Source organism: Lentzea sp. NPDC051208, assembly GCF_040682435.1.
GTDB classification, from domain to species: domain Bacteria; phylum Actinomycetota; class Actinomycetes; order Mycobacteriales; family Pseudonocardiaceae; genus Lentzea; species Lentzea kristufekii.
Genome location: NZ_JBFBAW010000023.1, coordinates 1 through 115,343, shown reverse-complemented (window position 1 = coordinate 115,343; position 115,343 = coordinate 1). Strand labels below are relative to the sequence as shown.

96 protein-coding genes and 1 pseudogene are annotated in these 115,343 nt (G+C 66.2%); 39 read left to right on the top strand and 58 right to left on the bottom strand.

The features are described 5' to 3' along the window. The first annotated feature begins 98 nt into the window (after window positions 1–98). On the top strand, window positions 99–305 hold the full coding sequence (locus AB0M48_RS39045) for a hypothetical protein (protein WP_363852267.1): 207 nt from the start codon (window positions 99–101) through the stop codon (window positions 303–305). A gap of 221 nt (window positions 306–526) precedes the next feature. Beyond that, window positions 527–1,066: an RICIN domain-containing protein gene (locus AB0M48_RS39040; RefSeq protein WP_363852264.1), complete on the top strand. Its 540-nt coding sequence runs from the start codon at window positions 527–529 to the stop codon at window positions 1,064–1,066. 321 nt (window positions 1,067–1,387) lie between these two features. On the opposite strand, the gene AB0M48_RS39035 is transcribed toward AB0M48_RS39040, so the two are convergent. Next, window positions 1,388–2,686, bottom strand: coding sequence for a putative adhesin (locus tag AB0M48_RS39035; protein WP_363852261.1), 1,299 nt, complete (start codon window positions 2,684–2,686; stop codon window positions 1,388–1,390). A gap of 337 nt (window positions 2,687–3,023) precedes the next feature. Here AB0M48_RS39035 and AB0M48_RS39030 point away from each other — a divergent pair, with 337 nt between their 5' ends. Continuing rightward, entirely contained in the window at window positions 3,024–3,461 is a 438-nt protein-coding gene (locus tag AB0M48_RS39030) for a hypothetical protein (protein ID WP_363852259.1), read from the top strand. 56 nt (window positions 3,462–3,517) lie between these two features. Here the strand turns inward: AB0M48_RS39030 and AB0M48_RS39025 are convergent, their stop codons facing one another. Beyond that, complete coding sequence (locus AB0M48_RS39025; protein WP_363852257.1) at window positions 3,518–4,816, bottom strand: hypothetical protein; 1,299 nt, start codon at window positions 4,814–4,816, stop codon at window positions 3,518–3,520. A 690-nt stretch (window positions 4,817–5,506) separates the two neighbouring features. Between AB0M48_RS39025 and AB0M48_RS39020 the strand changes: the two genes are divergently transcribed. Beyond that, complete coding sequence (locus AB0M48_RS39020) at window positions 5,507–5,725, top strand: hypothetical protein (protein WP_363852254.1); 219 nt, start codon at window positions 5,507–5,509, stop codon at window positions 5,723–5,725. A gap of 60 nt (window positions 5,726–5,785) precedes the next feature. Here AB0M48_RS39020 and AB0M48_RS39015 read toward each other — a convergent pair whose 3' ends face one another. The 3 genes from AB0M48_RS39015 to AB0M48_RS39005 all read right to left on the bottom strand — a co-directional run bounded on the left by AB0M48_RS39015 (window position 5,786) and on the right by AB0M48_RS39005 (window position 8,931). Next, complete coding sequence (locus AB0M48_RS39015) at window positions 5,786–7,474, bottom strand: putative adhesin (RefSeq protein WP_363852296.1); 1,689 nt, start codon at window positions 7,472–7,474, stop codon at window positions 5,786–5,788. A 196-nt stretch (window positions 7,475–7,670) separates the two neighbouring features. Then, the gene (locus AB0M48_RS39010; protein ID WP_363852252.1) at window positions 7,671–7,946 is read right to left on the bottom strand and encodes an isoamylase early set domain-containing protein; all 276 of its coding nucleotides are present in this window, start codon (window positions 7,944–7,946) and stop codon (window positions 7,671–7,673) included. Window positions 7,947–8,064: 118 nt separating this feature from the next. Then, window positions 8,065–8,931: an NmrA family NAD(P)-binding protein gene (locus AB0M48_RS39005; protein ID WP_363852249.1), complete on the bottom strand. Its 867-nt coding sequence runs from the start codon at window positions 8,929–8,931 to the stop codon at window positions 8,065–8,067. Between the two features lie 117 nt (window positions 8,932–9,048). On the opposite strand from AB0M48_RS39005, the gene AB0M48_RS39000 reads away from it, so the two are divergent. Continuing rightward, window positions 9,049–9,366 carry a helix-turn-helix domain-containing protein gene (locus tag AB0M48_RS39000; RefSeq protein WP_363852247.1) on the top strand — a complete coding sequence of 106 codons (318 nt, stop codon included), beginning with the start codon at window positions 9,049–9,051 and terminating at the stop codon, window positions 9,364–9,366. A gap of 12 nt (window positions 9,367–9,378) precedes the next feature. Here AB0M48_RS39000 and AB0M48_RS38995 read toward each other — a convergent pair whose 3' ends face one another. Further along, the gene (locus tag AB0M48_RS38995) at window positions 9,379–9,681 is read right to left on the bottom strand and encodes a hypothetical protein (protein ID WP_363852244.1); all 303 of its coding nucleotides are present in this window, start codon (window positions 9,679–9,681) and stop codon (window positions 9,379–9,381) included. Between the two features lie 343 nt (window positions 9,682–10,024). Between AB0M48_RS38995 and AB0M48_RS38990 the strand changes: the two genes are divergently transcribed. Continuing rightward, complete coding sequence (locus AB0M48_RS38990) at window positions 10,025–10,489, top strand: hypothetical protein (RefSeq protein ID WP_363852242.1); 465 nt, start codon at window positions 10,025–10,027, stop codon at window positions 10,487–10,489. On the opposite strand, the gene AB0M48_RS38985 is transcribed toward AB0M48_RS38990, so the two are convergent. Next, entirely contained in the window at window positions 10,486–12,060 is a 1,575-nt protein-coding gene (locus tag AB0M48_RS38985; RefSeq protein WP_363852239.1) for a hypothetical protein, read from the bottom strand. The two genes, AB0M48_RS38990 and AB0M48_RS38985, sit on opposite strands and share 4 nt — an antisense overlap. Window positions 12,061–12,297: 237 nt before the next feature. On the opposite strand from AB0M48_RS38985, the gene AB0M48_RS38980 reads away from it, so the two are divergent. The 8 genes from AB0M48_RS38980 (at window position 12,298) to AB0M48_RS38945 (ending at window position 22,219) form a co-directional block, all read left to right on the top strand. Then, the gene (locus AB0M48_RS38980; protein WP_363852236.1) at window positions 12,298–13,581 is read left to right on the top strand and encodes a putative adhesin; all 1,284 of its coding nucleotides are present in this window, start codon (window positions 12,298–12,300) and stop codon (window positions 13,579–13,581) included. Window positions 13,582–13,747: 166 nt separating this feature from the next. Then, window positions 13,748–16,255 (top strand): hypothetical protein, encoded by a 2,508-nt coding sequence (locus AB0M48_RS38975; protein ID WP_363852233.1) that lies wholly within the window; start codon window positions 13,748–13,750, stop codon window positions 16,253–16,255. Window positions 16,256–16,460: 205 nt separating this feature from the next. Then, entirely contained in the window at window positions 16,461–18,119 is a 1,659-nt protein-coding gene (locus tag AB0M48_RS38970; protein WP_363852230.1) for a regulator of G-protein signaling domain-containing protein, read from the top strand. 110 nt (window positions 18,120–18,229) lie between these two features. Next, entirely contained in the window at window positions 18,230–18,403 is a 174-nt protein-coding gene (locus tag AB0M48_RS38965) for a hypothetical protein (protein ID WP_363852227.1), read from the top strand. A 412-nt stretch (window positions 18,404–18,815) separates the two neighbouring features. After that, complete coding sequence (locus tag AB0M48_RS38960; RefSeq protein WP_363852224.1) at window positions 18,816–19,820, top strand: helix-turn-helix transcriptional regulator; 1,005 nt, start codon at window positions 18,816–18,818, stop codon at window positions 19,818–19,820. 260 nt (window positions 19,821–20,080) lie between these two features. Further along, on the top strand, window positions 20,081–20,620 hold the full coding sequence (locus tag AB0M48_RS38955; protein WP_363852221.1) for a response regulator transcription factor: 540 nt from the start codon (window positions 20,081–20,083) through the stop codon (window positions 20,618–20,620). Between the two features lie 141 nt (window positions 20,621–20,761). Further along, window positions 20,762–21,472: a hypothetical protein gene (locus tag AB0M48_RS38950; protein ID WP_363852218.1), complete on the top strand. Its 711-nt coding sequence runs from the start codon at window positions 20,762–20,764 to the stop codon at window positions 21,470–21,472. A 15-nt stretch (window positions 21,473–21,487) separates the two neighbouring features. Beyond that, window positions 21,488–22,219, top strand: a complete 732-nt coding sequence (locus AB0M48_RS38945; protein WP_363852215.1) for a DUF4765 family protein — start codon at window positions 21,488–21,490, stop codon at window positions 22,217–22,219. A gap of 118 nt (window positions 22,220–22,337) precedes the next feature. Here the strand turns inward: AB0M48_RS38945 and AB0M48_RS38940 are convergent, their stop codons facing one another. The 15 genes from AB0M48_RS38940 to AB0M48_RS38870 all read right to left on the bottom strand — a co-directional run bounded on the left by AB0M48_RS38940 (window position 22,338) and on the right by AB0M48_RS38870 (window position 37,880). Beyond that, a complete protein-coding gene (locus AB0M48_RS38940) occupies window positions 22,338–22,880 on the bottom strand; it encodes a hypothetical protein (protein ID WP_363852212.1) in 543 nt (180 codons plus the stop codon). A gap of 162 nt (window positions 22,881–23,042) precedes the next feature. Continuing rightward, entirely contained in the window at window positions 23,043–23,477 is a 435-nt protein-coding gene (locus AB0M48_RS38935; RefSeq protein ID WP_363852209.1) for a hypothetical protein, read from the bottom strand. A gap of 13 nt (window positions 23,478–23,490) precedes the next feature. Continuing rightward, window positions 23,491–25,038, bottom strand: a complete 1,548-nt coding sequence (locus AB0M48_RS38930; protein WP_363852206.1) for a zinc ribbon domain-containing protein — start codon at window positions 25,036–25,038, stop codon at window positions 23,491–23,493. A gap of 230 nt (window positions 25,039–25,268) precedes the next feature. Next, window positions 25,269–25,811, bottom strand: coding sequence for a phage tail protein (locus AB0M48_RS38925; RefSeq protein ID WP_363852203.1), 543 nt, complete (start codon window positions 25,809–25,811; stop codon window positions 25,269–25,271). Beyond that, a complete protein-coding gene (locus AB0M48_RS38920; protein ID WP_363852200.1) occupies window positions 25,808–27,766 on the bottom strand; it encodes a putative baseplate assembly protein in 1,959 nt (652 codons plus the stop codon). Before AB0M48_RS38920 ends, AB0M48_RS38925 begins: the two co-directional genes overlap by 4 nt. Continuing rightward, window positions 27,766–28,173, bottom strand: coding sequence for a GPW/gp25 family protein (locus AB0M48_RS38915; protein ID WP_363852197.1), 408 nt, complete (start codon window positions 28,171–28,173; stop codon window positions 27,766–27,768). The genes AB0M48_RS38920 and AB0M48_RS38915 overlap by 1 nt, the downstream gene beginning before the upstream one ends. A gap of 10 nt (window positions 28,174–28,183) precedes the next feature. Further along, window positions 28,184–30,076 carry a phage baseplate assembly protein V gene (locus AB0M48_RS38910; RefSeq protein ID WP_363852194.1) on the bottom strand — a complete coding sequence of 631 codons (1,893 nt, stop codon included), beginning with the start codon at window positions 30,074–30,076 and terminating at the stop codon, window positions 28,184–28,186. Then, window positions 30,073–30,816 carry a hypothetical protein gene (locus AB0M48_RS38905; protein ID WP_363852191.1) on the bottom strand — a complete coding sequence of 248 codons (744 nt, stop codon included), beginning with the start codon at window positions 30,814–30,816 and terminating at the stop codon, window positions 30,073–30,075. The genes AB0M48_RS38910 and AB0M48_RS38905 overlap by 4 nt, the downstream gene beginning before the upstream one ends. Before the next feature lie 17 nt (window positions 30,817–30,833). After that, the gene (locus AB0M48_RS38900; RefSeq protein ID WP_363852188.1) at window positions 30,834–31,433 is read right to left on the bottom strand and encodes a phage tail protein; all 600 of its coding nucleotides are present in this window, start codon (window positions 31,431–31,433) and stop codon (window positions 30,834–30,836) included. Window positions 31,434–31,461: 28 nt separating this feature from the next. Further along, entirely contained in the window at window positions 31,462–31,971 is a 510-nt protein-coding gene (locus AB0M48_RS38895) for a phage tail protein (protein WP_363852185.1), read from the bottom strand. Window positions 31,972–31,983: 12 nt separating this feature from the next. Continuing rightward, a complete protein-coding gene (locus tag AB0M48_RS38890) occupies window positions 31,984–33,309 on the bottom strand; it encodes a DUF4157 domain-containing protein (protein ID WP_363852182.1) in 1,326 nt (441 codons plus the stop codon). 1,808 nt (window positions 33,310–35,117) lie between these two features. Then, entirely contained in the window at window positions 35,118–35,327 is a 210-nt protein-coding gene (locus AB0M48_RS38885; protein WP_363852293.1) for a DUF6760 family protein, read from the bottom strand. Then, the gene (locus AB0M48_RS38880; RefSeq protein ID WP_363852290.1) at window positions 35,324–35,707 is read right to left on the bottom strand and encodes a phage tail assembly protein; all 384 of its coding nucleotides are present in this window, start codon (window positions 35,705–35,707) and stop codon (window positions 35,324–35,326) included. Before AB0M48_RS38880 ends, AB0M48_RS38885 begins: the two co-directional genes overlap by 4 nt. Window positions 35,708–35,745: 38 nt before the next feature. Next, on the bottom strand, window positions 35,746–36,276 hold the full coding sequence (locus tag AB0M48_RS38875) for a phage tail protein (RefSeq protein ID WP_363852179.1): 531 nt from the start codon (window positions 36,274–36,276) through the stop codon (window positions 35,746–35,748). A gap of 35 nt (window positions 36,277–36,311) precedes the next feature. Next, window positions 36,312–37,880, bottom strand: a complete 1,569-nt coding sequence (locus tag AB0M48_RS38870) for a phage tail sheath subtilisin-like domain-containing protein (protein WP_363852176.1) — start codon at window positions 37,878–37,880, stop codon at window positions 36,312–36,314. Between the two features lie 218 nt (window positions 37,881–38,098). Between AB0M48_RS38870 and AB0M48_RS38865 the strand changes: the two genes are divergently transcribed. Continuing rightward, complete coding sequence (locus AB0M48_RS38865; RefSeq protein WP_363852173.1) at window positions 38,099–38,707, top strand: Pvc16 family protein; 609 nt, start codon at window positions 38,099–38,101, stop codon at window positions 38,705–38,707. An 18-nt stretch (window positions 38,708–38,725) separates the two neighbouring features. On the opposite strand, the gene AB0M48_RS38860 is transcribed toward AB0M48_RS38865, so the two are convergent. After that, window positions 38,726–38,905, bottom strand: a complete 180-nt coding sequence (locus tag AB0M48_RS38860; protein ID WP_363852170.1) for a hypothetical protein — start codon at window positions 38,903–38,905, stop codon at window positions 38,726–38,728. 374 nt (window positions 38,906–39,279) lie between these two features. Here AB0M48_RS38860 and AB0M48_RS38855 point away from each other — a divergent pair, with 374 nt between their 5' ends. Beyond that, window positions 39,280–42,027 carry an AAA family ATPase gene (locus tag AB0M48_RS38855; protein WP_363852167.1) on the top strand — a complete coding sequence of 916 codons (2,748 nt, stop codon included), beginning with the start codon at window positions 39,280–39,282 and terminating at the stop codon, window positions 42,025–42,027. 124 nt (window positions 42,028–42,151) lie between these two features. Beyond that, window positions 42,152–42,820: a response regulator transcription factor gene (locus AB0M48_RS38850; RefSeq protein ID WP_363852164.1), complete on the top strand. Its 669-nt coding sequence runs from the start codon at window positions 42,152–42,154 to the stop codon at window positions 42,818–42,820. Window positions 42,821–42,994: 174 nt separating this feature from the next. On the opposite strand, the gene AB0M48_RS38845 is transcribed toward AB0M48_RS38850, so the two are convergent. The 5 genes from AB0M48_RS38845 to AB0M48_RS38825 form a co-directional block, all read right to left on the bottom strand. Next, complete coding sequence (locus AB0M48_RS38845; RefSeq protein WP_363852161.1) at window positions 42,995–44,107, bottom strand: C40 family peptidase; 1,113 nt, start codon at window positions 44,105–44,107, stop codon at window positions 42,995–42,997. A 180-nt stretch (window positions 44,108–44,287) separates the two neighbouring features. Next, window positions 44,288–44,713 (bottom strand): regulator of G-protein signaling domain-containing protein, encoded by a 426-nt coding sequence (locus AB0M48_RS38840; RefSeq protein WP_363852158.1) that lies wholly within the window; start codon window positions 44,711–44,713, stop codon window positions 44,288–44,290. Continuing rightward, a complete protein-coding gene (locus tag AB0M48_RS38835) occupies window positions 44,710–46,059 on the bottom strand; it encodes a hypothetical protein (protein ID WP_363852155.1) in 1,350 nt (449 codons plus the stop codon). Before AB0M48_RS38835 ends, AB0M48_RS38840 begins: the two co-directional genes overlap by 4 nt. A gap of 90 nt (window positions 46,060–46,149) precedes the next feature. Beyond that, entirely contained in the window at window positions 46,150–47,247 is a 1,098-nt protein-coding gene (locus AB0M48_RS38830; RefSeq protein ID WP_363852152.1) for a hypothetical protein, read from the bottom strand. A 292-nt stretch (window positions 47,248–47,539) separates the two neighbouring features. Then, window positions 47,540–48,166, bottom strand: a complete 627-nt coding sequence (locus AB0M48_RS38825; RefSeq protein WP_363852149.1) for a response regulator transcription factor — start codon at window positions 48,164–48,166, stop codon at window positions 47,540–47,542. Between the two features lie 278 nt (window positions 48,167–48,444). Here AB0M48_RS38825 and AB0M48_RS38820 point away from each other — a divergent pair, with 278 nt between their 5' ends. Continuing rightward, window positions 48,445–49,266: a lytic murein transglycosylase gene (locus AB0M48_RS38820; protein ID WP_363852146.1), complete on the top strand. Its 822-nt coding sequence runs from the start codon at window positions 48,445–48,447 to the stop codon at window positions 49,264–49,266. A 145-nt stretch (window positions 49,267–49,411) separates the two neighbouring features. Here AB0M48_RS38820 and AB0M48_RS38815 read toward each other — a convergent pair whose 3' ends face one another. Further along, on the bottom strand, window positions 49,412–50,971 hold the full coding sequence (locus tag AB0M48_RS38815) for a hypothetical protein (RefSeq protein ID WP_363852143.1): 1,560 nt from the start codon (window positions 50,969–50,971) through the stop codon (window positions 49,412–49,414). A gap of 49 nt (window positions 50,972–51,020) precedes the next feature. Next, window positions 51,021–51,926, bottom strand: a complete 906-nt coding sequence (locus AB0M48_RS38810) for a hypothetical protein (RefSeq protein WP_363852140.1) — start codon at window positions 51,924–51,926, stop codon at window positions 51,021–51,023. 438 nt (window positions 51,927–52,364) lie between these two features. Here AB0M48_RS38810 and AB0M48_RS38805 point away from each other — a divergent pair, with 438 nt between their 5' ends. The 4 genes from AB0M48_RS38805 (at window position 52,365) to AB0M48_RS38790 (ending at window position 57,189) form a co-directional block, all read left to right on the top strand. Beyond that, complete coding sequence (locus tag AB0M48_RS38805) at window positions 52,365–53,606, top strand: lytic transglycosylase domain-containing protein (protein ID WP_363852137.1); 1,242 nt, start codon at window positions 52,365–52,367, stop codon at window positions 53,604–53,606. Between the two features lie 469 nt (window positions 53,607–54,075). Beyond that, window positions 54,076–54,624, top strand: coding sequence for a LuxR C-terminal-related transcriptional regulator (locus tag AB0M48_RS38800; RefSeq protein WP_363852134.1), 549 nt, complete (start codon window positions 54,076–54,078; stop codon window positions 54,622–54,624). 42 nt (window positions 54,625–54,666) lie between these two features. Then, window positions 54,667–55,389, top strand: coding sequence for a hypothetical protein (locus AB0M48_RS38795; protein ID WP_363852131.1), 723 nt, complete (start codon window positions 54,667–54,669; stop codon window positions 55,387–55,389). A 33-nt stretch (window positions 55,390–55,422) separates the two neighbouring features. Continuing rightward, complete coding sequence (locus AB0M48_RS38790; protein WP_363852128.1) at window positions 55,423–57,189, top strand: putative adhesin; 1,767 nt, start codon at window positions 55,423–55,425, stop codon at window positions 57,187–57,189. 273 nt (window positions 57,190–57,462) lie between these two features. Here AB0M48_RS38790 and AB0M48_RS38785 read toward each other — a convergent pair whose 3' ends face one another. Further along, entirely contained in the window at window positions 57,463–58,644 is a 1,182-nt protein-coding gene (locus AB0M48_RS38785) for a hypothetical protein (RefSeq protein ID WP_363852125.1), read from the bottom strand. A gap of 258 nt (window positions 58,645–58,902) precedes the next feature. Between AB0M48_RS38785 and AB0M48_RS38780 the strand changes: the two genes are divergently transcribed. The 3 genes from AB0M48_RS38780 to AB0M48_RS38770 all read left to right on the top strand — a co-directional run bounded on the left by AB0M48_RS38780 (window position 58,903) and on the right by AB0M48_RS38770 (window position 62,805). Continuing rightward, on the top strand, window positions 58,903–59,283 hold the full coding sequence (locus AB0M48_RS38780; RefSeq protein WP_363852122.1) for a hypothetical protein: 381 nt from the start codon (window positions 58,903–58,905) through the stop codon (window positions 59,281–59,283). Window positions 59,284–59,515: 232 nt separating this feature from the next. Beyond that, window positions 59,516–61,555, top strand: coding sequence for a putative adhesin (locus tag AB0M48_RS38775; protein ID WP_363852119.1), 2,040 nt, complete (start codon window positions 59,516–59,518; stop codon window positions 61,553–61,555). A gap of 740 nt (window positions 61,556–62,295) precedes the next feature. Further along, on the top strand, window positions 62,296–62,805 hold the full coding sequence (locus AB0M48_RS38770; protein ID WP_363852116.1) for a hypothetical protein: 510 nt from the start codon (window positions 62,296–62,298) through the stop codon (window positions 62,803–62,805). A gap of 70 nt (window positions 62,806–62,875) precedes the next feature. On the opposite strand, the gene AB0M48_RS38765 is transcribed toward AB0M48_RS38770, so the two are convergent. The 9 genes from AB0M48_RS38765 to AB0M48_RS38725 form a co-directional block, all read right to left on the bottom strand. Further along, complete coding sequence (locus tag AB0M48_RS38765; protein ID WP_363852113.1) at window positions 62,876–63,046, bottom strand: hypothetical protein; 171 nt, start codon at window positions 63,044–63,046, stop codon at window positions 62,876–62,878. Window positions 63,047–63,183: 137 nt separating this feature from the next. Further along, complete coding sequence (locus AB0M48_RS38760) at window positions 63,184–64,170, bottom strand: hypothetical protein (RefSeq protein ID WP_363852110.1); 987 nt, start codon at window positions 64,168–64,170, stop codon at window positions 63,184–63,186. 346 nt (window positions 64,171–64,516) lie between these two features. Then, window positions 64,517–65,845: a UDP-glucose/GDP-mannose dehydrogenase family protein gene (locus AB0M48_RS38755; RefSeq protein ID WP_363852107.1), complete on the bottom strand. Its 1,329-nt coding sequence runs from the start codon at window positions 65,843–65,845 to the stop codon at window positions 64,517–64,519. 32 nt (window positions 65,846–65,877) lie between these two features. Continuing rightward, entirely contained in the window at window positions 65,878–67,017 is a 1,140-nt protein-coding gene (eboE, locus tag AB0M48_RS38750; RefSeq protein WP_363852104.1) for a metabolite traffic protein EboE, read from the bottom strand. Beyond that, complete coding sequence (locus AB0M48_RS38745) at window positions 67,014–67,928, bottom strand: DMT family transporter (RefSeq protein ID WP_363852101.1); 915 nt, start codon at window positions 67,926–67,928, stop codon at window positions 67,014–67,016. Before AB0M48_RS38745 ends, eboE begins: the two co-directional genes overlap by 4 nt. A 14-nt stretch (window positions 67,929–67,942) precedes the next feature. Next, entirely contained in the window at window positions 67,943–68,968 is a 1,026-nt protein-coding gene (locus AB0M48_RS38740) for a hypothetical protein (RefSeq protein WP_363852098.1), read from the bottom strand. Between the two features lie 372 nt (window positions 68,969–69,340). Continuing rightward, on the bottom strand, window positions 69,341–70,423 hold the full coding sequence (locus AB0M48_RS38735; RefSeq protein ID WP_363852095.1) for a hypothetical protein: 1,083 nt from the start codon (window positions 70,421–70,423) through the stop codon (window positions 69,341–69,343). A gap of 802 nt (window positions 70,424–71,225) precedes the next feature. Beyond that, window positions 71,226–72,488, bottom strand: coding sequence for a putative adhesin (locus AB0M48_RS38730; protein ID WP_363852092.1), 1,263 nt, complete (start codon window positions 72,486–72,488; stop codon window positions 71,226–71,228). 124 nt (window positions 72,489–72,612) lie between these two features. Continuing rightward, window positions 72,613–73,068 (bottom strand): hypothetical protein, encoded by a 456-nt coding sequence (locus AB0M48_RS38725; protein WP_363852089.1) that lies wholly within the window; start codon window positions 73,066–73,068, stop codon window positions 72,613–72,615. A gap of 477 nt (window positions 73,069–73,545) precedes the next feature. Here AB0M48_RS38725 and AB0M48_RS38720 point away from each other — a divergent pair, with 477 nt between their 5' ends. Next, a complete protein-coding gene (locus tag AB0M48_RS38720) occupies window positions 73,546–75,444 on the top strand; it encodes a glycoside hydrolase family 15 protein (RefSeq protein WP_363852086.1) in 1,899 nt (632 codons plus the stop codon). A gap of 764 nt (window positions 75,445–76,208) precedes the next feature. Here the strand turns inward: AB0M48_RS38720 and AB0M48_RS38715 are convergent. Further along, window positions 76,209–76,643: a MarR family winged helix-turn-helix transcriptional regulator gene (locus tag AB0M48_RS38715; RefSeq protein WP_363852083.1), complete on the bottom strand. Its 435-nt coding sequence runs from the start codon at window positions 76,641–76,643 to the stop codon at window positions 76,209–76,211. Between the two features lie 74 nt (window positions 76,644–76,717). On the opposite strand from AB0M48_RS38715, the gene AB0M48_RS38710 reads away from it, so the two are divergent. Continuing rightward, window positions 76,718–77,386 (top strand): hemerythrin domain-containing protein, encoded by a 669-nt coding sequence (locus AB0M48_RS38710; protein WP_363852080.1) that lies wholly within the window; start codon window positions 76,718–76,720, stop codon window positions 77,384–77,386. Between the two features lie 347 nt (window positions 77,387–77,733). On the opposite strand, the gene AB0M48_RS38705 is transcribed toward AB0M48_RS38710, so the two are convergent. The 6 genes from AB0M48_RS38705 to AB0M48_RS38680 form a co-directional block, all read right to left on the bottom strand. Continuing rightward, window positions 77,734–78,870 (bottom strand): P1 family peptidase, encoded by a 1,137-nt coding sequence (locus tag AB0M48_RS38705; protein ID WP_363852077.1) that lies wholly within the window; start codon window positions 78,868–78,870, stop codon window positions 77,734–77,736. 2 nt (window positions 78,871–78,872) lie between these two features. Further along, a complete protein-coding gene (locus tag AB0M48_RS38700) occupies window positions 78,873–79,955 on the bottom strand; it encodes a M20/M25/M40 family metallo-hydrolase (protein WP_363852074.1) in 1,083 nt (360 codons plus the stop codon). Between the two features lie 11 nt (window positions 79,956–79,966). After that, complete coding sequence (locus AB0M48_RS38695; protein WP_363852071.1) at window positions 79,967–82,396, bottom strand: M1 family aminopeptidase; 2,430 nt, start codon at window positions 82,394–82,396, stop codon at window positions 79,967–79,969. Further along, window positions 82,393–83,538, bottom strand: coding sequence for a mandelate racemase/muconate lactonizing enzyme family protein (locus AB0M48_RS38690; protein WP_363852068.1), 1,146 nt, complete (start codon window positions 83,536–83,538; stop codon window positions 82,393–82,395). Before AB0M48_RS38690 ends, AB0M48_RS38695 begins: the two co-directional genes overlap by 4 nt. 51 nt (window positions 83,539–83,589) lie before the next feature. Then, complete coding sequence (locus AB0M48_RS38685) at window positions 83,590–85,062, bottom strand: MFS transporter (protein ID WP_363852065.1); 1,473 nt, start codon at window positions 85,060–85,062, stop codon at window positions 83,590–83,592. A 66-nt stretch (window positions 85,063–85,128) separates the two neighbouring features. Continuing rightward, window positions 85,129–86,166 (bottom strand): NAD-dependent epimerase/dehydratase family protein, encoded by a 1,038-nt coding sequence (locus AB0M48_RS38680; protein WP_363852062.1) that lies wholly within the window; start codon window positions 86,164–86,166, stop codon window positions 85,129–85,131. A gap of 120 nt (window positions 86,167–86,286) precedes the next feature. Between AB0M48_RS38680 and AB0M48_RS38675 the strand changes: the two genes are divergently transcribed. After that, on the top strand, window positions 86,287–87,012 hold the full coding sequence (locus tag AB0M48_RS38675) for an FCD domain-containing protein (RefSeq protein ID WP_363852059.1): 726 nt from the start codon (window positions 86,287–86,289) through the stop codon (window positions 87,010–87,012). A 947-nt stretch (window positions 87,013–87,959) separates the two neighbouring features. Then, window positions 87,960–88,370 carry a DUF6292 family protein gene (locus tag AB0M48_RS38670; protein WP_363852056.1) on the top strand — a complete coding sequence of 137 codons (411 nt, stop codon included), beginning with the start codon at window positions 87,960–87,962 and terminating at the stop codon, window positions 88,368–88,370. 801 nt (window positions 88,371–89,171) lie between these two features. Here AB0M48_RS38670 and AB0M48_RS38665 read toward each other — a convergent pair. Next, window positions 89,172–91,106: a CehA/McbA family metallohydrolase gene (locus AB0M48_RS38665; RefSeq protein ID WP_363852053.1), complete on the bottom strand. Its 1,935-nt coding sequence runs from the start codon at window positions 91,104–91,106 to the stop codon at window positions 89,172–89,174. 241 nt (window positions 91,107–91,347) lie between these two features. Here AB0M48_RS38665 and AB0M48_RS38660 point away from each other — a divergent pair, with 241 nt between their 5' ends. Together AB0M48_RS38660 and AB0M48_RS38655 are read left to right on the top strand one after the other, a co-directional pair. Beyond that, entirely contained in the window at window positions 91,348–92,052 is a 705-nt protein-coding gene (locus AB0M48_RS38660; RefSeq protein ID WP_363852050.1) for a GntR family transcriptional regulator, read from the top strand. A gap of 586 nt (window positions 92,053–92,638) precedes the next feature. After that, window positions 92,639–93,670 (top strand): methyltransferase, encoded by a 1,032-nt coding sequence (locus AB0M48_RS38655; protein WP_363852047.1) that lies wholly within the window; start codon window positions 92,639–92,641, stop codon window positions 93,668–93,670. A gap of 799 nt (window positions 93,671–94,469) precedes the next feature. On the opposite strand, the gene AB0M48_RS38650 is transcribed toward AB0M48_RS38655, so the two are convergent. Beyond that, a complete protein-coding gene (locus tag AB0M48_RS38650) occupies window positions 94,470–96,332 on the bottom strand; it encodes a hypothetical protein (protein ID WP_363852044.1) in 1,863 nt (620 codons plus the stop codon). 408 nt (window positions 96,333–96,740) lie between these two features. Here AB0M48_RS38650 and AB0M48_RS38645 point away from each other — a divergent pair, with 408 nt between their 5' ends. The 5 genes from AB0M48_RS38645 to AB0M48_RS38625 all read left to right on the top strand — a co-directional run bounded on the left by AB0M48_RS38645 (window position 96,741) and on the right by AB0M48_RS38625 (window position 101,830). Further along, window positions 96,741–98,267, top strand: coding sequence for a hypothetical protein (locus AB0M48_RS38645; RefSeq protein ID WP_363852041.1), 1,527 nt, complete (start codon window positions 96,741–96,743; stop codon window positions 98,265–98,267). Window positions 98,268–98,320: 53 nt separating this feature from the next. Next, window positions 98,321–98,761, top strand: coding sequence for a hypothetical protein (locus tag AB0M48_RS38640; RefSeq protein ID WP_363852038.1), 441 nt, complete (start codon window positions 98,321–98,323; stop codon window positions 98,759–98,761). Between the two features lie 236 nt (window positions 98,762–98,997). Then, on the top strand, window positions 98,998–100,185 hold the full coding sequence (locus AB0M48_RS38635; protein ID WP_363852035.1) for a putative adhesin: 1,188 nt from the start codon (window positions 98,998–99,000) through the stop codon (window positions 100,183–100,185). A gap of 1,025 nt (window positions 100,186–101,210) precedes the next feature. After that, entirely contained in the window at window positions 101,211–101,552 is a 342-nt protein-coding gene (locus tag AB0M48_RS38630; protein ID WP_363852032.1) for a DUF202 domain-containing protein, read from the top strand. Next, window positions 101,549–101,830 carry a DUF202 domain-containing protein gene (locus AB0M48_RS38625; RefSeq protein ID WP_363852029.1) on the top strand — a complete coding sequence of 94 codons (282 nt, stop codon included), beginning with the start codon at window positions 101,549–101,551 and terminating at the stop codon, window positions 101,828–101,830. The genes AB0M48_RS38630 and AB0M48_RS38625 overlap by 4 nt, the downstream gene beginning before the upstream one ends. A gap of 691 nt (window positions 101,831–102,521) precedes the next feature. On the opposite strand, the gene AB0M48_RS38620 is transcribed toward AB0M48_RS38625, so the two are convergent. After that, window positions 102,522–103,754 carry a hypothetical protein gene (locus AB0M48_RS38620; RefSeq protein WP_363852026.1) on the bottom strand — a complete coding sequence of 411 codons (1,233 nt, stop codon included), beginning with the start codon at window positions 103,752–103,754 and terminating at the stop codon, window positions 102,522–102,524. A gap of 237 nt (window positions 103,755–103,991) precedes the next feature. Here AB0M48_RS38620 and AB0M48_RS38615 point away from each other — a divergent pair, with 237 nt between their 5' ends. Continuing rightward, the gene (locus AB0M48_RS38615) at window positions 103,992–104,204 is read left to right on the top strand and encodes a hypothetical protein (protein ID WP_363852023.1); all 213 of its coding nucleotides are present in this window, start codon (window positions 103,992–103,994) and stop codon (window positions 104,202–104,204) included. A 592-nt stretch (window positions 104,205–104,796) separates the two neighbouring features. Next, on the top strand, window positions 104,797–105,228 hold the full coding sequence (locus AB0M48_RS38610; RefSeq protein WP_363852020.1) for an SRPBCC family protein: 432 nt from the start codon (window positions 104,797–104,799) through the stop codon (window positions 105,226–105,228). A gap of 175 nt (window positions 105,229–105,403) precedes the next feature. Here AB0M48_RS38610 and AB0M48_RS38605 read toward each other — a convergent pair whose 3' ends face one another. From AB0M48_RS38605 to AB0M48_RS38580, 6 genes are all read right to left on the bottom strand, one after another. Beyond that, entirely contained in the window at window positions 105,404–106,618 is a 1,215-nt protein-coding gene (locus AB0M48_RS38605) for a cytochrome P450 (protein WP_363852017.1), read from the bottom strand. Further along, entirely contained in the window at window positions 106,615–107,421 is an 807-nt protein-coding gene (locus AB0M48_RS38600) for a hypothetical protein (RefSeq protein ID WP_363852014.1), read from the bottom strand. The genes AB0M48_RS38605 and AB0M48_RS38600 overlap by 4 nt, the downstream gene beginning before the upstream one ends. A 5-nt stretch (window positions 107,422–107,426) precedes the next feature. After that, a complete protein-coding gene (locus AB0M48_RS38595; RefSeq protein WP_363852011.1) occupies window positions 107,427–108,572 on the bottom strand; it encodes a hypothetical protein in 1,146 nt (381 codons plus the stop codon). A gap of 188 nt (window positions 108,573–108,760) precedes the next feature. Next, a complete protein-coding gene (locus AB0M48_RS38590; protein WP_363852008.1) occupies window positions 108,761–110,137 on the bottom strand; it encodes a cytochrome P450 in 1,377 nt (458 codons plus the stop codon). A gap of 34 nt (window positions 110,138–110,171) precedes the next feature. Beyond that, a complete protein-coding gene (locus tag AB0M48_RS38585; RefSeq protein WP_363852005.1) occupies window positions 110,172–111,164 on the bottom strand; it encodes a 4-hydroxy-3-methylbut-2-enyl diphosphate reductase in 993 nt (330 codons plus the stop codon). After that, a complete protein-coding gene (locus AB0M48_RS38580; RefSeq protein ID WP_363852002.1) occupies window positions 111,164–112,255 on the bottom strand; it encodes a polyprenyl synthetase family protein in 1,092 nt (363 codons plus the stop codon). The genes AB0M48_RS38585 and AB0M48_RS38580 overlap by 1 nt, the downstream gene beginning before the upstream one ends. A 145-nt stretch (window positions 112,256–112,400) precedes the next feature. Between AB0M48_RS38580 and AB0M48_RS38575 the strand changes: the two genes are divergently transcribed. Continuing rightward, window positions 112,401–114,218, top strand: coding sequence for a 1-deoxy-D-xylulose-5-phosphate synthase (locus AB0M48_RS38575; RefSeq protein WP_363851999.1), 1,818 nt, complete (start codon window positions 112,401–112,403; stop codon window positions 114,216–114,218). 79 nt (window positions 114,219–114,297) lie between these two features. Here the strand turns inward: AB0M48_RS38575 and AB0M48_RS38570 are convergent, their stop codons facing one another. Next, complete coding sequence (locus AB0M48_RS38570) at window positions 114,298–114,996, bottom strand: helix-turn-helix domain-containing protein (protein ID WP_363851996.1); 699 nt, start codon at window positions 114,994–114,996, stop codon at window positions 114,298–114,300. A 164-nt stretch (window positions 114,997–115,160) separates the two neighbouring features. Beyond that, window positions 115,161–115,343, bottom strand: a pseudogene (locus AB0M48_RS38565) (4-hydroxy-3-methylbut-2-en-1-yl diphosphate synthase); the annotation flags it as partial.

The following is a 115,343-nucleotide window of genomic DNA, read 5'->3' as shown; positions in this document are numbered from 1 at the left end:
AACCCAGGGTTTTTCCCTGGGGTGCTGCCAGACTCCCAGGCGCAGAGTGATTTGAACCACCTTCAAGTTGTGGAGATCACTTCGGGAGAGGACCTGCCATGCGCAACCGAAACACCGTTCGTCGAGTGAAGATTCTTGCGACCACCGCTGTCGGCGGTCTGCTGACAGTGCTGGCGCTGAGTTGGTCCCACACCGCACTGGTGGTGGACGCGCCCGGTGACACGTCAGCCGCAAACGTGCAGATGCAGGCCTGGGGATACCCCGGCTGGGGAGGGAACGAGCCCGCCTTGACCGAAATCTTCTGAGCACGTGCATCGTGCGTTGCTCCGGCATGACATTTTCCGGAAAAAGCACCTCTGTCGGCGCATGCGACACGCAAAGCTGCCTTTTCGGGCTTTCTTGAAACGTTCTCGGCTCCAACAGCGCATTCTTCCGGCGTTAACGGTTACCGTGCGCCTGCATCCCGAGAAAGTCAGCAGCGCTCACGAGCGAGCCGCGCTGAAAGTGAAGAGGAGCCGCCCGAACGATGCGCGAAAGAACAGTTTTCACCGCTGCCCTGCTGGCCGCCGCGTTGATGGGCGTGACCGGCCAGGCAGGCGCCGCGACACCAACTGGCACGATCACGCACCACGATCAGACTGGCACGAGAACGTGCTTGGACAGCCCCGACCACGCCGACGAGGCCAGTGGCACCCGCGTCATCCTCTGGGACTGCCACGGCGGCGCCAACCAGCAATGGGAGTTCGTCAAGGAGGCCGGCACCGGGTTCTTCGACTCTGACCGGACCGGCGTCTTCCGGATCGGCGGAAAGTGCCTCGACGCTTACGGCGGCTCGACCGCAGCAGGTACGCCGGTCATCCTGTGGGACTGCCACGGTGGGCCGAACCAGCGGTGGACCCACTACGGCCTGCGCGGCCTCATCACACTGGCCGGTACCGGATCGAGCGCATGTCTCGTGCGAGCAGGCAGCGGCACGCCCGTGAACGGGACGCAGCTCGTGATCGCACCGTGCGAGCCGCGCAGCGGCGCGTGGGAGCTCGGCAGCGCATTGCTGGCCCGCGGCTGAGTGCCATGAAGGGCGCTTTTGTGAACGTGACGTTCACAAAACGCCCTTCATGCCGTGCGGGCACCGCACCTTGCGGGGCAGAACCAATATCGGCGTATTCGCGGGCCCTGACCTGAGGCGGACGGAGGCGCCCTTCATCCCGAGCTGAGGGCGGCGGACGGAACTTCCGGCAGGACGCTCAGCGGCAAACTGTGCCGGGCGGATCGAATGCCAGAACTCACCGTGATGGACGCGGACCGCACCGGCCGGTTCCCACGCCGTCAGGTGCGGTCAGTTCACGAACCGGGGCCCGATCCCAGCGCGGGATTTCCGTTCGCGGCCTCAGGGTGTCAGCGCGGTGCTCACCGCGATGAGGAACTGCTGGTAGATCTCCTCCATCCGGTTCGTCGCGACGACGTAGAGCTGGACCGCCTCATCGCGCACCGATGGGGCGCCGTCCACCGACTCGTCGTCGGGGACCGACCGGGCGTTGGTGCTCGCCGCCTGGGCACGGCCGATCGCCGCATCGAGGTCCGCGACGAGCCGTGCGGCCTCGACATGTCCGAGACTGCGTTCCCGGCAGAAGTCGACCAGTTCGGTGGCGAACACGTGGCTGGAGTTCCACCTGTCGCAGAGGTGGAGCAGGTGGTACAAGGTTTCGTCATCGCGGGCGCCGTCCGCGGCGGGTAGGTACGCGCTGTAGAACCACTGGGTGAACACCTCCGCCCACAGCACGGCCTCCATGGCGTCCTCGATCGAGGCGGGCGGTTGCTTGCCCCGGATGTCCCTGTGGTTCCGCTCTGTCAGCCAACCTCCGCGCACGTGTTCACCAACCGCCTGGTGGTACTGCTCGACACGGCTCATCGCGGAGTTCTGATCGTGCTGGTAGTGAGACGGCGCCGTCTTCTGGAAGTCGGCCCACGTCTCGGTCACCCAGTCCTCCAGCTGTGAGTTCACCGCCATCAGTTGTGCCAGCACGGTTTGTGGCAACTCGTTGTGGAGATAGCTCAGCGCGGCCAGCGGATCCTTCCTGCCGAGCCTGAGTATCTCCGCCGCTTTGGTGTCGAGTTCGTCGTGCGCAGAACTGTCGAGTGCGACCACGGGCTCGCCTCTGCGGTCGCGTTTGATCGCCTTGTCTGCATCTCTGGCGAACCGCGGCATACCCGTCTCGAGCCTCATCGTGTCGAGGCCGGTGTACGACTGGCAGATCAGCAGATGGATCTCGTCGTGCTCCGGGTAGAGTTTGAACAGGCCCTCGCAAGACTTGTGGTGCGACAGCGGACGCCGACGGTCGTCCTCCCACTTCTTCAATCGCAGCAGACATCGCGTCGGCGTCGTGCACAGCATGGTGTTCGACTGGACGAAGTGGGCAGTCCCGTCGAGCCCTTTCGCGAGCGCTGTGAGGTCTCCCTGCAAGTCGTCGGTGTCGAGGGGACTCACTTCCCAGTTCAGCAACGAGCGGCCGGCCCGTGCCACGACGACACCGGTCTCGGACCCCCCCGAGCTGAGAATCAACCGCACCGTGCCGGCGCTCAGCGTCTCCCCCGGCTTCGCGTAGCTGTGGACGGTGGTACCGGCCGGCACGAACGTCGATCCGCCGCCGGCCGTGCCGCCGTGGCCTATCACGTACAGCTTGCCCATGGCGCCTCCTTCTACGCGATGACGGGCTTCGTCACACCAGCATGAGTTGCCGAGCCGGTGCGGCGACATGCGACTGGGCAGATGGCAAGGCAGGCATGGTTGCCTTTTCAATCGCCGGATCCACAGGCAACCTGGCATCGCCGCATCAGTCCACTTCGGACTTGATGATCCCTTCCACGCCGCAGGGTGGAGACTGCATCGTCGGGCAACCGAAGAGGCAGTTCTGCCTGCCTGGTGAGCGGTCCGCCGCGACCGGATGCAAGACCTCGCGAGGGACCACAATGCAACGGCGATCCACAGATCGACTTCTCATCGATGAACACGGAGCGATTGAGCGATGCAGCACGACTGGCCGGACTCGGAAATCGGTGCACTGGCCGAAGAACTCGACATGGACGAGCGCGAAGTCCAGGATGCGGTCGAGGAGAGGTGGACGAAGTTCACGACCAACGCGCTCGGCGCCGAGACAGCGGTAGCCGAGTCCCTGCGGCTATCCGGTCTGGTGACGACCTACAGGTCCGCGACACCGGACACGGCCGCGGCCGCGCAGGGCGGTGACGTCGCTTACCGCCGGTACGCCGAGGAGCGGACTGTGACGGCGCTGGAGCAGTTGAAAGCCGAGTTCACACAGCACGCGCGCGAATTCGGCCGACACGCCGAGGAGGCGTTCAGGACGTTGTCGAACTACCTCGCGATCTTCAACCGGGACCAGTTCCCCGGTGCGCGCACGAGTCTTGACCGGCTCGAGGCGAGGTTGCGGCAACTGCCCCGATGAACACCCGCGTGGTCGCGAAGTACATCCAGGCGGACGGGCCCGTTCGACTGTGAGGATCACCGGCTGCCCTTGCCGCGACCAAGCGCCCTCACCTTCGCCATCCGCCGCGCGAGTCCGGCGGCGAGTCGTCCGGCCACCGCCGCCGCCTCGGCTTCCTCCGGCCCGCTCGGGCGAGCGACCTGCTCGCGCACCGGCGGTCGCTCTCCGCCGGCACCGGACCGCGGTGTCGAGGACGTCACCGCGACGGCCCGGTCGTTGTCGCTTTCGAACACGACTGGGCGATCGGAGATACGGCCGAGCAGGTCGATGAGATCCGCTCGGAAGTTCACCGGGCAACCGATCACCTGAATCGGCGCGGTGCGCAGTGCCTTGGCTTTCAGCACGTGCAGGCGCCCGATGACCTCACGCCCCGGCACCGCCCTCCATGCCGCCAACGTGTCGCCGGTGTGGGTACCGACCATCAGCAGTGGCGTGCCCGCCTGGTAACGCAGCCGGAAGTCGAGGTAGTCGCCCTTCATCTTGCGCTTCCAGAGCGCCTTGTTGGTGAGGTGGATCGTGTGCAGCTGATCCGGCGTGAGCTCTGGCCCTGCGGCTGGTGAGACGACGGCGGAGCTTGGCACGATACTGCTCGAACGGGGCCCTTCCGCCGGCTTTCGGTTTCGCCGCCACGTCGGCCACGATCGCTCTTGTGCCCACTCCTCGTTGAACCCTTCGTAGTCGAGGCTCGCCGCTGGACCCGCTGTGAGGGGGACTCTCGGAGTCACGTAACCGGGAGCGGTGAGATCCGGTCGATGGTTTCCCTCGCGATGCCGATTCCGGCTGCGCCGGTCAGCGGAAGCCTGGGCCGTCGCGCTCGCAGCCGACTGGCCCGATGATCGCGGTGAGGTGAGCCGCGTCGACGCGGCGGGCAAATCCTGCAGTGGTGCGACAGGCTGGATGCCGCGCAATTCATCCGCCAATGCCGGAGCAAGCGCCGGGTCCACCCGCGTCTCACCGAACTCGCGCAGGATCAGCTGAACCTCTGCAACGGCATCGTCGCGCCAGCCGGTCCAGAAGGACAGAGGTGCGTTGATCACGGTCCACACCGCATCGCTGAGCTCGTGCAGCCTCCGCTGCAGGTCGTCCACCACGGGAAGAAGGGCGGCGAGGTCGTCGCTGGTGACGCCGAAGCAGGTGAGGACGACAGCGTCCACGTCGTTGTCGATCCTGCCCAGGGCCTGACGGAACTCCGCTGTGGCGGACCCCTCCGGCACCAGTTGTTCACACCGTCCGAGGACCTCGCGCCAGGTCTGCGAGAAGTCGTCTCCGACAAGTCCCCATAGGCGCGCGAGAGCGGAATCGGGTTGCGGATTCATGGTGAACTCCCCTGCTCCTCAGCTCCGTCGTGCCCATCATGGGCTGACGCCCCAGACGTCTGACGGCCCACGGGCCGGAAAACAACGCATCGTTCGGTGCACGTTCGAGCACCGTCCACCCGTCGAAGCGGTGAGCACCCATCGGGTTCCCCGCGTCTCGAACGAAGCGGTCCGTGGTGGATGTGGGCGACGACCCGGGGGTGATGTGCCGCCGCCCACGTCGGGCCGCGCGCACTACCGCCGTGCGCACGGCCCGTTGACAACCACTGTGCCGGTGATCGGCGCCTGCGCACAGAGACGACCGGGCATCCTTCCGGTCACTGTCGCGTTGCCTCTTCGGGCCTTCCTCCATGCGCAGAACGACGTTCACAAGCCACGAACCTGACGCTTGACGCTGTGGTGGGTCGAGGCTTCACAGGGATGCGCCATGCCGATCACGCCGGCGGGACGGCACAACGCGAACTCGTTGAGCGAACAGCACGACACCAGCACGACCCTGTCTGCGGCTTGGGGGCGCCAGAGCTCGACACTTCCGCCAAGGCACCGGGACTGGCGGAACCAGGTCGGAACGCCTGGTGCACCGGCACTTCACCATCCCAGCCAACCGATACCGGCATCACCGCTGCATGATCGTCTGCTCTTCCGGACGAGGACCGAGCCGTCGCCCGCCTGTCCAGCGCGGACCAGGCCATGCGGTCTTTCTCGGCGTCCGTGGAGATCGTCGACGAGGTGGCGTCGCACATGGGGCCTGGCGGTTACTCGTTCCACCAGGCTTCTGAGGCGCTCGTGATCCGCTTGCAGCAGGAGGTGGGGTCACGGCTGCACGAACTGGGCATCGTCGGCGCCTCCTCGGTTCAAGAGGTGCTCCGTGCGTTCGACGCTTCCGTCTCGCCCAGCGACCAAACGTGACGACACCGCCGGAGCGAGCGGGACGGCCGAACCGACGGGCGCCCGCTCCCTCCTGCCGGATCAGACCAAACCGCGAAGTGCCTGGCGCGCGGTCAACAACCGGCGGACGCGTTCATCGTCCAGCGCCCGCAGCCACCGGGAGAACTCATCGCGATTGCGCAGTACGCATTCGTCGAAATGCGCGCCGTACGCGGGGATGCGGTTGAACCACTTCATGACACCGGTCAGCTCACCGAACATGCTGTCGCTCATCAGCTGGAACACCGCCGTGATCTCCTCGTCCTTGACGTAGGACAGCAGCCGCCTCGCCCGCAGCCAGTCGTCGAACCAGTCGTTGCGGCCCAGCACCTTCAGCACGTTGCCGTTGAGCCTCCTCACGTCCGCCTCCGCCTGGCTGATCATGGCCGTATCGCCTGAGGAGAGACGCTCCCAGAAGTGCTCGGCAATCCGCTCGGCGGCCGCGGCGTCCACCCGTCCGTCCGCAGCCCGGTCCAGATCGGCCAGAACACGAGCACGCCTGCGATGTGACCAATCGCGCTGGATGGCCGCGCGCCCGAGCAGCGCACGGGCGACACCGTCACTGGCCCGTGCCAGACAGGCGAAGAATCGATCCGGACGAGACGCGGCCAGCGCGTCGAGGGTCCTGCCCCATCCCGGCGTCCGCTCGAGCCAGATCATGACCTCCGGCAGCACGTCCGCGGACTCCTCCAGGTGTCGGAACAACCGATCCATGTCGCCCGTCCGCGCGTCGGCGTACTTCACGAGCCACTTCGCGACGACCCTCGGCTGCGTCGAGTCGGGCCCCTGGTTGGCCTTCAGGCGATCCCTGTTCTGCCGTTCGTGCTCGATCGTTCCCTCGGGATCGTCCACCCGATCGGCAGCGACGAGCTGCAGGCGCGGACGTTTGGCAAGTGCGACGCTGACCGGCTTGGACGCTTTCTTGGTCACCCAGGTGTAGAAGCTGTCCGGATACCTGTCTGCGACGCGGTCCAACGCCTCGCCGTAGGACGGCTGGCGGTCCAGCCACTTCACGATCTCGTCGATGTCGCCTGCGTTGGCGTCCAGGTGACCGAACAGCTGGTCCAGGTCGCTCGCATCCGCGTAGTACTTCACCCAACGTGCCAGTTGCCAGCCCTTGATGAGGGTCCTGCTCCACAGCAATGCCTGCACTCCCTGTGGTAGGGCGTCGTACTCGTTCTCCGCCTCCTGCACGTGGCCGTCGTGTAGCAACTTGTTTAGCTTGCGGACAAGCCGCCTGAGTTCTTCTGTGGTGGCGTCATATCGCGTAGCGACATGGTCGTTCCTGTTCTCGTCACTGAAGGAACCGTCCACATATGAACCGCGGCACGTCACCAATGCGACACGATTGTCGTGGGCGAGAACCTGGCCGAGCACGCCGGTACACGTGTGCGTGCCGAGACTGCGACAGCTGACGGCATCGTCATCATCGGACTCGCACAACCGTATGCCGTCGTGCAGATCCGTGCCCACCCACCAGATCGGAACGTCGCTCTCCTGCGCAACCGAGTACCACGCCATCATGAACTCGTCGTCTTGGGCGCTGAGCCGGTAGTTCTTGATCCTTGCCGGGCCTGTGACCTGATCGCCGGGTTCACCGCACTCGTCCAGCAACGCGAGCAACGCCACCCCGCTACACAGCCGCACGGTGTGCGCGGTGTACATGACGATCGTCACGCCGTCCGGGACGAATGTCTCGCTGCCATCAGGGTCGACTCCGTGACCCTTCACGATCGCCGTCACGACCTACCTCCACGAGTTCGGGGTCACCACGCCCTCATGGTGCAGGCCCCAGGACTACGAGGAGGGAGTCACCAGCGAAGCGTCCAGCGCACCAACTCGAGCACGATCGGGCAACGCGGAACGCCGTGAGGGGGGCGACCACAGACCCGCCCCCTCCACGACCACGGCTCCGGCACAAGACAGTTCAGAGCGCGATGACACTGCCCTGGTCGTCGACGCGATCGGCGGCCTCGTCATCTAGCCACCTGCCCTGTTCGGCGAGATAGCGGAACCGGTGCTCTCCCGGTGGGAGGGTCACGGACACCGTGCGCTTCCCACCACGTCGCGGCAGCAGTTCATGAGTGCCAGGGCACCAGCCGTTGAAACTGCCCACGACGCTCACCCTGCCCGGAGGTTCGTCGGTGGGCAGTTCGAACGTGACCTTCACCTTGGAGCCGAAGAGGCGAGTTCGTCGAAGCATCGATCTCCTCACTTCCGATGGGTTCGGGCCCAGCACGCTAGCGACGTCCGCGATGATCGGCAGTGTGAACGCCGGTCGCGTCGGCGGGCAGCGGGGATCAGCTGCCTGAGGCTTGCTGCTACGGCGCGGTCCAGATCCTCTTCGCCGCCCAGGCCGCGAACGTCGTGGTTCCGGGCGTCGCAGGAGCCGCTGCGGGCGGCGGAGCACCCTTGCTGCGAGCCTCGTACAGTGCGGCAACGCCGTTCGCGGCCTCGGCACCGAGGTGAGGTGTCGTCATCTCGGCGTGCTGCGCGGGGGTGATGGCGCGATACCGCACCGGCCGTCCGGCCGCCGCGGAGATCTGTTCCGCGACCTGCGCGCCGGTCAGGACCTCGGGGCCGGCGACCACGACCAGCTCACCGGTCTCCCCCCGCAGCGCGCGGGCGATCACCTCGGCGAGATCGTCGATCGCCACCCAGGGCAGCGGAACCTGCTCGGGCACCGGGTAGGAGACCACTCCAGCGCCGTTGATCTCGCTGAGCTGCCACGGCTCGGCCAGGTTGTCCATGTAGGGCCCGCCGGGCGCGACGACCACGGCGTGGCTGACGTGGCTGGCCAGTCCGGTCGCCAACGTCACCCTCGCGTCGACGTACGGCACTCCGATGGGCGCTGGGGCGAGAGGACCGTTGGCGTTGAAGACCGCCCGCGGCACCCCAGCTTCCTTGAGCGCGGCGAGCACGGTCTCGGCCTGGGCGACCGCGCGGTCGGGGTGAAATTCGAGAGGCAGCTGGACCACGACCGCATCCGCGCCTTGGTAGGCCTTGACGAGCGACTCACCGTGGAGCAGGTCGGCGGCCACCCTCTCCACCGAGGCGGGCAGCGAAGCTGAACCGGGCCGACGAACCGCGGCGCGAACGTGGTGCCCGTCGGCCAGCAGGCGGCGCACGACCGGGGCACCCTGTGTGCCGGTAGCGCCGTGGACGACCACGGTGAACGGGTTGGACATCAGAACTCCTTGGTTGGGATCGAGCCTTTCGAGCTCTGACTTCAGTTTATGCATCTAACTTCCCATTGTGAAGTACGCACTTTTCTGATATGAACTTCACTTATGGAAAGTGAACCGTTGCGGATCCGACCGGAAGACTGTCCGATCACGCCTGCGTTCAACCTCATCGGCGCGAAGTGGACCGGCCTGATCATCTGGCACCTCCTGAAAGGCAGCCTCCGCTACAGCGAGCTGCAGCAGGCGCTGCCGGGCATCAGCCCGAAGACGCTCGCAGAGCGGCTTCAGACCCTCGAGAACGAGAAGCTGCTCGAGCGGAACGTCATCCCGGCCAAGCCGCCTCGCGTCGAGTACACCCTCACCCAACGCGGCCACGCCCTCAGCGAGGTGTTCGCGGCGATCGAGCGGTGGGTCGCACTCGACCGGCAGCTCACCTGAACGCGCCGTTCCTCATCTGCCCAACGGCATGTCATCTTTGATGTCGCGCTCGAAGTCGCGGTACAGAAGCTTGAGCGGGCCGTGCACGGCCATGTGGAGCTCACCCGTCGCCATGTAGTGCTGCAGCGCGTCGGCCACCGTCGTGTCACGGGTGTGGACGTAGTTGGCGAAGAGCAGACACCAGGTCTCGTCCGACAGCGCGGTCTCGAGGTCATGAGGGACGTCGTCCCGATGGAGGCCAGTCTGCGTGAAGAACGCGTCGACCGCTGCTTGCGACCACTCCTGGTCATCAGCCTCGTCATGAGAGTCGTACACGGCAACACCTTCCGTCGTGCTGTGCGGACGTTTCGACTTTGCAGGACGACGGGTCCGCTGGCCCCAGCTGGACGTACCCCGTCGAGGGCACGTCGGCGTGCCCACTCCCCTGCCCTGACGGGTCATCCAGCTCTGCCGGCCCACCCGCCGACGCCTGCTCACGAGGCCGCGCAACGAGAAGGGCACCTCGAGCTGAACGGAAGACCGCCCGGACGGACATGCGCCCGGCACCGCCGGACCGGCCAGGGTGAAGGGGCACCTCTCGTAGAGCGACGGAAGGCCGTTCATGCAGACCCCCGGCTCCGGCCCGACTCCCTTCACGGCTGCCGAGTACCACCGGCTGATGGCCTGGCGAGTCCGAACCAGAGACGACGGGCTCGTCCTGCCGTTGCCGGCAGGCTGGATCGGTGTGCACGCCACGGACGATGTCGCGGCGTCAGCACGTGCCCACCCCGTACTGCGTGAAGCCTGCGGCCCGGTGCTCGCCGTGCCCACCGGAGACGGGCGGCGCTGGTTGTTCCTCGCCGAAGTGGACGAAAGCGTGTTGTCCAGCACGGAACTGCCGGACGGCGTAGGCCTGATCCGCCCGCCACGCGAGCTGCTGCTTCCCCCCAGCTCCAACGACTTCGGAATGATCCGGTGGGCGGTGTGTCCCAGCCCGGAGAAACGCTGGCTACCCACCGCGACCACCGTCGTGTCCGCGCTGCGCGAGGTGATCTCTCCCCGGCGACACGTGCGATGGCTCAGGACGAGACCGGTTGATGAGTGGTACCGGCCGGGCACGACCGGCACCACTCGAGATCGCTAGTACTTCCCCTGGCGCACCTCGCTGCGGAAGGGAGTGCTCATATCGCCATCCAGGAGGTTGATCACAGCCTTCTCCAGGTCGTCGAAGACCGTGGCGAGCCGGGTTCCCGTGCGGTGCTGCCCGGCGCGAAGTGTGTCGCGAACGGCGAGCCTGGCCGCCATGTCCACATTGATCTCCCGCTCCGAACCCACCTCGACGAACCGGTGGTAGATCGCCTCAGCCCGGTCCAGCGACGGACGTCCCGCACGGTACGTCCGCACGGCCTCAAGGAAGTCAAGGCTTTCGTCTGCAAGCCGATCGACGATGTACTTCCGGTACCGCTTCAGATAACCGCTGTACTTCTTCTGGTCCGCCCACACCTCCTTGAAGCGCGGCACGGCCTCCGCAGTGGCCGCCGGTTGCTTGCCCTTCCGGTCAGCCGACGACGAGGGCTGCGGCTCCTGTGCCCGCCGAGCCTCTTGCACTCGCTTTTTGCCCTTGTCCGCCACAGGACGTTTCGCCCCCGCCTCTCCTTCCTCCGCCGCGCGACCGGTCCTGCTCCACGGCCGCTTGGCCTTGTCCTGCAACCGCAGCACGGCCTTCCGATCGGAGCCGAAGACGTGCTTCACGTAAGTCGTGAGCAGATCGGCGTGCGCATCCGTGGCGATCCCACCTTCGAGCAACAGCACCTTCGGCTTGTCCCACGCAGGTACGTCGTTGCCCACCTTGCGCAGTGTGCCCGACCGCACGCCCGGCATTCCCTCAAGCAGCGGCCACAGGTACGGTGCACTCCAGAACTCCGTGTCGTGCAGCCGCATGATGACCGCCGATTCCCAGATCAGGCAGTCGATGTGCGCCTTCGAGCCCTTCCGGGCTTCGTCGTAGGACATGCCTCTGGACGCGCTCTTCTTCCACACCTCGCGGTTGTCCTCGTTCACCTCTCGCAGATCCACCATGATCCAAGCGACCCAGTCCGCATCCAGGATCAGCTCGACGGCCGATCCCGCCGCCCTCTTGAGGAGGGTCTCGCGTCTGTCGGGTGACCTGTAGGCACGCAGGACCGCCTCAGGCAGACCTCCGGCGATCTTCAGTGGTGCGAGTTTGTCCTCCGCCTCGGCCAGCGTCAGTTCGACCGGCGGAATCTGGGCGAACGGCCCCGTGACCGCCAAGTACACGCCCTTGATCTCCTGGGCGACCATGTCCGCCACTACCTTGCTGTCATTTCGACTTGACAGCCGACCGATCTCTTCCTCCGCGTGCTTCACCCTGTTGTCAGCCTCGCGCACGAAGTGTTCGGTCAACGCCACGGCGGTGCGCAGCCACTCGACGGTTGCGTCGAGGTCCAGCTCGACGAGGGCGCGCAACTCGTCCTGGGAGGCCAGCACCGCAGCGGTATCGACCTTCGTACCGAGCTTGTGCGCCAGATCGGCGATCAATGACGACGCGATCTCGGCATCCACCGAGGACAACGTCGCAAGGTCCTCGGCGATCTCGCCAGAGCTCTGCCTGCCAAGCGCACCGGACACGACCTGGTGTGCCTGGCGCATGGCCGCGGCGTACTGCTTTGTGTCCGAGACGTCCTCGGTCAGCATGGCAATCCGGCTGTGGACGTCCGTTTCGTCGTGAGAGGCTCGAGGCACGTCGGACTCTTCTCTGTCGGGCGGCACCTCCAGCGGTGACCACTGCCTTCGATGGTCGGCCTCCCAGGGGACGAAGGCACCTGCGGAAGGGCCTACTGACGGGCACCTTCGAGCGCACGACCGGGCAGCAGAAAGTCCATTGTGCACAGAGCGGTTGACATGGTCCGTTAACCGATCGAAGACTGCCCCATGACCGTCTACGTCGAAGGACACGGCACGGAGGTGACCGGCTCCACGACCTTCGTGCCCGAGGACATGCGGTTGCACTTCTACGCCGAGGAAGGCGAGGACGTTGCGACGGCCGTCACGGTGCAGGCTGTGGCGACCGGTGGACAGATCACCCCGCGGGAGACGAAGCAGCCTCTCGAGCCCATTCCCAACTACGCGCTTTTCCGGCTCTCCTCCCAGGAGTACGGACACACTCTCGCACTTGCGCAGTGCGGCCTGGACGTCCGGTACATCGGGGAGACGATCGGAAGGGACGGGATCAAGCTGTGCGAGGCGAGCTGTCCGCCGGAGGGGCGCCGGCACACTTGCGGCGGCCTGCTGCAGCTCCTCGACGGCCACTCGGACGTCTTCCTGTTGTCCTGCCGCAGCGCGGAGAGTGAGGACAGCCCTCCCGCAAGCCCGCCACATCCGGCGGATGAGGCACGGTTCACGGCCTACGAACGCAAGGTCCGGGAGTTCCTCATCACCGCGAGGCTGAACCCGGCGAGGGCGTGGCAACACCTCAACGATCTCGGCAAACGGAATCACGCCGACGCGATCGACCGGCAGGAGCTTCAGGTGATGCTCCTCCAGGACACCAGGGTCAGCACATGGGCGACCCAGTACAGCGCGAAGGCCTACCTGGCCGAGCACGGCGCGCTCGCGTTCTACCGGTTGTACCGCGCCGAACCGGCCGACACCCGAGCGGTGTTGCGGAAGGACGACGCGTTGGAGAAAGCGATCGCAGGCGTTGAGAAAACTTTGTACCGGGTGGAGGAGTTGATCTCCGCCGGTGAGACCGCCACGGCCCTCGACTGGTGGAACGCCGGGTTGCAGGAAACCGAACGCAGGGACGCCATGGCGATCGATCAGCAGTACCGCGACGGCATCATCACCTCGCTCGTGCTCACCGAACCAGGAACCGGAGACGACGTCGACTGGGCAGCCGTCGACAAGCACAACGCGGCTGTGCTGGCCGCGCTCCGGGAAGGTGGATCGACGCCGCTCCTCCTCGCGGGCGATCGCCTGCTCCTCGGTGAGGACGACGCGTGGTGGAAGGCCGCCCGCGCGATTCACACATCGGGCTCTCCTGCCTGCACAGGTGAACTGGTCGTCCGGCGCGACGAGCACGACGGCGAACCCACGATCATCGTGGCACCGGCAGGTGCTTTGGCCGACGACCAGCGGACGCGGTCGGGACTGCAGGCGGCTTTCGACCGGTTGCGTGATCACCTGCCGGAACGTGTCGTCCTCGACGCGCAGTAACGGCATTGAAGTCCCGGAACCCTGCACGACTTCCTGCCCGATAGGACGCGTTCGGCCGTGCGACGAAGCACGACCCTAGGAACACTTCAGATTCGCGCACACAGGAGCGACGTCGATGACACTGAGCAGAGCTGGTGGACCCCGTTCCCGGAGTGGAACGCGACGTGTGCGCCGCCTCCTGCTCGCGTCGGCAGCGGTGCTGACCATCGCGGCGGCAATGCTCGTCACCACACCGCAAGGTGCCAGAGCAGCCGATGGGGACGCGTACACCGAGTACCTCAGCGCTCACCCCGTGCCGGACGAGTACGGTGACGGCGAAGCGCCCGTGGTCTCCGGTGACGGCTGGCACGTGGCGTTCAGCTCGGTGGCGGAGCTCGACCCGCTCGACCAGACCGAGGACACGGCCGACATCTACGTCCACGACCGGGCGCGGCACAAGATCGTGCTGATCAGTCAGCTACCCGGAGGGGTCGACCCCGCCCTCGTCCAGGCGAGCCAGCCGTCGATCTCGGCAACTGGGCGGTACGTCGCGTTCCGCACGACCTCGCCGCGGATGGGTGGTGCTCAGGACCCGGACGCCGAGGCCGGCGAGGGTGGGGAGTACGTCGCCGACGTCTACGTCTGCGACCGTGACCCCGACGGTGACGGCGACTTCGACGAGGTCCTGCCGGACGGCAGGCGTGACTACGCTTACGCCTACGCCGGCGTGAAAACAGCGAATGACGGCGTGCGCAGCGTCAGCAGCACACCTGTCATCTCCGCCGACGGAAGTTCGGTGGCGTGGGAACACCGTCCGGACGGGGACTCGATCGTCTCGGCCAACGTCGGAGTCCAGGTGACCCGCCTCGGATTCGGACCGAACGGGAGATTGTTGCCCGCGCGTCTCGCGACCAGGCAGGTGGCCCCGGCGCCGGGGTCCGGCATCACGCGCGCCAGGCAACCCGTCATCTCCGCCGACGGCGACTACGTCGGCGTGTTGACGGACTGGACCGACCGCACCAGCGCCGGCCGGTTCGTCGGGATCGTTCCCGGGGACCGCGCTCCGCGCCGAGAGGATGTACTCGGTGTCGACGGGAACGGGGCGGTGATGACCACCGTCGACCCGCATCTGGCGATGTCCAACGATGCACGCGTGGTGGCATTCCAGTACGACGTGTTCTTTGTTCGCCTGGTGGACCGGGACCCCGACGGTGACAACGTCCTGTGGCCGAGTCCGTCGGAGCCTTTCACGTCCGAACTGGCCTCCGACCAAAAGCGCGCCGGAGAAGCCAACTCGTGGGGCAACGAACCCGCTTTGTCGGGTGACGGGAGAATCCTCACGTTCATCGCGCCAGGTGTTACCGCCGAAGGCCGGATCCCGGACTGCTCCGTGCCGGAGACGTGCCCGCCCAACAGCACGACCATGTGCGGAAACGGCAACTGCCAGGTGCTGGCGCGTGACGTCGTCGTAGATCGGGCCCGTGCCCAGGCGGGCCAACCACCGTTGTCCGCTCACGTGGTCACACAGGCACTCGACCAGCAATGCGCAGTGAGCGCCACCAGCTGGCCCACAGGACCGTGCATGGGCAACGACGAGAGCTACTCGGTCTCGTTGTCCGCAGACGGTGGCGTCATCGTGTTCACTTCCGAGGCGAACAATCTCGCCGACGGCGACCTGAACTCGTGGTCCGACGTCTACGCACGGCTGCTCACCCCTGGCATGGCGGGGCAGTCACCTTCCTTCGCGCCGGTGCGCCCGGACAGCGAGTCCACCTCCGTCGTGCGCCTGGGCTACGGCGACGGCTTCGGCCCCGCGCACATCACTTCCGTGTCAGTAACCGGCGCAGACAGCGATCAGTTCAGCATCCACCCGGCGGACACCTGCCAGGGCCGCACCTTCTACCCCGGTGACTCGTGCAGCGTGTCGGTGCGGTTCCGGCCGGCCGGCTCCCCTTCCGGGGTGCGGTCTGCGCAACTGGTGGTGAACGTCCGCGGCCGTGCCGCGCCCGTGGTGGTGCCCCTGGAGGCCGTTGTAGGCCGGCCTCTGGTCGGCCCGGTGCTCGCCGTTGGCTCGCTGGACGTGTCGTTCGGGCAACGGTCCATCATGGCCTCCAGCGCGGACACTCCCGTTCAGGTCACCAACCGCGGGGACACGGCGATGACCGTCTCCACCGCTGAGATCGTGTCCGTCTCGGGCGCGGTGCCCGCAACCGCACTCGACTACCGCATCGTGTCCGACACGTGCTCGGGTGCGGTGCTCGCGCCTGGTGACAACTGCGTGATCACCCTGGCGCATGCTCCGCGCGCCGCGGGCGAACGCCCCGCGGCTCTGCTCGTCACAGGCGCCGGCGGGCAGAGCCAGCTCGTGCTTCTGAACGGATCCGGCATCGCGCCCAGGGTCGTTGTCTCCCCGTCCGTCGCGTCGCCCAGCCGGCCGACGATGGTGTCGGGCACCGGTTTCGCGCCAGGACAACGCGTTGAGGTCACTTCGCCCGGTCACCTGGAGCGTGCGACGGCAACCGCTCGCTCGGACGGCGGCTTCACCGCGACGTTGCTCCTGTTCTCCGGCACGACGCCTGGTCCACGCACCATCCTGGCTCGATCGCTCGGACCTGACACCTCCGCGCAGGCCGAGACGAACCTTCTCGTCACCTCAGGACGGATGGCGCCACCCGGCTTCGTCTGGCGCCGGTGACGAGCGGACACGATGCCCGATGAGGCACCGGTCGCAGCACGCGCTCGTGCCCGCCGGGCCACGACGCGGCCGCGCGATGGGCTCAGGATGGCGGCAAGCACTGCGAACTCCGACCAGTGCGGTGCATCCGAAGTCCCTTGGAGTTCTCATGGCGTCCCCGCATCCGCAAAGTCTCACTGACCTCAACGCAAGCTCCTCCGCGCAGTTGCAGCGACAGGCCGATCTGCAGGCAGGCCTGGACGGCACGGGAGGCTTCGACCAAGACCTCCACGTACTCGACCGCGTCATGGCAGGTTTCGAGAGCTGGCTGCGTGGCACCGAGAGGTTCATGCCGCAGTTCTTCCTGAGTTTCAAGGACATCCTCGACTGCGTGCGCGACAGCACATCACCCGCGTTGGTCCAAGCTTTCAACCACCACCTCGCTTTCCTGGGCCAGCAGTTCGGCGCCCACGCGCCGGACGACCTTCTCGAGGAGTCGACTTTCCTCGGGCTGGTCACGCCACACGACAAGGCCTTGGTACGTCAGGCATTTCTTGAATGGACGGAGACCACCCGGCAGGCGATGCACGACCGGGCGGCCGAGCACGAAGCATGGCGCGCCGAGCTGGTGCGGCTGCAGAGCGACTCCATCGCGCTCCTCAGGCGGATCACCCACCTCCAGAACTCGCGGGGTTCCGGTTCAACGGACGCCGAGCAGCTGGACGAGGCCGGCAGGGACGCGATATCGGCCACGCCTGATGTCCGGGTCGGTCTCACCTCGGTGAACGGTCTCACCGTGCGGGTCGACACCGGCGACAGCGCACGACTGGTCGAATCGAGACTGAAGTGGGAAGCGGCCGTGCGCATCTTCGCGAACGGCCAGGAGAAGGTTCTCGAGGAGGTGCTGGCGGGGATCGCGAAGTCCGGGCAGTCGCAGGCTTGGGGCGACACCGGCCTCTACATCGCCGCGAACGAGGACGACGGGTTCACCATCAGCGGGCGGTTCGACGCGGTGAACCAGGTCAATGCCAAGGTCTGGGGAAGCAAGAAGCACGGGGTGGCCTTCTCCGACGTCGCGGGCGCTACTCCCCATTTCGAGTACCTGCAGGTGGGCAACGCTGTCATGCTGCGACGGACCGGCGCGGCCTATCCCAGACACCCGCATCTCTATGATCTCCTCGCCGAACTCGAGGATGTCCACCGCGGCACGATGCTCAAGGTGGGCGATCGAGTGGGACTGCGGACAGGTTTCCGCACCGCTCGCGGCAACCAACCACACATCCTCGCGCTGGTGACCGGTGACGGTGTTGCCGATGTCCTGCAGGTTTACCTGCGCGACCAGTTGGGAAGCAGCCGGCAGGTGACCAGCACGCTGCCCAACGCCGTCACGGGCCGATCAGGTGACCGCGAGAACCGCACCCGGAGAGCGGACGCGGCAGCCGACGGTTCATCCACCAGGCGTGCCGCCGACAAGGCCAAGGGCAAGGGCAAGGCCGTCGCGAAGGGCGACGAAACGGCGGGTTGGCCGGACAGCTTCGTCAAGCTCTGGGCGAACAGGGCTGACGATCCGGATCTGCTGCTGCGGTTCCGGCAGTACCTGGAGCGGATTCGCGCCGTGGAGAACCTTGATTTCCTCGGTGAGGTCGAGGAGTTCCGCTCGGCACCCGACGCGGACGTCGCAGCCAGCATCTACGCCCGGTACGTCCGGCCTGAGGTGGTGAACGTGAGTTCTGCGTCGAAGGCCGTGCTCGACCGGCACTTCGGCACTGTGAACCCGCGGGTGGAGCCGGGCCAGTTCGACAGAGCCCGGCAGGACGTCCTCTCGACCCTGGCACAGGACAGCTATCCCAGGTTCAAGAACCTCGCCAAAGCCGGACGAGCGTGAAACAGCGACTCCCCTCAAATCCCGCGGATGTCCCCACAATGGAGCCAGTGTGACGCGTCAGCACGACCGGCCGGATCACGAGGCCCGACGTTCTCTCTGCCATGTGCGGAATGCCTGAGGGCCAGGTCGACGAGAGGTGGATCGAGGTCGCCCCCAACCTCGCGGCCGGCGAGATCCGCGCCGACGAGTTCCACAAGCTCGCCGACCGGATCAAGACCTTCCGCAGTGGCGCGCACGAGGCCGCTGCCACCGTCGATGACCACGAACACAGCGGCGACCAGTAACGCGGCGGCGGAACTGGGTTGCTGCAGAAGCTGCAGCGCGACGTCTACCGCCAGGCGTGCTCGTACGGCATCAACGCCGGAAGGCGCTCAGCACGCTGACCGACTCCCTCGCGATGGAGGACCCGGACGGCGGCGACACGGACGGTGCGGCCCGGCCCGGAACGCCTCGGGGCTCGGGTGGAACAACTGAATGCGCGAGGCGGGCACCTGAGCTCCTCCTCTGGCCCATACGGGTCTGCGGCCAATCCCTCCCCAGAGGGATGCCCCGAAACACAAGGGCGATGTTCACCTGACCTGTGGTGGGGATTTGCGGCAGGTTCATGTGCCGTCCGGGTGAACATGGGTTCGACGTGATCCAACCGGCCCGGATACTGCCCAGGCACCCAACGACGTACACGAAAGGCTCTAGAACTTGAGCGCGGATTTCCGGTGCCTCGGCGTCGGACCGGCCGAACAAGGACTCTACGAGGTCGTCCTGGATCATCCAGGATCCACCGTGGACGAACTGCGCGAGCACATCGGCGTGGACGCGAACGCGATCTGGGCGCTGCTGGAATCGCTGGCCGAACTCGGTCTGGTTTTCGTGTCACCGGAAATCCCCCCGCGGTACCACCCAGCGCCACCCGACCTGGCGATCGGTGTGCTGGCCGTGCGCAAGCAGCAGGAGATCGAGCGAGCGCGGGTCACGGCGGCCGAGCTCGCCCGGCGCACGACAACCGCTTTCCGTCCCACGGCGGACCCCCAAGTCCAGGTACTCGGTGCCGGCGCCCAACAGCAATTCGACGCAGTACACGAGCTCGCGCGCAACGAAGTGCTCCTGCTCGTGGGAAGACAGACACCGGATGACGCCTCGTCGCAGGACCCCACGTTGCGAGAGCACCTGCTCGCCAACGGTGTGCGCTGCCGCACGATCTACGACCACAGCGCTCTGGAGCGGACCGAGCACAGGAAACAACTGCCGCACCTCGCCGCGGCAGGCGAGAACGCACGCGTCGTCGATCGAGTGCCCACCGATCTCCTCGTGGTCGACCGCGAGGTCGCAATCCTGCCTGCGGCAGGTGATGATCGTTCCAGCGTGCTCGTGCGGACGTCGCCGCTCCTCGACGCACTGGTCACGCTGTTCGAGCTCCTGTGGGAGCGCTCCGCACCTTTGTGGCCCAAGGGCCACGTGACGAGCAATGCCGCAGCGGCCCACAGCCCGCTCGACGCGCAGGACCTCCAGGTCCTCACCTTGCTCGCCGCAGGCCTCACCACCAAACAGGTGAGCACGAAGCTGGGCGCCGCTCCGAGGACCACAGAACGCCGGATCCGGTCGCTCATGGACCGGCTCGGTGCGCGGACCAGATTCCAGGCAGGCCTGCAGGCGGCCTTTCGCGGGTGGTATCCGCCGGACGGCGACGGCGGGGACGAGCGCTGACAGCGGGATTCCCGCCACTGACGGGTTTGTGCCACAGATGCGTGTGCCGCGTCCGGTGACCGGCCGCGCCGTGACACGATCGGCTCGAAGTGATCATGAACAGAAAGGTTGAGGTGACATCCACGCCGCCGTCGACACCTGAGCCGATCAGGCCCGTGGTCACGGTAGCCGTCGTTCACCCGAACGTGCTGGTCAGCTCAGGCATCCGGCGGATTCTCGAGCTGCAGACCGGCTTCCGGATCGTCGCCGACACCCCCGACGTGCAGCGCGCGTTCGCGGTCGCGGTCGACCACAGGCCGAATGTGCTGGTGATGAGTCTGCGCGTTCCCGATCTCGCACAGACCACCCAGCTGGTGCGGAACACCGCTCCCGGCACGTCGATCGCGATCGTCATCGACGACGCGGTCGACACCGAGGCCGCCATGCAGGCACTGGCGGCGGGCGCCTCCGCGATACTCGATCCGCCTCGGCAACCGGGTGCGCTCACGAGTGCGCTGCGCCTGATCGCAGACGGTCGGACCGTGATCATGCCCGCTGCCCTGCGCGACACGATGATCGGTCGCGTGACAGACCGCATGCTCGACCCGGAGAGCATCGCGCTGGTGAACCTTCTGAGCGCACGCGAGTACGAAGTGCTCGAACACATGGCTCGAGGGCTGTCCAACGCCAAAATCGCAGCCGCACTCTCGGTGAGCGAGCACACGGTGAAGTCTCACATCAAACGGGTGTTGCAGAAACTGCAGTGCGAAAGCCGGTGCGCGGCCGCACTCGTCGCGTACCGCAGCGGCGTTGTGCGATGACGGACCGGCGACCTGGCCGCTGCCCCATCAGGTGACGAGCCTTGACCGTTCCGTGACCCGGAAAGCCACCGCTTTTGGTGAGCCACAGCACATGCTGGTGAATGCGAATGTGCACTGTGGACTGGAGAACGGTGGAGACCCATGTCGCAGATCGAAACCACAGCGGCCGAAGCAGCCACCTCTGTATGGCAGGACGTCGACCCGTCACAGGCGCAGAAGTGGTTCGATGTCGTCTGTTCCGCGTACGCCGAATGCCTCGGCGAGCCGCGAGCCTTCAACGAGGTGCTCGGCTCCAAGGCGCGTGAAGCCTCCTTCGAGCGGGCGTGTGAAACGTTCCTCGCACACCTCGACCGCGAGGTCGCCGACCCCGTGCCGGTGCTCGCCTATCTGTACGAGCACCAGAGCCAGCTGGGTGACTGGTACGCAGCCTTGCTGAACGTGCCGCCACAGATCGATGACGTCGACGTCTTCCGATGGGTCGACGCGGATCAGGAACGCCTGCTCACCGGCTGGTCGCCGACGTGGAGGGCCGATCTGGCCGCCTACCTCGAGAGCGGGTGGGGCGCGGACTGGCCGTCCGCATTCGGAGACGACGAGAAGCACGCTTGGCTCAGCGGCTGGCTGTCGGCGGTCCAGCCTCCCGAATCCACGCAGGAGCAGGCGACGCCGACGACCGACGACACGCAGGAAGCCGCGACAGCCGCCACACAACTGCTCGACGAACTCGGTGCGGCGATCCCAGGTCTTGCCGCCGAACTCGGCATCACCCCGGCAGAACTGGTGGCCGTGCTCGACGAGATGGACATCAACACCCTCGCCGAGGCGGCGGCGGATGCCGTCAGCACGCGATGATCGAAAGGAGTCACCGTGACGACCCCCACTCCGGAGCCCGCCACCGAGGAACCGACGACCCCGGACGTTCCCACCCCGACGACCGTCGCCGAGCGGGCGATTCTGCGCACGGTCCACGAGATCGCGACCGCCAACCCGGCCCTGGCCAGGCGGCTGACGCCGCTCGCCCGGAGCTCACTCGTGGCCGGCTCCGTGAGTTCGGTCTCCAGTGCGCGCATGGACGCGTTGCGCGCCGCGCCCGCGACGGCGCGATCGACCAGGCCTTCTCTCGGGGGGGCTGCACGCCTTGAGATGCTTCGCGGCGGTGCCGAGGACCGTGCGGTGGCTGTGGGCGTTTCGCCCGCCGACGTCGCGGGTTACCTCGGCGGCCACTCGCTGTCGCCGGAAGGCCGGGTCAAGATGGCCAAACCTGACGACGACGTGGTGCTCGCGCGCGGAGTCAACGAGCGTCAGCTGCAGCACTGCCTCACACATTCGAGCAGTCCGGACACCGTGGCGCCCACCGAACGCGAGGCACGTGCGCAGGTCGGCGAGTACGTGTTCGGCGACTTGGTGGAGTTCACCACGAACCCCGCTGTCGCCGTGCGCTTCAGCACCAGGTCCGCCAGCGAGAAGAAGTACGTGATCGTGGTGAGGATCAAGCGCAAGTACCTCGCCAAGGGCAGTGTCTCCGAAGGTGGCTGGATCTGCCGCAACGACGCCCCCTACGAGGTCCTCAGCTCCGTCCTGGGCCGCCTGCTCGTCTGATGCTCATGAAGCGGCACCGCAACCTCGTCGCGATGCCGCTTCATGAGTGGCCAGGAAAGCTTCTTGCGTCCCCGCAGTCCTCCGCCGCGGGCACACTGTTCGCTGACAACCCGCGAGTTCAACGGGCATGGCGCACGAGCGCATCCAGATCTATCGATCCGAGGTAGGCGATAGCGTCGCCGAACGCGGGCGCGAGCGCGGGTGACACCCACACCTTGTCGAGTTCGCACACCGCGTTGCGCACGTGGTCGACGGCCAGATCCCACTCGTCACCAGACCCGACCGGCAGATGGCGTACGTCGTCCTCCACGATCTTCTTGAACTGGCGCAATGCCCGACCGAGGTCGGCGAACACGGGGACGAGTCTGCCGGGATCCTCCCTGCTCGCTCCGCTGTGCGCGCGGACCGCCGCCACCTCGTCCACCTGCGACTGCAACGCGGCGAGTGCGGACCGGAGCCGATCACCGGACTCGTGCCCGGCCGGCACGTCGGCGAGCTGCCGCTCGAAGGAGTCGCGCAGATGCCTCCACTCCTCGGTGAAGTCATCTCCGACCAGCGCCCACAGTGTTGCGACGTAGTAGTACGCCGTCGCCCAGTCTGTCTGGTCCTGGTTCATGGCATGCACCCCGATCGACGTCAGGAACGGCTGCGTGATGATCATGTGCGAAGGCGGCGGCCCCAGGGGTGGATGAAGCCGCCGTTCCGCGCTGTGCCGCACGATTGCCGCGGGTGTGGACGGCGTTCGCAAGCGATGGACAAACTGTGCTTGCATTTGGCGCCACCTGCAGGAGCGGTTGGGGCAGACTTCCGGACGGAGCGCTGGTCAACCCGCGAACACCGTCATGTTCGTCGTGATGAATTGGCCAGTGCCCTGCTTCACCGGCAAGGTGTCAGGAAGCGGTCCCGTCGGAGTGGGTTGCTGGGCCGGTGTCTGCACCGTGAACGTCACCGGGAACTGCTGCCCCTTCACCAGCAGAACCTTGCCGCCGTTGACTGTCTGCCTGGTCATGTTGGCGGGTAGGAGGTTGATCTGAAGCCGGCCCGTTCCCGGTGTGATGAACGGAGGTGCGGTGTAGGGCAGCAGTCCCGAGATCATGTCCGGCAACTCGTCACCGAGCAGGCACACGTACATGTTCGCGACCATCACGTTGGTGCTGGACCCAGTGAGCGGCACCGGCGCCTGCAGCTGAGGCACGATCGCCGGCGGCGGGATCGTGATCTTGATCAGGTCGCCGGTCTTGATGACGAGATCGCCCATCTGCGCCTGCCTCTCACAGGTCGAAGCCGAAGAACTCCAGCTCGGCCAGCGCGACGTCGGTGACGCCCTCGGCCTTGTTGACGTTGTCGATGGTCAGCTCAACGCTCTCCACGGCGAGCCCTGCATCGAGCACCAGGGTCTGCGGCTCGGCGGAGTCCTTGAGCTGCAGGGCGTCCGACTGGAGGTTGGAGTACTTCAGCTTGATCCTCGCGGGCCGCCCGTGTTCGGCGAAAGCGCTGCTGTCTCCTGCCCGCACGATGAGCCGGGTCAAGGTGACCTTGCTGTCGAACTTGATGGTCAGCTTCGGCAGGGCTGCGGGATCGGCTACCGCGGGGTACGGCGCCAGCCAGCTGGTGTTCGCGAAACCGTCGGAGGCCAGCTTGCCGCCGCGGTCCGGCAGTTCCACCGACGCAGTCACCGAGCTCGGCCGGATCGGCACGAACTGCTTGTTCACCGCGGAGTTCACCTTGTCCTTGACACTCACGATCATGCTGTTCACCCGCACCTTGAACGGCGGGTACAACCCGTAGAGGAACACCGATGCGGCGAGCACGACTGTGAACGCCCGCAGCGCACCCCTCATCACGTTGGCAACGATGTGACGTTTCGGTTTCGCTGCGGCCGCCTGTCCTGGCCGCTTGGACGCCTTGACCACCTTGGGGCCGCGCCGGGGAACGAAACGTCGCCACCACTTCGGTTTCACCACCACGGCCGTGCGCAGCGACGAGCCACAACGGCTGCAGAAGTTGCGATCCGGCGGGTTGCTCTCCCCGCACTCGCCGCACAGCAGATCACCGGCCTGTGGCCGTCGCGTGGGACGACTGGTCGTGACCACCGCACGGCGCTTGAACGCCTGCGGCAGAACCTCCTCGGGGTCTGGATCCGCGTCTACCGATCCGTCGAGTGACAAAGGTGCGGCGACTGCGGCCCTTGCTCGCTCCAGATCGTTGGCCGCGGCCACCGGTGCGATCAGCCCGGCGCCGCCGTCCTCCTCGTCGTCATCGAAGTCATCCTCGTCGAGGTCCTCGTCATCGAAGTCGTCGTCGTCCTCGTCGAAGTCGTCCTCATCGAGGTCATCATCGTCATCGTCATCGTCATCCTCGAAGTCGTCGTCCTCGTCGAGATCCTCATCGTCGAGATCCTCGTCTTCGAAGTCGTCGTCTTCGAAGTCGTCATCGTCGTCATCAACGGACGGACGCCCAGACGGTGGCGCTGAGCCCGGAGGTGGCGGCAGGCCGGGCAAGCCGGGGGGCGATGGCAGACCAGGTAGCCCCGGAGGTTTAGGCAGTCCAGGAGGCGATGGCAGGCCAGGCATCCCAGGTGGCTTCGGCAGACCGGGAGGTGCAGGCAGTCCTGGTGGGCTGCCGAGCGCCGACGGCGCACCCGGAGGCTTGGGAAGGCCGGGCGGTGAAGGCAGACCCGGAAGCCCGGGCGGCTTCGGTAGCCCGGGTGCCGACGGCGGCGTGAGACCGGTTGGCTTGCCGACACCTGGAGTCATCGATCCCAGGCCGCCCGTTACACGTCCACCAGGACCGATCGCCTCGCCGCCGAGGGTCTTCATCTGCACAGGTGCCTTGGGCGCGGACGTCATCCGTCCCATCGCCATCTGGGCACGCAGCAGCAGATTCGGCTTCTGCTCCGTCCGCTGGCTCTCCTGTTCCTGCGCCTCCTGGACGACGCTCTCGTCGACCTCGACCTTCATGCGCTCGCCGGTCCACTCGAGGAAACCACCGCAGGATCCGCAGAAGGTGTCCTTGTCGTCGCACCTTCCTCCGCATTTACGACAGACGATCATGAGCTCACCACCTCGAGTGTGTGCGGGACGTGTGCAGGCTTGACCATCGTCACGAGTGAGTCGAGCGCGCGGTGGTCCACCAGATCGGGGTCAGGCACCACGACGCGAATCGCCAGCGCCGGCCGGTGGTCACCCGGCAGCCGCGCCCCCGGACGTGTCGACGTGCTCACGCCTCCGCTGTCGCGCAGCTCGACGCGGCCACCGGTCACCAGTTCCAGGTGACGTCGCAGGCCACCCACCGTGCCGCGCTGCCGGTACAGTTCCGCGGACTGCGAGATGACCGCCCGCCGGCGGGTCTCCGGCCAGTTCTCGTCGAGAGTCGCACCGAGCCACGCCGCCATCCACTCCAGGAAGTCGGTGGGCGCGAGCAGCGGATCGAGATAAGCCGCCAGGCAGTCGATCGACGCGATGATCGGGGCCAGTACGTCGTCGAGTCCCGAGGTCCACCTCGTGGTGAAGGAGTCGTCCTGGAACACCGAGGGCATGAGAGTGACCAGCGGGTAAGGCGTGCGCAGCGCGGAGGCTGCACCGCTTTTCACGACTCCTCCACGCGGACGTGGTGTTCGAAGGAGAACACGAGGCTGTTGGCCTCCAACCGGATGCGCTGGGTCTCCTGACCACGCTCTCCGGTCACCGGGTTCGCCGTGAACAACCGAACGTCCTCGACGAGCTCCACGCCGTGCACCCGTTGCAGGACGGCGAACACCTCGCCCGCCTGCAGCGGACGCCCGAACGGCCAGCCCGCGCCGTCCGGGCCGCCGCCCGGCAGCGGGCTCAGGAACGTGTAGAGCGCGCGCAACGCTTCTTCCTGCACCCGTTCGCGGTTCACCCGCGGACGAGCGACCAAGCGGGCGACGACCGTGACGCCGCGGTAGAGCGGCGGCTCGACCACCACCCTGGTACCGACCACGCGCACGTCCTCCAGGTGCGCCGCGATCCGGTTCATGATCTCGCGGTCGGGTGCGAGGTCCTGCAGCTCGATCCGCCCGTCCTCGATCGGCGCCGCAGGCACCACCAGCACGCGCACACCACCGGCATCGGTGTCGGCGGTCCCGGCCGGAATACAGCGCACCCGGCTGAGCTCGGGCGCGATGTTCTTCGCCAGCACCTCGAAGTCCTCCGTGGTCACCGCTCTGCTACGAGTGCGCAGGAAGACGGGACCGCGGGTCTTCGCCTCCTCGACGGTCTCGCCGTCAGTGCCACCCCTGGCCGGGTACCGGTTCTCGACCTCGGCCACGAACGGGATCGACGACTTCAGCGTCCGGATCGCGCCGGTACCGACGTTGCCCTCGATGCCGCCGCCGGTCGCGTATCCCCTGATCCGGACGACCGCGTCCTTCTCGGGGACAGCACCGTGCTGCCGGAGCACACGGCCGGGGTCTCGGACGACGGGACCGAAGTGCACCTCGCCGGCCACCGGGTCCAACACGACGTGCAGGTCGTCCGGCCCACTGGCCGCGAAGTCGTCGACCCTGCTCCAAGGCGTCCAGCCCTCGTCTGAACTGGTCTCGACGACGGGATCCACGCCCAGCACGGCGAGCACCGGACGGCGGGACACGGCGAACCGCTGCCCTGGCACGCCTTCGCACTCACCGAGCTCCTCGCTGTGCACGATCTCCGCGTGCAACGCCGTCACCGTCCCACCAACCGTGCTCGCGCTCAAGGCGTGCACCCGCGGTGTAGCGGTGTATCCGCTCTGCCCCTCCTCAGGTTCGGTCACCCTGGCCCGGAGCCAGCCCGCCCGCTCGCCGTGCAGAACGGCGGCTTCGTGGTTCGGTGGTACGTGCAGGACGACGGAGCCGTCGCGGTTCAGCCCGCCGGTCTCGTCGAGGGACACCTCGCACGGCTGCCATTCCTCACCATCCCACGCCTCCCACGCGAGCGGTGGGTTGTCCGGGTCGACGCCGATGCCCTCGACGCGGCCTTCGAAATCGATGCGCACGGCGCACGACGGCACCGCCTCGTCGAGTCCGAGCAGGAGCTGGTCCCCCGGCACCGGCGGCTCCGCGAACGCACGGAACCAGTTGCGCATCCGCAGTTCTTCCGTGTGCACCAGAGACATGTCGTTGGTGGCATGGATGGTTCGCGCGTACTTCAGTTCACAGGGCTCGATGTCGAGGTCCTCGACCGTGGAGAACGTGATCGGGTCTTCGGTCTCGGTGCGGATGGTCGCGACCTCGGTGCCCCGGCGGACCACCAGCGGCACCGTCGCAGGCGCGGACAGCCAGAAGGTGACCGGCGCCTTCGCCGGCGTCGGTGGCAGCAACCGCATGCCGATCAGGTCGAGGAACTTCACGTACAACCGGTCCGGCACCTGGTTGAGCCGGTACAGCAGCTGATCGGTCATGAACGCGAACGTCTCGATCAGCGTGACGCCGGGGTCGGACACGTTGTGGTCCGTCCACTCGGGACACTTGCGCATCACCATGCGCTTGGCGTCGTCGACGAGGTCCTGAAAGCGGCGGTCGTCGAGCTCGGGCGAAGGCAGCGCCATCAGTATTCACTCTCGTCGTCGGGGATCGTGTAGAACGGGAAGACGAGATTTCGCCAGTCGTTCTCGTTCTTAGGTGAGTAGGTGATGTCGATGTACAGCAACCCCGGCTGGTCCGGGTCCGGCGTCACGTCGACGTCCTGCACGTCCACTCTCGGCTCCCACTGCGCTAGCGAGGAGCGGACCTCGAAGGAGATCTGGCCCGCGTTCTCCGACGTGGTGCCTTCGAACACGAAGTCGCGCAGCCGGGAACCGAACTGCGGGCGCATGGGACGTTCACCGGGGTAGGTGGAAAGGATCAGGCGCATGGCCTGTTCCAGCTCGGTGGCCCCGTCCACCAGCGCGATGGAACCGTTGGCGTTGACACCAAGGGGAAACGCCCACCCCGATCCGATGAAGTCCGCACGCATGGCCTGTCCCTCAGTTCAGCTTGATCTGCGATCCCTTGACCGTCACGACGCCCTTGCTCTCCACTTTCAGCGACATCTCGGACGTCACGTTCACCGCTGCACCACCGTCGATGTTGACGGTTCCGTTCGCACCGGTCTTGATGTTGATCGTGCCGGCGTTCCCGCACTCGACCGTCAGGTTGCCCACCGCAGTGCTGCTGTTCGGTGGAGCCGGGTTGCACGTGACCGTCACCGTGCCCGCGACCTGGTCGACCGCGAGACCGAGCTTCGCGTCCTTCGTGCCGAGCGTGATCCTCGACGCCGTCGGCGGTGCTTTCGGGTCCGGCTTCATCTGGTCGTGGAAGACAAGACGGTTGCCGGCCGGTGAAACCAGGCCGCGGTTGACCACGGCCGCCGTGGCGCCGGAGGTCATCACCGCAGCCGCACCCAGGTCGTACGCGGTCTGCTGATCGATGATGCCGCCGATGACATAAGGTCTGCGCGGGTCACCGAACTCGAAACCGACGAGCACCTGGTCGCCGACGTCGTGCAGGAAGAGCGCACCGCTCTGCTTGCCGCCACCCTGCTGCACCGTCGGGGCCCAGTCCGACTCGTAGTCCGGCGCCAGCCACGGCAGCGTCACCTTGACCCTGCCCCTGCGGTCCGGGTCGTTGATGTTCGTGACGACACCGCACACCAGGCCGTCGATCGTGCGCCTCTTCGCTTGCGCGGACCCGTTGACCGTGAGCCCGAGCAGTGACCGGTTCTGCCTGCCGGTCACGGCGAACTTCGTGCGATAGCCATGTTGGGAACTCCCGATCACGTGCCGGACGTGGCTCACCACCCACTTGCCCGCGAACGGTGCGGACACGCCACCGATCTCGACGACGGCCCCGGCGTGGACGGCTGGGTTGCCGTCGGCTTCGCCTTCGGCCTCGGCGAACGTGCTCCCCAGGTGCTCGGCAACGCTGTCGAGCACCTGCTTGGCTGCACTGTTGACATTGCTGCCGACGGCGACCGGACGGTCGGTGACGACGAACGCCCGCTCACTCGGCGCGGGACCCAGGTTTCCCGTTCCGGGCTTGGCTCCAGCCGGTGGCTTGGACGGGCGCGGTGCCGCCGGCCCACCCGCGAAGGCCTTGCTCACCGTCACCGGATCCACGCCGTTCAGTCCCGCGTTGCCGGTGCTCACAGCCCCCTTCACGGCAACCGCCTTTCCCGCACCTGGGTCCCACACTCGAACCTCCACTTCGGACGCCAGGTTGCCTGCCGTGACTCTCGGCCTGAACATCGTCAGGTTCTCCTGGAACGCGAGCGGAACCGGTGGCGTTCTGCCGGTCGTGCTGGCGGCACTTCGGAAGAAGAACTTCCCGTCCGGCGCCATGCCCGTCTCATAACCGATCTCACGGGCCCGAGACTGCAAGAAGTCCCAGTCCGTCTCGTCGACCTGGCTGAGGTGCGCGTGGCTGGTTCTGGTGGCTTCGACGTCGCCGAGCACCAGTCCGGCGTCCGCCGCGATGCGCTTCGCGACGTCGGCATCAGTCGCGTTGAGGAAAGTCCTGGTCCTGCGCGCCCGCTGAAGCCGATGCGCCTTGTCGTAACCGCGCACCACGATCTGAGTGACATCGCGGTGGTACACACCTTCGAGTGCGGTGACCTCTCCGCTGATGAGCCGTTCCGCGGGCCGTTCGCCCACCGAGACCCAGACCTCCAGTGCCTTCCCGATCTCCAGGCCGGCGCCCGGCACCACAGTGCCCTCGTGGTCGTCGAAGGTGATCTCGAACATGCCGGGCAGGTGGAGATCCATGTCCACGACGACGCGAATGACCGACGCGTGGTGCTCCTGGCTCAAGGGCCTCACCGGGGTGCCCGCGCGCACGCTCACCTCGACGATTTCCCGCACGGCTTCGGCGGGCCGGGTCATCGTGCGCCCCCGTCGTGCAGTTCGTCCCGGTTGGGGAGATACACCACGGTGCCCGGCCGCACCCGCAACGGGTCCTCGATGCCGTTGAGCGCGGCGAGCTGCCTCCAGTGCGCCGGCGAGCCGTAGCCTTCCAGCGCGAGTCCCTGAAGGTTCTGTCCCTGGACGAGCGTCGTGGCCCTCCTGCCGGGGAGGCCGCCGGAGGTCGGATTCGTCGCGCGCAACTGCATGTCCATGACGTGCAGGGTGATGGTCACCTTCGCTCGAACCGGCATGCCGTCCGCCGTGAAACGCGTGAAGCTCGCGTTCAGGCTTTCCAGTTCGACTCGTTCGTTCAGTCCTCTTGCTCCCCAGACGAAGCGCAACGTCGGCAGATGCCACACCTTCTGCCCGTCACGTGTGCCGCCCTCGGGGACCGGACCGATCTCCCCCCTGGCCATGCCCGTGCCCCGCGCGGCACCGGGTTTCCGCCAGTTCGGCTCGAGCCATCGTTCGAGCTGGTTCACCTTCTTCCGCGTCGTTGGGCCAGCGAAGACCACCTCGGAAAGTGTGAACTTCGTCGGCGTCCAGTTGGTGATCTGATAGGGGGATTCGGACACCTTGGGCCGTTCATTGTTGATGTGGCCCGAGTGCTGGTGAGCTCTGGTGACGGTGATAAACTCGGGGTTGAAGTCGAACTCGAGTCGTGCGCCTCCCTCGTCGGTCAGCGTCGCTTTGCTCGAGGTGGTCTGCGGGACGCGCATTGCTCGCCTCCATTGCGTCAGATGAGCCTGGAACCGGGACCGGTGTATCCGCGTCCGGTCGAGGTCTTGTGGCTGCTCGCCCCGGCGATGCCGTCGTACACGCACGTCAACGTCTCCACCGCGACCCGGCTGGTGGAAGCGTCGAGCTCCGGTCCGGTCCACGACATCGGCTGGACGCCTGTCAACGTCCACGCGTACACGGGATCGTTGTTGGCATCCATGACCGTGATAGTGGCCGTCTGCGACACAGGCAGGCTTCCGTCAGCAGAGTTCATCCAGTCGTTCATGGCCCTCTGCAGCCAACGCTGCACCTCGTCGGAACCGTTGCGGTGAACGGCGCGCTTGAGCGTCAGCTGGCCGTACTCGATCCGGTCCGGCAGCACGGTGGATTTGCGGTATTCACCACCCTCGTTCACCTTCGCGGTTTTGAACTCCACCTTCAGTCCACTGCACGAACTCCAGTGCCCGAGCGAGATGTCGTCGACCACCACCACGAAACGCATGGCGAGGCCGAGCTTGACCGGCGTTCTCCCGTTGGGAGGATCCGCAGGATCGAGCAAAGCCCCGACCAGATTGGGGCCCAGCATCTGCCCGGCGTTGCTGATTCCACCTAGCATCTCGTTCGCTCCTCACCGATCACAGCGCTCACCAGTGAGCTCGTCTGGACAGTCGCTTGTCACTGCTCAACTTGTCGTTCAGGAAGCCCGTGTGGGCCACCTGGAGCGTCTCGACGGCGACCTTTCCGTCACCGGCGTCGAAGTCGCTGATCGACCACGCGATGGGGAAGAGCTCCCGCATCTCCCACTCGACCACGCGGAAGCCCAGGTAGTCGTGCAGGGCGATCGCGCCGCTGATCGGCGACCAGCTCCTCGACACCTCGCCCAGCCAGTCCTGAACGTCCTGGGTGGCGCCACACGCCGCCCTGGCCAGTTTGATGTTGTCGTACTTGGTCTTGCCGGGGTAAAGGACGAAGTCGTTGCCCATGTCACCGGTGCGGAACTCGCACGGCTCCCAGGTCACCGACAACCCGGACACCCGCTGCCACTCGCCCAGCTCGAACAGGTCGTGATCCATCACGACGCTGAAGCGGTGGGTCATGCCGACCTGTCCGAAGAGGTCGTTGACCGCGCTGCTGATCTGTCTCATGTTGACCATGACGTCGTCACCTCACCGGAAGTCCGCCAGGAGCCCCGCGCGCTCCCGGTCCACGAGCAGCTCATGACGCAGGCTTCCGAGAATCCGCTCGTACAGCCGCCGCGCGAGCTCATCCAGCTGGCGGGGGTTGTTCAGGTCGACAGCACTTCGGTCGGCCTCTCTCAGCTCGCGCAATGTCTGCCTCAGCTCAGCTTCAGTCTGTTGGGACAGCAACGGGCTGTCAGTCGGCAGCTCCGCTGCGCGGCGGACGTCTTCGAGCGTTTCGGCCACGCCCGGCAGTCCGTGCGCCGCCGCCCGGACGAGGACCGGCTCGCCGCGACGCAAAGACTCCACCGCGGACGGCGACAAGCCGAGATGATCCACACCGGTCACACCATCACCGGCGGAGTCCGCCGTGCTGGTGTTCATCCCCAGCTCCGGGATCGTGGTGGGCTCTCCGGCGGTGATCGAAGCTCGTTGGGTGTCGGCCAGCACTCTGTCGTGTGCCTCACCTGCGGCCTGCTCGACGATGTCGTGCACATAGGAGCTCAAGTCTTCACGCATCGTGGGGCTCGCCGGCTTTCCGGCCGGGAACCTGACGTGCGCCATGGGCATCCGGTTGCCGCGGAACCAGCGTTCGGTCGACACGGCGACCTGCTCCATTCTCCTGCCGTCTGGAGTGGACTCGTCTACCGTTGCGGTTCTCTGCGTCTGCTGTACGTGGTGCACGAGTTCGTGGGCCAGCAACGAACTCGCCGCGCGCCCGTCCAGCGGCCCCGCCTCATCGGGCAGGAACACCGCACCCTGATGCGTCACCGCCCGCGCACCAAGTGCTCTGGCGAACTTGCCGGCGAGAGGTCCGCGCAGGACAGGCACCGCACTGATGTCGACACCGTGCAGCTGCCGGAATTCCTGCGCGACCGCACCGGGAACCACGTGCCTCGTGAGCGCGTCCGGCACGCGGCTGGAGGCGATGGGCTCCAGGCGGCGTCGGACTTCCGGACCGGGTGTGTTCATGGGATCGTGCGGAGGCGTACCCGCAGACGTGGCACCTGGCACATCTGTCGCAGGCTCGTCGTGTGGTGTCGTGCGCCGCACGACACGAAGCAGCCTGTGCCGCAGCGGCACACGCGGTCCCTGCGGCGCATTGAGAACGAGCTCCGCGTTCTCCGCCTCCACCGGATGGTGCACGAGATCCGCGGCAGTGACCCGACGGAGGTCGTGGGAAAGGGGCGTCGGCGTTTCGTCAGCGCGGGAGTGGTCGGGGTCCGGCGCGGCGCTCGCCACCGGGGTGTCGAGCATGGAGCCGGTTCCGCGCAGGTTCTCTTGCAGCGCCGGGTGCACCCATTGTGCGATCACGTCACCGCTCGGAAGATCCGGGGCGGGCAGTTCCGGGGTGGGCAGTTCCGGGGTGGGCAGTTCCGGGGTGGGCAGTTCCGGGGTGGGCGTCGGAACACCCTCTCCGGTAGGAAGATCGGAAGCAGGTGGTGGTGATGCCGTCGCCGGCGCGCCTTCGCCGTCAGGTCCAGGCTCGGCCACTGGCTGCGGCACCACCGCCGGAGGTGGCGTGTGCGTCGCCTCCGGCGGTGGTGCCGCCGGCGAGTCGGCCGGAGTCCGAGGCCCACTGGCTCCGTCCGGCAGGTCCGCCTGTGGCTCAGAGACGACCATGCCGTGGTGCCCCCGATCGGCCACGGTCTCGTCGCGCACGACCGGCCGCTGCGGACGGCGATGGCGGAGCGGGGCACCCAGGCCGAGCTTCGGGGTGGCACCGGCACCACGCCGGCGGTCGCCTCGCGCATCGGTTGCGTCGGGCCCGACACCGCTGATCTCGCTGTCCACGGCCTTTCCGGGCGCGGCGGGTGCCGTCGGTACGACGTCACGAGCCTCCCTGTCCACCGGCGTTTCCGGAGCAATGGGTGCCGTTGGAGAAGGTGAGACGGCGGGGGGCGCCACCGTCTCACCCGGCACGGGGTGCGTCGCAGTCGTGGCCACCGGTGGCGACTGCGGCCTCAGCTCCGGCGTCGACGCCGGTGCAGGGAAAGATGCCACGTCCGGGGGTGGTCCCCCCGGTTCGCGCGCGGACGGAGGTTCCGGTGTGGACCCGTTTTCTGAAGGTGGTTCCTCGCCAGCGACGGCTTCGCCTGGAACACCGGTGGGACGTGCCGCACGGCGGTGTTTCAGAGGCGCTGCGCCGCGAGGAGTCAGTCCAGGCTCCGCCACTGCGACGGGATCGCCGATGATGTCCGGGGCGACCGGGACCGTACCTGCATCATCCTGTTTTCCGACAACCGTCTCCGGCGTCTGCACGGCCTGCGGCGAGATCTCCGCGTCGCCTTCCGGCTCGCCAGGGCCGTCGCCGGCGTCCTTCTGCTCCGATACCACGCTGTCCTCCCCGGAAGGGCGAGCCTCAGCGCGCGGAGCGAGTGGCCTGCCGAGACCGAGACGGCGGCTCTGTCCGAGGTTGGCGCGCGGCCTCTGCCGGTCCGGCGGCCGGTGCTGAGGCTTGGCTTGCTCAACCGGAGCGGACACCGGTTCGGCGGCTGCCTGCTGCCAGGTCGGCATGAAAGGCCGGAGCGCGGCGATGAACGGGTCATCACTCACAGGTGGAGCGACTGAGGCCGGAGCCGATCGACGCGGCAGCGGAGGTGCGACCGGCTCGCCGACGTAGTCGTCCACGGCGCGGGTGAGCACTGGCCTCGTCGTGATCGCCTGCGGCGCGATCACCTGAGCGATACGGGCGGGTACCGCGGGCAGGCCATCGACCTCGACGTCCTCTCCTTCGTACGCCAGCGGCTCGAGCGGATCCGGCCGCACCTGGTGCCGGATGCGCCTGCGGTGCGTCCGGTCAGGCGGCGGCAACGGCCGCAGCAGGCCGGTGACCCGGCCGGTCGGCCCGTCCGGCGCACCGCCGAGCGGGAGCACGTTCAGTCCACGGCGTGACGGCCCGGACGTGCCCACCACGGGAACGGGCTTGGTGCCGGCGACCGGAGGCATCGTCAGCGGACGTCCGCTGAGCGTCGGGGGTACGACCTCCACGGTCATTCTCAACGCGGGCAGCCTGCGCCAAGCCCGCCCTGTCTCCTGCTCGCCGTCGTCCGCACGGCGGCGCCAGGTGAACGGCCACCACCTCATGGTGATCTCCCCCTCTCCTCTGCTTTCGCGTCCCGTCAACCGAAGAGCGAGAACGGGACTGAGAACGTGTTCAAACCCGGTTCTTCTCCGGGGTCATCGGACAACGTGGTGTTGATCTTGCCGATCTCCTCGACAACCCGGTGCCGCATCGGGTGCTCCAGGTCGAGGATCGTGGGCAACGGCCAGTGCAGGTAATAGGCGACGTACGTGACCTCTTCCCAGAGCTGATCAGCCCCGTACGTCAGGATTCCCCCGAGGCATCACCGGACACGTCGACCGAGAACTCCTGGCCGCACCCAGGGCAGCGGACGTCGGCCTCCGTGTGCCCCTGCTGGTTGATCCGGCGGTAGAGATCCTGCAGAAAGGCGAGGTCGGAGGCGAAGAGACCCTCGATCACCTCGGCATCGATACGGTCGAGCCTGCCGAGCCGAGTCACCGTGCGGGACAACAACAACACGGTGAGGTACGCCGGGTTCTGCCGGACCTGCGGGTCGGTCTGTGGTGCGATCTCGTCGCGTGCTGTCGCCAGGCGCATGACGCCGCTGCGGTGGACCTGTCCGGAGTGGTCGACGTACCCCCTCGGGAGCACGAACGGGTACTCCGTCCTCAATGGCGCGGAGTCCATTGAGGACGACCCGGCGTCCGGTGCGGTGGACGGCCTGATCACAGCGGAAGCTCCTTGATGTTCTGCCAGTCGAGCAGGTTGGGCAGAACGGGAGCCGGGCCGAAGACGATCTCGTCGCAGACCAGGGTGACCGAGAACTTCACCATCTCGTTCGCGCCGGCCTGGGCATCGCTCACGTTCACGGCCTTCGGCCACGCGTTGGTCAGGGTGAAGGCGGCGACGACCTCGTGATCCTGTGTACCTTCGACCGGACCTCTCAGGTTCAGGGTCACCTGCGCCCTCGCCGCGACGATGCCGCGCCGCGCCGCGAGGTGCCAAGCCCAGAGCATGCCCTCCTTGCCCTTGTGCTCGAAGCCCTTCTCGAGAATCACCTCCGGCGGGTTGGGTGATCCGAACTGCTGGGTGCGGACGTACCCGCCCTTGCCCGCACTGAAGGTGTACGGGACTTCACCCATCGTGGACTTGATGCCACCGAGCTTGGAGAACTCGGCGATCACTTCGGCCGTGTTGACCGTCAGCTGGAACGACGACGCCGTGAGCACGGTCATCGACTTGCCTTCGTTTGCCATGCGAAACCTCCTCCGAGCCGGGCCAGCTCAGGTGATCACTCGGACAGGGAAGCGCCGTCGGCCAGCTGCGACAGCCGGAAGACGACGAACTCGGCGGGTTTGACCGGAGCGAGTCCGATATCGATCGTCAGGATTCCCGCGTCACGGTTCTCCGGCGGGTTGTTCTCGGCGTCGCACTTGACGAAGAACGCCTCGTTGGGGCTGCCGCCGAACAGCGCGCCACTGCGCCACACCCTCGTGAGGAAGGCGCTGAGGTTGCGCCTGACGGCGTTCCACAACGTCGGCTCGTTCGGCTCGAACACCGCCCAGTTGGTACTGGCGAGCACGGACTTCTCCACGAAGTTGAACAGCCTGCGCACGTTGAGGTAGCGCCACTCGGCGTCGCTGCTCAACGTCCGGGCGCCCCAGACGCGGATGCCCTGACCGGGGAAGGGCCTGATGCAGTTGACACCGACCGGGTTGAGCTGGTCCTGCTCGCCGCGGGTGATGTTGAACTCCACCGCGAGCGCGCCGCGGATCACCTCGTTGGCAGGTGCCTTGTGAACACCGCGGGTGTCGTCGTTACGGGCCCAGATACCCGCCATGTGCCCGCTCGGCGGCATGTGCACGGCTCGACCGGCCTGCGGGTCCATGACCTTGATCCACGGCCAGTACAGCGCCGCGTACTTCGAGTCGTAGCCGGCGGTGTTCATTCGCCAGTCCTTGAGCTGCTGCGCCTTCAGTCCCGGCGGTGCGTCGAGGATCGCGACACGGTCCCCCATCAACTCACAGTGTGCGATCATCGCGAGCTGGACCGCTCGAAGACCCTCGTCGTCGATGGCACCTTGCTGGTACGCGGCCATGAGGTCGGGTACCACCAGCATGGTGACGTCCTCGACCGCCTCCAGACCCGCGAAACCGGTCCGGTCGGCAGCCGATCCCACGTACTCGTCCGCCGTGATCTCGTCGATCTGGTCGGCGACGGGCGCCGATCCTCCCGCGAGGCTGATCTCCCTGCCCTTCGCGGGAACGGCGAGCTGGGCGCCCTTCGGATCCACCAGCCTGATCAGTTTGGAGCGCTGCTTCACCGCGGTGTACACGTTTGACTGTCCTTTTCGGACTGTCACGTTGTCGAAGGTCTCGACGACCTTGCCGTCCTTCTTCACCAACAGCTTGAAGTTGTCCTCACCCGGTTCCGACGCGTCCTGCACCTCGACCGCGATGCTGTCGCCCGACTCACCGGGCTCAGCCGCCTCGATCTCGAACGCAGGCCGGCCGCCGTCCGCACCGGACGGCAGTGCCGCGCGTGCCGCAGGCAACGCCTTCACCTTGCCGTCACCGCTACCGTTCGCACTCGCACTGTCACCGCCGATCCGCACGACGTAGGCGGAGCCGCCACCGTTGAGGAAGTACCCGTACACCGAGTGCGCGAGGTAGGACCCCTCGATGAAGTCACCGAAAGTCTGCGTGAACTGCGTCCAGTTGGTGACCAGCACGGGCTCGTGGAACGGGCCTTTCGCCGCAAGGCCCACGAATGCGCAGACCGCCGTGCTGACTCCTTCGATGGGTTTGTTCCCGGAGGAAACCTCCTCCACGTACACACCCGGCGACAAATAGCTGGGCATGGGGCCTCCTCGTCCAGTGACGCGTATCTGTCCAGAGGAGACTCACAGAACCCACGTGGTGTGGATAACGAGTCTTCGGGTGGTCAACTGGACCACGGTCGCAGTCCATCCACCTTCCTGATCGGCCCGCCGTCAGTGCCCGATCGGACTGGTGATCCCGGTCGACAGTCTTACCGGACGCGGCTGGTGAGACACGTCACCGGCCGCAGAATGGAGCGATGATCGAGGACGTGGACGCGTCGCTGAGAGCGGCATTGAGCCCGCACCTGCCGAGTGGCGTCGAAGTGGACTTCGAGCCACCGGGTTCGAGCCATGCGAAGAAGACCCCGCGGCTCACCATGTTCCTGCTCCGCGTCAACGCGGTCACGGCGAACATGGTCAACGGTTACCTCGACGTCCGGGACGATCGCGGACGTGTGGTCGCGAGGCGGAGGGCACCGCGCCGTTACGCACTGCACTACCTGGTGTCAGCATCCGGGGACACCGCGACCGAGGAGCACGCGCTGCTCGGCCGCGCGCTGACCGTGTTGGGCGGCATGGACGTCATCCCGCCCGACCATGTGCTCGCGTCGCTCACCGAGGCCGGTTCGCCGGTGACCGTCCACGTGGTCGACGAGCAGTCCACTCGGCACGCCACCGAGCTGTGGACCGCGTTCGGCACACGTCCCCGGCCGTTCTTCGAGCTCGCACTGAACGTCGTGGTGAACAGCCCGACGGACGCGCTGGTCAGCGTGCCACCCGCCGCCAGCCGAGTTGCCGTTGGTGTGGGCAGGAGGGAGGACACCGAGGTGCCACGCCGGACGCGGCGCCTGCTCAGTGAGGACTGACCGTCGTGACCGCTCGTGTCACTCTGCCTGCGGTGGCTCTTCCAACGCGCCGCGGAACAGCATCGACGCGGCGATCGCGAGTGTCGCGTGCAGCTGGGCCCGCTCGAGGTAGTAACGCTGGCCGGGACTCTCGACCTGCTCGAAATGGGCCATCCGCAGAAACGACTCCGCGGCGACGTAATGCTCTACCCCGTTCATGCCGATGCGTCCTCAGTTCAGCGAGTGGATGCGGGCGCCGAAGCCGGCTCATGACCATGAGACCACACGACACGGTTGGCGTCGCCGCTCCGCCTCCGGGACTCAAGGGCCGAAGTCCGTGCCTGTTCAGGCAGGAACAGCTGCAGGTCTACGCCGCACCCGAGGCCACCGCGACCGCGACAATCCCTTCGGCGTGATTCTCACCCGACTGGACTAGCTCGAGTGGTCGATGTCAGAGCATTCTCCTGCGAGGATCAGGCGATGGCCGTGGCAACGGCGACAATGGAGGGTGACGGAGGAGGCGGAACATCTGCTGACCTGCCTGGTGGCAGGCGGTAATGCCGAGACGCCTGCGAATGGAGACGGAGGATTCCGTGTTCGATCTCGCACTGACGGCGGAGTCGTTCGGCGAGTCGTTCGTCGGTCGAACGCGGGAGCGGCGCCAGGTGGCCGCAGCAGCGGCACGGGCGGCCCAGGGCCACCCCCAGATCATCGTCCTGGTCGGCGAGGCGGGAATGGGCAAGTCGGCGTTGGTCGACGTCATCCAATCCGACCTGAGCGGGTTCACGGTCCTCGACGGAGAGGGCGATGAAGGGGCCATGCACCGGCCCTGGACTGCGATCAGCCGGCTCGCAACGCAGGTAGGCGTGCCGGACCCCTCGGCGGAGAGTCCGCCCTCCACGCTGAGCGCGTCACGGTGGATGGCCGAACTGCTGAAGGGTCTGCAGAAGAGTCGCCCTGTCGCCCTGCTGCTGGACGACCTGCACTGGCTCGACCAGGAGTCGGCGGCCGCGTTCGCTCTGGGTGCCGGCCACCTCTCAGCAGGCGACAGCGTCCTCATCGTCGTCACGACGAGGCCGCCATTGGCTCCGGCGGCGTGGCGTCAGCTGGTCGTGGACGAGCCGGAGATCGCCGTGCGCCTCGATCTAGCCGGGCTCAGCACCGGAGAGGTGGCCGAACTCGCCCGGCGGGACCAGGTGAGGCTACCGAGGCGGGGTGACCAGCGTCTGCGCGACCACACGGACGGGAACCCTTTGCTCGTACGCGCGCTGTTGCGTGAATACTCGGCGCAGACGTGGAGATCGCGTTCCGACCTGCCCGCGCCGCGGGTCTACGCCGACGCCGTGAGAGAACAGCTGGCGGCCTTGCCGCCGTCAGTCCGGGCCGTGGTGAGTGCGCTGGCAGTGTTGCAGCAACGTTCGTCGCTCTCCACTGTGGCGTACGTGGCGGGTGTGTCCGATCCGCTGGCCAGCGCCGATCTCGCGGTGGACGCAGGTCTGGTGAAGCTGACGGAACACGACACCGCAGCTCCGTTGCGCCTGACACACCCGCTGGTCGGGGCGGCGATCCGGCAGGTGCTGCCACCAGGTGAACGTCGCGTGCTGCACTACCGCGCGGGCGAGGTGGTCGCCGGTCCGGCAGGCGTGGAGCACCGCGTCGCCGCCGCCGAGCGCTTCGACCCCCGACTCGCCTCCGAGCTGAAGGACATGGCCGACAACGCCCACCGACGTCGCGATCTCAATCTCGCCGCACAGTACCGACGGTGGGCGGCAGACCTGTGCGACGACACCGGCGTGCGGGAGCAGCTGTTGCTCGACATGTGGTACGAGCTGTTGCTCGACGGTGAGGTGGAAGCGGTCGCATCCGAGCTCGACCTCATCCGCACCATGCAGCCGCACCCGAAGATCAACCTGGTGTTGGGCGCATTCGCGATCCAGGTCGGCAAACCACACGAAGCACTGCGCCACCTGCGCGCCGCACTCGGCCACGAGACGGCCCAGCGCGACGCCACCCTCACCGCCCGCCTGTGCTGTGAGCTCGGCTGGGCGCACTACTACTCGGGGCGGCCGGCCGAGGACATCCTGGACGTCGTGAAGCCGATTGCCGGCACAGCGCCACCCGAGGTGGACGTCCAGGACAGCGCCGCAGTGCTCACCGCCCTCTGTGGCGGCCTGCTCAAGGGGGCTTCGGCGGCAATCGACCAGCTCACGACGACCGCCTCACCACGCGACGCAAGTGCCGACACTTCTCGGCTCGCAGACCTGCTGGTGGTCCGCGGCTCCCTGTACCTCGCACGCGGCGCGCCATCCCAGACCGTAGTCGACCTGAGCCGCGCGGTGATGCATTACCGCACGGGCCTGCCCTCGCGCCTGATCACGGTGGGGTTCAGCCACCTGTCGTTCGCCCACTGGCTCCTCGGCGAATGGGGTCGCTCACAAGAGGCCGCCGCGATGGCCCGTGAGACGGCCACCGGCGTCGACGTGGCGGCGGCGTTTGCGTACTCGGCGATACCCGCGGCCACCAGGGGCGATTTCGCCGCGGCGAAACGTTGGCTCGCACGGGCCGCCGAGAGCCTCGACATCGTGCAGCACCCCGACTGGGCCGCCGTGTGGAACTCGGCAGGGTTCATCCTCGCCCATGCGACCGGCGACCAGTCGCTTCTGCGGGCCCATCTGGACCACGCCGTCATCGCGATCGCACTCGAACGCATGCGGGCGTGGCAAGTCGACTGGTGGCTGATCAGCCACGGGTTGGCTCTGCTCGACGCCGGCCGGACCGAGCAGGCCGCGCAGGTCGCCGACCACGTTCCGTCTGCGGCCGACCTGACCACCGGCGTACGCATGCTGCTCGCGCGGTTGCGTGGCGGACTGGCGCGACAGCAACGTGATCATCAACGCGCGCTGGAAATCTACGACACGGCAGTGGAGCCCAGCGGCTCCGGCGAGACCATGCCACTGTTCGAAGCGCATCTGCGCCTGGACTACGGCCGACTGCTCGTCGCGCTCGGCGACCGCCGCACCGGGATCGAGCAACTGCGGGCTGCCCGCCGGATCTACCACCAGCTCGGTGCAGCGCCCTACCTGCACCGGACCGACCAGGAACTCGCCGCGGCGGGCACCGACACCGACGACGGCGGTCAACGAGCAGCTGCGCTTCTGCAGGCCCTCACCGAACGCGAACGTGACATCGCGCTACTGGTCGCCCGCGGTCTCACCAACAGGGAGATCGCGCAACGGCTTTGCGTCACGTCGAAGACGGTCGAGTTCCACCTTTCGAACATCTACGCCAAGTGCGGCGTCGTCAACCGCAGAGAGCTCCGGCAGCGGATCGGCCACGCCTGACGTCGCCCGATCGGGCGTCGACCACTGCCCGATCCGATGTCGTGGACGCTTCTGGTGGCCGATGGGTCCCGCCGTGATTGTGGAACAGACCTGTTGTGCGATGCGGTGGAGAACGGACGCGCAGATGCGGATCTTGGTGGTGGACGAGGACGACGAGGCTGGAAGCCTCGTGGCCTCGGCTTTCCCAGGGGAACAACCGGCGCCGACCGTGGTCGGACACAATGCTGCCGCCGAAAGCCTCGCCGCCGCGCCGTACGACGTCGTGGTCGTGGCACAGCCCGATCGACTGACCACGGGTATGTGGGGCGCACTCCGCGCCGCCGATCCTCAAGCACAACTGCTGGCGGCTGTTCGCGGGGACGACTTCACCCTTCACGCCGAGCGATGGACCGGTCTCGGCGTCGATGGCTATCTCTCCATGCCTTGCGACAGCAGGGAACTCCGAGCACGGATCCGAGCGGCCGCGCGCAGGACGACCGGTCATCTGCTCCACCACGACGAGCTGGTGCTGCACCGTGCACGCAGGGAGGCCAGCCGCGCCGGTCGCACTGTTTCGTTGAACGACAAGGAATACGCGTTGCTCGAGGTGCTGGTCCGGGCGAACGGCACCGTCGTGACCGCGGACGAGCTGCGCGCCCGCTGCTGGGGCCTCACCCAGAATGCGACCACAGGTGTGGTCCGCAACACAATCATGAAGCTGCGGCGCAAGCTCGGTGAACCTCAGCTCATCAACACCGTCGCAGGCATCGGCTACCGGCTCCGGCGTGCTGTGGACTCGCACGCGGCCTCGTAGCTGGAACGTTTCCGGCGTCGGACATGCCGGTCAGGACCGACACTTGCGGGACCTCCGCATCCAACGAGAAATCACAGGCAGATGACCGCACAGCACCGCCTCCGTGCCGGCAACCAGTGGGGAATGACCGTCGCCGAGTTGCGCGCGCGGCTGGCTGCGGAAGACTCCGCCAGATCAGCCGGCGACGCGGCGGATGGCGGTGATCGGGCCGATGTGGTCCGTGCGACTGACCTTGATCGGCTCCCCACTGGTGGCGGCGTGGACGGACCAGGTGCTGTCCACCACCACGGCGACGTGACTGGGTCCCGAGTAGTAGAAGACGAGGTCTCCGGGGCGGACCTGGTCACGCGCCACTGGGACACCGACGTGGACCTGGTCGTAGGTGACGCGTGGTACTGCGACGCCGACGGATCGATACGCGCTCTGCACCAGGCCTGAGCAGTCGAACGAATGCGGCCCGACCGCACCCCACACGTACGGTTTTCCGACCTGTGCCAACGCATAACGCACAGCGCCGCCCGCGCTTCCGGTCAGACCGTCGGCCGACATCACCGGTCCGGTCTGTCCGAGGACTCGTCGCTCTCCTTCGGACAGTGCGGCGAGCGATCTGGCCACTACCATGGCGACCGCGTCCAGGGTCTGCTTGCGGCGATAGGTTTCGTCCATCGCCTGTTGCGCCGCCGTCGCGAACTCGACCGTCGCAGCTCGCCGCTCGATCGCCGCGACGCTCGCTTCGTCGGCAGCCCGGCGAGCGCTTTCGGCGTCTCGCAGTGCCTTCTCCGCCTGGGCCACCGCTGCGGAGACCTTGTCGAGCATCTTGTCCTGCTCCGCAGCGAGAAGGTCCATCAGCATGCCCGCCGCCAGGAACTCCTCCTGGGACTCACTGCTGAGCAGCGCCGCCCAACCGTCGAGCCGTAGTCCGCCGAGCGACGCCGCCACCACCTCGTCAGCGAGAAGCCGCTGCACGTCCTCTTCGGCGCGGGCGTCGATGAGCGTTGTGCGCGCGGATGTTTCGGCCTCGGCCGCCTGTGCCGCCCTGGCAGCGGCCAGATCCGCTGCACCGGAAGCCCGGTCCCGTGCGGCCTGGCTGTCGGTGAGCCGCTGCTGAGCGGCGAGCACGTCCTGGTTCGCTCGCTCTGCCGCTCTGCTCAGCTCCCGGTAACGCAGCAGAGCGGGCGAGGTTCCGGTGTCGGATGGCTGTTGCCGCAGTGGCGATCCGCCGCTGGACGGCGCTGCGGCGAGGAACAGCGTCCACATCACGAACAGGACAGCGAGAATGCGCACCATGATCGACTCATCATCCAAGGGAAACCGGTGGAAAGGCGTGGGCGGTTGCGCTCGGGGACAACACAACCGCCCACGGCGGGGAGGGCTCGGGCGCGGAGCGTCGCTGCGCGCGTCGAGCCCGGGATCAACTGTGCCGAAGCAGGCGGGCGACTCGAAGTGACGTCCGGGCAGCTTTTCGTTCTACCGTTCGGACTTCGTACCCTGGCTGCGGCATGCTCTGGTGCGAAACGCTTCGTAGTCGGTCTGCAGGAGCGCGATCACGTGTCTGCGAGCGTGCGTGAACACGTCAGGTGAGACATCGAGCTCCTTCTTGAGCGCGTCCGCTATGTCCCGAGCATGTGAGTCGGTGACTCCTACCGGCCGGCGGGCGCGTAGTGCCACGAACTCGTGGAAGATGGCACGCGCGAGCGCACTGCGCACCGCCGCCGATCCTGTGCCGCGGTACTCCTCCAGCGTGAGTAGGAAGTCCAGGCGGTCGTCACCGCGGCGATTGCCGACGAAGACGATGAAGGCCCACAGCACTTCCTTGTCCGCAAAGGACCAGAAGTCGAGGAAGCTCTCGGGCAGCGGCTGCTGCCGCGGACGGACTCCCGACGCCGTGATCATGGTTTGCTCACCACCGCCCTGCCGGAGAAGTATCCGGCAGGAGTGCACTCGGCGGCAGGTGCACCGGCCGGCGTGGTGCCGGACTGGGCGCACTGCACCGCGAGCACGACCCGGTCGCCAGGCTTGAACTCGATCGGCTGGACGAAGTGGTAGTCGTCGTCGCGGAAGTTCCTCATGTCGAATTCCATGAGCACGGAGTCGTTGCGTCGCAACTGCACGACGCCGGAGTCGCCGAAGGGGTTGCCCAGGTAGATGTCGCTGATGTAGATCGTCTGGTTGGCCGGAGTATTGTAGGCGAACGTCTCGAAGCGATCCGGTGCCTTGGCCTTGGCCTGGATGCGGAAATCGATTGCCTGCAACGGTCCGCCGGGCGCTTCGCCGTCACCGCCTCCGGTGCCGGCGAGCGCGGGGAACTGACCGCCCTGTTGCTTGCCCGCGCCGGTGGCGTTGCCCGCGGCGTCCGATGCCTGATCCGCCGCTTGGGCCGCCTTCTCCTCCGCTTGCTTCGCGACCTCCTGCGCCTGCTTGGCGTTGTCCTCCGCCTGTTGTGCGCTCGACGCGAGGTCGTGCGCCTTCTCAACGGCCGCTTGGCCGGCTTCGGACTTCACGACGGGCTTGAGCACCATCTGGTACAGCAGAACCAGTGCCGCGGCCGCCGCCACGGTGATCGCCAAGATCTTCGGCAGCGATCTGGGCAGCAACGCCCGCTGGGTCATGGCGCCATCAGCGGTGAGCGTCTCGCCGTCCTCGTCCTCGGCGATCACTTGGAACGGCAGCGTCTGACTCTCGCCCTTGACGATCATCTTGTGCGGCCGCGCGCGCAGTTTGACGATGACGCTGGTCCCGCCGTCGACCCGCACTCGCCGTTCGCGCAACCGCAGTCCCAGCTTGTCGTCGGGATCGGCGGCGAACAAATCGGCTTCGAACGGCGCGTTGCCGGTGTTGGTCACGACGACGCGGAAGGACGCTGTGAGCTTCCCGCCGGCGGTCCGGGGCATCAGCTCGAGCGCGGGATCGGTGAAGCCACCGATCTCGATCGTTCCCTCGTGGACTGTGGATCCCTCGGTGTCCTCCCGTGACAGCACCCGCACCGCGAATGACACTTCGCCTGCCGGGATGTCCGCGGAACGGGGTGGAGCGAAGATCAGCTCCACCGTCGCTTCCTGTTGCGGGAAGACGTTGACGGTCGACGTGGACAGTGTCGTCCAGTCCTTCGCGTCACCTAGGACGTCGAGGGTGAACTGGTCCACGACCGTGCCGTCGTTGAACAGGCGGACCGTGCACGTCGTCTCCTCACCGGGTACGACGTACAGGTCTTGGTCGACAAAGGTTGCTGTAACTCCCACGGTGATACGGTCTCTCTCCGAGGGTGAGCTTGCACACGCCTCGGCGGGCGGCACCGCGGGTGCGCAGATCTGCCCGGACGGACAGCCCGATCAGCGGAAGACCACCGGCTTGCGGGACACCTGCCGGAGCTGATGGCGCACACCGTCACGCATCGCGGGCGGGCAACCGCCGACCACCAGCACGCCCGCACTCGAACGATCCGCGCAGTCGGCCTGCCGCCGGTCTGGGAATGCCTGCGACTCGGTGCTCAACGTGCCGGCGTACTGCGCGAACCGGGACAACACCGGGTGGTGCCCCGAGTCTCCGAGCAGCAGCACGGGTTCGTCGGACTCGGTCTCCGCGGGAAACAGGAAGAGCCGGGTCGGCCTGCTACGCCCGCTCCACAGTGCGAACCTGTTGACGTTTCGCACACGCGGGCGTTCTGCCGCGAGCCAGTCGTGATAGGACAGTCCCCACCAGGGCAACACGCATCTGACCGCTCGGTCGGGGATCAGCCTCGAGCGCTTGGGTCGACGGGGCGGAGAAGGCTCGACGTCCACTGGCGGAAGTGCCAGCGGGCGGGTGTCAACGGTGCCGAGCACGAACTGCAGTCCTCGATCGAGCCCCAGCAGCACCGCCTCGTTGAGGCACTCGACGACCTGGAGATCGTTCCAGGTGTCACTGGTAGAACGTCGGACGATCTCACGCAAGGGAACTCCGACACTGCCGCACGCGGCCACGAGCTCGCGCAGCGCATGAAGCAATGCGCTGCCACTGAGCACGATGTCGCGCCGGACAACGATGTCAGAGGTCTTCAAAGCGGTATCCGCGAGCACCGCCGGCAACTCGAGGGCATCCACTGCACGAGGCAGCGTCTCCGTGAGCAGTTTGAGGCTGGCCATCGCGTTGTGCCGCAACGCTTCCATCTCGATCCGGAGCAGCTCCACCTCGACCGGGCTCGCGTCGTGCGGGAGGTCGAGGCAAGCGCTGGCCAGGCAGGCCGTGTCACCGTCGAGGTCGATGATCAGCTGGTCGATCTCCGACAACACGCTGCCGAGCTTCACCACAACCCCGAGGTTCCGCGTCCACGCCGAGGACCTGCTCGCCTCCTCGACCTCGCGGACCGCCGTGCAGACGTCATGACGCATCGCGCGAAGCGCACGTTCTGTGTTGTCGCACAACATGGCGCAGTACTCCAACGGCCCCATCTGGTCGGCTCCTCGGCGATGAAGTGTTGCCGGCAAGACCTGTGGCACGCGGCCGTGGCGGGCCGCGCCGCTGGCACGGCGGGCGCCAACGGCACCGATCGAGCCTGTGCGAAGCCGCAGGTACATCCTTGTTGCGACCGGACCACCGCCGCACGCAGCGCCACCGGCCACGCGATCACCTGACCATGATGCTCGTCAGGGGCGTGGCCGGGAATGCGCGCACGTGCGGCGGCGGGGGCACCTCCGTTGCACTTTCGTGCGTCTGACCGGTGCGCATGGCGCACCTGCGGTTTCAGATGAGCCCCTCGCGCATCGCGTAGGCAACGGCATGGGAGCGGTTCCGAAGGTGAAACCTGCTCGTGATGTCATGCAGGGTGTTCTTGACCGTACGTTCCGAGTAGGACAGTTCCTTCGCGATCTCCTGTGTGTCGAACCCTTTCGCCACGAGGCGCAACACGTCCGCTTCCCGATCGGTCAAGCCGGTGAAGTTCATCCCGCGCGGGGTCAGCACGTGGTCCTTCAAACGTGACACCTGGCTGAGCAGCCTGCCCAGCATGTCCGGCGGCACGACACCCGCTCCTTCGTGCACCGACGTGATGACCTGGACCAAGCGGTCAGGCGTCGCCTCGGAACGGCGAACCAGGCCCGACACACCCGATTCGGCCGCAGTCAGCAGACCCGCGTCGTCCAGCGTCTCGACCACGGCGATGACCCGCTGCAGGCCCTTGCTCCGAGCCGCTCTCAGCATCCGCTGCACCGCCTCGTCCACGGCGTTGCCGACCACCACCGCCACCGTGTGCGGTGTGATCGCGTCCTCGTCGACGACCCACACCTCCGCCCGTGAGCGGAGCGCCGCTTTGACGCCCGCCTCAGAGATCGGATCCAACGCCTGCACCATCACCGTGATTCTGTCCGACATCCCCGCTCCCGAGTGCTCTGCGGCCCGCTCCCCCGACCAGGAGGACAAGGTTGCGTGCACCCGTGTCCGCCACATGTGAGCGATGCCATGAACTGTCCGCCGTAGACTTTGCACTCACGGGTGCCCCTGATGCCCTGGGGATTTCTCCTAGTTCTACTGAAGACGCACGTCAGTTGCCTCGGGAGAGGATGCGAAACTGGGGTAAATCCCCGGTATCAGTGCCCCATCACGCCCTCATGCTGTAGCTCCGGCCATCGAGCATGGAGGAGGCGCCGACCGTGGCGGACACCGCGGAGGACGAACTGAACACCGAAGAACCTGGGCAACGAGGCGCGCTCAATGCGCCGATGAAGGTCGCGTCGTTCGTCGTGTTGCCCCTTCTGGCGGCGGGATCGCTGGTGTTCGGTCAGGACGACCCGTCTCCGACGTTCGTTGCGCGGCACGACCGTACGCTCGTGCCGGACGCAACCCGACCGCCGATCTCACCGGCCGCCACCAGCGCCAGCCGGCACGTGATCACGAAAACCCCGTGGCAGGAAGCCCTCGAGTCCGGTCACGGCGGGCCGAAGCGGCTGGACCCCGCAGAGGTGCCCGCAATCGCGCGAGCGGCGTACGGCAACGCGGCCGCACAACTCGCGGCGCGGTCCCCCGGCTGCGGCGTCGACTGGGCACTGCTCGCCGCCATCGGTCAGGTCGAGAGCGATCACGGCAGGCACGGCGGCTCGTCACTGCGTCAGGACGGAACGACAACGCTGCCCATACGCGGTGTGCCGTTGAACGGCGAGGGTGTGGCGCTGATCAGCGACACGGACGGGGGTGCGCTGGACGGCGACGTGGTGTTCGACCGGGCCCTGGGCCCCATGCAGTTCTTGCCCGGCACGTGGCGAGAGGTGGGTGCGGACGGCAACGGCGACGGCCTCAGCGCACCGGACAACATCTACGACGCCGCGTTGGCGGCGGCCAGTTATCTCTGTGGTGGCGGAGACCTCACCTCGCCCGCTGATGCCGCGGCGGCCGTCCACCGCTACAACAACTCCGACAGCTACGTCAGCACCGTGCTCACTCTCGCCGAGCGACTCCGCACGACACCGACGAGCTGAGATCGGCGCCATCGGCGGAGGCAACAGGAGCGGCTACCGCCGACCTCCGATTCGGACCCGTGCGATGGCTTGCGTGACCGATCCGTGACCACCTTCTTCTGTCCGGTGTGGCAGCGGTGGTCGCACCACACCGGACTCGGAGACGTCAGGCCCGGTCTCGTGCCCGTCGCATACCGTCCGCCAGGTCCCGGCACTTGTCTGCGAACTTCTCGATTTCCCGAGACCGTCTGCGGTGCTCGGACCGCAACGACTCCGCGTAGCGGCGTGCGTTCGCTTCGAGCTGGCCAGTGTGATCGATGAGTGCAGGTAGCAGTGCACGCACGTCACCGGCACGCCGTGGACCTCGGTCGAGGTACCGCTGCCAGTACTCCTTCACGCCGTGATCCACGGCGACCGCGCTTTGGTAGAAGCGCTGCCGACGGCTGGGACGCGACGAGGAGCTGTCGCGGACCTGGTCGAGGTCCACGTGATGGTCGGCCAGCAGCTTGGCCCACACGCTTTCTCCCGGCACCGAACTGGTCTTCTCCGCAGGCTGGTGCGTCACGGGGATCGGCGGGTTGAGGTCCACGTCGTACTCGTACCGCAGCCCTCTGTTCTCCGCGATCAGCTGATCCTGCGTCTTCCGAACAGGCAGTTGGAACTCAGGAGTGGGGTCATACGGCGCCCGTGTGCCCTGCGGCGCCGTTGACGAAGGCCTGCGGGTGCCGTCGTAGATCGGCTTGCTCTCGGACTTCCGACCATCGACCTGGCTGCCCATGCGGCGAGCGCCGGTCGTGAAGCGCGTGACGAACTTTCCTCCGCCCTGCGGACCGGCGTCGGCGTACCAACGGAACGTTTCCGCGTACGGAGGGTAGGAGTCTCTCCCCCAGAACTGCTCTCTCCAATTGAACGTGATCTGGAACGACGGATTGAAGTGGTCGGCTACCGCCGACATCTCGAACTTTCCCTTGCCGACCACACCGCCTGGGATGTGAAGCCTCTGACCGAGGTACTCGTTCGTCGGCGCGATCCTGAAGTTGTGCATGAACGTCGTCAGAGCCTCGGTTTGGGCCCGCCGCACGTCCTCGGTGTCAAGGATGGCGACCCGTACCCCCTCCAGGTCGGCCTCGAACCGCCTCACCTGTCGCTCCAGCTCGCGCAGGTTGGCCCGAACCGTGCGCCGCAGACGGTCGCGGTCGCGGTCACCGGCGCGCTGGTGGTTGTACAGCAGCGCTTCCTCGCCCTGCGCCTGCGCCTCCACCAGGTCCTTCCTCGCCGCGATCAACTGTTTGGTCAGTTCCGCCTCCCTGGCGGAAAGGGTCGCGATCGTCGGCTGCACATCGATGCGGTAGAGGTCATAGGAGATGACCAGCGGCAGGAAGAGACCAGCTGTCCCGAGGTCGAGCTTGCCGGTGGTCTTGCCGAACTCATCGACTCGCTGAGCATCGAGGTTGTCCTTCACCTCCAGCCGATTCACCCGGTTTCGAATGGACTTCGGGAACATGCCGAACCACCGCGTGTGGGTGTACCACAGACCGTGCCATTCCACCCTCTCCACCTTGGTGGCGTCCACCCCTTCGGGGATGGTGCTGAACGCGCCGGCGTGGCTCGCTTCGAACTGGACGTCCGTCTTCGAGCTCATGACGATCGTGTAGGCGAGGTTGGCGATGCTGCCCAAGGCACCCGTGGCGGTACTCTGCGCCGCAGTACCGGGATCGAACGGCATTTCTTTCTCCGTCTGCTTGTCAATCGATGGTCTCGGACCTGCATTCGGGCTAGTCGAGCTCTTCGAAGGTCAGTTCGAGCCCTGCCCCAACAAGGCCTTGAAACGCCGTGGACAGTTCGTCGTCCTCCAGGATTGTCTCGATGTCCGCCTCGCCGAAGAGGATTCTCAAACTCGCGCCGTCGAGAGGATCGTCGTCGGGCTCCGGCGAAGTCCTGCGAGATGCGGGACGGCGGGCGCGATCCTTCTGTTCGGCGGCAGCGGCGGTGAGCCTCTCGGCAATCGGTCCTGAGGCCCGCCGCAAAGCGGCGAACGCGCCACCGGTGTCAGCCCGAAGCACCTCGAGCACCTCCGGACGGCCGAGGTCCACGCCGATGTTGCGTTGAGCGGTCTCCAAACAGCGGTGAACCCAGGTTTCGAACGTATCGGAGGCGGTGTGCTGTCCCAGCGCCGCGTACCAGCCGACTTCGACCAGTTTCCTGGCCACGGCACGCGCGGAACCAGGAATCTCGGGGACGTCCCCCATTCGTGCCTTGCGTTCCATCTCGGTGACCAAAGCCGACCACAGCGACTGGGCAGAGAACGCGCGCGGTGACGCAGCTTGCTCTGCCGCCTGTTCAACGGCCGTCTCAGCCGTGTGGCCGGCCTGATGGTGCGCTTCCTCCGCCTGGTAAGCGGCAAGGATCTGCATGATGAGCCCGTCGAGCAACGCCTCCTGGTGCTCGACGGCGCGCATCCGCTCGTCGACCGGCAGCACGTCGAGATAGGCAATGAGATGTGCCGCCCACGGCGACCACTCATGTGCCGACCGGTTGGTCTCGAACGCCGAACGCAAAGTCTCCCACCTGACCGAGAGTTCCTGGTCAGCATGGATGCCGGTGAGCTCATCGTGGATCGCCTTGACGTCCTCGAGTGCACCGTCGACGAACAGACGCTGTTTCACTTCGTGGAAGTCCATGTTCCACCTTTGGTCATCACTGCCGGGCGTCGCGCCGTTGCGACGTCATGCATCGACGGTAGGACTGCGACGTCTCCTGCGGCGCGCACCAGCGGTCGGTCGTACGGGCACGAGCGGTGCCCCATCGGGAAGCATCCGGCCCCGCTCCCGAGACCAACTGCGCCGTTCAGCGGCGATCATTTCGTACCAATGGTCTCGGGATGTCTGCCATGTTCCCGAACGATCAGGCATCGCTGCACCAGAGGCACACGTGGCCGCCGACGATGCGGGGCTCGACTTGAAGAAATGCCCCTACGGGCACACGGACAACGGTGGCGCGATGACCTGCCGGGCCCCGTGGGATGCGCACACGCTCGCCCCGTCCGGCGTCGTATGCCTGGGGCCACGCGCTGAGACTGGTTGATGCACGGCCCTGGTCCACCAGTTCGAGGAGGCCTGATGCCGACCACCCAGGCACATCAGCGCGCAACCCCGCTCAGCATCCGCATCAGCACGCTGGCGGTCGCTGCCGCCCTGGCGTTGACCTGGCCCTCCTCTGCTCCCCCTGCCGACAACGTGCGGCGATCGACCGTCTCCGGCGGGTTGCCGGCTGATCGCGGGAACGAACTCGTCATCGCCGTTCCACAGTGGCACGGACTCGTCGTGGTGGAGGGAGGCATCACCACGATGGGACCGACGGAATCGGGACACGTCCAGCCACCTGCACCACCCGCACCACCTGTCACCGAAGGTGTCGGTGTCATGGGGATACCGGAGATCGCCTACGCCGCCTACCTCGGGGCGGAGATGAACCTCGCCAGGCAGCGACCGTCGTGTCATCTCGACTGGCAACTGCTGGCCGCCATCGGACGCGTGGAAAGCAACCACGGCCGCTTCGGCGGCGCCCAGCTGCTCCTCGACGGCACCAGTGCGCCTGCGATCCGCGGCATCGCACTGGACGGCAGGCCTGGCGTCGCAGTCATCACCGACACGGACAGAGGTGTGTTGGACGGTGATGGCGTCCATGATCGCGCGGTCGGGCCGATGCAGTTCATTCCGAGCACGTGGCGCGCGGTGTTCCCGAACGGCGACCCGGACAACATCTTCGACGCCGCGGTGGGTGCGGGACGTTACCTGTGCGCTGCGGGCGGCGACATGCGTGATCCGGGCGAACGTGCTGCTGCGGTGATGCGTTACAACCACTCGAGCTCGTACGTCGCACTGGTGCTCGGCTTGGCCGGCCAATACCGCGCTGGTGCCGTCTCGCTCCTGCCGAGTCGCAGGCCGGATCTGGCCGTCCTCGCCTCGTCCTCGTCGGCCGGCGCGGGCAGGTCGGGCCCGACGAGGACATCCGCTTCGACGGTGCCCTCGCCGACGGCCACCGGCTCTTCACCAACGGCCACGGACACGCCCGGCACGTCGTCGGCCGCCCCGCCCGAGACGACTGAAGTCAGCCCGACAGCGCCGCCCACCACGACAGCGCCGACTGCGCCGACAACCACGACAGCGCCGACAACCACGACCACAACACCCACGCCAGACACCACGCAGGCGCCACCGATCACGCCCACACCGGTCACCACCGAGCCGCCACCGGCCACGCCCGAGGCCACGGAGGCGCCGACGACACAGGGGCCTGCGGAAGGTCCGGCGCAGTGTGGCTTGCTGGACACAGTCCTCGACCCGCTGATCCAGTGCTGACCATGCTCCTCCTCCCGTGACTGGCCCGCTGGCGGCTACCGGCCGCTCGACGGCGCCAGCAGGCAATGCTGGGCGAACTCGCAGGAATTTCCAGCAGATGACTTCGCCGTGCTCGGCGCATCGTCCGCTGCGTCAGCAGCCGCCGCGCCGGGCCGGTCCGCGTCGCCGCCGTGGACGCGGTACCAGGTCAGCCACCACGTTCATCGAGTTTGCTGACCTGGCCGCCTGTGGATGCGCTCTCCGGGCTGGAGAACGGCGGTCGCAGAACGCCGACCGCCGACCGGGGCTGGCGGTTGCACCAGATGGTCGATGGCGTGAACCGGGTTGACACCCGAGATCAACGGCTGCGCCTCTCCCGACGGCCAAATCGGTGACAACACCGAGACCCTAAGTCTTGCTCAATTCGCCTGGACCTCGCGGATTTCCGGCCCTAGTTTCGCAACAACAGCGCAATTTCCGGGAAGAGCGAATGAACGGCATCATTCATCGCGCACTCGAAGCCCGATGTCCGACACCGAGCAGGACCATGTTGGCCGAAACGAACGCCGATCACACGGACAGCGCCGCCGCGCACCGAAGCAGTGGCGACGGGTCACCGGGTCTCGACTCGACCGCCGAGGAAGCGGTCTGCGCATTACGCCGGTTCCTTCGCGCTTTCGCGGTCGCACAGTTGCACGAGGGTGGCAAGGAAACCGTCCCGGATGAACTCGTCCGAGCAGCGGCTCGGCTCTTGCAGGAAGCGACATCGATCGGGCAGCCCAGCGAGGGCGATCCAGCGGAGGAGGTGCCGTTCGAAGACAACTGGTGGACAAGGCGACACGCACGCGCCCTCTCCCCGCTCACCGGCAGGGAAAAAACGGTCGCACTACTGGTGGTGAGTGGGCTCACCAATCGCGAGATAGCCGATGAACTGGTTTTGAGCGCGAAGACCGTGGAGTTCCACCTCACGAACATCTACCAAAAACTGCACGTCAAATCACGCCGCGAGCTGCGCCGGCTGCTCGACCTGCCTCGTTGACTACCCGAAAGGCCCGTGCCCGCACGCGCAGGACCCGTCACGGTGGACGACAACACCGTCCCTCTGGCGGAGGAGCGCGCGATGGCGGACCCGAACGAATTCGTGCCGATCGACCTGGCGCTCTACCCTCACGTCGCCGAGTGCCGGACGTCGACGCTGGCGGCTGTGTCCTACAACGCCACCGCACGCCGGCGGGCGTCAACGCCAACACGGTTCGCGCGCATCGAGTCATTGCGCGCGATCCACCGCAGCTGCACTTGCATCGTGGCGGCTTGCGACACGGCCTTGGCGTTCACGCCGGTGCTGAACCGCTGGGCACGTCACATGGCACGAGAACTCCAGTCGGCGATCGCCGCGATGGAAACCTCCACCGGTCTTTCCGGTGACCTGGTGCCCGTTGTGAGAGAACCCGCCGAGGACCTCTTCACGAGCGCGGTCCAACTGCGGCACCTCATTCCGGCAGAGGCGAGTGCGGTGCACGGTGTCATCGATCACCTGCTCGAGGTGGACAGCACTGCAGCGAGCCTCACGGCGATGTGGAACAGCGGTTTCGCGGGCAGGCCGATGCCACCGGCGCCGAACTTCGGGCACATAAGGGACTGCTTCGCGTTCGCCAGGGACGTCGTCTCCTCGACCGGTCCGAGCTGGCAGCGCCAGATCGCCGCAACAGCTGACGAGGCCCTGGAGTTGATCGACCTCGCGTGCGAGCTCATGACACGCGAACACCTCGCAGGGCGTGCGCAGAGGCGGAACGACGGGCGCTGACCACCTCGGCCTGCTGCCGGAAAAGGACCCGACATGGCAAAAGCTCTCGTCGTCGGACACGGCGCCTACGACACGGGGAAGTTCACGTTCGTGCCAAGAGGATGGACCGTTCACTTCCACGCGGACGCCGACACGTATTTGGTGCAGACGAACGGCCTGGCAACCGTCGCCGACGGCACCATCGCGCCGAGGCAGACGTACTCGGGTGGCGACAGAATCCCCAACTACGGCATGACACTGCTGGAGGACGAGGGTCTCGCCGCTTATCTGGCCACTCGGTCCACTCGAACATCCGGTGTGTTGTTCTTCGTCGGAGCCGAGCTGAGCGGCTCCGGCGTCGACAGCATTCCCGTCCGGTCCAGCGGCGAGATGAAACTGTGCACGTCGCGGTCACGGTGCCAGCTGCTCGGCAAGCACGGCCCGACCTGCCGCGGTTTGTTCCGGTTCATGGCCCGGCGGCGGATCAGCGAGATCCACCTGCTGTGCTGCCGCGCGGACAGCAGGGCGGAGAACGCTCCCCGCACGATCGCGCTCGGCGATGAACCGGTGCACGGCATCGATGCTGATGTCGGCGTCGTTCCGGGTATGACGCACGCCAAAGCTGACGATCGTCATTACCCCGGCATGGTCCGCGGGCAGAGAGCGCTCGAGGCGGAGTTCGGTCGTGATCGGCAGGCACAGGTGGCGAGGCTCGAGCAACTGCCGCAGGCAGTGGTGGCCGCCATGCCCGGCGCGCTGCCGGCTTGGGCGGACATCCAGCTCGTGCGCTGGCCGGCGCGCCGCGTCGACGCGCCCACCTGGTTCCCTGATGTGCTCCTCACATCCACGGACGCATCGCCGGGAGACCTGCCGAGCGCGTGGCAAGACGACCGATGGCGTAATGCTTTCTGGCTTTACTGTCACGGTCCTGGTGCGGCGGACGGCCACGTCGTCGCCCGGCTGCTGCTGTACAGCATGCTGCGAACACATACCGGCCCACCGGTGGTGTTGCTGGACGACACCGGCAAGGCGCATCCCACCGAGCGTGTGCTGGACAGCGAGATCCTGCACTTCTGCCAAGGCAGTCATGGACGAGACCCCGGCGTCGACAGTTCACTCGTGAAGGAGCTCGAGACCGAGATCGCCACGTCGAGCAGGCTGTACGTGGCCGCTCACCGAAGCCCGGCCGTGCTGAAGTCGATCGATGTCGACTGGATCGGAGATCTCGGGCCCGCCGAGGCGTACACACTCTCCCTGCAGCGGGTGCGGCGGGTGCTGGCGGGCATCGAGAACCACGTCCTGTCCGAACTCGACGGGGTTTACCAGGAGTTCCGGGCCTTCCACGCACGTTGGTGGCAGGTCCGCTGGGGCGACGCGATTTTCGGGCCCGGCGACGAGTTCCGCGCCGCGTGGGCCGTGGTGTCGACCCTTTTCGCCGCGCATCGAGCCACCCTCGATGCCGTGGTTTCAGGACCACCTCATGCGAACAGCATCGCGTTCCGTGACGATGTGCGGCATTTCATCGAACTCTTCGACGCGATGTCAGGCTCCGTCGAAGAGGCTCAGCGATGGCGTCTCCACCTGGACATCGTGGATCCCGCGCTGCCCCCGTTCGCCGACCGGGTCAGGGCGGTGCAGCTGCTGTTGGAGGCTGCGGCGTTCAACGCTCAGCTGATGGAGAACATGATCCACAACTCGCGGTTCCCGCAAGAACTCACCGCCCTGCTGGAACAACTCGTGGCCGACATGAGGGCTTTCGTCACCACGCACATCGAGGCGGCCCTGCCAGAGATCACCGCGGCGCTGAATTGCCACAACTGAGAAATGGGTCCCGCGCACGACGCCGGGCGACGGCACCGGCCGAGATGCGACTTGAAGGCGCGAGCGACGATCCGGACAGGGTCTGAACGCCGCGGCGCAGATGCGCGCCCGCCTCGGTGTGCCGGCAGCCTGACTGCGTCGCCAGTCCTCGGTTGACATCGGTGCCGCGTTCGCCGACCGCACGACTCAGGTTGCCGCCGTCCGCGGTGGAGCCGGACCTACCGGCCTCCACCGCCTACGTCGACGAGGCTGCAATCGGAGTTCAGTTCGCCGTCACTTCCTCTTCCGGCTCTCGTCCCGGGTCTTGCGTTCGTGTTCTTCTGCGACTTTGCGGGTCTGGTGACGGTCGCGTGCGTCGCGGTCGCGGTGTTCCCGACGTCCGGCGTCGCGTTGTGCTGCTGCCGGTGTGGATCTCGTGTCGTCCCGGGTGACGCGGCCAGCGGCTTCCTTTCGCAGCCGGTCACTCTCATCGCGACTCTTGCGTTCGTACTCCTTTGCAACCCTACGGGTCTGCTCGCGTCCGTCGCGGTCGCGGTGTTCCCGACGTCCGGCGTCGCGTTGTGCTGCTGCCGGTGTGGATCTCGTGTCGTCCCGGGTGACGCGGCCAGCGGCTTCCTTTCGCAGCCGGTCACTCTCTTCCCGACTCTTGCGTTCGTACTCCTTTGCAACCCTACGGGTCTGAACGCGTCCGTCGCGGTCGCGGTGTTCCCGATCCGCTGGGCGCCTGCTGGAACTCCGCGACCTCGACGGCACGACGGTGTTCTCGGCCTGACCGTGCGCCGCATTCGCACCCTCTTGGAGGATCGCGGCCACGGTCGGATCGTTCATCAGGTCCTCCGAAGGATCGAGGATCCGTACCTTCTTCTTGGTCGACTTCGACGATGACGGCTGCGGACCCGTTGCTTCACGCACAAGCTCTTCGTACTGCCTGACCGTTTCGTCGTCATCGATGACGTTCCTCTCCAGAGGCAGTTCCCGGTCGAGGTACGCATCGCTGTCGAGGACGGCCAATGTGCCCCCGCTCGCCTCGATGTAGTTCAGGAGCTCGTTCACTTCGATCTGGAATTGCAAAACGGATCGGAGGGCTTCGTCACTTCCGGAAACTTTTCCGAGCTCGTCGATGACGATCTTCAAATTGTCCTGTACGGACTCGTAAGCGGATTTGACGAGATAGGTTGACGAGACGAGGTCCATGCCGGAGAGATCGACCTTTTGGAGAGCGTTGACGGCATCCTCAGCCGAGTAGAACCCTGCCGTGATGACGCTGAGGACGTCCTTCGGGGCTGATTCATCAAGGTCACTCGCCACCACCAACTGGGTCACCGCCTTCGACACCGGCTCCCACCCCTTGGCCAAGGACGGTCCGATGAAACCGCCGAGGTAAATGTGAAACTCCTGAACCCACGCCGCCTGCTTCTGACGCAGTGCTTCCTGCCCGCCCAGAGCGTCCGTCACAACGGGTCTCCTTCCACATCGACCGACCTGATGACTAGAAGGTGACGATGACGTGTGCCCGTGATTTCGCGCAGCCACTGCCGGGCAGACCTTCAGGCCTGTTCGCCGCGCTACACAGGCACTCAAGCCGACCCACCACGCCTGAGCGAGGTTCGTGGTCGCGAGGTCGGCTCAGGCGGCCTGCACCTGGTGAACTGCCGGCGTACGGTCCACATGCGACCGAACAGGCAACGCTGGTGAACGCCCCCCGTGTGCCGCTTGGACGATTCCGTGTCCGTGGAGCCGTACCTCGTGCTGGAGGAGGAAGGCCGGGAGATCGAGTACCGCCGTCTCGTGCCGACTGCGCGAGACAGCTCGACCGCAGTATGTCGCGCGGCGCTCACCTGGCACGGAGTGGCTTTCGAGCGCCAGCCGCTGGACGTCCTCGCCTACCTCGCGGCGAGCGGGCACGAGGTGGAGTGCGGCTGGGACATCTCCGTCGTGCGCACTGCCGTGGCCGCCTTAGATCTTCTCATCATCGTGCCGATCACCTCCGTCACCGAACGGTTGTTGTTAAGTACGGCCGCGATGGCCGAACTCCGGCGGACCGTCAACGACGTGCCGCCGGACTTCGTTCACAAGGATCCGTTGGACATCTGAGGGGCCTGCTGCCGTCCAGCTGTCCTACCCGCTGACTGAGCGGCTCGACGTGGTATTCGCCGCGCTTCGGTGATCTCCGGCGGCATGCCCGCACAGGCAGCACCCCCACGGGCGACACGGGCACCCTTGCCCGACGGGACAGGCAGGCTTGGCGGTAACCCGCTCACCTAGTAGCCGCTCGCGATGAGAATCGTGCAATCCGGTGAAGGCTGCGAGTTGAGCGAGGCTGACCATGGGCAAAGCATTCATCGTCGGACACGGCGTGGACGTCGCGCCTACGCCGGACGAACGCGCTTTGGATCCCACCGCACCGCTTCCCGGTGACGACATGGCGGGGAAGATCTTCGTGCCGCCCTTCACCACCGTCTCCTACTACACCGACGTCGACTTGCCGCTGCCTGCGAGGAAGGGCGTGGCGACGGTGAACACGGGCGCGCTGCCGAAACCGCACCGCCGGTTCGAAGCCGGGGCGGTCATGCCCAACTACCAGCTCAGCACTCTGGAGCGAGGAGTCCGGCACAACTACGAGGCCTCGGTGTCCTCACTCGTGGACGGAGCCCTGTACTACATCGGCATCACCGCTCCGGTTGCGGAGAGCCCGTTGCGGCTGTGCACAACGCCGGAGACCTGCCGCGCCGCGGCGTGGGAGGCCTTCACCACGGCCCGATCGCCCGGCGACTCCCCGCCTCCGTTCTGGTCGGCACACGACTCGAAGTGTCGCGGCGTGCTGGCGAGGCTCGCCGAGAACGCCGAGACTGACCTGCATGTGCTGGCCTGCCGTGTCCGCATAGATGTCAAGCCGCCGGATCGGAAGCGCAAACGCGGCGACCGCAACGGTTACTCCACAGCTGACGCGATGAGCAAGCTTCGCGTGCGTCTCCTGGAGCGCGCCGCGACCGACGCGGCAGGTGCGCTCATGGAATTCGCCGACCTGCCCTCTGCCACCCAGGCTGCACTCCGCTCCTACCTGGACATGCAGTTGTGGCTGCAGCAAATGCACCACACACCGACTGGTCCGGACGACACCGCTTTCAAAATCTTCTTGCGGGAGTTCAGGAAGATAGCGCCGGACAGCAGACGCCTCGTGTGGGAAGCGCTGCCTGACGAGAACCGTGAGGCGCTCGCTCGCAACAAGTCCGCGCATGACCTGATCAACGACGTCAAGTTCACCAGACCGGGGCAACCGCGCCGGGTGGCGAGGGACTTCAAGGTGCTCGACCGGGCTACGGTCGAGACACTGCTGAAACGGGCTCAGGCCAACCCGGCCACGTTCCGGACCAGCTGGGAGAACTGGCCCCAGTACTACCAGGAGATGCTCATCAGTATCTGCCCTGAGCTCGGCCGATACCTCCACCTCGCCGACGTCGAGGTGCCGGACGTACCTCCACCGGACAGGTTGCCGGCCGTGAAACTGGCGGAGTGGGCCGGTAGCGAGCCCACAGTGGTGCTCGGCTACTGGCATGCACTCGACGACACGACGCGGCACCGGCTGGCCGCGCACCCGCGGGTGCGCCGTTGGCTGCAGCGCACCGGTCAGCTGGCCGCCGAGCCGTCCAGGGACCTGCCACCGCCTTCGCTCGTCGAGTGCGGGCAGGATGTCGGCTGGTGGGAGCGGTTCTACCGCTGGCTGGACAACCGCAGCCATCAGGAAGCGCCGGCCGCGGTGATGCTCCTGCTGCGGCAGCGGCTCGCGGAGCTGCGGCTCACCGCCGATGCGCTGCCGCACCAGATGGAGGAACTGGTGATGTGGCTGCACCAGTGGGGCAACCCGCCCGATGACGTGTTCTCGGCAATGCGGCAGGTCCGGGCCTTGTACGAGTACCTGGCGGACCCAGAGGTCGGCAGGCAGACCGCGCGCCGGACACCCAACAGCGATCCGGTCACGTACTTCCTCGCGAGCAACCATGATCTCGCCGCCTACCGGGCGTCGTGCCGTCAGCGTCTGACCGCGCAGGGAATCGTCCTGCACGGACCCGCGCTGGAAGACCAGCTTCCACCGGGTCTTCCAGAGGACGATCGCCAGGACCTGCGTCAGCTGTGGCACTTCGCGACGGACAACCGGACGTTCGAGGAGTTGAACGGTGAGGAGCAGGGGCTCGTGCCCTTGGCCGTGACTCCCTCCCCCCAGTTGTCGAGGGAGGAGCTTGACGGATTGCTGGACCACGCTCGTTCGGCGGTCGACGAGCTCGCCGGCAGTGTGGATCGTCTGTTGGAGACGTTGTACGGCCTGTTCCTGAAAGGCCATGACGACCACACCCGGCAGCACGTCTGAGGCGGGAGGTTCGAGGCATGACAGCGTGATGGTGGCATCGTAACCGTGGCACTCCGCGGCTCAGTCGCGAAGGCGGAGGCCCGGCGCGTTGCTGCCGGGCGCCGGCCCGCACTGGGTGGTGGTGACTCCTGACAACAGTCTCGATCTGCCAATTTCTGCCGCCTGTGCCCTTGAACGCCCTGGTCCTCGAAGCACCCGTCGCCGTGCTGGACGAGACGCCGGGCGAGCAGGACCCGCCGACGACCGCACAACAGCGCCGCGCAGGCTGCACGGCGAACGAGACCTCGGTCACTTCATGCCGCAGAGTCGCTCACACTTCTCCAAGGAGTTCCAGCGGGGGTCTCCGTTCGCACGTCACCGTCGTGCACACCATGCCTCCGTGCCCTTCTCCAACACGCTCTCCCACGCGACCGGAGCGGCGTCCGTCGCCTCCGCCATCACGTTCGATCGGACCAAAGGCAGAGGTAATCGTGTGCTCAGGGAGGCACCGCCATGGAGAGCATCGTGGTGGAGCAGCAGAGTCCCGTGTGACATGTGCAGCACATGCATCACCTCGTCGAGTGAGGCCCCTCCCCCGATGTCGGGAAGTGCACATAGCCCCGGATGGCCATTCATACAGGTCGTCACCCAATTGCCGGGTGACGACGAGCCGGGGCGGGCGCGTTCCCGGTGATACTGCGTCCAGCCGCCAACAACCGATCATCGTGGTGGATGGAGGGTCAATCGTGACGGAGCCGGAGATGCGCACGATGCGCGGAACCGTGCCCGAGGTGCGTTCTGCGGTGTTCGCCGCGATCGGCGCTCTCACTCGCAACGACGCGGGCACAGCGCAGGCAGTGCTGCACCAACTGGCTTGTCGCCGGGACATCACGACATCGATCGCCGCCGACGCGCTGGCGGAGGTCGTCCTCACAGCGCTTCCGCGCCAGGGGCCAGGCGTCGATCTGCGGTGCGTCCTCCTCGCCGAGTTCCAGCGATGGGTTCCCGGTTCGCACGTCAGCGTCGCACACGCGGCGGCCGATATCGCGTCCCGCGTCGCAGAACGCCACTGCAGCGCGAAGGCCCGCACGTATCACCTACCGGAGGGGACAAAGGGTATGGACGTGCTCCTCGTGCTCGCCGGCGCCGCAGCGGCACGGATCAAACGCTTCGTCGACCTCGACTCGCAGGCGGTGGAGGCATACTTCGCGCACCGCCGCCGAGCCGAGGCCGATCACAGCGGGCTGGGCCGTTACCGCGGCGTCCTCTGACACGGCATCCGAATCGTGGCGAGGATTGCCGTGGAACCGGTCAAAACGTCCGCCACGGGTCTCGGAGTCGTCACTCCGACGAATCCGGAGCACCGAGTTCCGACGCCGCCACCTCGGACGCGACGGCATCTCTCGCCCGCGTACCGAGCAGTACACGCTCGAGATGTTCCAGAGACAGAGCGGCGATCAACACGACCAACGGGGTCGTCGTCACCAGGACGTACATCGAGACAATGCTCATGGCGGCACCTTTGTGAGTCGGTCACGGTCCACTCAAGACCGAGCGACCAAGACGGTGAGGGTGGCAACCTCAGCAGGCCGGGTGCCTCGACGGGCAGATTTGACCATGACCGAGTTGATGGCCTCCGACCCGCCGCATCATCGCGTCGATTCGATCGTGGTGGCGTACTGGTACAGCTGCTCGTACTTGGCACGGAAATGCGGCATCAGCTCGTCCACGATCGATGTGAAGAAGCCTGCCGGAACGTCGTGGTGTTCGAGAAGGTGAGCACGCATCTGCTCGACGACAGCCGCGCCCGCATCGATCTTCTGCGGCGCGTTCTGATGCAGGAACTCGTCGATGACCTCGCCCGCCGCCTCGACCGTGCGGCCGTCGGTCTCGAACTTCGCGACGGCCACGAGGAAGGACACTTCGCAGTGCATGTACAACTTCGTCGCGCAGTAGTCGAGAAAATCCTCACGGAGGCTTGACCACAGCGGGTCCGACCAGGTCGTGTCGAAGTCCGGCATCGGAACAGCATTCTCCGAAGGCACAGCATCGGCCGCGGACGTGGGCGCGGTGCCCACCGCAGCGGTTCGGTCGTCGAGCGCTCCGAGATCCGAGACGACTCGGCGCTTGCTGCCCAGGTTGTCGACGACCGCCTGCACGGCGTTTTCATCCGCGCTGTTGCTGATGACCAGTACGCGCGGATGGTTGATGCTCCGCTTGTTGCGCACCTTTGTCATCAGGCCGTAAGAGGCGGCGCCGGTGGCAGCCATCGCTCGTACCACCTCGAACGCGAAGTCGTTGCCGTGGTACTCCTCTCCGTAGCACCGGATCAGCACAACGCCGCCGAAGCGGACGTACTCGAAGTGGGGGTCGGCCCCGTTCCGCGCCGCTGTCGCCGACACACCCTTCTCAACGGCGTTCCACGCAAGCCGGTTCTGAATCTTGACGTCGAGCCGCATTGCCAGATGTCCGGTACCAAGGCGCTGGAGCACGATGCCCTGGTCGTACGTCACCTCGGAGTTCTGCCGCACACCTGCCCACGTCGCGAGGAGGTCGGTCCTGCCGAGCTCGGCGCACACCTGTTTGACGGCGAGCAGGTTCAGCAGTCCCCTGATCTCTTTCGCCTTGGTCACCACCGTGACGAAAACGTCGTCGTCAGCCTTGCCGAGCTTCTCGTCCGACTTTTCCCACCGGGTGGGGGGTACGACGTCATAGGTGCTCGTGACCTCGTTGTAAACGATGTTGCGGGGTGGTTCCTCCGCAGGTCGTTCAACGGCGATCGGTCGGAGTCGAGAGGGCTTGGTCATCGATGCTTCCCGTCTGGACGCTCGTCCTTGGCTCAGTCGCGCTCTACGCGCGTAACACCGCAGCTTCGATCGTCATCGAGATGCGCGTCGACAACGAGGGACCTTCGGGCGGCGAAGCGGTCCAGAGAAGCCGTCGATCGTGCACAGCTCCTGTGCACCTGGTCACGTTCCGGCATCAAGCGGCATTCGGCCTGCCCGGTGCGCGATAAGCCCACTCCGCCTGCCGCCACGTGGTCGGGTCCAATGTTCCGCAGGCATCCACAATAGACTGACGGTTCACCCTCACCGCGAGAACTGCCGGGTCGACTCCCGCGAACTCGGGCCACTCGGTCAGGTGCACAACGAGGTCCGCGCCATCGGCTGCAAGCATCGGATCGGCACAGTGATCGAGGTGCGGGTGGTGGAGTCGGGCGTTCGGCAGCGCGACCGGGTCCGATACCGTGATCTTGGCGCCGAGGTCGTGCAGTGCTTCTGCGACGCGCAGTCCCGGCGACTCCCGAATGTCGTCCGTGCCCGGCTTGAACGCGGCTCCCCACACCGTGATCCGCTTGCCGTGCGCCGCGCGGCCACAAGCCTCCAGTGCCAGTTCGACCACGTGAGCGATCGAGCCGCTGTTGATCTCGTCCACCGCGCGCAGCAGCGACACCGGTCTGCTCGCGCCCACCGACTCGGCCTGCCCGAGCAGGCCGTGCAGATCCTTCGGCAGGCAGCTGCCGCCGAAGCCGCTGCCTGCACGCAGTCCCCAAGGCCCAATCCTCGTGTCGTGGCCCAGAGTGCGTGCCAACGCCACGATGTCGGCTCCGGTGTGTTCGCAGAGCTCGGACATCGCGTTGATGAACGAGATCTTCGTGGCGAGAAACGCATTTGCCGCGAGTTTCGACAACTCGGCGGTCATCAGGTCGGTGACCAACGTTGGAGTGCCCTCGGCGATGATGTGGTCGTAGACCTCGCGAAGCACGCGCTCCGCACGTGGTCTTCCCACCTCGATGCCGATCACCAGGCGACTCGGGTGCAACGCGTCTTCGACCGCTGTCGACTCGCACAGGAACTCCGGGTTCCAGGCGACTTCCACGCCATCGCCTGCGGGCGCGACGAGCCGCATCTCCTGGGCCAGCCGTGCCGCCGTGCCGACAGGAACGGTGGACTTGCCAACAACCACCGAGGGCCGGTCCATGTACTTCGCGAGGGTGCGCGCGGCGGAACGCAGGTGTGTCAGGTCGTAATCGTCATGGTCCGCCTTCTGCGGCGTGCCGACACAGAGGAAATACAGGTCCGCGAATGCCGCGGCCTCGGAGAAGGACGTGGTGAACCTGAGGCGGCCGGTTCCCACGTGCTGGACCAGGAGGTCGTCAAGGCCTGGCTCCGCGAACGGTGCACGGCCCTGCGCCAGTACACGCACCCGCTCCGGATCGACGTCAACTCCCAGCACCTCGTGCCCGAGTTCCGCCATCGCGGCGGCGTGTGTCGCCCCGAGGTAACCGCAGCCGATCACCGCAACTTTCACGTCGTGCCTCCCAGAAATGTGGATCCTCGGTGTCAGAGCGGGGTCGCGCCGAGCTCGGAGAGCCGATCGCGTGCCCACGAGAGTTCATCGGCGATGCGTGTGACGAACTCGCTGTCGTTTCCGGGACGTAGCGGATCCGGCAGGTTGCGCCACGTGTAGGTCTCCACCTCCAGGTGGAGTGGCGCGGGCCCACCTGGCCCCATCAACGCGGCGAGACAGTCGGCCAGGTAGTCCTGCAGGCTGTGCTGCCCGATGTTCACCGGATAGTGGCAGTGCACCCGCCACTCACCATCCCCCGGCAGACCGCCGGCGAGCGCAGACGGCAAGTCGTCCACGCCGTGGACTGAGCCGTCATCACGACATTCCCTGGTCTGATGGAGAAAGCCACCGTTGCCGAAGTCCTGCAGCCATGGGGAGTCGAGTGGCCGTTGTGCGCGCAGGCCGTTCGCGAGCTGGGATTTGACCACCCGCACACCTGCTGCTCCGGCGGCGGCGAGCGACTCCTCTGGCACCTCGAACTGAACTCCCATGTGGAGGGTGTCGACGCACAACCCGATGTGGGAGTAGTGCTGTGCTCGCAGGAACTCCACACCTTCGGGCACGGTCTCGATCACGCACCCCGGCTCGGGTTCCAATCCGATCCTGATGACACGGCCCGTGCGGCCTTCGAGCTCACGCATGCACTCGTCGGCGCGCGCCATCGCGGATGCAGCGAGATCATGGGTCCGGCGATCCCGGCGGGTCCGCCAATACAACGGCAACGTTGAGATACTGCCGTACGGCGCGTCATCTGGAAGCAGCTCGGTCAGCACGCGAGCCAGCGTCTCCGTGTACGCCAGGCGTCCCGGCTCCGCCCAGTCCGGCCTGAATGCTCCGTACTTGCGACTACCCCCGTGCGGGCTGTGGGGGAAGCCGTTCAGGGTCACAACCTCCAGCCCGTTGTCGCGCAGGAACGTCACGAGTGCCCGCCGTTGGGAGGCATCGCTGTCGAGCTCCTGCGCCACGGCTGCGGGAATCCAGAGCGTGACCGAGAGCAGATCTGTGCCGAGCTGATGCCGCACCGCGACCGCGTACCGTCGCAATCCGTCCACGAGCTCCTCGACGGACCGAGACGGGTGCACGTTCGAGCAGTAGCCCAGGTGCAAAACGTTCCCGTTGAACTGCAATCTCATGTCGTCTCCTTCAGCGTGGTGGATCGGACCGGTGCAGAGTCGGCGCGGTTCCGTTCCAGCGCGATCAACGACGCCTTGGCTGCGCACAACAACACAAGCGCACCTCCGGCGACTGACCACCCAGTGATCGGCTGGTCCAGCAGCAAGGCGGCGCCGATGGCGGCGACCACCGGAGCGCACAGCACGAGCACGGACGATGTGGTGACGCGCAGGAACGGGTGCGCCCAGTTGAGCAGCAACTGCCCGACGATGCCGGCTCCCAGCGTGACATGCGCGACCACCAGCCAGTCCTTTGCGGACGCTGCAGTGACGTCGACCCGAAGCAGCACGAAGAACGGAATCGCGAGCACACCACCGATCAGGTTGACCGATGTCTGGTAGCGAAGCGCCGACACACCCGTCCTCGTGCGCTTCGACACCAGGAAGTACGCCGTCCAGGCGACCAGATTCGCGACGGCCAGCAGCTCTCCGGTCAGATTTGCCACACCCGTGGTCACAGACCCGAAGACGACCAGAGCAACACCGGTGGTGCCACCAAAAGCGAGTACAACACTCGTTCGCGTCATGGACTCGCCGAACAGCCTGCCCGCCACGGCCAGGACCAACACGGGTTGCATCGCTTGCACGAACGTGACATCCGCGACACCAGTCGCGCGCACCGCAGCGAAGAACAGAACCAAGTGCAGCGCGAACAGCAATGCACCTGGCGCGCATCGCAGCAGCGTGCGGAGATCGACCCGGCACGGCGCGAGCACGAGGGCAATACAGGTGATCGGCAGAGCGAGCAGCAACCTCAGCACAACGATGTCGTCTGCGCCGAGGTTGGCGAGTCTGACAGCAACAGGACCGCTGCCCAGCAACACAGTGGACGCCAACACGGCGCCAACGGCCCTCGGGCTGTTGTGGCTCATGGCTGCGTCCCGATTCAAACGGCGATCGGAGAGCCGGATGCACCGTCGTCCACTTCGTACAGTGCATCTTCGATGCACCGCTCCACTGATGTCACGAGGTCGACGGCGAGATCCGGAGGTGCCGCTTCGCCGGTGTGGAAGGTTCGAACTGCGGCCGCCAAGCAGGCTTGCAGCATGTCGTCCTCACCGGCGAAGAGAACGGAAACGGCACCGAGCTGGTTTCCCTCGTACGCGCGGGAAGCACCGGCGCGATCAGGGAAATCACAGTGCGCATAGCGACCATCAGGCGATTCCAATCGAATCCACCTCCGCCTTGGCGCCCTCAGGTTGGAAGACAGAACCGCTGTCACGCCGGGAGCCGCGAGCTCGACGGAGCAGGAGACCGCCGCCTTCGACTGGCCGGCACGAACGCCGAAGGCGTGCTCGGTCATCCTCGTCACCGCTAGATCAGGGCGCACGGACAACGCCATGGCGAACTGGTGCGGCATCTCGACTTCGACCACGTGCGGCAGCTCTCCGAACCGGTCTGCACCCCGGCCTGCGAAGTCGTCGAAGGCCCGCAACTTGTCGAAGCCGCTCGAGATTCGGTGCACCTCGGGCAGCGCGGCACGAGCAGCGCGGAAGGCAGCGGAAAAGAGGTAGTTCTGCACGCCGAGCACCTGGCTGTCGTTGAGGACATCGAGCGTCGACCGCCATTCGCTGAGTGACCGGGCGGCTGGTTTCTCGACGAGAAACCGGCGGGCGCCGAGCTCGTGTGCCCATCTGATGCACGACGCATGCTCTCCTGTGGGTGTGCACACGTCTACCACGGCGTCCTGCCAAGGCAGCCTGCCCTCCCAGTACTTCAGAGGATGCTCTGCCACGTCGACGCGGTACACCGGTGCACCGAGGCGCTCGTAGACATTTCCGTGCATCCTGCCGGCGCAACCGTTCGCACCGAGAAGTACGACAGGAGTGTCGCGCAGATGCAGATCGCGAGAATCAGTCATCGTTCGTTCCATCCAGGACTTGCGGAGGGGCGACATGGTGATATCGCTCACGCTAGGCGCGGATCACGTCGCTGCCACTAGGGGGATGCCCTAGTCCACGCCATGTGGCGACCCGGCTACTGAGGAAAGCTGGGACCAGAGCTGTACGTTCCAGCGGCTGCGATACCCCACGTTTCCACGTGAAGATCACGAGCGAGCATCCGGCAGACAGGACAGGATTTCCGCTGAGTCGTCAGCAAAGAGTCGATCGGCAACCAGCTTCGCCAAGTGGGAAGAGGCAACCCTTGACCTCCTCGGCGGACGCACCAGTGGGCGGGCGCGACACCGACCTCCCGGTAGCAGGGCGATCAGGATCGTCACCTGTCGCAACTGGATCACGCGATCCTGCGGATGCGACGAAATACCCGCACCCCGTTGACGTGATCATCCGAAGCGCACTTTTCCGCGCGAGATGCGTTCTAGTTCCCGCCGCACGCCGTCTTGCAGCTGAGGAGGACAGTCGTGCACCAGCAACGTGTCTCGATCGCCCCGGTGTGCACTTGGCCATCTCGTCCGCGGGCGGGTGATCAGGACTCCGACGGGATGCGCCAGCCGGCCCAGCAGCGGATGATGCCCGGTGTCCCCCACCATCAGGATCGGTCCGCCCAGCGCGACGTCGACCGCGTACAGGAAAAGGTCCGCCGGCGCACCACGGCCGTTCCACAGCGCGAACCTGTTCACGCGGCGCACTCTGACGCGTTCTTCCGACAGCCACTCCTCGTACGTGACACCCCACCAGCGAAGCGCCCGCTGTGCCAGCCGGTCGGAAACGCGAGGCGCGGGCACGGTGCCCAACTGCGGCGTTGATCGGTTTTCCGGTTGTGGTGCGGCCGAGTACCGGTTGTCGACCGTGCCGAGGACGAACTGCATTCCCCTGCCGAGCCCGTGCGACACCACCTCGGTCAGGCACTCCACCACCTGCACGTCACTCCCCGCTTCGCTGGTCGTGTGCCGCACGATCTCCCGCAGCGGGGCCGCGGCTCGTCCACACGCGACCAACAGGTCACGCATCGCCTCCATCAGCGAAGTGCCGTGGAGTACGATTTCGCAACGCTCGGCGGAACCTGCGGCGCTCAACGCCGAGGCCGCGACCACCTCGGGCAGTTTCAGCTCGTCCACCGAACGAGGCAACGCCTCCGACAGTGCTCTGAGCGCCTTCGTCGCCTTGTACCGCAACGACTCGAGTTCAACCCGAAGCAGTTCGACCGTGGCAGGATCCCTTTCCTCCGCCAGTTCGAGGCATGACTGAGCGAGTGTGACCGATCCTGCCTCGAGGTCGTCGAGCAGCATCTCGATCCGGCCCATCGCCCCGCTGAGCCGGGAGCCGACCCGCATGTCCTGGCTCCATCGGCGTCGGCTGCTCAGCTCGTCCACGGTTCGCAACGCTCCGCGCACGTCCTGACGCATCGTCCGCACTGCCCGTTCCGTGTTGTCACACAGCATGGCGCAGAACTCCAGCGGATTCATCCAGTCGACTCCTCAGCGACGGTAGTGACGCCGACGCCTGCCTTGTGGGCCGGTCGCCGAGCGAAGAGCACCTTTGTGTCCGAGGAGGCAGGTGGCGATCGCGCAGTTCTTCGCGCACACGGCACCGCGGCTCGCTGAGGTGACAGCTCATGATTTCGCCCCGTGCCATCCGGTGGGAACGGTGACCACCACCTACGGCGACCCGCGAGCTGGCCGGAATCCACGAAGCCTCCTCCCCGATCAGCCTGTGGTGCATCCATCATGGAGATCCACTTCGCGGCGGGCCACGGGTACGAGTGCGGCAGCACAGGCACCACTTCTTGCACTTTCGTCCGTGACGGCGTTCTCCTGGCGTCGCCAGGACGCCTCGTAGAACGCAGATACCACGTGGAACGGTCGCCCAGACAGGAAGGCCGCGTCACACGACAAGGTCGCCATCACCGCAAGGCCGCACAGCAGCCACTCCGGATCGTGTCGCAATGGGTCTCAGCGTTGCGCCACACGGGTCATCTCGTCGGCACGGTGCACCCGACCGGCTCACCTCGGCCGTATTGCCTCCGTTGCGACGAAACCTCTTGACAACACCATTGCCCTTGGGCCGACGGTGGCAAATTCACCGCCGCGGTGAGGTAGCCGGTCGCGGAGCCGTGGGCATCGAGGTGCTCACCGCCGAGGCCAGCTGAACGGCAACGGCTCAGGGATGCGCTTCACCTGGACGCCCACGACCGCCCCAGACCATCACACGAAACCTGGCGGTTGCGGCCACGTGCAAGCTCCAGAGCGTTGGGCCGTTCACCGGTTTTCAGCGCGTCAGGCCGTCCGGCCACGGAACCCAGGCGACCGTTGGGCCGTCGAGCAACGCAATCTCCTGCTCGACGACGTCGTGCCCGAACGACTGGCCGTCTTCGCGCCACGCAGCCTCGATCTGGCCCTTGACGCAGCGCATGACACCCTCGGAGAGTTCCAGACCGAACGGGAAGTAGTCATTCGCCTGGGCGAGCACCTGCAGGACCTCCGTGTCATGACCGTCTCCCACGGCGAGCAAGTCACCTGCGGCGTGGAACCGCACCCAGTCGGTTCCCAGCACGGACACCACGTCGGCGTTGCGGGCGCGTGCCCGCGCCCAGGCGAGCTTGACCATGTCCTGGGGTTGCAGATGGCTGTTGTCCACTCGATAGCCCAGAAGCGCATGTACGCGCTCATCGATGTAACGCAGGTTTTCCAGGTCCGCGTCGGACATCTGCGTACGAGCTGCTTCCCGCTGTTCCTGCGTTGCGTTGACGAATCGCTCGGCGTAGTCGCGGGCCTCCACCGCCGCACCGTGCAACGCCTTGTCGCGGTCGAAGGTGCTTTGCCACTTCGGGTCTTGACTGAGGTAGAACCTGTAGTACGCCAGCGCACCACGCTCGGTCAGGTACTCCTTCGCCGACCGCACGTGGGTCCAGTCGCGCACACCGGTGAAGCCGCTGACGAGCATGGCCCGGTCCTTGGTGGTCAACCCGTCGAAGTACTCGGACGCGCTGTCGTCGTTCTTCTTGGCGAGGGCGAGGACTTCCCGAGCCAATCGGCCCATCCGGTCGCGGTGCTCGGGCTTCTGCTCGCCGGGGAGTTTTTTGGTCACCTTCGCCTTCCCCCGCAGCACTCCCTTCATTCCCGGCAACCGGACGGGGCCCCGACACACGAGGAGCAAAACCTCGGAATCGAAGGGCATGCGACCGAAGAGACCAGCACACGTGTGTACGCCCGCCGCCGCACAGCCCGCCCGGTTCGTGCACAGCGTCAACCGCTCGGGGACGGCCACGAGGCGAGTCTCGTCCACCACCACGGTGAGATCCGCGACGAGAAGCTCGATCTCCTGCGGTGTCAGAACGTAGTTCGGGATCGCCCTCGGTTGGCTGTAGGCGTCCGCTGAGCCGCGGACGTGTCCCGCGAGCACCGCCTCCGAGTTCACCTGGGGCAGCATCTCGTCGAAGCGCGAGAAGAAGTGCACAGTCATGCCCGCGGGCACGAACGTCACACCCTCACGCGCATCCCTGCCACCATGGCCAACGACGTACAACGTCATCGGTTCACCGCCCTCCATCGAGCCTCGGCCGACTGTAGGCAATCCCATCACCGCGTGTACTTCCTCTTCACGCATCATCGTGAACACAAGCGGAGACCCGATCAGCCCGGCTCGCAGTGCCCGATCAGGGAGCGGCATCTGCAAGCGACGTCTCACTGCTCACGGGTTTGGGCGACGCATCCGCCGACAGGCATGGCCAGTGCAGTCCACCCCTCAACCGAGCCAGAAAGGACCGGAACTCGTCCTCGTCGATTCCGTTGCGCTTGGCCAGCGCGGACAACAGTGTGCCCTCGGCGAAGACCTCGGCGGTGAGCACGAACCTGCCGACGGGAGTCGCCTTCTTCTCGCCCTGCAGGCGGTCCGGCCACGCGCTTCGCACCAGCGCCACGTCACCAAGCCAGGCCAGCGCGCGTGAGCGAACGTGAGCACCGCCGTCAGCCGGCAACGCGCGCACGACCCTGTCCACCAGCGTGCGGTCAACCTGTCTGTCGAGGAACTCGGCGACGACACCGTCGTCGCACCGAGCAACCAACTCACCCCCTGCCTTGCACCACTCCAGGGCGAGCACGCGTATCCACACTCTCGCCACCGCCTCACTCACACCGTTGAGAGCAGCGGTACGTGAGACCGAACGACCCAACACAATTTCTCCAACCTGATCGACAGATGAATCGACTCGCACGCGCGTGTCAACAGACCGCCGCGTCGTGCACGGCAGTGCCGGACATCAGGACTCAGGCGCCGCGATCGCGGACGCGCCGGCTCAGATGGTCAGCCGAGTCCTCAGCGGACGAAATGGCGGAGGGTTCGCTGCGACGGTCACCACGGCTGTCACTGCAGACACACGCCAGGCCGGATGGCCCCCCAACGTGTTGCACGCGCTGAACACGAACGCTCCCAGACAGTGACCGCCGAACCCAGCCCATGATCATGTACGCCGACCCGTCACGCATGCCCCATAGGGCAGCCGATCGGTCAGTTGCGACCCAATCGCGATCTACCTCGCCGCAAGTTGCCGAATCGAGCAGGACGCCCGCTCGCGTCGTAGTCTCGTTCCATGCGAGGGATCGGGCCTGGCCGTATCGAGGACTACGCACTGCTGTCCGACCTGCGAACGGCAGCCCTGGTCTCACGGGACGGGTCGGTCGACTGGTGGTGCCTGCCCCGGTTCGACTCGCCGTCGTGCTTTTCCCGGTTGCTCGGTACGCCCGAGCACGGCCGATGGCGCATCGGGCCAGTCGGTGAAGTGATCTCGGTCCAACGGCGCTACCGCCCAGGCGGACTTGTCCTGGAGACGGAGTTCCGCCTCGCCGAGGGCGTTGTGCGTCTGGTCGACGCCATGCCGCCCCAAGAAGGCGGAGGCGCCGAGCACAGCCGACTCGTCCGGATCCTCGAAGGCGTTGCCGGTCGGGTCGAAGTCGAGTTGCACTGGGTGCTGCGATTCGCCTACGGCGACTCCGTGCCGTGGGTGCGTCGTGCGCGAAATGACGGCGGAGAGCACATGCTCGCAGTGGCCGGCCCGGCCGCGGTCGTGCTGTACGGCGACCTGCTGCCGTGTCCCGCCGCCGAGGAGCGAGCCCACCGGGCGCAGTTCGTGGTAGAGGCGGGTGACACCCTGCGGTGGGTGATGGAGTACTCGCCCTCGCCCGATGATCCACCTGCGCCCGTCGACGCCGAAGCGGAAGCCCAGAGATGTCAAACGTTCTGGTCGACGTGGTCAGACCGGATTCGCTACCGCGGACCCCACAGCGAGGAGGTGCGGAGGTCTTTGATCACCTTGAAGGCACTCACCTACGCACCGACCGGCGGAATCGTGGCTGCGCCCACGACGTCGCTGCCCGAGACGTTCGGCGGCGAGAGGAACTGGGACTACCGCTACTGCTGGTTGCGCGACGCGGCGCTGACCTTGCTCGCTCTCGACGACTTCGGCTGTTACGACGAAGCGCGGGCGTGGCGTGAATGGCTCGTGCGTGCCGTGGCCGGTGATCCCGCCAACCTTCAGATCATGTACGGCATCTCAGGCGAACGACACCTCGTCGAATGGGAGGTCGACTGGTTGCCGGGATATCACGGCGCACGGCCTGTCCGCGTCGGCAACGCGGCACACCGGCAGCTCCAACTGGACGTCTACGGCGAAGTGATGGACGCCCTGCACCTCGCACGAGAACGCGGTCACCGCGAAACGATGGACTCCTGGGCCGTGCAGCGCGGCATGATGCGGCACTTGGAGCAGATCTGGACCAAGCCTGACAAGGGTCTCTGGGAGGTACGTGGTCCTGACCGGCACTTCACACACTCACGGATCATGGTGTGGGTCGCCTTCGATCGTGCTGTGCGTGCCGTCGAAGACCACGGCCTGCCCGGCCCGGTCACCCGATGGCGCGAGCTGCGAGACGCAGTGCACGACGAGGTCCTCGACCGAGGATGGAACGCCGACCTCAACTCGTTCACCCAGTACTACGGCGGAACAGAACTCGACGCCGCGACGTTGCTCATCCCCGCGGTCGGTTTCCTGCCTGGCGACGACCCTCGGATGCTCGGCACCCTCGAAGCGATCGGGTCGACTCTCAAGCACGGTGACCTCGTCGACAGGTACGAAACCGGCGAGGGGCGCTGCGACGTCGATGGACTGACAGGCGCGGAGGGTAGCTTCCTGGCGTGCTCGTTCTGGTTCGTCGACGCGTTGGCGATGGCCGGACGGCGCGCGGAGGCAGAAGCCGCGTTCGGCAGACTCGTCGCACTCGTCAACGACGTGGGGCTGCTGGCCGAGGAGTACGACGCGGTGTCACGTCGAATGTGCGGGAACTTTCCACAGGCTTTCAGCCACCTCGCACTGGTCAACAGTGCATCAGTGCTGTACGGCGGCAGAGTCGCCGGCGAGCGGTCAAGCCGCGATCGCGCTGTCGATCTGCCAGCCGGCGGGGCCGCTCAACCCGATGTGCGCAAGAGGGATTGACTCGCCCTGAACGTTGCCGGGAAAGGCTGCGCAGTATCGGCAGGTGCACTCGCCAGCCCACAGCACGGTGCAATCCTCATCAGAACGGATCATCGCCGACTCCTTCCACCACGTGCGACCGCTACCAGTCCCCATCCTCACTGATCTGATTGCCGTGCCGCCCCAGGGGAAGTCCCTAATGTCGTCGCGCACGCCCGAGGTGGAACCATCCGATTCGGTCATCCCGGTGCGCCCGCACCCCGATGATGGTGGCGCAACCCGGCCATTGCGGCCGGCGCTGCCGGCCGCGATCTCCCCGAAAGGGCACCGCGCGCCATCTGCAGCAGCTTTCTCGACCACGTCCCGATCCGCCACGACCGCTCTGGTGGCGGCCTACACCGGCCCGATACCTCGGGCGACGGCGGGCGCGCCGGAGCACGTCGTCCCGGCTCCTGAGTTCCTCCACCCACAGTGGTTCGAACAGCGGCAGTCCGCACCAGTCGCTCGCGCCGCCGACACACCAGCCCTGGTGTCTGGCTGAAGCCGCTCCAGGGCCTCACGCACAGCCTGGCCACCCAGTCATCGTCATCGCCGAGCCAACCAGGGCAAAGTCGTGCCGGACCTCAACACCCCAGCCTTGCGTACCGCTCTGCCGGGTTCGGCCCGGTGCTGGATCTTCAGCGTCTCCTCACTCATGAGTACGTTTCGGCGGACTCGCCACGTCCAGCGTGGTTCCACAGGAGCAGCCTCGGGGTGTCTCCCGTTGATGGCCGGGGGACGGTGACTCAGTCGTGTTCGTCGTCGCGCAGTTCGGCCAGCAACTTGCGGATCACTGCGCGGGCTGAGCGTACCTCCTTCTCAGAGAGCGAGACGAACATCGTGCGGTGGACCGCGGTCGCCTTCGACGTGACGTCGTCGAGCGCCCTGCGGCCTTCCTCTGCGAGGGTGAGCAGCGGAGACGCGCGGTGGCCGGGATTGGGCAGCTGCCGGAGGTGTCCGGATGCGATGAGGTCGTTGGTGACGCGCTGGACGTTCTGCCTGCTGACGCCGAGCCGCCGCGCTGCCTGAGGAACCGTGACCGGTTCATCCGACGCGACGCTCAGCAGTTGCCAGCGGGCCTGCGTGAGTCCCGCAGCCTGGGCGGTGCGTTCGCCGTGTCGCCGTAGGGCTCCGGCTGCCTCGAACACGTCGGCCACCAGGAGCGCGATCTGGTCGGTCATGGCCCTCCAATTGACAACATGTTGCACTTATGACAATCTGTTGTCAGTCTACCTCTTCTGTTGGGAAACGAACAATGCCCAGAGTCGACCTGTACCGCAACGTCCACATGGGACAGCGAGAACGTCTGTTCCGCCTCGCAGTCGAGCTCGGTGCCGCGGACGCCTGGCAGCCGCAGGCACTGGAGCGTCTGGCCGAGCGTTGCCTGGCGATGACGCGGGAACTGCGCGAGCACGCCGAGATCGAGGACGAGTTCATCCATCCGCTGCTGCGGGAGCGGGCAGCCGAGCCGGCGGTAGCGCTGGATGCCGAGCACGAACGTCTGGACGCGGCGCTCGACGCGCTGGACGAGCGCGTCAGGGCGCTCGTCGCGACGACGCGCGATGATCTGCCGGAGGCTCAGCACGCCCTGTACCTGGCGTTGAACGATCTGATCAGCGCCTATCTGGCTCACTTGCACGCTGAGGAGACGGTGGCGATGCCGGTGCTGTGGCGGCATTACACCGATGAGGACCTGTCGGCGGTGTTCGCGGCGTTTCGGGAGAGCCGTTCGCCGGAGCAGCTGATCGCCGATGCCCAGCACATGCTGCCCGCTCTTCCTCCCGCGACGCGGGCGATGATCGTCAGAGGAGCGATGGCGTCAGTCCCGCAGGGCGAGGCCTTGATCGTGCTGGGTGCGATCACGGCGACACTGCGGCCGGACGTGCGCGCACAACTCTTCGCGGACATCGGCGTGGACGTCTGACGGCACCACCATCCCACCGCTCCGGTTGCCCGATACGTGACCGAGCGGTGTTCGACATCCCTCCACTGTGGTCAGCTCGGCGTGCGTCAACGGAAACGTCACGCAGCCAGCCGACACATGCAGTGAGGATCTGGCTCTACCGGACGGCGGCGACCACGACTCCGCACGTGGCAGGGACACGCCGGCCGGGACACCCGTGAAGGCCAGACCATCGTGCCCAGCAGTTCACCCAGGCCGCCCAGACTTCGCTGACGGGTGACCGGCTGTGCGCACGGCATGCAACTCGTATCACCGCCGGCGGCGGCCGCCCCTCGGTTCAGCAGCAGCACAGGCGCGGCCCCGTGAAATCAGCTGCTGGACGCTGAGTCCTGAACGCCGGTCATGTGCATCCGCCAGGTCCGGTCCATGCGTCGGGCACGTTCCCTGTGCTCCGCGGCCAGCACTCCGAGCAGCTCCCGCGGCTCGAGCGCCGGAGCAGTCCGGTCGTCGATCCCCGTCATGGGGACGGCGGCGAGCAAGGAGTCCAGCACCGCTTCCTCGGACGCGAAGGCCGTGGCCCTGAGGAGCGGGTCCATCTCGTCATCAGCCAGGCACTCCACCGACGTACGGCCAGGCGTGTCCACATTGCCGTCGTTGGCGACCGACGCGGCGAGGAAGATGTCACCGCTCTCCGCACCGGAGACGAACCCGGTCCTGGCGAGGCCGAGCGCGACGCGGCGCGCCAGGCGACCGAGCTGCGTGGGCAGCAGAGGAGCGTCGGTGAGCACCACACCGATGCACGAGCCGTGGTCGGCGGAGAACATCCGGTCCTGCGAAAGCGACTCGCCGACAGGTATCCCGTTCACCATCAACAGATCCCGTGCGCCAAAGTTGGCTTGGAGGAACACGCCGATGACATAACGCCCTTCAGACATGTCGACCACACGTGACGAGCTGCCGTTGCCGCTCTTGAACTCGTAGGTGATCATGCCCGTGCCTCCGCCCACACTGCCCTGCTCGATGGGACCGCGCGTTGCCGACTCCAACGCGGCGCGGACGTGCTCGGGCCGCACGTGGTGGCCGTCGATGTCGGAGAGCCATCCGTCCCAGGTTTCACCCACCACCGGCATCCAGCCGAACGCGGCGCCGGGGAACCGGCGTGTCAGCCAATCGACCGCGGTGTCACGGGCAACGCCGACCGCATTGCTGTTCGTCAACACGATCGGGCCCCGGAAGTGGCCGTGTTCCGCGATCCAATGCCCACCCGTCAGCTCACCGTTGCCGTTGAGGGAGTGCACGGCCGCAAACACCGCCTTCGGTGCACCTTGAGCTCCGCGCGGATGGATGGCCGTCACTCCGGTGCGCACGGGTCCTTCTCCCACCACGTGCCGGCCCGAGCCCGAGATGAGGGTCGTATATCCGACCTCTACTCCCCAGACATCCGTCACGTCGTTGTGAGGTCCTGGCTCACCCTTCAGATCCAATCCGAGTTCACGCGCGCGCATGTTCAGTCTCCGTGTGAGCTGGCCGCAGAGGTGAGGTAGTGCACCAGAAGGTCGCGCACGTTGCACAACGACGCCCAGGACGTGATCTCCCAGCCGTGGGTGTTGTCCGTGGGGAACGCCACCACAGCGGAACGGGCGGCGTGTCCCGCCCGCGTGCTGACGGACGAATCGGTTGCTGCGACCCATCCGGCCCAGTACTGGGGGTCGACTTCGATCGCAGCCGCGCTGTGCTGAAGCTCTGCCACGACGTCCTCTGAATACGGGCCCAGCCAGTCGCGCACGAAAAGGACCGGTCGGCCGTCGTTCACGACGCCGTATTCCGGTGCGTTCGGAGCGACCTCCAGCGCGATCATCGTGCGCGGCCGCAATTCAGCCGCGAGCCACGCGGCTCCTGCGGCGCCTGTCTCCTCGTTGCACGTGAAAGCGAGAACCGTGTCGTTCGCCGGTGGTTCGTCGCGGAGTCGCAACGCGATGGCCAGCAGAACCGCGACACCGGCCTTGTCGTCCAGTGCGAACCCGCTGATGTGGTCGTCGCCGATCCAGGTGATCATCTTGCGAGCGCGCCCTGGCACCACCTTGCTGCCCGGACGGACACCCGCCGATCGCAAGCTCTCCGCGCTTTGCTTGGTCTCGACCCACCAGGCCGTCCAGTCGCTGGGGACCGCGGCGCCCCCCAGTGCGGTCGCCACCGTGCCGACATGAGCGGAACCGCAGGAGAAGACACCGGTGACCACTTCTCTGTCGCCGAGGACGTCCACCGGGCCTTCGCCGTACTTCCACGGAAAGGCGGTGCCGAGTTCGTTGACGACCAGCCTGCCGTCCTCCCCGACGGTTTTCACCACCATGCCGATCTCGTCCATGTGAGCGACGCAGAGAACCGCTCCTCCAGCAGCGTCCTCCCGCGACGACTCATCAGCTTGCCGCGGGAAGCGCGCGATCACGTTGCCCGCCGCGTCGGTGGTGTGGGGGATGCCGAACGCGTCGAGTTCCTGCCGGACGAGATCGGAGAGTTCCTTCTCCCGGCCGCTCGGCGAATGTGTGGTGATGCAGCGCTGGAGGAGTTCCAGCAGTGCCTCGTCGTTCATGTCGGTCCTCCTCAGTCGCCGATTGCCGCGGTGAGAATCTCGATCCCCTCGCGGCACACCCGGCGGACACCGCTCAACATGGGAACCTCACGCTCACATCTGAGCAGGTGTCCGAGCGCTTGCCGCCCGCCGGCCCGGACGAGCCCCTCCACGGCTCTCAGCTGTATGTAGGCAGAAGGGTCGGTGGTCAGCGTTGCGAGCAGGCTTCGGTTTTCCTCCGAGACCGGTCGCTGACCGCTCAACGCGGCTACTGCTGCCTCCCGCGCGGCCGGCGGGGAACCCTCCAGTGCCCATTCCCTGAGCAACGCGGCGTCGCCGATGCTGCCGTCGCATTCGTGCACCGCGAGAGCGTTCAGCGCGGCGGTACGGACCGTTTCGCCGTACGAGTCGCGGCGGAGTGCGGCTGCCAGCGCTTTTCTCACCTCTGGTCCGGGAAACTCGGCCAGAGCTTCGATCGCCGCGGTGCACACGACGCCACTGCTGTCCTCGGCGAGTTCGAGAAGCTCCTGCCGAACTTCGTCCAGCGGGGACCACGACGAGAGAGCCCTGACCGCGGCGGCGCGAAGTCGAGGTGGCGTGTCGGCCGCGGCGATGTGCTCGCGCAGCACGGCAAGTCCTTCATCCGTCTTCAACTCGGCCAGTGCAGAGGCACAGGCGGCCCGCACAGCCCAGAAGTCGTAACTGCGCAATGTCGTGACGAGAAGCCGTTCAGCGTCTTCACCACCGTGATCGGCAAGCGCCGAGGCGGCCTGGATGCGGTTGCGAACCGACGGGTCGTGGGTCAACTGGAACCGCAGCTCGTCGATGTTCCGTCGGCACTCGACCTCAGCGATCAACAGCCGACGAGGGTCGAACACGACGAGATCCGGTGGTGTGCCGCACGGGATGCTGACCAACTGCTCACGACCGTACATGTCGATTGCGTGCGTTTCGACACGGCCCTCATTGTGCACAGCCACTTCGGCACGAAGCCGAAACGGCTGTTCGGACTGCCTTTGTTCGAGCCGCAGCGTGATTGCGCCCTCGACCTCGTTCCACTCCCACCGCACGACGATGTCGGGGTGGCCGGCACGCCCTAGCTCGTCGAGAAAGCCCTGGATGTCCTTGCCTGTCGCAACGCGGAACGCCCTGACGAAATCGCCAGTGTTCACCTGGCGTCCGACAGACTGCTCTGTGAATCGCCGGACGCCGGCCCAGAAATCCTCTTCGCCCAGCACGCCGCGCACGTGATGCAACAGCAGTGCTCCCTTGACGTAGCTGTGCCGGTCGAAGATGTCCTGCGGGGACGACCACTGTTCTTCCCGCAGCGGTCGCCGATACCGTGCCGCCTCGTCGTAGTAGGTGTGAGCCTGAGCGTCGAAGTAGTACTCAGCCTCCTCGCTGCCGCGCGTGTCCTCGTAGTAGACTATTTCGAGAAATTTGCAGAAAGATTCCTGAAGCCAGATTTCGGACCAGTCCGCGACCGTCCAGCTGTTGCCGAACCAGTGGTGCGCCATCTCGTGGACGACGGCGTAGTCAATGTCCACACGATCGGCGCGGGCTGTCGCGTCCGGCACGACGCGATGACTGAAATGGCTCGCAGTGAGGTTCTCCATCGCCCCGCCGACGTGGTCGGGGACCACCACTTGGGCGTATTTCTTGAAAGGGTACGACACGCCGGTCCTGCGTTCCAGGAAAGCCATGATCAATGTCGTCCTGGCGAAGGCGACCTGAGCAGCGTCGGCCAGACCATGTGGCGCGTAGAGCGGCGTTCTGACGCGCCCACGAGAATCGACGTTCTGCACCGCGAACGCGCCGGCAGCCAAGGACACGAGGTAGGGCGGATGGGGCCAGTTCTCTCGCCAGTGGAACCGCACGCTGTCGCCATCCGCCGCGGAACTGACGAGTTGGCCGGCTGCGACTGCGTGCATTCCACGAGGCACCGTGACGATGACGTCGGTCGTCACCCTCTCCGCCAGGTCGTCCCTGCACGGGAACCACGTTCGCGCACCTTCCGGTTGCCCCTGCGTGTACAGGTAGGGCGTGTCCACACCCTGAAGAGTGCTCCAGTGCAGCCCGGCCGACGAATGCACGATGTAGTGAATCCGCACGGTCGACGGACGCCCCGGGAGAGGCACCCGGAGGATCGTCCCGTCATGTTCGTGGCGCCACTGGGCGCCATCCAGGTGCACCGAGGTGATCGTCAGGCCGTCGGCGTCGAGCACGAGTTCGTCCGAGTCGCCTGGTTCGTGGTACGTCACGGCGGCCTCGACCTTCATGGCCACGAAGTCGGGCACCAGCTCCAAGCGGATGTGCCGGGGCGTGCGCTGCCTTCCCGCGGGTTCTTGCCCCACGTCTCCTGGCAGTGCGAACCGGCGACCCGGCAACGGATAGGACCTGCCTAGCGTTTGCAGGGTCTCGATGTTGCTCAACTTGTCCTTGGACGGCGTGGGATCGCTCATGCCTCACCTCTTCCGATGCCGGTCGTCGCCAGCTCCAGCAACTTCTCCTCGTCCACGAGGACACCGAGCCCAGGCTCGTCCCGCACGCGAACCGTTCCCGCGGAGCCGATGTCGGGCACACCTGTCAGCGCGGTGCTCACCTCTGTCTCCTCCAGGCAGTATTCGAGCAACGCAGGTTCGTGCAGACTGGCGAGCAGATGGACGGTGGCGGCGCGTCCCAGTCCGGTGTTCCAGCAGTGCGGAACAACGCGGACGCCGTTGATCTCCGCGAGTGCGGCGATGGTGCGAGCGGCGGTCAAGCCTCCGCACCTCATCACATCCGGCTGCAACACGTCGACGCCGTCACGTGCCAGGTCGAGGAACTCCGCCACGGCGGTCGACTCCTCCCCGGCGGCGATGGCGACCGCGGAGCTGGCGCACAGTCGCCGATACCCGGCACGGTCGTCCGGGTGCAACGGCTCCTCGACCCACGTGAGGTCGTACTTGGCCAAGCGCTCCGTCATGTCACAAGCTCGTCGCGCCGTTTCCCATCGAAATCCGACATCGATCATCAGGCGCACGTCGGCGCCCGCGGCATCACGTGCCGCCTCGACCAGCCGAACGTCGTTGCGCGGGTCGTCGCCGAGCGGGCCCCATCCGAGCTTCACGCCGACGAAGCCTGCGCGGACCACATCATCGACCAGCGCCGCCACTTCGTCCGGGGTATCCGGCATGAGCACGCTGGCGTAGGCGGACACCGCGTTGTGGCACCTGCCGCCCAACAGCTGGTACACGGGAACCCCCAGTGCCTTGCCCACCAGGTCGTGCAGGGCGAGGTCGACGCCGCTCATGGCCAGCACAGCCGCGCCGTGGCGTCCGAAGTAGAGGCTCTTGTGGTACATCCGCCGCCACAACCAGGTGAGGTGCAGAGGGTTTTGTCCCAGGAGCGCGACACGAAGCCCTGACGACAGTTCATGCTCGGCTGGAGCATCCACCACCGCGCGCATCACCTCCGCTGCGCCCTCGGCTTGGCCGTAACCGACCAGACCGTTGTCACTGGCGATGCGGACGATCGCGGCGCGTTGTGTGCTGTCAGGACGGTCCACCGCATGCCAGGCACCGGCGGTCTCCACGGTGAGCACGTCTACGTCAGTGATCCTCACGGCCTACTCCTCGTCCGCGGCGACAGGGGTGTCGGAAGCTCTGGGTGGACGTCACGCGGTTTCCGCGATGCAGCGCCGTCCAACTGCGAGGCAGAAGGCCATTCCGAGCACCGCTGCCGCAGCGGCCACGACGAATGCAACGCTCACTCCTCCGTCCGTCGGCAGTGACGTGGCCGGGTCGGCGAAGCTGGCGAGCACGGTTGCGCCCACCTGCGCTCCGACCGATCCACCGATGTTGCGAGTGATCAGCGCCAGCGCGGTCGCCGTACCCGTCTCGTGCGAACCGACCATCGACACCACATTGGTCGTGGTGCCGGTGACACCGAGACCGGTCCCGGCGCCCACCACCGCCGTCGCCACCACGATGTGCCAGTAGGCGTGGTGAGCGACCGCCAGGAACAGCAAGCCGCCGGCGAGGGCACCGAGCCCGCTGACGGTAGCGGTCCACCGGCCGAAGCGACGGTCCAAACGGGACGCGACGGACGACGCGAGCAGTGCGGCGATGCCGAACGGCAGCATCGCCAGTCCGACCGCGGTGATCGACGCAGCCAGGCCGAATCCGGTTTCGGTCGGCAGCGCCATGATGATCGGGATCAGCACGATCCCGCTGAACGTGGCGAATCCGATGATGGCAGCGGCCCCGTACGCCGTCAGGACGGCAGGCCTGCGAATCGATCGGAGGTCCACCAGTGGCTGGGGCAGGCGCAATTCGACGAATGCCCAGCAGAGAATGATCACCAGTCCTGCGCAACCCAGGCCGAGAACGGCGACGGACAGCCAACCCTGGGAAGACACGAAAGTCAGCGAGAGGAGAAGGCACACCAGGCCGAGGCCGAGGAGAACCGCCCCTGTCCAGTCCACCCGCACTGAGCGCTGGAGCGCGGTGGTGGGAAGCAGCCAGCACAACGCCGTGATAAAGAGGAGGACGACCAGAGGCAGACCGAACAGCCACTGCCAGCCGAGGTTGCCCACGATGGTTCCGGAAACCAGCAGACCGGCGCCGTTACCCGTGGCGCCCAAACCAATCATCAAGCCGATGACGGTACCGACCCGATGGTCGGGAAGGCTGTGGCGTACCAGCGCGACGGCCAACGGGAAGATGCCGATGCCGATTCCTTGCAGAACGACGGCGATGGCCAATACGAGGATCGAATGTGCGAACGGAGCGATCGCCAATCCGGCGCACAACAGCCCCAGAACGGTGATCAGCACCGGTCGGGCGCCGTAGATGTCGCCGAGCCTGCCCACGACCGCGAGAGTCACCGCGCCGGAAAGGAGGAGACCCGTGAGAACCCAAGAGATTTCCGAGGTGGAGGCGCCGACAGCCTCCTGAAGCGTCGGGATCGCAGGCACCAAGCTCGACTCCATGATCGAGAAAATCGCTATCGCCGCGCAGAGCAGCGTCACCATCAACCGTTCTGCGCCACTGGTACCGTGATCCTGCTTCCTCACCTGATCAGGTTGGGACGGGTTCGGGTGGAAACCACGTTCTGGCGGCTTCCCATCTCGTGCATTGATTTCCATGTCGTCGTCGCTCCTTCTGCCGTTCTTCGCGCAACGCGATCGTGATCCCCCTGATCGAATGGATGTTCAAACACCTGCCTTCGCGAGCAACTCGTCCTCGGCCTCGTAGTCGAAGAGCGGGAACGGGTAACTCGCGAGCACAGAAAGCACGTCCTGCCATCGATCTGGCTTCACGGTGCCGACCAACCAGTCGACAACCGACCGGACGGCGTCCCCGTAGCTCGACACCGGCCGGTAGCCCAGTGACTCCGCGCGGCGCATGTCGAGCGCCAGCCGGCCGGGTATCAGCCACGGCGACCGGCACGGCTGACTGGCGCCGTCGTCGCGCACATCCACCTGGAGGATCTCGACGTCCATCGCGTCGGCAACGGCCGCGGCGATTTCCTTCTCGGTGTGCGCCGTCGGGTCGGCGCAGTTCAGGATGCCCCCGGCCGAAGCCCGGCGCGCCACGCACACGAGTTCGGCCAAGTTGTCCACCGACGTCGTGTGGAACACCGAAGCACCACCGCGGTGATGGCCGAATGTCCGTCGTCCGTCCAGCAATCTCTTGACGTAGAACCACTCCCGGGCGTGATCGCTGTGCGGGCCGGAAACGGCGCCAAGCCGGAACACCGTCGTTGGGCACGGCGCGGAGTCGAGCAACGTCTGTTCGTAAGCGATCTTGCCTGCGGTGTAGCCGTCCTCGCCCGGCTGTACGGTCGGCTGCTCTTCCCCGATCAATTCCGGGTAACGCGGAAAGTCCTCCTCCGCCACAAAACCGTTGAACTCTCTGCCGTCGGCGTCCACGTAGACAGCGGCGGTGGACATCGCGACGACCGAACCGACGTCGCCACACACGCTCAGCAGCGCCTCGGCATCGCGTCGGGTGTAACCGATGACATCGACGACCAGGTCGGCCCCGCCGCCGACCGCGTCCGCCACACCGAGTGGTTCGTGGCGATCCGCTCGGACGACCTTCGCCGCGCCTTCACCGGCGACCACCCTGTTGCCCCGATGCGAGACCGTGACGTCCCACCCGTCGGCCAGCAAGCGCTTCGCGATTGCCGTGCCGATCTGCCCCGTACCACCGAGGATGACTGCTTTGGAGGACATGACCATCTCCATTGTTCAGCCGAGTGAACTTAGACGCCAGGCTAGCTCCTCTCCTTGCCAACCGTCTAGCCTCAGGTCCATGCCGATCCGAGGTGCGTTCCCCTCGCAGCGCCGCTGGTGACCCGGAACGCCATGACGACAACCAGACTCGACTTCCGTTTCCAGCCCGTTGCCGCACACACGGCCGGCGCCGAGATCGCGGTCATCGGCCAGCTGGTGCTCGCCATCCGGTCAGGGGCGTATCGGAAGGGTGATCTCCTGCCGTCGGCTCGCGAGCTCGCCAACACCTTCGGCGTGTCCCTGGGCACCATCAGCGCGGCCGTCAAGCTGCTGGAAGGCCACGGCCTCGTGAAATCCGTCCGGGGCAATCAGGGGGGTACTCGTGTGCTGCGCGACGACATACCGCCGGCGCTGCTGGAATTGATCTCACGTCGGTCGCCGCAGTGGAGGGCACACGCCCATGCGGAACTGGTGGACGCGCGCCGAGCCATCGAGATACCGCTCGCCGCTCTCGCGGCGGCGAACGCCACAACCGCGGATTTCGAGGTCATGGAGACCTGCCTCAACGAGATGCGCGCGGCTCGCCTGCGCAACGACATCGCCGGTTGGACGAACGCCGATCTCCGTTTCCACTACGCGATGGGGCACGCCGCTCGAAGCTCGGTGCTGGCGAAGTACCAACACGAGGTGCTCACCGAGCTGGCATTGCTCATCAAGGACACCGACGAGTTCGAAGACGCCCACCACGTGATCAACATGCACCTGGACCTGCTCGGCGCGCTCCGCTCACGTGACGACGCGAGTGCCAGGTCGTCGATGGAGAAGCTCATCGAGCTGGCAGCGATCCCGAAGCCGTGATCGCAGTTGCGACGGGTTGCCTTCGCCGCCAGACCCGGCCTGTCGTAGCGGACATGACATCGTGATGGCCGCCGCGAACGGGTGTCCGCGTGCGCTGATCTGGCTTCGTCGATCCCCGACAGCACCGTCTAGTGGTTCCGGCAACGCGCGTACGCTTCGTCGCCCACCGCGTCGAGTCGGCAGCCGGCACTCGACCGTCTAGATTCGATCAGCGGTCACCGCTCCCCCGCCGAAACACGCACGACCCACGCCGCATGAACGATCCGTATCCGGCGAACGAGGACAACACCAGTGGGTATCGCAAGGCGCCGAGGACGTGGTGCCCTCTGGGCACTGGCCGCCGTCCACCTGAACGGGCTGATGTCGTGAATGGAGCATGACTCGTGGCCGTGGCCGTGGACGTGGCTCGAGGCAGTTCACCGGCAAGGAGCGCACGCGACGAGCTGACTCGCACTGCCCCGCCCGCAGGACCGACGCGTCACAATCCCGCGAAGCTGTGCCCCACACCGAGGGAGGCTGATCCGATCGCTCACACCTGCCGTCGGTAGCGGACCGCATTCGCCGAGCGTCCCCACGGCATGCGCGTCAAAGACGCCTCCTCCACGTCGTTCAGGAAGACCAGCCCGGAGTACCGAGAGACTCGCCGATCTCGCCCCGGAACACTTCGACCATCCCCACGTCCGCTCACCCGAGCGGACGCGATGCCGCCGGTCCTGGACACGGCTGGCCGGCCTCGCTCCTTCAGTTCGTCGGCCTGATCGGCCAGCTGCCCAAACCGTTCACTCGGCGCTGTCCAGCAGATGCCTCACGTCGGACATCCGTTTTCGGACAGATGTTCCTGAATCGAACGACCGAGGTTTCGTTGCGGGTGCTCCGGGGTGCCAGGTGTGCGCGTCAAGCAGCTGGCGTCGTGACGTCCGATGGGAACCGAACCGGGGTAGTGGCGCATGGAACTCGACTTTGAACTCGACTTCGACGACACGGCGGCGCGCGTGCTGCGCGACTATGTCCACGCCGTGAGCACTGGGCTGGGGCTGCGCGGCGAGAGTTCGTTCGTGGCGGCGGACCACCTGTCCAACGCGTACGTCGCCCTCGAAGGCCAGCTGCGCGACTTCCCGCACGACGACGTCGCGTTGCTCTGGGACGAGAGAAACGGGTGGGCTGCGGCCATCGAGAACGCACGCAGCGGTGACCTCGTCGTCGTCGCGCGGCTCGACGGCGAGGTGACACCTCCACCCTCTGTCGTGGTGACGTGGGTCAGAGCTCTCTTGCAACCTGGCTCCGATGGTGCCGCGCTTTCCGCTTTCCGGCGGGCCGAGCCGCTCGACGCGCGCCTGCCGGCGCCGAGAAGCGGATGACGAAGGACGTGCGGTCTTCTCATCGCGAGCGCTGCGACGACGCCGCAGGGCAACATGCGCCGCCGACATCGGCGTCCGCGTGGCTTGAGCAGGTCGCCGACGTTCCGGTGGTGTTGGTCGGGCCCTCCACGACGCGCTGGCCGTGGTGCGCGTCGCCACCACGCATATCGACCGGGTCGATCACTGGCGTTTCTGGTCCCACGTTTCCACCGAAACAGCGGGCCCTCGTCGTCTGGCGAGCGGTGGACCGACACTGATCCCGAGGGGTGTTCAGGGTGGGTGACGAACCGACCCGATGTTCTCGGCCCCCGACGAGCGCACCCGCTCACCTGCCTGCGCGTCGCACTCGCCCTGTTGGCAAGGAGACATTGGCGTCCAGGAATCGCAAGCGACACCATCGCGCTGCGATGGTCCTCGCGACTGCACTGCCGGCAACCGGCTGAGGCGTCCCAGCTCTATCCCGAAGTCCGCGACTGCTCTCTTCGCAATGGAACTGGATCACCCCGCTGATCGTCGGTGTACAGCGAGCCCACGAGCGACAGGCCGGTGGCAAGATCGATCCAAGCAGCCGAGCTCCAGCAGCACTGCGGATCAGCGTCAAGCGCCGGGCAGCGGCGCGTGGCCGGCTCGACCGCTCTCAGGCCCGCCACTAAGATGCCTGGCCCAGCACATCCACGCTTTCCACGGTCGCCGCCGCACTGAACCCGATCACCGCCCACCGCGGTCGCGTCCGTCAGGAAAGCGTGCCACCTCGCCAACGAACGTCCGATTCACTTGTGCTGTCACAAGTCCCCCCCGAGGCTACTCGGGCAGGCACCAGATCGGACTGCTCCACGCGGTGGGTTTGCGCCCGCGATACGGTGTCCGCTGGCGGACGCGAACATAGTAGAAGCGGGCCTTCCCGTTGATCGGAGCCTGTTCGTGCCAGGTCACGTCGACGTCCATACCCTCCGGCTCCCACGAAGCCACGACGGCGGTCGAGCCCGCAGCACCCGCGGTGCCAGAAATGATCTCTACGGACTCCAGGACGTCAGTACCGGACACGCGGATTGAACAATCGACCGCGCCCCCTGGGCACACGCTCCCACCCATGCGAATCGAGTTCACCCTGAAGTCGAGAAGGATGCGGGCTCCGGTCGTGGCATAGGTGCTGCGGTCGTGCAGCGCGTCGAAGATCGCCCCGCGTTCGAGCTCCGGTGCGATCACGGCTGCCAGCCCGAGTTCGCCCCGGCCGGGCTGGGCACGGTGATTGTCCGACGAGCCGATCACGCCGAGTTCGTGTCCCCGCTCCCACGCGTCCCTGGCATAGTGCGGGCCGCGGCGTGAGGTGTTGGTCGAGAAGTCGGAGTTCTCGTAGGACAGGTCGAATTCAGGGTCGTAGAACTCCGACTGCCCATGTCCGGAATAGATCTCGACCGCGCGGCGGAACTCCGGATCGTGATACTGCCAGTCGACCGCGGGTGAGGTGCTTCCAGGGATGTTCCCGGCGCACTTGGGCGAGAACGCGACTCCGGTGTGGTGTGGCACGGTGAGCGCCCGTCTGCCGCGCAGCGCCTCCCACAGGTCCAGGACGGTCCCGGTGTGCGCTCCCACGACGACCGCGTCCTCAGGCTCACGGAAGTAGACGTTGTGGTGGCCCCACGGTTCGTGGAACGTCGCTTCGTAGGCGAGGAAAGTGACGAAGCTTCCGGGGTCGTGGAACTTCGTGACCTGGTCGCACAAGTGCTGCCAGTCGCCTTCATCCCACCGCTCGCAGTGTTCGGTCAGCGCGTAGAAGTCCAGACAGGCGACCTCGCGCGCGTACTCGTACGGGAAACGGCCGACGCCGTCGAAACTGTGGTCCGCGTGGGAATGCAGGTCACCCCAAAACACCCGGTTCTCCGGTTGATCCTCAGTGACCCAGGACGGGTTCACCAGGACTTCGGGCAAGCCGGTAGCGGACACGGCAAGCCTCAGCACACCTGTGGACCGTGCTACGACGGTCGCCTCGAACGCTCCCGGCAGAACCGTTTCGCGGATCACACCCACCTCGGCATCACCGTCACGTACCGACAGCGATGCCCTGATGTCGGCGAGGTCGACCCGGTTGCCTTCTGCATCCACCGCGACGATCCGCACAAGCGCCCGCTCGCCGACGGCGAGGCTCGACGGTGCGTAGGCCAGCAGTTCGGCAACCTCGCCGGGTCGTACTTGCACCACCGGGGACTGCGCCGCTGGCAGGAGGTGCTCCGGCCCGCCAGGGACAGGGCGCACGGCGACCACGATCTGTTCCGCGCCTTCAGGATGCAACCCTGCTGCGAAGCCCCGACTGCCGTGTGTGGTGTCACCGAACAGCACCTCGATCTCGTCACCGGTGCCGAGACCACCGTCGACGATGGTGACCCGGGTGACGTAGACATAGCGTCCCTCGCGGCCGTCGATGCCGGTCCGGTTGCTCTTGACGACTTCTTCGGACGTGCCGCCCTCGACCTCACACTCGATGCGGGCGTGGCCGGCCAGAACCCGCGCGGTGACGTAGTTGTCAGCCACGGGCTCATGCGACTGAACCCCCTTGGCGCCGTTGCGGCGCCAGGCGTGCCAGCTGTCGGGCAGCTGGATGCGCACGGTGCCGCCCGCCACGATCGGCAGACCGACGCGGTAGACGAGCCGATAGGTCCCCCAGCTCGCGGCGACGATCGGTGGCGAAGGCCAGCGCGCCTGGCCGAACTCCGATATGCCGGAGGCGTGCTCGTCCATCGCGGAATGCCCTTTCTCATTGCGGCACAGCGCTTTCCCAGCATCATGCGGTCCAGAACTTGATCGTCCGCATCGGGCAGAGGGCGTTCATGTCCATCTCCCCGACTACCCGTCCGGGACAACGGTGCTCTCCTGGCTGGACTGCGTCCGCCAGATCTTGACATCGGTTGGATCCAATGTCCAGGATACGATGTCCAGCTGCTAGGTGACTTGATCTCAAGGGGGGTCAGCCGTGGTAGACGTGACGACGCTGCGGGATTTGCCGGAGGGCGGCTCCTCGCCACGTCCCGCCATGCCGAGACTCACCCGCAAGGCACTTGCGGACGAGGTTTACGAGGCGCTCAGGGCGATGGTGATGGACAGCGCACTCGCCGCCGGAACACGGCTGACGACTGATGCGCTGGCGACCGAGCTCGGCGTCTCCCGCACTCCGGTTCGAGAAAGCCTCGTCCGGCTGGAAGCCGAAGGTCTCGTCAACAAGCGCGCACAGATCGGATACGCAGTGGCCGCCCCGCTCGACGGCCGGTCGCTGGAGGAACTTTTCGCCGTCCGGCTGCTGCTCGAGCCGGCAGCCGCTCGTCTGGCGGCCGAGTGGGCGACGCAATCGCAGGTCGACGAACTGGAAGCGAATGATCCCGCACTCAGGGCCGTACCCGCCTCCGGTTCACCGTACGAGGACTACCGCGCCTTCGTTTCCGAGGACGCGCGCTTCCACAGCCATATCGCGCGGGCGTCGGGTAACCGGACGCTCCACGAGTCGATCGACCGCCTGCACGCCCATGTACACACATACCGGCTTTGGACGCACGGCGGTACACCGATCAACGCGATGAAGGAACACGCGGCCATCGCCGACGCTGTGCGACAGCGCGACCCGCAGGCGGCCGAAGAGGCGATGCGCGAACACCTCACCGGTTCGCTGGAACGCCTGCGAACGGCTCTGTAGCAGGGCGACGCGGACGTGATCCGCTCTTGTGGCACTCGTGCCAATCACGGCACACCGACACTCCAGAAGTGGTCCGCAGCCGGCGCGGCTCGCGGATGTACCGCGAGCGTGTGCCCCGGCAAGCCCCTCGGCCGTTCGTGTCGGACGAGACCCGACTTGGAGAGACCCCCCGTCGTCCCTCCCAGCCTCGTGGGCCTCATTTCCTCGCGGGCGTGCTGCGACGCGAAAGAGCACAAGACGGCCTGCGAAGCGTCGAACGTCGCTGCGATGTAGGCGGGACCGGAAGCCGCCGTCACGTCGGCACTCAAGGGTGGTCCGACGCGGAGGGTGCTGTCACGGCCGACCCTCAGGTGCCTCGCGAGAAGGCGCATACCCAGGCGTTCATCGAGATGAAGGGCGGGGTCGTGCCTGTCCGGTTTGACGCACTGCGCGAATGTCGGCCCGTCTGGCACGTCAGGCGGCAGTGATCGGGTTCTAACGTTCCAAGGGCCGCGGCAGGCGGCCTGGCCGGACTGGTCCGCAGCTGGGTATTCGAGCGCGAGCGTGCTACCTCGACCGCGGTTCCTCTGTGACGAAGGGGTGTCAGATGCTCTCCGATGAACGCCGCACTTACGCCGGATCCGAACTCCCCGGTGCCGTACTGCTCGACGAAGTCGTGCAGTACGTCTTCCCGATGGCTTTGCGAACGGCTGCGGTCCTCGGTGTGGCCGACCACCTGGCCGACGGACCGATGGCGGTGGCCGACCTGGCGCGCCTGACCGGCGCGGACGAGTCAAGCCTGCACAGGACGCTGCGCCTGCTGGCCACCAAGGGCATCTTCCAAGAGGACGTCCGAGGTCGATTCGCACTCACCGAGCTCGCGGAGCCTTTGCGGTCGTCCTCACCGGTCTCCGTGCGCGACGGCGTCATCATGATCACCGATGAGACCCTGTGGCGCTCTGTTGGTGAACTTCCCGAAGCCGTCCGAACCGGTGCACCCGTGTTCGACCGCGTCTTCGACATGCAGTTCTTCGAACACTTTGCCCAGAACCCGGCTGCGGCAGCGGAGTTCGACAAGGGCATGGCCTCCTTCTCCGCAGTCGAGGTGCAGCCGGTGGCGGACATGTGCGCACTGCCCACCGACGGCACCATCATCGACGTCGGGGGAGGACAAGGAGGCCTTTTGCAGACTGTCCTTCGCGACAACCCCGGCCTGAGCGGCATTCTCGTCGACCAGGAGCATGTCGTCACGGGTCACGTGCTCGATACGCCGGAGGTCGCCGGCCGATGGTCGGTCGAGGCGGGCGACTTCTTCGACGCAGTCCCGGCTGGGGACGTCTACCTGATCAAGCGGATCCTGCACGACTGGGATGACGACCGGTGCGCTCGCATCCTCGCGAACTGTCGCCGGGCGATGCGGCCCGGTGGTCGAGTGCTGGTGGTGGACGCCGCGATTCCGCCTGGTAACGAGCCTCACCACGCCAAGGCGATAGACGTGATCATGCTTACCCTGCTGCCCGGACGTGAGCGCACGACGGAAGAGTTCGCGCCGCTTTTCGCAGCGGCGGGCCTGCGGCTGACCTCGATCACCAGTGTGCCCGGCACAACGATGTCCATCATGGAGGGTGTTGCGGCCTGAGTCCCAGGCCCTCCCCGCACGCCAGTACGGCGTTCACATTGCTGCGCACACCTTCGTCGTGTGTGCTGTGGCCGGTGATCCAGCCAACCTTCGGATCATCTACAGCGTCTCTGGCGAACTGCACCTCGTGGAGTGGGAGGACCGGTTCCGGCGATGTCACTGCGCACGACCTGTCCGCGCGAGCAAAGCGGCACATCGGCAGCTCCACAATGCATCAGTGCTGTACGGCGCCCGAGCTGCTCGCGACGGTCAAGCCCTGACCTGGCTGCCCACTTGAAGGCTTGCGGCACCACCCAACCCGACGTGTGCGCTACTGGAGTTGATTCGTCCGCCAAGTCGCGAAGGAAGACATCGCAGTAGCGGCAGGTGCACTCGCCCGCCGAAAGAATGGCACACTCACCATCTGAAGAGTCAACGCCGCGCCCTTGCACCACGTACATCGTTCTATCAGTCAGATGTTCACTCATCTGCATCGCAGCACGGGTTGTGGTAAGTCCCTGACGCGGCCGCGCACACAGGCTCCCGAGCAGAGGCAGCCGACTCGTCTCGCGTCTCACACCACGAACCTCGGGAACCTGGAAAGCGGCATGTCCGTCCACTCGGAACGGTGTGACAGCGCACCGCTCCAGGCGGCCAAAGCACGGTGTTTCATGGCCGACGTGGCGGGCCGTCCCCGTCGTGCCAGCCACGGTGCACGGCAGTCCGGTTTCGCCATACCTCTCAGACTCGATCACTGCAGCCCGCACCAGCACGACGACTCGTGCTCGAAGTGCCGGCAGTGTTGAGCACAGCTGAGCGTTCAGCGGTCCAGCCACGTGATCCTGGCTCGCGGGTGCACCGCCCGGATCTGCTGTTCGAACGCCGCACGGTCCTGTCTGTCGGACAGCGGCTCGACGTCGATCACCGGGAAGCCCGGAAGACCACCCCTGCGTGTGACCGTGGCCAGGCCGGCGCACTCCCATTCCACTGCGGCCGCATACCGAGTCAGATCGGCAGTCAGATCACCCGGCCTGGCGTCGACGACGACTACGTCACCATACTGGGCGTACCTCACGGGTTTGCCCGCTTCGAGCGGCCGCACCCTGCTCGCCACCTTGCGGTTGCCCTCTAGCCCGACGGTCCACCGATCATGGACTTGGCCCTCGTCAGTGCCTTCGCTCGGCGAGTACACGACGCCGAGCACGTTGCGCACAACGTACCTCTTGACGGTTTTGTCTCCGCTGCGCTTGCGTTCCAGGGCTTCGGCCTTGGCCCGCTCGAGGTGGTCACGTGTCACACCTAGGTATGTGGTCAGTGCGTCGAGATGTGCACGCAGTTCTCCACGCTGATTGACGTTCGTCCTGCCGCTGCCGAACCAGAAGCCGATCTCGATGCGCTGTCGTGTTGCACGGATGTTCGTCCGTGCGGCGCGTCCCTCGGCAGGTTTTTGCGCCCCCGCGGCCGCCGGGCCGTCAGCAGAGGACGGAATGTGGGCAGACGTCGAAGAGGACGCGCCGTGCGCCACGTTCTCGACGATCGCTGGAGGCGGCATGGCAGCGGCCTTCGCGGCGATCACCTCCGGATCACTGCGCGTGTACCTCATGAACGGGTCGTGCCTGATCATGGACTTCACGTGGTGGTAAGCCACATCGAAGAGCTCTGGCACCTCGTTGCCGGCCTTGACGTTCCTCGCGATGTCCCTCTTGTGTCTGTCCTCGAGGTTCACCTCGGCGGGCGCGTTCGAGCCGATGAACATGTCGTACACCTGACCGGCGGTGGTCTCACCCCGGCGATAGCGTTCCACCGCCTCCAGGAACTCGAAACCCTCGGCGTTGTGCTCGACGCGCATGAAGCGACCGAGGTCCTCTCGTGCCGGTGGCGAGTTCCACACCTCTTCGAAGTCCATTCTGCGGTAACGCAGACGTGGATCCGAGTTCTCCCGCGCCGCACTCACCGTATCCTGCTTCGCCCTGCCCTTCCGCTGTCGCCTCCGCTCCAGGCGCTGGTTCTCCGTGCGAGTCTGATCCTCGAGGCTCGGCGCGAACCGGACCGTCTTCCCTCTACGGGCGGATGGAGGGACGGCTTCCGGCTCGGCGTCGGAGTGCCCGCTCGGCCCGCTCTCCGCGGCGATCGTCTGCTCGGTGAACTCGGCGGCCCAGCTCTCGAATCTGGCCACTCCGCTCGACACCATCTCGCTCAGCACCGTTGTGACAGCCTGCTGCGAGATGCCGTGCTCACTCAGCCGGGCGATCTCCAGGTCATCGATTCGGCCCAGGTCGACCTGGGCCGCCGCCGCGCTCAGCTCGCGCAGCCACTCCTGCATCGAGACGAGCCGGCTGGCGAGTTCGGAGGTGCTTCCAAGCAGGGTGGCGCGATCCCACGCCTGGACCTCAAGCAGCCAGCTGACCGCTTCGGTCAAGTGCAGGTATGCGGCCCGCACCTCTGCCAGGGCAGCCGCGAGGCTGCCGTCCGATGGCGAGGCTTCCTCGAGGTCAACTCCCAGCGCGTCGAACGCGTTCACCGTCCACTGGGTGAACCGGCGCCAGCCCTCCACGAACTCGGCGCCCAACATCACCTGGACCTGCTGCACGAACAGGTCGCTTCCTCCGGCTTGCCCATCGATACCAGTCACGAGCTGACGATGCACGCGAGTGAAGTGAGAGGCGCAGTGGTGAACGGGCATCTTCCTGGTCCGCCGACAATGCCCCATCGGCTGGCTGTACGGCGGCCGCCCTAATTTGGAGATCATCCGTCTCTCCGTCGTTCACATTTGGAATCGACCACCGAATCGTTCGAACTACTGAGCAGCGAGTGGCAGACGTCTCAATGGACAAATTGCCAGGCCTCCGCACAGGCTCCGGCGTCGACAACTCTGAGCCCAGGCGGGGACCAGACCCACCGCATGCCCCATCCGTTGCCCGGAGCACCGCCCGATCGGCTGGTGGACGCGATCGTCAAGTATTCGATAGTGAGAGGCGCCACGCCGATGTCTGGAGTGGATGCCAGGCGGCATGCTCTGTGACGCCATCTCTGATCTGAGATCTTGCTTGCAACTGATTTAGGGTAACTATTCGAAGCAGCGGGTGAGGTAATGACCGACATCGAAGGTGCGTCGCCACAGGATGTTTGGGCTCGGGACTACGAGGCTCATCTCGGGCGGGTATTGGAGCACCTGCCGGAGCTACGAGCGGCGCACGCGACCGCGATGGCCGCCCTACCGAACTACCTGGACGACGAAGTGCGATCCGCACCCGCGTTCGACAGTTATGTGAAGGATTGGGACGCGGTCACCGAAACTCTCAACGCTGTAGTTCAGCTCGCCGAGAACGCAGAACAGCTGGACCCGTACGGCGTCGATCCCGCTGGACAGAAGCAAAGGTTCGCATTCTTGCGCGAGGGTTACGATCGGGCGCGCCAGCTCGGCAGTCACCAGGAATTCCTGAACCGCGCGCAAGAGCTCATGAAGAGCGCCGACGAGCCTGAAGTGAAGACGTGGCTTGCACAGCGTGAAGCGATGACCGGCGCAACGCTCGAGTCCGAGCTGACCGCCATCGCGCAAAACCCGACCATCTGGTGGCTGCCAGAGTTCATGGCAGCACTCATGGCACACATCGACAACCTGGCCGTACCTCGTGTGCGATTCGGCGCGGACCAGATCCAAACGTACGAGGTCGCGAGCCCGATGAAGCCATTGCGGCCGAGGTCTGGGCGGAAGCATGTCCAGCACCAGGAGAAAAACCGTGACCTGGATCGGTCAGCGCGCGGGATCGAGAAAGCGGTGCGCGCCCTGGATCCAGCTGAATCCCCACGGAGGCAACCTCGAAGCGCACGGGAAAAGTATGAGGATCTTGCCAGGCAGCAGGGCGAAGAACGGCGGCGAGAGGAGCTGCGGCAGGCCGCCGAGCCGGGTCTGCACCTGGGAGCGGAGGTACGCCGCCTGATCCTCGAAGCGGGCAAGCACCATGGCCTTCCTCCGCAAAGCCTCGACGATTGCCTGAAAATTCGCGATTGGAAAGTCGCCTTCAAAGCGTTCCTCGCCGAGAACAACGTGGAAAGCAACCGAAAGAGCGCCGAGAAGTACTACGCAGCTTTCCGACAGCTGACGAAGAACATCATCGCCTATGACATCAGCAAAAAGCGCGCCAAGGAGATGGCCGCCAGCGCCCTGGTGACAACGGACGAGGAGCTGGCGGAGCGAAACAGCCGCTCTAAGGAAGTCATCGAGGCGGAGTTGGCAAAACGCAGGGGCCTTCCCATGCATGTCGTCGAAACCGTCGACACCTCGAGCTTGGATCTGAACGCCATTCGCGCCGCAAACCAGTATGCGGTGGAGACCCAGCTGAAGAACATTCCTGACGAATGGGCCACGGCGATCATCGCGGACGACAACATGTTGGTTGAGGTGCCCGGGCACAAGAGCACGGCGCTGCCCAGCTCTTACCACAAGATGTTCGACAAGCCAGGCCGGCCGCTGTACCCGGCGAAATGGGACACCGAGCTCAACTGCTTGAAGGTGCAATACCACGACGCCGGATACACGAAGAAGCAGTTGAAGAAGTTCTTCGGCGGCTTCACTGACATCCCAGTCGAGTTCGAGAATGCCAAGGGCCGATCCTGAACGCACTGACCGGGTGCGACCGCAACAGCTCGAATTAAAGGCAGGTACGAGGAATGACACAGCCGCTCGCTCTGTCGGGCCTCGAGGTGGCACAAGGCAACCTCAACGGCAACTACTTGACCGGCAATGAATGGAGCACCGTTCTGTGGACTTCGGACTTGGGGCCTTGTGTGGCAATATGCGGGTACAACGGCGACACGGCGTTCCTGATTCACAGTGACTCCACACGAGCGAGCGGGATCGGCGCGACCGATCTCGCATCCGGGCTGCAGGCGCTGATCCCCGGCATCGGGGTGGACAGCGGCTACGCGCTGACCCTCATCGGAGGCTCGACGGCCGGGACAGCGGCCTACCTCCGGGAGCACCTGGCAGAAGCGGAGATCGTCGACGGTGGGTGGGCCGACAGCGCCTACATCACGGGCGACGGCCGAGTCGCTCCAACCAAACGGAAGCTCGCCGAAGCGCTGGGCGCAGAGTCCATCACGATCGTTTGAAGCCCAGCACCCGGATGCATCTCGATCTGATGAGTTGAGGCGCGGGGTTTCGGTGAAGTCGACCAGCTTCGGCTGACCGAGCAGCGCATCGACGGTGACCGGTGAGCGGACAGGTCCTCGTTGACGGCCGCGCTTCCACTTCTGCTGCCTCTTCCCTGCATCACCGCCTTACGACCAGGCACGATCACCCTTGCGTCCTCCAGCTCCAGACTGCATCGCCGAAAGTCAGGTGTCCCATGCCTCTCTATGTATTCGCGCACGGCGAGGAGAGTCCTGGCTCTGGGAAGATTCGCGTGCCGCGGGGCCTCACCGTCCACTTTTACGCTCGCAGCGGAGAACAGGCCGCGACAGCGAATCTGCTGAAGGTACTCACCGGAGCTGTGACAGGAGCCTTCGACAGTTACCGGTACCCCAGGAAGATGCCCAACTACCGACTCACCCCTCACCGCGACGATGTGCTCGCCGCCGCTGTGCAGGTCGCCTCCAGCCCTGACGACGTCATGACGGTCCAGCGGGCGATCCACCTGTGCGAGGCGACGCCGGAGCGACCTTGCGTGCAGCGGCACATCTGCACAGGGCTGTTCGGCGACATTCAGTCCGGCCGCATCCGTTTCGCGGCAGACCTGCACGTTCTGGCATGCCGGCAGGCACGGGGACCAGCACCGAAGATGACAATGACGTTGCCAGGCGAGAAGAGCCCGGAATTCCTGGAGCACCTCATGCGCACAGCACGGGAAGTGCTCGCGCTCGCGGCGGTCGACCAGGCCGCAGCCGGATCGTTCTTCGACCGGCTGGACGACGACGTGCAGGCGTTGTTGCTCAACGTGAGCGACTCGGTGAAAAACTGGTCGTACATCCGCGAGGCCACTCGCTATCTGCACGCCGTCAAGCCTCTGGGATTCCTCCACTTCTGGCTCCGCCAGTCCCGGGAGACGCAGGAACTGTTGTCAAGTGATCCCGAGCTGTCGGCAGCGGTCCGCGACGCGGAGAACTTCGTCACGGTCTGCTCACATCTCGAGGGTTTCCAGGCCGAAGCCGTCTTGAGCGAACTGTCGCCCGAGGACCACGACAACCTTCAGCACTGCCTGGCACTGCAGGGCCAACGCACCCTGATAGACGCGAGTTCACTGGCACAGAAGGCCACCCGGCGGAACGTGGAAGTCATGGCGGCGGCGGACGCGCAGAACATCTCGTTCTCTCAGATCGGGCCTGTTGTCGCGATCGGTGATGGTCACGACTTTCACCTGATCGAGCAGATGCACGACCCGATGCGCCGCACCGCGCTCAAGACCGGCTCACTTTTCGTTGATGGGGACGGGGTACTGGCACGGTACGACGAGCCCGCCTTCGACACCGATCGTGCCCGCACACTGTTCACCGAAGCGATTCGCCAGGCGTGCAACAAGACCGTGCGCTGGAGCTGACGGCCTCGAACGCCCTTGTTGCCAGTGCTATCAGGTCGCCGGTGGCTGTCCATCCCCACGTCGAACGGTGTCACACCCGAACCGATTTGCCTGCTGACCAGCAGGTACAACTCGTGCGACGCCAGGTCAGGCGCCGTCAGGGTCTTGGCCGTCTCGGTCTCGCAGCGGTCCCCGATCGAGAACGGGAACCACCACCGGTGCGGCCTCCCGGCATTGAGGCCGGCTTCTGCACACAGGTGTAGTCGCCGCAGTCGCCTGCCGGGAGGTCGAGTGAACCTGCTGCGCAGTTCGCGGAACCCGGCGACATGGCCGACCGGGCGGTCAGTGGGCGGGACGGAGCGGTACCCAGGGACATCCGACCCGCCACTTGGCAGCGTACCGGTGGAGAGGAGGTCGCCGGGACAGCGGGCAGCACGGGGACCGGCTGGCAACGAAGCCGACAACTGGCAAGATCATGTCCTTGGTGGACGCCTGCTTGACGACTTCGCCACTGACGATCGGCTCGATCCCCCCGATCATCCGGGTTCAAGACCTCTTCCGGCATCCCGCCGAGCCCGCACGCCGTCACCACTGCCGACGGGGTGCATCAATCCACTGCGTCTGCCCGCACGGCCGCCGCGTCCTCGATACGCAACTGGTGGTTGGCTTGGGAATGTCTGCTGTGCGACAACAACTTCACGAGCGCATCTTCAAGCAGTTCGCTTGCGGCAGCCCGGCGGGCACCTGCAGCACCGATTCCGGCAGCGGACTCTGGGCTCGCTCTCGTCACCGGCCTGGCGGAGGAGCCCGGCTTCTGGTGACGATCCCGGAGGTGCCGGCAACGTGAAACAGTCGTCGATCCCCTCGGCCTGTGCGGCTCACCGGATGCGTCGTGTCCGCACTGGACGGACCTGTCATCATCACCTCCACGCATTCGGCGAGCCGACTCCTGCCGTCAGCACCAGGCCTTCGGTACCGCCGTCGACATCACCGTCTTCGAGCAGCAGTCGGGTGCTGGAGGAGCGCCAGGGGAAGGGACGTTGACCATGACGGAACCACCGGACCAGGAACCGGACTACCGCTTCACCCTCGCCAACGAGCGCACGTTTCTCGCGTGGATCCGCACCTCCCTGGGCTTGCTCGCCGCCGGTGTCGCAGTGCGCCAGTTCCTGCCGCCGTTCGAGATTCCCGGCGCCACGACGACACTGGCGCTGATGTGCGTGGCACTCGCCGGTCTCGTCGCCGCCACGAGCTTGCCCCGATGGCGGCGCGTCCAGCAGGCGATGCGAACCGGGGCTGCGCTCCCGCGCAGCCGGATGGCCGGCGTGCTGACAGCCGGAGTGCTGCTCATGACACTGCTCGCCGCGGTGCTGGTGATCAGCGGGTGAATCGCGACCCCGGCCTGCAGCCCGAACGCACCCACCTCGCCTGGAGCCGCACCGCGCTGGCCTCCGCCGCCTGCTCTCTGCTGCTGATGAACGTGGCCGCGCGGCACGGATGGGGCTCGGCAACGCTTCCCGCGGTGTGCACCGCAGTTTGGTCCGTCGCGCTGGTGCTGTTCGGGCGGCGTCGGCGACTCATCGCGCGGCCACAGGTGCTCTTCGCCGTCGCACTGTTGGCAACCGCAGCCTGTTTGTCCGCGCTGCCGCTCGTGCTCGGACCATGAACCAGTACCCCTGGGCGCGACAACTCACCCCCGGAACGCAGAAAGTGCAGAGGGTGCAGACGTGTGGGCCGAATGCCCGGTCCGGGCCCGCCAGCCGGAGAGGCCGGTCCGCAGCTGTAGAAGCTTTCACGAGCCCGGTGTTCGGGGTTGCCGCGCAACCTGCCGCAGATCAGAATCGCGCCCGTGGCAGCTTCGTCGTGAATCGGCCATCGCCGCGCCCGCTCCAGATCGTGCCGAACTGCCCGAGGAGCTGTAACGACGAGCTGGTCCGCAGCAGCACGCAGCGTGCGTTGTCCTCGGCAAGAATTGCATGACTCGGTCCATCGTCGACTTCACGGGCGCTTCCCGCGCGTCGAGGGTGACTGGCTCGGCGCCGTCAGCTACGAGATCGGCTACGCCGACGGTCGCCGCGACAAGCTGTACCTGGTCGACCAGTTGGTGCCGTTCCACGTCCTTCGGACGGATCGCGGTCCCGGCGCAGTCCTCGCCACGTCGACGTCGAGCGGACTGGTGGACCGTCCTTGTCGCTCCGAGTCTCATTGCACGCCGGCGAGCGCTCCGCAGCTGAAGATGGTGCTGAGGTGTCCGCCGTAGACCAAGCGGGTTTCTCGTGCTGGCGGTGGGCGCGCCGCAGGGGCCAGGAAGGTCAACCTGCTGATCGCGGTGACCGAGCCGACGCTGTGGCCGGTGATCATACGACGTTGGCTGTGGCATCGTGACTGCCGGCGTGAGCATCTGCGGGTACGCGGCCACTACCGACAGAGGTCTGCAGGGACCGAGTCAACGTGACTTCGCCAAAATAGGCATTTCCGCGTCGCGCTCCACTGAGGCATGTTGGGCGATGGCAAGGCCAAAGTGGCCGAAGCCGACCTCGACAGCAACGTGAACCACTCAGCTGAGGGCGATATCGCCTGCGCAGGAGCGGTGGAAGAAGTACTTGCGGAACGTGTTCTCGCACAGCAGCTGAAGCGGCTCCCTTCCCCTCGTGGACTGTCATTTTGCATACCGCGCACATGCCTGGAAGGAGGCTGAGCTCCTCGGCGAGCAAGGAACCGTAAATCAAGCAGTGATCGTGGCAGATGGCACACAGCACTTGCTCGTGGAAGCGCCAACCGGGTTCTGAGCCGCCCAGCTCGAATCCGATCACGCTCGAACTCGGCTCTGCCACGGCCGCGGCGGGCTCGACGCCGTCCTCGGTGCGGCGGATCTTGGGAGCAGGCGAGTCGGTGTCACCGAATTCGCGGTCGCGTTTGCCGTCTCCGGCGAGTTCGTCCGGCGCCACCAATGCGGCTCGGAGAGACCTGCTGTGCTGGTTCAGGATAAACCTGGCTGCATCCTGATAGGCAGGGTCGAGCCGCGCGAGAAAATGATCCGGGTGCGGCGGCACGCGCGCCGCCTCCACAACAGCCTTGATCGCGGCGACAGTCTCGGGCCATTCGCGGGCACAGTTCCGATCCTCGCTCCTCGTCAGCATGTGGTATGCGTGAGCGAACTCCACAATGGTGCCCGGATCGTCGATCTGCACTTTTCGGGCGAACACAGCGATCCGGACGCACCTCCGCTCAACCTTCAGGTTCCGGTTCCCCAGCCACTCCGTTTTCTCGAGGAGGTTCCACAACGTCTTCGTCGCGTCGGATTGACCAACCGCTCGCAGTGCAGCGCAGTTGCGCTTAACGCCGTCCCATGTTCTGAAGAGGCCGACCAGGTCGCTGATCTTGCGCTCAACCGGAGGGAGAGAACGAACCCAGGTGCCGTCTGGCAGCTCCGGTCCGTGGACAGCCGAGACAAGTCTCAGCCAGCCCGGTGCGTCCTCGTCCTCCACCGGCATGGCGACGATCTTGGCGGCAGCAGCGACGGCTCTGATTCGGGGTCGGTGCTCGATCAGCGCCCTGTCGCCCTCCGGAAGTTTGTCGAACTCCTGCATCGCTGCAATGGGATCGTGTTTCGCGATGCTGACGATACGACGGGCGTGTCCTGACACCACGTCGGCACGCAGAGCGCCTCGCGCGACACCCGCTCTGGTTTCGGCGGGCGTCCTGCGGACACGGCCGTGCTCGCCGTCGGACGACAGACAGCAAACCACGCGAACGTCACCCAATTCGGTCCCGAGCGGTCCGTCAGGGGCTAGCAGCGCGCTGAGTCTGGCCGGCTGGGACAGGACGTGAACGTGCTGGTAGATCTCACCGAGGTATTTTCGGGCCGTGTCGTCCTCATTTGGCGTGAGCGGCGTGAGTTCGAGGTCCGGCAGGTTCCAGACCCGCTTGAACGCATCAAATACAAACGAGTGGAGGTCCGGTGGTTCCTCGTTTGTCAGGATTATGTCGAGGCCGACCGTCTGGCTGAGCCCCTGACCGAACCCGGCGTAGAAACCTAGGCGGCACCCCTCGCTGCCATACGGGAACTTGTCGTCGTCTCCGCTGATTCTTCCCGTGACACAGCACGTACACCATCGGCTACTTCACCTAGCCTCTCCGATCCAGGTGAGTCTAAGGGGCGGTGCCGACCGCGATTGGCCCGTCCGAGCAGTTGTTGGGGCATAAAACGTCCGCTGCGGACCAGTCTCATGGGCCCGTGCGCTCTAGTCAGAAACTGGGGACCATCGCGTACACCATCACGTGCGAGCCATTCGCGTGTGGCGACAAAGCCTGACGTGCTTCGCCGAAGGCGTACTGCGTCATCACGCCAACTTGACGTACCGACGGCAGCTGTTTCGGCGGCGCTCCCCCCACGACCGCAGACGCCCCGCCCCCACGGCCGGGGCTCCGTCGAACACGAAGCAATCATGACCGCGCCGATCAGTCAGGCTGCGTGACCACAACCGTCACCTACTCGTGCAGCAGACACGAAGGTGTATCACGCTGCGGAACAGCGCAAGTTGCGGCGAATGTCGGAGACCTAGACTCGTTCGTCGTGCTGGTGCTGCGGAGGCGCAAAGAGCCGCCGCAGCCTGACCCAGGAGCGGAACTGTGGAATTCAAGATGGCGCAATCATTTGAGGACTCGGCGCGCAACTTGTGGCGGACGATCTCGGATTTCGGCGGCGTATCTCGCTACTGCCCCTCGGTCATCAGATCCGTGGCCGAAGGCACCGAACTGGGCAGCCTTCGCACCCTGACGGTGCGGAGGAGCAACGGCACATCGTTCAGCTACCAGGAACGCTTGGAAGGCATCGACCAGGAGCACATGTATCTCACGTACTCGATGCCGGACGCGAGCCACTCCCCTTTCGAGGACGGCTACCGGGCGACCATGCACGTGACAGAACTTGGAGACAACCGATGCCTTCTCACCTGGTCAGCCGAGGCGGAGCCCCGCGACTGCTCAGCCGACGAGATGACCGCCTTTCTCCGTGTGGCTTACCAGAGCGTGTTCGAGGCTCTGCGAACCCTGCACCCCTGAAGAACGCCGCGCTGCCGCTGGAGCCGGCGTCAGCACCGGCTAGATCCCTCGGGCGCGGACAAAGCTACGTCACAAGTTGTTGGCACTAAGCCACGAGCAGACAATTGTCGAGGTCGAGATCACAGGTCAACACCAACCGGCAACGCGTGACTTCCATGGAACATGGAAGTCACAGTCACCAGGCAACAGGCAACTCGTGCACTCCGTAGATAGCCATATCGGCCCGCATCGAAATCTCTTGAGGCTCAGCAGCGAGGCGTAGTCGTGGGAACCTCTCCAGCAGTGCGCTGAACGCCTCACGCAACTCCATCCGAGCCAGCTCGTGCCCGGTGCACAGGTGCATGCCGTGCCCGAACGCGAGATGTCCTGCCGCGTGACGGGACAGATCCAGATCATCCGGCCTCTCGAACCGCGCGGGATCGCGGTTGATCGCCGGCAACGACACCGTGACGCACTCATCCTTCCTGATGAGCTGACCATCGATCTCGACGTCCTCCAGTGCGGCCCGGATGACACTGAACTGCACGACCGTCAGGTATCGCAGCAGCTCGTCCACTGCGTTGCTCACCGGGACCACGCCCGTCCGCAGAGCCTCGAGCTGCTCAGGGTGCCTCAGCAACGCATAGGTACCCAAGCTGATCATGTTCGCGTTCGTCTCCAGCCCGGCGATCAAGAGGAACATGCCCAGGCTCGCTACTTCCTGATCGGCGAGCTCGCCGGTCGCCAGCAGGCCGCTGAGCAGATCGTCTCCAGGATCGATCTTCTTCTCACCGACCAGTTTGGCCATATACCCGAACACGTTGCGCATGGAGGCAGACACCTGGTCGTCGGTCGCGGTGAGCGACAAGATGTGTCCTGTGTCCGTCTGGAAGCGTGAGCGCTCCTCGTACGGCACCCCGAGCAGTTCGCAGATCACCAACGTCGGAATCGGCACCGCGAACGCGGTGACGAGATCGACCGGGGGTCCCTGCTTCTCCATGGCGTCGAGGTGCTCGTGCACGATCTGCTCGACGCGGGGCCGCATCGCGTTGATGCGGCGTGCCGTGAACTGCGCCGCGACCAAGCGCTTGTAGCGCGTGTGGTCGGGAGGGTCCATCAACATGTAGAAACCGGGCGGCGCGGCCTTACCCGGCCGGAGGTTCTCTCCCCTGGGGCGCGGCACCGGCTCATGACGCAGTTCCATTCTCGCGCTGAACCGCTTGTCGGTCAGCACCTTGCGCGCCAGGTCGTCGCTTGTGACGAGCCAGCCCAGGTGACCGTCCGGATACGCCAGCCTGCTCAGCGGCTGCTCCTCGCGCAGGCGCGCCAAGCCTGTTGGCGGGTCGAACGGGTCGCTTCTTTCTACCGGCAGTGGTTGAGCCATGTGGAATACCTCCGTCTCGGGAGTCATCGTGCTTGTCGCCTGCGGCTGCCGGCAGGCGGAGCGGTCGTTTTCGACCGCGCGGCGGCATGTGCCAGAACTCGGTGTGCGAGCTGCACTCCGCGGTCGAACGCATGCGAAAGCCCACCGACGTGGTGGTCATGGCCTCCAAGCCGGACCGCGGTGGCGCGTGTGGAAAGCAGGGTGTCCCGGACGAGGAGGTGGACCCCGAACCGCGCCCCCAGCCCGCCGAAGGCTCGAGCCGCGAGCACGAAGACCTTGTCGGAGAAGTCCACCCAGATGATCGCCAGCTGGCCTTCACGGCGGAAGCCGCGGACGATCCGACAGCCCATGACGCAGGCGTTGAGCAGATCCCTCGCCGACACTCGGCCGTGGAAGCACCCGACCGTCAAGCTCTGCCCTCTGCCACACGGATCCAGGGGATTGAGCAACGAGTTCAACACCGGTGTCAAAACGGCACTGACCCGGCGATCCGTTTCCTTGTCGTACACCGGCCTGGCCGGGTCGGCGACCGGCATCTGGTCGTAGTCGCGCACCTCGAGAGTCCTGAACGTCCCGAGGTTGGGGTAGGCCGGGTCAGCGACCTGGAAGAAGCCGTACACGCTGTACCCCGGATGACGAAACGCCGGACCGATCAGCACCTGAAGCGACAGCACTGGCGCTCCTGCGGGTTCGGGCGCCCGCAACCAATGCCACTCAGCCGTCATGCCTCGCTGCTGCAGCAGTGAGACCGCTCCTGCTGCTGCAGTCTCCAACCGTGTGACGTGATGTTCGGACCAGCCTAGGTGCTGCTCGCCGGACCAGGTGGCCACAACAATCACCCCGCAGCCTGGCCACGCGCCTGCGCGACCGCGTACTCCCCTGCGGTCGACCGGTGCGACTCGGCGTACATCCGCTGGTGGAAACCGACGAAGCGGGACAGCAGATCCCCCAGCGGAGCCTGTCCGGCCGTGCACGCGTTGATGGTGGCAGAGGCGGCTTTCAGCGTTTTCACAGCGCCGCGGTACGACCGGCGGACGTCATGCAGGCGCTCGCAGAACCGTTCGACGGCCGCGACCGGGTCGCCCGATGACAGCACGCCGTCCAGGCACACGTTGAACTCACCGAACTCGATGTCCTTGGCGATCCTCGTGAACAGGTTGCCCCGCTGCGATGCCTCCGCGATCAACGCCACTCTCGCCGAGCGCTCCTGGCGGGACGACTCGGTAACCGATCGGAGCACCTCCGCCAGTGGTTCGTCGTCGATCTCCAACAGCAACGACCCCACGTCGTTGAGGAGGCGAACGATGAGTGCAGCTGCTCGAAGGCCTTCCTGCAACGGCAGGTCGCCGGATCGCCGGGAGAAACCGGGGGCGAGGCCGAGCGCATCCCCCACCACCGCCAGGTAATAGGCCAGTGTGGGATACACCAGGATCGAGTCCGTTCCCAGGCGGAGGTTCTCCTCCAGGTCCCGTTCGTCGTCGCTCAGCAAGCGGTTCACCGCCGCGTATCTGGCGATCAGCCCTGCGCGGACGAGTTCGCCACAAGGCAACGGCAGCACGGTCCGCGCCACTTCGGCGGCACTTTCGATGTTCGCCTGCAGAGGAGCGATCACATCTTGCTCAAGAACACGGACCCCACCTTTAGGTTCCCGTTCACGCAGGTAAGCACGCGACAGCAGCCGGTGTTCGTCTTCCGCCAAGCTCTGGCGGAACAGTGAAATCCCGTCAGCCAACGGCGCGAGCCCTCGCAGGTCGATCCTTTTCGCCGCCGACGGGATCGGCTCGGCAAGCCGAGCCATCATCGACTCGTTGAAGTCGTGAACCACTTGTTTGCGCACCGACGAGCTCGTGTCGGACGGGTCCGGGCAGGCGAGGCCGATGGCGAGGTTGTCGGAGACGTTCTCGTACATCAGGTACACGTTCATGACCGTGATGTAAGGGGTGAGTTCCGCCTGGGCGATCTCGCCGAGTTCCCCGAGCACGTAGCGGGTCAGCCCGGTGACCGGGGTGACGTCGGTGACCTGGAGCCACCGAGCCGACCGAACGGGGTCGTCCAACGCCCACGCGCAGAAGTCGCGGTAGGGGCTGTCTGGTGGCATGTACTCGAGACTGCGTTCGATCGCGGCCACCTGTGCACGGTCGAAGAACTGCGTCGTGGTGGTGAACACGGCTAACCTTTCGAAGCGTCGCAAGCGGCTGGTTGGAGACGAATGCGGAGCCGGTCGGGTGTCAGAACCGTGCGCGCGAGCGGGGTCACGGAGTCGCTGTCCTGCGTGCCGAGCGTCCAGTGCTGTGCCAGGGTCGCCAGCACGATCACCGCTTCGGCACGGGCGAAGCCACTCCCGATGCAGCTCGACGGCCCGACGCTGAACGGGATGAAGGCGCCGCGCGGCAGCGTGTCCGCTGGCGTACTCCGCCAGCGCTCCGGGTCGAACGTCTGCGGTGAGGAGTAGACGCGCGGGTTGTGGTGCAGTCCGTGGAAGGACAGGATGATCATGCTGCCTTCCTCCACCTCGTACCCACCGAGCACGGTGTTCATCCGCGGGCACCTCGTCGCCAGGAACAACGGCGGGTACATGCGCATGGCCTCGTTCAGCACCATCTCGGTGTACGGCAGGTTCGCGATGTCCGCGAGGCGCGGCGCTCGTCCACAAAGGACTGACTGGACCTCGTTCTGCAGTTTTTGCTGCACATCAGGACGTCTTCCGAGCTCGAAGGCTGCCCAGCTCAGCGCGGTGGCGACGGTTTCACTGCCCGCGCTGAGAAGCGTCACGACCTCGTCGTGCACCTGCTGCGCGGACATACTCTCGCCCGTTTCGGGGTCCACCGCGGACAGCAGTGCCGACAGGACGTCGTCCTGTGCAATGTCCGCGTTGACGCGCCGGGAGATGATGCGCGCGATGGTGCTGTGCAACAGTTCCAGGGCTCGCGCGTACCTCCTCCCCTCAGGAGTTGGAATCTTCTGCACGGCCGGAGGCATCACAAACCTCCGCTGGATGCCGCGGAGAACCACGGGCAACGACGCTTGCACGTCCCGAACGGCCGAGGCCGACATGTCCGCCGAAAACAACGCCTTCGCGACGATCTCAAGTGCGATGGAGTTGAACTCCTTCCAGGCATCGATGGTCTCGCCTTCGCGCCACCGCGTCATGTGCGTGCGGGCCACGTCGCGCATGATGAGCGAGTACTGCTCGATCTTGGCCGTGCGAAACGCCGGCTGGATGAGCCGTCGTTGCTTCCGGTGCTCGGCGCCTGAGAGGCCCACGATGCCGTTGCCGATCATGGGGCGCGCTTTCTCGTATGCGAGCCCTTTGGCCCAGTGCCCCACGTCGGAGTGCAGTACCTGCATCATCAGCTCCGGGCTGTTCACCAGCACGGCGCGGCGAGGACCCAGCCGGATCGAGACGACATCCCCGACCTCGCTCGCGCGTTCGAGGAACGTGGTCGGTCTGCGCAGCAGCTCGGCAACGTGGCCGAGCACCGGCAGGCCTCCTGGTACCTCGGGAGGTCGGTGATCACGCCGCGGTGCGGCTTCGGTACCGGTCATCGATGCCACCTCACTTCTCTCGGCTCTTCACGGGTCACTCTGCGGACTCGTCGTGTTCGCCGGGTTCTGCTCGCAGAGCAGAAGCACGGGGCGCGCGCAGTTCCCTCGGCAACGCGAAGACCTGACTCTCCTGCGCCGTGGTCACTTCTTCCACGTCGGTCCAGCCGTGCTTCGCCAGCGCGGACAGCACGCCGGCGACGAGCACTTCAGGAACCGAGGCACCGCTGGTGACTCCCACGGTCAGCCCGCCTTCCAGCCATCGCTGGTCGAGGTCGGTGTGGTCGTCGATGAGGTGCGCCGCACCTGCGCCGTACTGCAGGGCGACTTCGACCAGCCGAACGGAGTTCGACGAATTGATGGAGCCGACGACGAGCACGACGTCACACCGCTGCGCCATCGCCTTCACCGCGGTCTGCCGGTTGGATGTCGCGTAGCAGATGTCGTCACTGGGTGGGTCCTGCAGATCCGGAAAGCGGGCGCGCAGCTGGTCCACCCGTTCTCCGGCCTCGTCCACGCTGAGCGTGGTCTGCGACAACCAGACCACGCGTCCAGGATCGCGAACCCGCACCGCCGCGACGTCGTCCGCGGTGTCGACCACCTGCACGTGGTCTGGTGCTTCACCCGCCGTTCCTTCGACTTCCTCGTGGTCAGCGTGGCCGATCAGGAGGATGTCGAAGTCCTCGCGCGCGAACCGTTGTGCCTCCATGTGCACTTTGGTGACCAACGGGCAGGTGGCGTCAACGGTCCGCAGTCGCCGTCGTTCCGCCTCCTCGTGAACCGAGGGCGCAACCCCGTGCGCGGAGAAGATCACCAGCGCACCCTCGGGCACCTCTGCGACGTCGTCCACGAACACCGCCCCGCGTTCGGTGAGCGACTGGACGACATGACGGTTGTGCACTATCTGCTTGCGCACGTAGACCGGCGGCCCGCACGTCTTGAGCGCGAGCTCCACCGCGTCGATCGCCCGCTCAACGCCTGCGCAGAAACCCCTTGGTGCAGCCAAGAACACCTTCTTGCCCGTGGTCATCAGGCACCCCTGTCGATCGTCACGGAGGTCAGCTCCTGCAAGGCGTCCCGTGCGTCCGCGTTGATCGCCATGTGGTCGAGCGTGGACAGCGCCCTCGATGCGCGTTCGGTGATCATCTGCTCGACCTCGTCCCGTGCACCGCTCCTGTCCATGACCTCGCGAATGACACAGGCGGCGTCGCAGTCGAGGTCGGATTTCCCGTACAACGCCTCCAGTTCTCTCCGGTCGGCCTTGCTCGCTCGCTGCCGGGTGAGCGCGACGAGCACCGTGGACTTGCCTTCCCGGAAGTCGTCCAGATTCGGCTTGCCCGTGACCGCCGGGTCACCGAAAGCGCCGAGCAGGTCGTCCTTCAGCTGGAAGGCCTCGCCCAGCCAGATACCGAAGTTCGTGTAACCCCGTACGACGTGCTCGGCCGCATTCGCGAGAACGGCGCCGATCTGCAAGGGACGCTCGATGGTGTAGTGCGCGGTCTTGTACCGAACGATCTCCATCGCCGATCCAACCGAGCAAGCACGACCTTGTCCGAAGAGGTCGAGGTGCTGACCGACCACGACTTCCATGCGCATCCGGTGCAACAGCGGGCGAACTGAGCGGATGCGTTCAGGCTCGAACCCGCAGGTGTCCAGCAGAAGATCGGACCAGGCGAAGCACAGGTCGCCGCCCAGAATCGCCAGGTGCACGCCGGTATCCGCACGGCGGCCACCGTTCGAAGTCGAAGACACCTGCTGCAGTGCACGGTGGGCCGCAGGTCGGCCACGCCGTTGTTCTGTGCCGTCCATGATGTCGTCGTGGATGAGCGCGAACGCGTGAAACAGTTCCAGCGACGCGGCGGCTCGGAAGATGTCGTCCACGTCCGCGTCGGCGCTGCCCCTCCAGCCCCAGTAGCAGAGCAATGGACGAATCCGCTTGCCTCCCGCGAGCAGGAAGTCCCGCAGCACCTCGTAAACCCGTACGAGGTCTGGGTGCACACCGAACAGTTCGACCTGACCTTCGACGAAAGTGGAGAGCTCGGCGTCGATCCTGCTTCGCGGCTGGGTGAAGAAGGTCTCTGGACGTTCGCGGACCGAGACTGCCGTGCCTGATCGTGCCATCACAACCTCCATCTGAGGGGAGGTGGCCAACCGTAAGCCGGAGTATGGCCGCATCGACCGTGCCATCTCGTGCAGTGAGACACCTGGTCGCTCCGAGCGCCTTCGCAGAACCACAATCCAGGGCAAGCTGAGATGAGGAGGCCACATGACATCGGCATCGGAGGACAACAGGTACGCGCTGCTTCGGCGGTTGTCGTCACCTCAAGACCTGCGGCGGCTCAGCTACCCAGATCTGGAGAAGCTTTGCGTGGAGATCCGGGGCTTCCTCGTCGGCAACGTGTGCCGCACCGGCGGACATCTCGGGCCCAACCTCGGGGTGGTCGAGTTGACCATCGCCGTGCACAGAATCTTCGATTCACCCCGGGACACAGTGCTCTTCGACACCGGTCATCAGTCCTATGTGCACAAGCTCCTGACCGGGCGCGCGAACGGCTTCCACCAGCTTCGCCAGGAGGATGGACTCTCCGGTTACCCGAGTGCACGTGAATCGGAGCACGACGTGATCGAGAACAGCCATGCCTCGGTCGCACTGTCATACGCTGATGGCATCGCGAAGGCGAATGTGTTGAACGGTAAGCGGGAACGAACTGTCGTCGCCGTCGTCGGTGACGGTGCGCTGACGGGTGGGATGAGCTGGGAAGCCATCAACAACATAGGTGCAAGTGACAACCGCGTCGTCATCGTGTTGAACGACAACGGGCGGTCCTACGGCCCGACCGCCGGAAGTCTCGCTCGCCACTTGGCGGAGCTCAGGGAGGAAACGCGGCAGCACAACGTCTTCACCGAACTGGGGCTCAGGTACATCGGACCGGTTGATGGACATGAGATCGAAAGCGTCGAGCACGCCTTGGCCGAAGCAGCGGCCTTCGACGAGCCTGTGCTCGTGCACTGCGTCACGGAGAAGGGCCGTGGCTATGAGCCCGCGCTGGAGGACGACTACGACCGCATGCACGCGATCGGGACGTTGGATCCCACCACTGGGCAGGCAGCTCATCTCGGCATTCCGAGCTGGACTGAAATGTTCGGCCAGACCATCGCGGACCTCGGCGCCGAACGTCACGACATCGTCTGCATCACCGCAGCCATGCTGCATCCCGTCGGGCTCACGCGGTTCGCCCGAGAACATCCGGACCGCGTTTTCGACGTCGGCATCGCCGAACAGCATGCAGTCACGTCCGCAGCCGGCCTCGCGATGCGAGGGCTGCATCCCGTTGTGGCCATCTACAGCACTTTCCTGAACCGTGCCTTCGACCAGGCGCTCATGGACGTGGCATTGCACCGTCTTCCCGTAACGTTCGTGCTCGACCGCGCCGGAGTAACAGGGCCGGACGGTCCAAGCCATCACGGTGTGTGGGACCTTTCGATTCTCGACCTCATCCCCACCATGCGCGTCGCAGCACCACGAGATGCGACGCAACTTGCCGAGCTTCTCCGCGAAGCCGTCGTCGTCCATGAAGGACCGACCGCTGTTCGCTATCCCAAGGCAGCTGCCGAGGAAGCGATCCCCGCGCTCAGACGAATCGGCGGCTGTGACCTGTTGTACGGCACGCCAGAAGGCGACGTCCTCATCGTCGCGATTGGACCAACCGCCAGGCAGTGTCTCGTGGCCGCGCAGATGCTCACGCTCCGAGGAATTCGCACCACTGTGGTGGATCCGCGCTGGGTGATCCCGCCGTCTTCGGAAGTCCTCGACCTGGTTGCCGGGCACGACGTCGTGCTGACGGTCGAGGACAGCAGTAGAACAGGTGGTGCTGGCGTGCTCTTCAGCCAGGCAGCGGTTGCCCGTGGACTCGATGTGAGCGTGTTCAATCTCGGATATCCGCGCCAGTTTCTGCCGCAAGGGTCGCGCCAGGCAATCATGGACTCGAACGGAATCGCACCTGCGGACATCGTGCGTGAAGCCCTCGTCGCGTGCTCGCGAGCAGATGCACGCAGAATGACCACGGCACGGTTCGTCGGATAGGCGGTGAGCCGCAGGGGTGCGGCAGCGTCGTACAAGCCGCACCCCTGCGGGGCGTGCCCGTAGTTGCACGGGCACATTGTCAAGACGCGCGGCCGCCTTCCTGCTGTAGGTCACCGCCTCGCACCAAGCGCCTCAACAGCATGGTGACACGGTGGATCGAGACGTCCTGCAGAGTTCCACTCACGGAGATCGCTGCAGGGGTTCCGTTCGTGAATCCGAGCGAGACAGCCACCGTGACAAGCCCGGGTTGGGTCGCGCCCCGATCGATCATCACGGGAGAGTCGCGAAACGGTGCCGGCGCGTGGTTCCTGCAGTGGGCGAGCAACGCCCGCCCCGCCGCCACGTGGGTCGCCAGCCATCGACCACCGCGGCCGGAAGTGGGAGTCGAACTCCGTGCGACGTCGAACAGGTCCACGCAGCGCACGAATTCACCCTCAAGGACCATGAGCTGGATCAACAGGTGGGTTTGCCCAAAGACTTCCAGCATGAGGGGCCTCGCCCGATCGGTCAGCACATCACCGGCGCCGGATACCGCGGCATTGCCCGCGAGATCTGTCTTCAGGCAGTAACCACCCTCGGACCGTGTGACAACACCCTCGTCCTCCAGCGCACGGAGCAACCGGTGCACAGTGGCTCGGGGAAGCCCGGTTCTGGCGGACAACATCGAGATGCTGGCGGGATGGACACCCGAAAGCTCTCGAACGATGTTGCACACGCGTTTGAGCAGGCGTGGTGTCCGATTGATCTCTGAACCGTGCAACGAGGTGTTGCTGATCATGTGGAACGCTCCAATCGACATTGCTGTCCACGTCACCGACGCCTCCATGTGCACGCGGATCAGATAGCCCTCCGGATGTGGTTCGCGAGCTGCACCCATACATCACGCAACAGCCTCGTTGATCCCTCCAGCGGAAACAGTGACATCGTCGGCGTCATCCGCCACTACGGAGACAGTGATCGCACGGTGACGGCCGGGGCTCCGCCTTCGACCGGCTCCATCTCCTCGGCGATGCGCATCGCCTCTTCGATCAGGGTCTCCACGATCGCGTGCTCGGGGACGGTCTTGATGACCTTGCCCTTCACGAAGATCTGGCCCTTGCCGTTGCCGCTCGCCACGCCCAGGTC

Bases quoted from the DNA above. Each gene is read 5' to 3' on its own strand.
- AB0M48_RS38935 (WP_363852209.1), bottom strand. From the start codon at position 23,477: ATGGGCGATCTCGTCATCAAGACCGGCGACCTGATCAAGATCACGATC.
- AB0M48_RS38620 (WP_363852026.1), bottom strand. From the start codon at position 103,754: ATGCAGGAGTTCGACAAACTTCCGGAGGGCGACAGGGCGCTGATCGAG.
- AB0M48_RS38990 (WP_363852242.1), top strand. From the start codon at position 10,025: ATGGCCTGGCGAGTCCGAACCAGAGACGACGGGCTCGTCCTGCCGTTG.
- AB0M48_RS38830 (WP_363852152.1), bottom strand. From the start codon at position 47,247: ATGGGGCCGTTGGAGTACTGCGCCATGTTGTGCGACAACACAGAACGT.
- AB0M48_RS38915 (WP_363852197.1), bottom strand. From the start codon at position 28,173: ATGCGTGCGGACTTCATCGGATCGGGGTGGGCGTTTCCCCTTGGTGTC.
- AB0M48_RS38585 (WP_363852005.1), bottom strand. From the start codon at position 111,164: ATGACCACGGGCAAGAAGGTGTTCTTGGCTGCACCAAGGGGTTTCTGC.
- AB0M48_RS38705 (WP_363852077.1), bottom strand. From the start codon at position 78,870: ATGCGCGCGCGTGAACTCGGATTGGATCTGAAGGGTGAGCCAGGACCT.
- AB0M48_RS39030 (WP_363852259.1), top strand. From the start codon at position 3,024: ATGCAGCACGACTGGCCGGACTCGGAAATCGGTGCACTGGCCGAAGAA.
- AB0M48_RS38870 (WP_363852176.1), bottom strand. From the start codon at position 37,880: ATGCCCAGCTATTTGTCGCCGGGTGTGTACGTGGAGGAGGTTTCCTCC.
- AB0M48_RS38930 (WP_363852206.1), bottom strand. From the start codon at position 25,038: ATGAAGACCCTCGGCGGCGAGGCGATCGGTCCTGGTGGACGTGTAACG.
- AB0M48_RS38900 (WP_363852188.1), bottom strand. From the start codon at position 31,433: ATGCTAGGTGGAATCAGCAACGCCGGGCAGATGCTGGGCCCCAATCTG.
- AB0M48_RS38720 (WP_363852086.1), top strand. From the start codon at position 73,546: ATGCGAGGGATCGGGCCTGGCCGTATCGAGGACTACGCACTGCTGTCC.
- AB0M48_RS38980 (WP_363852236.1), top strand. From the start codon at position 12,298: ATGACCGTCTACGTCGAAGGACACGGCACGGAGGTGACCGGCTCCACG.
- AB0M48_RS38950 (WP_363852218.1), top strand. From the start codon at position 20,762: ATGTCGCAGATCGAAACCACAGCGGCCGAAGCAGCCACCTCTGTATGG.
- AB0M48_RS38635 (WP_363852035.1), top strand. From the start codon at position 98,998: ATGCCTCTCTATGTATTCGCGCACGGCGAGGAGAGTCCTGGCTCTGGG.
- AB0M48_RS38640 (WP_363852038.1), top strand. From the start codon at position 98,321: ATGACACAGCCGCTCGCTCTGTCGGGCCTCGAGGTGGCACAAGGCAAC.
- AB0M48_RS38775 (WP_363852119.1), top strand. From the start codon at position 59,516: ATGGGCAAAGCATTCATCGTCGGACACGGCGTGGACGTCGCGCCTACG.
- AB0M48_RS38675 (WP_363852059.1), top strand. From the start codon at position 86,287: ATGACGACAACCAGACTCGACTTCCGTTTCCAGCCCGTTGCCGCACAC.
- AB0M48_RS38580 (WP_363852002.1), bottom strand. From the start codon at position 112,255: ATGGCACGATCAGGCACGGCAGTCTCGGTCCGCGAACGTCCAGAGACC.
- AB0M48_RS38985 (WP_363852239.1), bottom strand. From the start codon at position 12,060: ATGCTGACCGAGGACGTCTCGGACACAAAGCAGTACGCCGCGGCCATG.
- AB0M48_RS38710 (WP_363852080.1), top strand. From the start codon at position 76,718: ATGCCCAGAGTCGACCTGTACCGCAACGTCCACATGGGACAGCGAGAA.
- AB0M48_RS38940 (WP_363852212.1), bottom strand. From the start codon at position 22,880: ATGATCATCACGCAGCCGTTCCTGACGTCGATCGGGGTGCATGCCATG.
- AB0M48_RS38880 (WP_363852290.1), bottom strand. From the start codon at position 35,707: ATGGACTCCGCGCCATTGAGGACGGAGTACCCGTTCGTGCTCCCGAGG.
- AB0M48_RS39035 (WP_363852261.1), bottom strand. From the start codon at position 2,686: ATGGGCAAGCTGTACGTGATAGGCCACGGCGGCACGGCCGGCGGCGGA.
- AB0M48_RS38790 (WP_363852128.1), top strand. From the start codon at position 55,423: ATGGCAAAAGCTCTCGTCGTCGGACACGGCGCCTACGACACGGGGAAG.
- AB0M48_RS38810 (WP_363852140.1), bottom strand. From the start codon at position 51,926: ATGGACTTCCACGAAGTGAAACAGCGTCTGTTCGTCGACGGTGCACTC.
- AB0M48_RS38665 (WP_363852053.1), bottom strand. From the start codon at position 91,106: ATGGACGAGCACGCCTCCGGCATATCGGAGTTCGGCCAGGCGCGCTGG.
- AB0M48_RS39045 (WP_363852267.1), top strand. From the start codon at position 99: ATGCGCAACCGAAACACCGTTCGTCGAGTGAAGATTCTTGCGACCACC.
- AB0M48_RS38590 (WP_363852008.1), bottom strand. From the start codon at position 110,137: ATGACCGGTACCGAAGCCGCACCGCGGCGTGATCACCGACCTCCCGAG.
- AB0M48_RS38850 (WP_363852164.1), top strand. From the start codon at position 42,152: ATGCGGATCTTGGTGGTGGACGAGGACGACGAGGCTGGAAGCCTCGTG.
- AB0M48_RS38670 (WP_363852056.1), top strand. From the start codon at position 87,960: ATGGAACTCGACTTTGAACTCGACTTCGACGACACGGCGGCGCGCGTG.
- AB0M48_RS38685 (WP_363852065.1), bottom strand. From the start codon at position 85,062: ATGGAAATCAATGCACGAGATGGGAAGCCGCCAGAACGTGGTTTCCAC.
- AB0M48_RS38920 (WP_363852200.1), bottom strand. From the start codon at position 27,766: ATGGCGCTGCCTTCGCCCGAGCTCGACGACCGCCGCTTTCAGGACCTC.
- AB0M48_RS38735 (WP_363852095.1), bottom strand. From the start codon at position 70,423: ATGAATCCGCTGGAGTTCTGCGCCATGCTGTGTGACAACACGGAACGG.
- eboE (WP_363852104.1), bottom strand. From the start codon at position 67,017: ATGAGATTGCAGTTCAACGGGAACGTTTTGCACCTGGGCTACTGCTCG.
- AB0M48_RS38875 (WP_363852179.1), bottom strand. From the start codon at position 36,276: ATGGCAAACGAAGGCAAGTCGATGACCGTGCTCACGGCGTCGTCGTTC.
- AB0M48_RS38765 (WP_363852113.1), bottom strand. From the start codon at position 63,046: ATGAGCATTGTCTCGATGTACGTCCTGGTGACGACGACCCCGTTGGTC.
- AB0M48_RS38650 (WP_363852044.1), bottom strand. From the start codon at position 96,332: ATGCCCGTTCACCACTGCGCCTCTCACTTCACTCGCGTGCATCGTCAG.
- AB0M48_RS39025 (WP_363852257.1), bottom strand. From the start codon at position 4,816: ATGAATCCGCAACCCGATTCCGCTCTCGCGCGCCTATGGGGACTTGTC.
- AB0M48_RS38700 (WP_363852074.1), bottom strand. From the start codon at position 79,955: ATGAACGACGAGGCACTGCTGGAACTCCTCCAGCGCTGCATCACCACA.
- AB0M48_RS38805 (WP_363852137.1), top strand. From the start codon at position 52,365: ATGCCGACCACCCAGGCACATCAGCGCGCAACCCCGCTCAGCATCCGC.
- AB0M48_RS38730 (WP_363852092.1), bottom strand. From the start codon at position 72,488: ATGACGTTGTACGTCGTTGGCCATGGTGGCAGGGATGCGCGTGAGGGT.
- AB0M48_RS39020 (WP_363852254.1), top strand. From the start codon at position 5,507: ATGCGGTCTTTCTCGGCGTCCGTGGAGATCGTCGACGAGGTGGCGTCG.
- AB0M48_RS38770 (WP_363852116.1), top strand. From the start codon at position 62,296: ATGCGCACGATGCGCGGAACCGTGCCCGAGGTGCGTTCTGCGGTGTTC.
- AB0M48_RS38910 (WP_363852194.1), bottom strand. From the start codon at position 30,076: ATGACCCGGCCCGCCGAAGCCGTGCGGGAAATCGTCGAGGTGAGCGTG.
- AB0M48_RS38860 (WP_363852170.1), bottom strand. From the start codon at position 38,905: ATGAACGGGGTAGAGCATTACGTCGCCGCGGAGTCGTTTCTGCGGATG.
- AB0M48_RS38630 (WP_363852032.1), top strand. From the start codon at position 101,211: ATGACGGAACCACCGGACCAGGAACCGGACTACCGCTTCACCCTCGCC.
- AB0M48_RS38800 (WP_363852134.1), top strand. From the start codon at position 54,076: ATGAACGGCATCATTCATCGCGCACTCGAAGCCCGATGTCCGACACCG.
- AB0M48_RS38840 (WP_363852158.1), bottom strand. From the start codon at position 44,713: ATGATCACGGCGTCGGGAGTCCGTCCGCGGCAGCAGCCGCTGCCCGAG.
- AB0M48_RS38605 (WP_363852017.1), bottom strand. From the start codon at position 106,618: ATGACTCCCGAGACGGAGGTATTCCACATGGCTCAACCACTGCCGGTA.
- AB0M48_RS38645 (WP_363852041.1), top strand. From the start codon at position 96,741: ATGACCGACATCGAAGGTGCGTCGCCACAGGATGTTTGGGCTCGGGAC.
- AB0M48_RS38845 (WP_363852161.1), bottom strand. From the start codon at position 44,107: ATGGTGCGCATTCTCGCTGTCCTGTTCGTGATGTGGACGCTGTTCCTC.
- AB0M48_RS38825 (WP_363852149.1), bottom strand. From the start codon at position 48,166: ATGTCGGACAGAATCACGGTGATGGTGCAGGCGTTGGATCCGATCTCT.
- AB0M48_RS38965 (WP_363852227.1), top strand. From the start codon at position 18,230: ATGCCTGAGGGCCAGGTCGACGAGAGGTGGATCGAGGTCGCCCCCAAC.
- AB0M48_RS39005 (WP_363852249.1), bottom strand. From the start codon at position 8,931: ATGTCCAACCCGTTCACCGTGGTCGTCCACGGCGCTACCGGCACACAG.
- AB0M48_RS38865 (WP_363852173.1), top strand. From the start codon at position 38,099: ATGATCGAGGACGTGGACGCGTCGCTGAGAGCGGCATTGAGCCCGCAC.
- AB0M48_RS38575 (WP_363851999.1), top strand. From the start codon at position 112,401: ATGACATCGGCATCGGAGGACAACAGGTACGCGCTGCTTCGGCGGTTG.
- AB0M48_RS38715 (WP_363852083.1), bottom strand. From the start codon at position 76,643: ATGACCGACCAGATCGCGCTCCTGGTGGCCGACGTGTTCGAGGCAGCC.
- AB0M48_RS38745 (WP_363852101.1), bottom strand. From the start codon at position 67,928: ATGAGCCACAACAGCCCGAGGGCCGTTGGCGCCGTGTTGGCGTCCACT.
- AB0M48_RS39010 (WP_363852252.1), bottom strand. From the start codon at position 7,946: ATGCTTCGACGAACTCGCCTCTTCGGCTCCAAGGTGAAGGTCACGTTC.
- AB0M48_RS38570 (WP_363851996.1), bottom strand. From the start codon at position 114,996: ATGATCAGCAACACCTCGTTGCACGGTTCAGAGATCAATCGGACACCA.
- AB0M48_RS38815 (WP_363852143.1), bottom strand. From the start codon at position 50,971: ATGCCGTTCGATCCCGGTACTGCGGCGCAGAGTACCGCCACGGGTGCC.
- AB0M48_RS38905 (WP_363852191.1), bottom strand. From the start codon at position 30,816: ATGCGCGTCCCGCAGACCACCTCGAGCAAAGCGACGCTGACCGACGAG.
- AB0M48_RS38655 (WP_363852047.1), top strand. From the start codon at position 92,639: ATGCTCTCCGATGAACGCCGCACTTACGCCGGATCCGAACTCCCCGGT.
- AB0M48_RS38695 (WP_363852071.1), bottom strand. From the start codon at position 82,396: ATGAGCGATCCCACGCCGTCCAAGGACAAGTTGAGCAACATCGAGACC.
- AB0M48_RS38895 (WP_363852185.1), bottom strand. From the start codon at position 31,971: ATGGTCAACATGAGACAGATCAGCAGCGCGGTCAACGACCTCTTCGGA.
- AB0M48_RS39040 (WP_363852264.1), top strand. From the start codon at position 527: ATGCGCGAAAGAACAGTTTTCACCGCTGCCCTGCTGGCCGCCGCGTTG.
- AB0M48_RS38680 (WP_363852062.1), bottom strand. From the start codon at position 86,166: ATGGAGATGGTCATGTCCTCCAAAGCAGTCATCCTCGGTGGTACGGGG.